Source organism: Staphylococcus sp. GDH8C109P (assembly GCF_017893405.1).
GTDB lineage: Bacteria > Bacillota > Bacilli > Staphylococcales > Staphylococcaceae > Staphylococcus > Staphylococcus cohnii.
In genome coordinates this window covers 45,481-160,823 of sequence record NZ_JAESMX010000015.1, presented here as the reverse complement: position 1 = coordinate 160,823, position 115,343 = coordinate 45,481, and the positions used below count along the sequence as shown (strand labels likewise).

Annotated in this window: 103 protein-coding genes, 8 tRNA genes, 2 riboswitches and 1 other annotated feature (1 of these 114 running past the window's edge); of the genes, 80 read left to right on the top strand and 31 right to left on the bottom strand. The window is 32.2% G+C overall.

The features are described from left to right. Both ecsA and ecsB read left to right on the top strand, forming a co-directional pair. Window positions 1-145, top strand: the final stretch of a protein-coding gene (gene ecsA, locus KA867_RS09320; RefSeq protein ID WP_210137820.1) for an ABC transporter ATP-binding protein EcsA. 593 nt of this gene lie to the left of the window's left edge; the window shows 145 of its 738 coding nt (coding positions 594-738); the start codon falls outside the window, past its left edge; it ends in the stop codon at window positions 143-145. Next, on the top strand, window positions 142-1,365 hold the full coding sequence (gene ecsB / locus KA867_RS09315; protein WP_210137819.1) for an ABC transporter permease EcsB: 1,224 nt from the start codon (window positions 142-144) through the stop codon (window positions 1,363-1,365). The genes ecsA and ecsB overlap by 4 nt, the downstream gene beginning before the upstream one ends. 53 nt (window positions 1,366-1,418) lie before the next feature. On the opposite strand, the gene KA867_RS09310 is transcribed toward ecsB, so the two are convergent. Next, complete coding sequence (locus tag KA867_RS09310; RefSeq protein ID WP_210137818.1) at window positions 1,419-1,922, bottom strand: signal transduction protein TRAP; 504 nt, start codon at window positions 1,920-1,922, stop codon at window positions 1,419-1,421. Window positions 1,923-2,181: 259 nt separating this feature from the next. On the opposite strand from KA867_RS09310, the gene hemE reads away from it, so the two are divergent. The 12 genes from hemE (at window position 2,182) to KA867_RS09250 (ending at window position 7,445) form a co-directional block, all read left to right on the top strand. Then, window positions 2,182-3,216 (top strand): uroporphyrinogen decarboxylase, encoded by a 1,035-nt coding sequence (gene hemE, locus KA867_RS09305; RefSeq protein WP_210137817.1) that lies wholly within the window; start codon window positions 2,182-2,184, stop codon window positions 3,214-3,216. An 83-nt stretch (window positions 3,217-3,299) separates the two neighbouring features. Next, complete coding sequence (gene hemH / locus KA867_RS09300; protein WP_210137816.1) at window positions 3,300-4,223, top strand: ferrochelatase; 924 nt, start codon at window positions 3,300-3,302, stop codon at window positions 4,221-4,223. A gap of 17 nt (window positions 4,224-4,240) precedes the next feature. Next, complete coding sequence (gene hemY, locus KA867_RS09295; protein ID WP_210137815.1) at window positions 4,241-5,635, top strand: protoporphyrinogen oxidase; 1,395 nt, start codon at window positions 4,241-4,243, stop codon at window positions 5,633-5,635. Between the two features lie 140 nt (window positions 5,636-5,775). After that, complete coding sequence (locus KA867_RS09290; protein ID WP_210137814.1) at window positions 5,776-6,333, top strand: alpha/beta hydrolase; 558 nt, start codon at window positions 5,776-5,778, stop codon at window positions 6,331-6,333. 393 nt (window positions 6,334-6,726) lie between these two features. Continuing rightward, a tRNA-Met gene (locus KA867_RS09285) sits at window positions 6,727-6,800 on the top strand. Between the two features lie 11 nt (window positions 6,801-6,811). Continuing rightward, window positions 6,812-6,887, top strand: a tRNA-Asp gene (locus KA867_RS09280). A gap of 18 nt (window positions 6,888-6,905) precedes the next feature. After that, a tRNA-Phe gene (locus KA867_RS09275) sits at window positions 6,906-6,978 on the top strand. 11 nt (window positions 6,979-6,989) lie between these two features. Next, window positions 6,990-7,065: transfer RNA gene (locus KA867_RS09270), tRNA-His, on the top strand. A gap of 13 nt (window positions 7,066-7,078) precedes the next feature. Next, window positions 7,079-7,152 (top strand) — tRNA-Gly (locus KA867_RS09265). Window positions 7,153-7,162: 10 nt separating this feature from the next. Further along, a tRNA-Asn gene (locus tag KA867_RS09260) sits at window positions 7,163-7,237 on the top strand. 1 nt (window position 7,238) lies between these two features. Next, window positions 7,239-7,310: transfer RNA gene (locus KA867_RS09255), tRNA-Glu, on the top strand. 46 nt (window positions 7,311-7,356) lie between these two features. Next, window positions 7,357-7,445, top strand: a tRNA-Ser gene (locus tag KA867_RS09250). 294 nt (window positions 7,446-7,739) lie between these two features. Here KA867_RS09250 and KA867_RS09245 read toward each other — a convergent pair. Next, the gene (locus KA867_RS09245; protein WP_019468057.1) at window positions 7,740-7,910 is read right to left on the bottom strand and encodes a hypothetical protein; all 171 of its coding nucleotides are present in this window, start codon (window positions 7,908-7,910) and stop codon (window positions 7,740-7,742) included. A gap of 599 nt (window positions 7,911-8,509) precedes the next feature. Between KA867_RS09245 and menE the strand changes: the two genes are divergently transcribed. Both menE and menC read left to right on the top strand, forming a co-directional pair. Further along, window positions 8,510-9,898: an o-succinylbenzoate--CoA ligase gene (menE, locus tag KA867_RS09240; RefSeq protein WP_210137813.1), complete on the top strand. Its 1,389-nt coding sequence runs from the start codon at window positions 8,510-8,512 to the stop codon at window positions 9,896-9,898. 12 nt (window positions 9,899-9,910) lie between these two features. Continuing rightward, entirely contained in the window at window positions 9,911-10,915 is a 1,005-nt protein-coding gene (menC, locus tag KA867_RS09235; RefSeq protein ID WP_210137812.1) for an o-succinylbenzoate synthase, read from the top strand. Here the strand turns inward: menC and yidD are convergent. Continuing rightward, window positions 10,912-11,148, bottom strand: coding sequence for a membrane protein insertion efficiency factor YidD (gene yidD / locus KA867_RS09230; RefSeq protein WP_210137811.1), 237 nt, complete (start codon window positions 11,146-11,148; stop codon window positions 10,912-10,914). The genes menC and yidD overlap by 4 nt on opposite strands. Window positions 11,149-11,209: 61 nt before the next feature. On the opposite strand from yidD, the gene ytkD reads away from it, so the two are divergent. Together ytkD and KA867_RS09220 are read left to right on the top strand one after the other, a co-directional pair. Then, entirely contained in the window at window positions 11,210-11,692 is a 483-nt protein-coding gene (gene ytkD / locus KA867_RS09225) for an RNA deprotection pyrophosphohydrolase (protein ID WP_210137810.1), read from the top strand. After that, window positions 11,676-12,479, top strand: a complete 804-nt coding sequence (locus KA867_RS09220) for an alpha/beta hydrolase family protein (RefSeq protein WP_210137809.1) — start codon at window positions 11,676-11,678, stop codon at window positions 12,477-12,479. The genes ytkD and KA867_RS09220 overlap by 17 nt, the downstream gene beginning before the upstream one ends. A gap of 31 nt (window positions 12,480-12,510) precedes the next feature. Here the strand turns inward: KA867_RS09220 and pckA are convergent, their stop codons facing one another. After that, complete coding sequence (gene pckA / locus KA867_RS09215; RefSeq protein WP_210137808.1) at window positions 12,511-14,097, bottom strand: phosphoenolpyruvate carboxykinase (ATP); 1,587 nt, start codon at window positions 14,095-14,097, stop codon at window positions 12,511-12,513. Between the two features lie 156 nt (window positions 14,098-14,253). Then, a riboswitch (SAM riboswitch) is annotated at window positions 14,254-14,366 on the top strand. Between the two features lie 112 nt (window positions 14,367-14,478). Between pckA and metK the strand changes: the two genes are divergently transcribed. The 3 genes from metK (at window position 14,479) to KA867_RS09200 (ending at window position 17,957) form a co-directional block, all read left to right on the top strand. After that, window positions 14,479-15,675, top strand: coding sequence for a methionine adenosyltransferase (gene metK / locus KA867_RS09210; protein ID WP_210137807.1), 1,197 nt, complete (start codon window positions 14,479-14,481; stop codon window positions 15,673-15,675). Between the two features lie 93 nt (window positions 15,676-15,768). After that, window positions 15,769-16,677 (top strand): nuclease-related domain-containing protein, encoded by a 909-nt coding sequence (locus KA867_RS09205; protein WP_019468065.1) that lies wholly within the window; start codon window positions 15,769-15,771, stop codon window positions 16,675-16,677. Between the two features lie 443 nt (window positions 16,678-17,120). Then, window positions 17,121-17,957 (top strand): aldo/keto reductase, encoded by an 837-nt coding sequence (locus tag KA867_RS09200; RefSeq protein ID WP_281060323.1) that lies wholly within the window; start codon window positions 17,121-17,123, stop codon window positions 17,955-17,957. Between the two features lie 74 nt (window positions 17,958-18,031). Here KA867_RS09200 and KA867_RS09195 read toward each other — a convergent pair whose 3' ends face one another. The 3 genes from KA867_RS09195 to KA867_RS09185 are packed head-to-tail and all read right to left on the bottom strand — an operon-like array spanning window position 18,032 to window position 19,116. Next, window positions 18,032-18,388: a fluoride efflux transporter FluC gene (locus tag KA867_RS09195; protein ID WP_210137806.1), complete on the bottom strand. Its 357-nt coding sequence runs from the start codon at window positions 18,386-18,388 to the stop codon at window positions 18,032-18,034. Next, window positions 18,385-18,750 carry a fluoride efflux transporter CrcB gene (crcB, locus tag KA867_RS09190; RefSeq protein ID WP_210137805.1) on the bottom strand — a complete coding sequence of 122 codons (366 nt, stop codon included), beginning with the start codon at window positions 18,748-18,750 and terminating at the stop codon, window positions 18,385-18,387. The genes KA867_RS09195 and crcB overlap by 4 nt, the downstream gene beginning before the upstream one ends. Before the next feature lie 60 nt (window positions 18,751-18,810). After that, window positions 18,811-19,116, bottom strand: a complete 306-nt coding sequence (locus KA867_RS09185; RefSeq protein WP_210137804.1) for a hypothetical protein — start codon at window positions 19,114-19,116, stop codon at window positions 18,811-18,813. A gap of 285 nt (window positions 19,117-19,401) precedes the next feature. On the opposite strand from KA867_RS09185, the gene KA867_RS09180 reads away from it, so the two are divergent. Together KA867_RS09180 and KA867_RS09175 are read left to right on the top strand one after the other, a co-directional pair. Further along, entirely contained in the window at window positions 19,402-20,115 is a 714-nt protein-coding gene (locus KA867_RS09180; protein ID WP_210137803.1) for a transaldolase, read from the top strand. Between the two features lie 504 nt (window positions 20,116-20,619). Then, on the top strand, window positions 20,620-21,069 hold the full coding sequence (locus tag KA867_RS09175; protein ID WP_210137802.1) for a hypothetical protein: 450 nt from the start codon (window positions 20,620-20,622) through the stop codon (window positions 21,067-21,069). 4 nt (window positions 21,070-21,073) lie between these two features. On the opposite strand, the gene KA867_RS09170 is transcribed toward KA867_RS09175, so the two are convergent. Then, window positions 21,074-21,496 (bottom strand): competence protein ComK, encoded by a 423-nt coding sequence (locus KA867_RS09170; RefSeq protein WP_210137801.1) that lies wholly within the window; start codon window positions 21,494-21,496, stop codon window positions 21,074-21,076. Between the two features lie 10 nt (window positions 21,497-21,506). Continuing rightward, window positions 21,507-21,986, bottom strand: a complete 480-nt coding sequence (locus KA867_RS09165) for a LuxR C-terminal-related transcriptional regulator (RefSeq protein WP_210137800.1) — start codon at window positions 21,984-21,986, stop codon at window positions 21,507-21,509. 221 nt (window positions 21,987-22,207) lie between these two features. On the opposite strand from KA867_RS09165, the gene KA867_RS09160 reads away from it, so the two are divergent. Together KA867_RS09160 and sagB are read left to right on the top strand one after the other, a co-directional pair. Then, entirely contained in the window at window positions 22,208-22,432 is a 225-nt protein-coding gene (locus KA867_RS09160) for a hypothetical protein (RefSeq protein ID WP_019468074.1), read from the top strand. Window positions 22,433-22,596: 164 nt separating this feature from the next. Continuing rightward, the gene (gene sagB / locus KA867_RS09155; protein ID WP_210137799.1) at window positions 22,597-23,454 is read left to right on the top strand and encodes a peptidoglycan release complex glucosaminidase SagB; all 858 of its coding nucleotides are present in this window, start codon (window positions 22,597-22,599) and stop codon (window positions 23,452-23,454) included. Between the two features lie 343 nt (window positions 23,455-23,797). Here sagB and KA867_RS09150 read toward each other — a convergent pair whose 3' ends face one another. Beyond that, window positions 23,798-24,727, bottom strand: a complete 930-nt coding sequence (locus KA867_RS09150) for an osmoprotectant ABC transporter substrate-binding protein (RefSeq protein ID WP_210137798.1) — start codon at window positions 24,725-24,727, stop codon at window positions 23,798-23,800. 161 nt (window positions 24,728-24,888) lie between these two features. Between KA867_RS09150 and KA867_RS09145 the strand changes: the two genes are divergently transcribed. From KA867_RS09145 to ribH, 5 genes are all read left to right on the top strand, one after another. Continuing rightward, window positions 24,889-26,364, top strand: coding sequence for an FAD/NAD(P)-binding protein (locus KA867_RS09145; RefSeq protein ID WP_210137797.1), 1,476 nt, complete (start codon window positions 24,889-24,891; stop codon window positions 26,362-26,364). Window positions 26,365-26,757: 393 nt separating this feature from the next. Further along, a riboswitch (FMN riboswitch) is annotated at window positions 26,758-26,893 on the top strand. Between the two features lie 158 nt (window positions 26,894-27,051). Then, window positions 27,052-28,095: a bifunctional diaminohydroxyphosphoribosylaminopyrimidine deaminase/5-amino-6-(5-phosphoribosylamino)uracil reductase RibD gene (gene ribD / locus KA867_RS09140; protein ID WP_210137796.1), complete on the top strand. Its 1,044-nt coding sequence runs from the start codon at window positions 27,052-27,054 to the stop codon at window positions 28,093-28,095. A gap of 6 nt (window positions 28,096-28,101) precedes the next feature. Continuing rightward, window positions 28,102-28,734, top strand: coding sequence for a riboflavin synthase (ribE, locus tag KA867_RS09135; RefSeq protein ID WP_210137795.1), 633 nt, complete (start codon window positions 28,102-28,104; stop codon window positions 28,732-28,734). Between the two features lie 10 nt (window positions 28,735-28,744). After that, window positions 28,745-29,923 (top strand): 3,4-dihydroxy-2-butanone-4-phosphate synthase, encoded by a 1,179-nt coding sequence (ribB, locus tag KA867_RS09130; protein ID WP_210137794.1) that lies wholly within the window; start codon window positions 28,745-28,747, stop codon window positions 29,921-29,923. Between the two features lie 11 nt (window positions 29,924-29,934). Further along, window positions 29,935-30,393, top strand: coding sequence for a 6,7-dimethyl-8-ribityllumazine synthase (gene ribH, locus KA867_RS09125; RefSeq protein WP_210137793.1), 459 nt, complete (start codon window positions 29,935-29,937; stop codon window positions 30,391-30,393). 274 nt (window positions 30,394-30,667) lie between these two features. On the opposite strand, the gene KA867_RS09120 is transcribed toward ribH, so the two are convergent. After that, window positions 30,668-31,669 (bottom strand): proline dehydrogenase family protein, encoded by a 1,002-nt coding sequence (locus KA867_RS09120; RefSeq protein ID WP_210137792.1) that lies wholly within the window; start codon window positions 31,667-31,669, stop codon window positions 30,668-30,670. Between the two features lie 266 nt (window positions 31,670-31,935). On the opposite strand from KA867_RS09120, the gene KA867_RS09115 reads away from it, so the two are divergent. The 3 genes from KA867_RS09115 to KA867_RS09105 all read left to right on the top strand — a co-directional run bounded on the left by KA867_RS09115 (window position 31,936) and on the right by KA867_RS09105 (window position 34,543). Then, window positions 31,936-32,760 (top strand): alpha/beta fold hydrolase, encoded by an 825-nt coding sequence (locus tag KA867_RS09115; RefSeq protein WP_210137791.1) that lies wholly within the window; start codon window positions 31,936-31,938, stop codon window positions 32,758-32,760. 276 nt (window positions 32,761-33,036) lie between these two features. After that, complete coding sequence (locus KA867_RS09110) at window positions 33,037-33,993, top strand: L-lactate dehydrogenase (protein ID WP_210137790.1); 957 nt, start codon at window positions 33,037-33,039, stop codon at window positions 33,991-33,993. 148 nt (window positions 33,994-34,141) lie between these two features. After that, window positions 34,142-34,543, top strand: coding sequence for a transcriptional regulator, SarA/Rot family (locus KA867_RS09105; protein ID WP_210137789.1), 402 nt, complete (start codon window positions 34,142-34,144; stop codon window positions 34,541-34,543). Between the two features lie 118 nt (window positions 34,544-34,661). On the opposite strand, the gene mnmM is transcribed toward KA867_RS09105, so the two are convergent. Together mnmM and mnmL are read right to left on the bottom strand one after the other, a co-directional pair. Further along, window positions 34,662-35,222 (bottom strand): tRNA 5-(aminomethyl)-2-thiouridylate-methyltransferase MnmM, encoded by a 561-nt coding sequence (mnmM, locus tag KA867_RS09100; protein ID WP_210137788.1) that lies wholly within the window; start codon window positions 35,220-35,222, stop codon window positions 34,662-34,664. Further along, a complete protein-coding gene (gene mnmL / locus KA867_RS09095) occupies window positions 35,219-36,172 on the bottom strand; it encodes a tRNA modification radical SAM protein MnmL/YtqA (protein ID WP_210137787.1) in 954 nt (317 codons plus the stop codon). The genes mnmM and mnmL overlap by 4 nt, the downstream gene beginning before the upstream one ends. Window positions 36,173-36,281: 109 nt before the next feature. Here mnmL and KA867_RS09090 point away from each other — a divergent pair, with 109 nt between their 5' ends. The 3 genes from KA867_RS09090 (at window position 36,282) to KA867_RS09080 (ending at window position 40,659) form a co-directional block, all read left to right on the top strand. Next, window positions 36,282-37,451, top strand: coding sequence for an MDR family MFS transporter (locus tag KA867_RS09090; protein ID WP_210137786.1), 1,170 nt, complete (start codon window positions 36,282-36,284; stop codon window positions 37,449-37,451). Between the two features lie 223 nt (window positions 37,452-37,674). Then, window positions 37,675-37,863, top strand: a binding site (T-box leader). Between the two features lie 48 nt (window positions 37,864-37,911). Next, a complete protein-coding gene (gene leuS / locus KA867_RS09085; protein ID WP_210137785.1) occupies window positions 37,912-40,326 on the top strand; it encodes a leucine--tRNA ligase in 2,415 nt (804 codons plus the stop codon). A gap of 21 nt (window positions 40,327-40,347) precedes the next feature. Then, window positions 40,348-40,659 carry a rhodanese-like domain-containing protein gene (locus KA867_RS09080; protein WP_019467829.1) on the top strand — a complete coding sequence of 104 codons (312 nt, stop codon included), beginning with the start codon at window positions 40,348-40,350 and terminating at the stop codon, window positions 40,657-40,659. A gap of 155 nt (window positions 40,660-40,814) precedes the next feature. Here the strand turns inward: KA867_RS09080 and KA867_RS09075 are convergent, their stop codons facing one another. Then, window positions 40,815-40,910 (bottom strand): type I toxin-antitoxin system Fst family toxin, encoded by a 96-nt coding sequence (locus tag KA867_RS09075; protein WP_107385129.1) that lies wholly within the window; start codon window positions 40,908-40,910, stop codon window positions 40,815-40,817. Window positions 40,911-41,086: 176 nt separating this feature from the next. Next, window positions 41,087-42,346, bottom strand: a complete 1,260-nt coding sequence (locus tag KA867_RS09070; protein WP_210137784.1) for a BaiN/RdsA family NAD(P)/FAD-dependent oxidoreductase — start codon at window positions 42,344-42,346, stop codon at window positions 41,087-41,089. 129 nt (window positions 42,347-42,475) lie between these two features. On the opposite strand from KA867_RS09070, the gene KA867_RS09065 reads away from it, so the two are divergent. From KA867_RS09065 to KA867_RS09030, 8 genes are all read left to right on the top strand, one after another. Then, window positions 42,476-44,113 carry a putative polysaccharide biosynthesis protein gene (locus KA867_RS09065; protein ID WP_210137783.1) on the top strand — a complete coding sequence of 546 codons (1,638 nt, stop codon included), beginning with the start codon at window positions 42,476-42,478 and terminating at the stop codon, window positions 44,111-44,113. Beyond that, on the top strand, window positions 44,110-44,808 hold the full coding sequence (locus tag KA867_RS09060; RefSeq protein WP_210137782.1) for a pseudouridine synthase: 699 nt from the start codon (window positions 44,110-44,112) through the stop codon (window positions 44,806-44,808). The genes KA867_RS09065 and KA867_RS09060 overlap by 4 nt, the downstream gene beginning before the upstream one ends. Window positions 44,809-44,823: 15 nt before the next feature. After that, a complete protein-coding gene (locus KA867_RS09055) occupies window positions 44,824-45,222 on the top strand; it encodes a YtxH domain-containing protein (RefSeq protein WP_107385125.1) in 399 nt (132 codons plus the stop codon). 222 nt (window positions 45,223-45,444) lie between these two features. Continuing rightward, the gene (gene pepV / locus KA867_RS09050) at window positions 45,445-46,854 is read left to right on the top strand and encodes a dipeptidase PepV (RefSeq protein WP_210137781.1); all 1,410 of its coding nucleotides are present in this window, start codon (window positions 45,445-45,447) and stop codon (window positions 46,852-46,854) included. 2 nt (window positions 46,855-46,856) lie between these two features. After that, complete coding sequence (gene dat, locus KA867_RS09045; protein ID WP_210137780.1) at window positions 46,857-47,702, top strand: D-amino-acid transaminase; 846 nt, start codon at window positions 46,857-46,859, stop codon at window positions 47,700-47,702. A gap of 453 nt (window positions 47,703-48,155) precedes the next feature. Further along, on the top strand, window positions 48,156-48,947 hold the full coding sequence (locus KA867_RS09040; protein WP_064208823.1) for a phosphotransferase family protein: 792 nt from the start codon (window positions 48,156-48,158) through the stop codon (window positions 48,945-48,947). A gap of 15 nt (window positions 48,948-48,962) precedes the next feature. Beyond that, window positions 48,963-49,604, top strand: coding sequence for a tRNA (guanosine(46)-N7)-methyltransferase TrmB (gene trmB / locus KA867_RS09035; RefSeq protein ID WP_210137779.1), 642 nt, complete (start codon window positions 48,963-48,965; stop codon window positions 49,602-49,604). Window positions 49,605-50,171: 567 nt separating this feature from the next. Continuing rightward, window positions 50,172-50,999 (top strand): YtnP family quorum-quenching lactonase, encoded by an 828-nt coding sequence (locus tag KA867_RS09030; RefSeq protein ID WP_210137778.1) that lies wholly within the window; start codon window positions 50,172-50,174, stop codon window positions 50,997-50,999. Between the two features lie 163 nt (window positions 51,000-51,162). On the opposite strand, the gene KA867_RS09025 is transcribed toward KA867_RS09030, so the two are convergent. Beyond that, window positions 51,163-51,480, bottom strand: coding sequence for a hypothetical protein (locus KA867_RS09025; protein ID WP_107385162.1), 318 nt, complete (start codon window positions 51,478-51,480; stop codon window positions 51,163-51,165). A gap of 82 nt (window positions 51,481-51,562) precedes the next feature. On the opposite strand from KA867_RS09025, the gene KA867_RS09020 reads away from it, so the two are divergent. From KA867_RS09020 to ccpA, 10 genes are all read left to right on the top strand, one after another. After that, window positions 51,563-52,639, top strand: a complete 1,077-nt coding sequence (locus KA867_RS09020) for a M42 family metallopeptidase (protein WP_210137777.1) — start codon at window positions 51,563-51,565, stop codon at window positions 52,637-52,639. Between the two features lie 17 nt (window positions 52,640-52,656). Then, window positions 52,657-52,965 (top strand): thioredoxin family protein, encoded by a 309-nt coding sequence (locus tag KA867_RS09015; protein WP_210137776.1) that lies wholly within the window; start codon window positions 52,657-52,659, stop codon window positions 52,963-52,965. Between the two features lie 126 nt (window positions 52,966-53,091). Beyond that, window positions 53,092-53,955 carry a DUF1444 domain-containing protein gene (locus KA867_RS09010; RefSeq protein WP_210137775.1) on the top strand — a complete coding sequence of 288 codons (864 nt, stop codon included), beginning with the start codon at window positions 53,092-53,094 and terminating at the stop codon, window positions 53,953-53,955. Window positions 53,956-53,967: 12 nt separating this feature from the next. Then, the gene (ytpR, locus tag KA867_RS09005) at window positions 53,968-54,567 is read left to right on the top strand and encodes a YtpR family tRNA-binding protein (protein ID WP_210137774.1); all 600 of its coding nucleotides are present in this window, start codon (window positions 53,968-53,970) and stop codon (window positions 54,565-54,567) included. Between the two features lie 17 nt (window positions 54,568-54,584). Beyond that, entirely contained in the window at window positions 54,585-58,253 is a 3,669-nt protein-coding gene (locus tag KA867_RS09000; protein ID WP_210137773.1) for a DNA translocase FtsK, read from the top strand. Window positions 58,254-58,276: 23 nt separating this feature from the next. After that, the gene (gene murC, locus KA867_RS08995) at window positions 58,277-59,590 is read left to right on the top strand and encodes a UDP-N-acetylmuramate--L-alanine ligase (RefSeq protein ID WP_210137772.1); all 1,314 of its coding nucleotides are present in this window, start codon (window positions 58,277-58,279) and stop codon (window positions 59,588-59,590) included. Window positions 59,591-59,661: 71 nt separating this feature from the next. Continuing rightward, entirely contained in the window at window positions 59,662-60,153 is a 492-nt protein-coding gene (locus tag KA867_RS08990) for a DUF948 domain-containing protein (RefSeq protein ID WP_107384403.1), read from the top strand. Between the two features lie 82 nt (window positions 60,154-60,235). Then, window positions 60,236-61,459 (top strand): hypothetical protein, encoded by a 1,224-nt coding sequence (locus KA867_RS08985; protein WP_210137771.1) that lies wholly within the window; start codon window positions 60,236-60,238, stop codon window positions 61,457-61,459. 691 nt (window positions 61,460-62,150) lie between these two features. Continuing rightward, window positions 62,151-63,242, top strand: coding sequence for a bifunctional 3-deoxy-7-phosphoheptulonate synthase/chorismate mutase (locus KA867_RS08980; RefSeq protein WP_210137770.1), 1,092 nt, complete (start codon window positions 62,151-62,153; stop codon window positions 63,240-63,242). Window positions 63,243-63,542: 300 nt separating this feature from the next. Continuing rightward, a complete protein-coding gene (ccpA, locus tag KA867_RS08975) occupies window positions 63,543-64,532 on the top strand; it encodes a catabolite control protein A (protein WP_210137769.1) in 990 nt (329 codons plus the stop codon). Between the two features lie 193 nt (window positions 64,533-64,725). Here the strand turns inward: ccpA and KA867_RS08970 are convergent, their stop codons facing one another. Both KA867_RS08970 and KA867_RS08965 read right to left on the bottom strand, forming a co-directional pair. Then, window positions 64,726-65,880 carry an acetoin utilization protein AcuC gene (locus KA867_RS08970; RefSeq protein ID WP_210137768.1) on the bottom strand — a complete coding sequence of 385 codons (1,155 nt, stop codon included), beginning with the start codon at window positions 65,878-65,880 and terminating at the stop codon, window positions 64,726-64,728. A gap of 17 nt (window positions 65,881-65,897) precedes the next feature. Beyond that, complete coding sequence (locus KA867_RS08965; protein ID WP_210137767.1) at window positions 65,898-66,530, bottom strand: N-acetyltransferase; 633 nt, start codon at window positions 66,528-66,530, stop codon at window positions 65,898-65,900. Between the two features lie 181 nt (window positions 66,531-66,711). On the opposite strand from KA867_RS08965, the gene acsA reads away from it, so the two are divergent. Both acsA and KA867_RS08955 read left to right on the top strand, forming a co-directional pair. Beyond that, the gene (gene acsA / locus KA867_RS08960; protein WP_210137766.1) at window positions 66,712-68,421 is read left to right on the top strand and encodes an acetate--CoA ligase; all 1,710 of its coding nucleotides are present in this window, start codon (window positions 66,712-66,714) and stop codon (window positions 68,419-68,421) included. Between the two features lie 309 nt (window positions 68,422-68,730). Further along, window positions 68,731-70,398, top strand: coding sequence for a formate--tetrahydrofolate ligase (locus KA867_RS08955; RefSeq protein ID WP_210137765.1), 1,668 nt, complete (start codon window positions 68,731-68,733; stop codon window positions 70,396-70,398). 209 nt (window positions 70,399-70,607) lie between these two features. Here the strand turns inward: KA867_RS08955 and KA867_RS08950 are convergent, their stop codons facing one another. Then, a complete protein-coding gene (locus KA867_RS08950; RefSeq protein ID WP_210137764.1) occupies window positions 70,608-71,519 on the bottom strand; it encodes a biosynthetic peptidoglycan transglycosylase in 912 nt (303 codons plus the stop codon). A 399-nt stretch (window positions 71,520-71,918) separates the two neighbouring features. On the opposite strand from KA867_RS08950, the gene tyrS reads away from it, so the two are divergent. Further along, complete coding sequence (gene tyrS, locus KA867_RS08945; protein ID WP_210137763.1) at window positions 71,919-73,181, top strand: tyrosine--tRNA ligase; 1,263 nt, start codon at window positions 71,919-71,921, stop codon at window positions 73,179-73,181. Window positions 73,182-73,442: 261 nt separating this feature from the next. On the opposite strand, the gene KA867_RS08940 is transcribed toward tyrS, so the two are convergent. Next, window positions 73,443-74,729 (bottom strand): S1C family serine protease, encoded by a 1,287-nt coding sequence (locus KA867_RS08940; RefSeq protein WP_210137762.1) that lies wholly within the window; start codon window positions 74,727-74,729, stop codon window positions 73,443-73,445. Window positions 74,730-74,895: 166 nt separating this feature from the next. On the opposite strand from KA867_RS08940, the gene KA867_RS08935 reads away from it, so the two are divergent. The 3 genes from KA867_RS08935 (at window position 74,896) to KA867_RS08925 (ending at window position 78,537) form a co-directional block, all read left to right on the top strand. Further along, window positions 74,896-75,516 carry a lysophospholipid acyltransferase family protein gene (locus KA867_RS08935; RefSeq protein ID WP_210137761.1) on the top strand — a complete coding sequence of 207 codons (621 nt, stop codon included), beginning with the start codon at window positions 74,896-74,898 and terminating at the stop codon, window positions 75,514-75,516. A gap of 164 nt (window positions 75,517-75,680) precedes the next feature. Then, on the top strand, window positions 75,681-77,177 hold the full coding sequence (gene nagE / locus KA867_RS08930; protein WP_210137760.1) for an N-acetylglucosamine-specific PTS transporter subunit IIBC: 1,497 nt from the start codon (window positions 75,681-75,683) through the stop codon (window positions 77,175-77,177). A gap of 238 nt (window positions 77,178-77,415) precedes the next feature. Then, window positions 77,416-78,537, top strand: coding sequence for an HAD family hydrolase (locus tag KA867_RS08925; protein ID WP_210137759.1), 1,122 nt, complete (start codon window positions 77,416-77,418; stop codon window positions 78,535-78,537). 785 nt (window positions 78,538-79,322) lie between these two features. Here the strand turns inward: KA867_RS08925 and serA are convergent. From serA to KA867_RS08910, 3 genes are all read right to left on the bottom strand, one after another. Next, on the bottom strand, window positions 79,323-80,939 hold the full coding sequence (gene serA, locus KA867_RS08920; protein ID WP_210137758.1) for a phosphoglycerate dehydrogenase: 1,617 nt from the start codon (window positions 80,937-80,939) through the stop codon (window positions 79,323-79,325). Then, the gene (locus tag KA867_RS08915) at window positions 80,932-82,092 is read right to left on the bottom strand and encodes a pyridoxal-phosphate-dependent aminotransferase family protein (RefSeq protein WP_210137757.1); all 1,161 of its coding nucleotides are present in this window, start codon (window positions 82,090-82,092) and stop codon (window positions 80,932-80,934) included. The genes serA and KA867_RS08915 overlap by 8 nt, the downstream gene beginning before the upstream one ends. 164 nt (window positions 82,093-82,256) lie before the next feature. Further along, complete coding sequence (locus KA867_RS08910) at window positions 82,257-82,697, bottom strand: SACOL1771 family peroxiredoxin (protein WP_210137756.1); 441 nt, start codon at window positions 82,695-82,697, stop codon at window positions 82,257-82,259. Window positions 82,698-82,775: 78 nt separating this feature from the next. Here KA867_RS08910 and KA867_RS08905 point away from each other — a divergent pair, with 78 nt between their 5' ends. Next, window positions 82,776-83,519: a glycerophosphodiester phosphodiesterase gene (locus KA867_RS08905; RefSeq protein WP_210137755.1), complete on the top strand. Its 744-nt coding sequence runs from the start codon at window positions 82,776-82,778 to the stop codon at window positions 83,517-83,519. 329 nt (window positions 83,520-83,848) lie between these two features. On the opposite strand, the gene KA867_RS08900 is transcribed toward KA867_RS08905, so the two are convergent. The 3 genes from KA867_RS08900 to KA867_RS08890 all read right to left on the bottom strand — a co-directional run bounded on the left by KA867_RS08900 (window position 83,849) and on the right by KA867_RS08890 (window position 85,931). Further along, window positions 83,849-84,355, bottom strand: a complete 507-nt coding sequence (locus KA867_RS08900) for a GNAT family N-acetyltransferase (RefSeq protein WP_210137754.1) — start codon at window positions 84,353-84,355, stop codon at window positions 83,849-83,851. A 253-nt stretch (window positions 84,356-84,608) separates the two neighbouring features. Continuing rightward, complete coding sequence (rpsD, locus tag KA867_RS08895) at window positions 84,609-85,211, bottom strand: 30S ribosomal protein S4 (protein WP_019468598.1); 603 nt, start codon at window positions 85,209-85,211, stop codon at window positions 84,609-84,611. Window positions 85,212-85,466: 255 nt separating this feature from the next. Continuing rightward, on the bottom strand, window positions 85,467-85,931 hold the full coding sequence (locus KA867_RS08890; RefSeq protein WP_210137753.1) for a GAF domain-containing protein: 465 nt from the start codon (window positions 85,929-85,931) through the stop codon (window positions 85,467-85,469). A gap of 223 nt (window positions 85,932-86,154) precedes the next feature. Here KA867_RS08890 and ezrA point away from each other — a divergent pair, with 223 nt between their 5' ends. The 9 genes from ezrA (at window position 86,155) to KA867_RS08845 (ending at window position 96,101) form a co-directional block, all read left to right on the top strand. Beyond that, on the top strand, window positions 86,155-87,846 hold the full coding sequence (ezrA, locus tag KA867_RS08885; RefSeq protein WP_019468600.1) for a septation ring formation regulator EzrA: 1,692 nt from the start codon (window positions 86,155-86,157) through the stop codon (window positions 87,844-87,846). 298 nt (window positions 87,847-88,144) lie between these two features. After that, on the top strand, window positions 88,145-89,281 hold the full coding sequence (locus KA867_RS08880) for a cysteine desulfurase family protein (protein WP_210137752.1): 1,137 nt from the start codon (window positions 88,145-88,147) through the stop codon (window positions 89,279-89,281). Continuing rightward, entirely contained in the window at window positions 89,278-90,501 is a 1,224-nt protein-coding gene (gene thiI, locus KA867_RS08875; protein WP_210137751.1) for a tRNA uracil 4-sulfurtransferase ThiI, read from the top strand. The genes KA867_RS08880 and thiI overlap by 4 nt, the downstream gene beginning before the upstream one ends. An 80-nt stretch (window positions 90,502-90,581) precedes the next feature. Continuing rightward, window positions 90,582-91,358, top strand: a complete 777-nt coding sequence (locus KA867_RS08870; RefSeq protein ID WP_210137750.1) for a sulfite exporter TauE/SafE family protein — start codon at window positions 90,582-90,584, stop codon at window positions 91,356-91,358. A 223-nt stretch (window positions 91,359-91,581) separates the two neighbouring features. Then, complete coding sequence (gene sppA / locus KA867_RS08865) at window positions 91,582-92,574, top strand: signal peptide peptidase SppA (RefSeq protein ID WP_210137749.1); 993 nt, start codon at window positions 91,582-91,584, stop codon at window positions 92,572-92,574. 9 nt (window positions 92,575-92,583) lie between these two features. Continuing rightward, window positions 92,584-93,123 (top strand): RDD family protein, encoded by a 540-nt coding sequence (locus KA867_RS08860; protein ID WP_210137748.1) that lies wholly within the window; start codon window positions 92,584-92,586, stop codon window positions 93,121-93,123. Window positions 93,124-93,213: 90 nt separating this feature from the next. Next, window positions 93,214-93,708 carry a thiol peroxidase gene (gene tpx, locus KA867_RS08855; RefSeq protein WP_210137747.1) on the top strand — a complete coding sequence of 165 codons (495 nt, stop codon included), beginning with the start codon at window positions 93,214-93,216 and terminating at the stop codon, window positions 93,706-93,708. Window positions 93,709-93,866: 158 nt separating this feature from the next. Further along, window positions 93,867-94,814 (top strand): class I SAM-dependent methyltransferase, encoded by a 948-nt coding sequence (locus tag KA867_RS08850; protein WP_019468607.1) that lies wholly within the window; start codon window positions 93,867-93,869, stop codon window positions 94,812-94,814. An 87-nt stretch (window positions 94,815-94,901) separates the two neighbouring features. Continuing rightward, window positions 94,902-96,101, top strand: coding sequence for an acetate kinase (locus KA867_RS08845; RefSeq protein WP_019468608.1), 1,200 nt, complete (start codon window positions 94,902-94,904; stop codon window positions 96,099-96,101). A gap of 346 nt (window positions 96,102-96,447) precedes the next feature. On the opposite strand, the gene KA867_RS08840 is transcribed toward KA867_RS08845, so the two are convergent. Next, complete coding sequence (locus KA867_RS08840; protein WP_210137746.1) at window positions 96,448-97,617, bottom strand: esterase-like activity of phytase family protein; 1,170 nt, start codon at window positions 97,615-97,617, stop codon at window positions 96,448-96,450. Window positions 97,618-97,818: 201 nt separating this feature from the next. Further along, complete coding sequence (locus tag KA867_RS08835; protein WP_019468610.1) at window positions 97,819-98,322, bottom strand: universal stress protein; 504 nt, start codon at window positions 98,320-98,322, stop codon at window positions 97,819-97,821. Between the two features lie 150 nt (window positions 98,323-98,472). On the opposite strand from KA867_RS08835, the gene ald reads away from it, so the two are divergent. Continuing rightward, window positions 98,473-99,588 (top strand): alanine dehydrogenase, encoded by a 1,116-nt coding sequence (ald, locus tag KA867_RS08830; RefSeq protein ID WP_210137745.1) that lies wholly within the window; start codon window positions 98,473-98,475, stop codon window positions 99,586-99,588. Between the two features lie 250 nt (window positions 99,589-99,838). Here ald and KA867_RS08825 read toward each other — a convergent pair whose 3' ends face one another. Together KA867_RS08825 and KA867_RS08820 are read right to left on the bottom strand one after the other, a co-directional pair. Further along, the gene (locus tag KA867_RS08825; protein WP_210137744.1) at window positions 99,839-100,468 is read right to left on the bottom strand and encodes a copper homeostasis protein CutC; all 630 of its coding nucleotides are present in this window, start codon (window positions 100,466-100,468) and stop codon (window positions 99,839-99,841) included. Continuing rightward, window positions 100,465-101,517, bottom strand: a complete 1,053-nt coding sequence (locus KA867_RS08820) for a M24 family metallopeptidase (RefSeq protein WP_210137743.1) — start codon at window positions 101,515-101,517, stop codon at window positions 100,465-100,467. The genes KA867_RS08825 and KA867_RS08820 overlap by 4 nt, the downstream gene beginning before the upstream one ends. A gap of 205 nt (window positions 101,518-101,722) precedes the next feature. Between KA867_RS08820 and KA867_RS08815 the strand changes: the two genes are divergently transcribed. Further along, on the top strand, window positions 101,723-102,412 hold the full coding sequence (locus KA867_RS08815; protein WP_107383784.1) for a metal-dependent hydrolase: 690 nt from the start codon (window positions 101,723-101,725) through the stop codon (window positions 102,410-102,412). 142 nt (window positions 102,413-102,554) lie between these two features. Here the strand turns inward: KA867_RS08815 and KA867_RS08810 are convergent, their stop codons facing one another. Beyond that, window positions 102,555-102,968, bottom strand: a complete 414-nt coding sequence (locus KA867_RS08810; RefSeq protein ID WP_019468615.1) for a universal stress protein — start codon at window positions 102,966-102,968, stop codon at window positions 102,555-102,557. A gap of 224 nt (window positions 102,969-103,192) precedes the next feature. Here KA867_RS08810 and KA867_RS08805 point away from each other — a divergent pair, with 224 nt between their 5' ends. The 8 genes from KA867_RS08805 to pyk all read left to right on the top strand — a co-directional run bounded on the left by KA867_RS08805 (window position 103,193) and on the right by pyk (window position 115,174). Beyond that, window positions 103,193-104,485: a DRTGG domain-containing protein gene (locus tag KA867_RS08805; protein ID WP_210137742.1), complete on the top strand. Its 1,293-nt coding sequence runs from the start codon at window positions 103,193-103,195 to the stop codon at window positions 104,483-104,485. A 35-nt stretch (window positions 104,486-104,520) separates the two neighbouring features. Beyond that, the gene (locus KA867_RS08800; protein WP_210137741.1) at window positions 104,521-105,456 is read left to right on the top strand and encodes a DHH family phosphoesterase; all 936 of its coding nucleotides are present in this window, start codon (window positions 104,521-104,523) and stop codon (window positions 105,454-105,456) included. A 20-nt stretch (window positions 105,457-105,476) separates the two neighbouring features. After that, window positions 105,477-108,680 (top strand): DNA polymerase III subunit alpha, encoded by a 3,204-nt coding sequence (locus KA867_RS08795; RefSeq protein WP_210137740.1) that lies wholly within the window; start codon window positions 105,477-105,479, stop codon window positions 108,678-108,680. A 238-nt stretch (window positions 108,681-108,918) separates the two neighbouring features. Continuing rightward, window positions 108,919-110,151, top strand: coding sequence for an NADP-dependent malic enzyme (ystJ, locus tag KA867_RS08790; RefSeq protein ID WP_210137739.1), 1,233 nt, complete (start codon window positions 108,919-108,921; stop codon window positions 110,149-110,151). 75 nt (window positions 110,152-110,226) lie between these two features. Next, window positions 110,227-111,093: an acetyl-CoA carboxylase, carboxyltransferase subunit beta gene (gene accD / locus KA867_RS08785; protein ID WP_210137738.1), complete on the top strand. Its 867-nt coding sequence runs from the start codon at window positions 110,227-110,229 to the stop codon at window positions 111,091-111,093. Further along, complete coding sequence (locus tag KA867_RS08780) at window positions 111,086-112,030, top strand: acetyl-CoA carboxylase carboxyltransferase subunit alpha (protein WP_210137737.1); 945 nt, start codon at window positions 111,086-111,088, stop codon at window positions 112,028-112,030. The genes accD and KA867_RS08780 overlap by 8 nt, the downstream gene beginning before the upstream one ends. A 394-nt stretch (window positions 112,031-112,424) precedes the next feature. Further along, complete coding sequence (gene pfkA / locus KA867_RS08775; protein WP_019468622.1) at window positions 112,425-113,393, top strand: 6-phosphofructokinase; 969 nt, start codon at window positions 112,425-112,427, stop codon at window positions 113,391-113,393. Window positions 113,394-113,413: 20 nt separating this feature from the next. Further along, window positions 113,414-115,174: a pyruvate kinase gene (gene pyk, locus KA867_RS08770; protein WP_210137736.1), complete on the top strand. Its 1,761-nt coding sequence runs from the start codon at window positions 113,414-113,416 to the stop codon at window positions 115,172-115,174. The last annotated feature ends 169 nt before the right edge of the window (window positions 115,175-115,343 follow it).

Here is a 115,343-nt window from a genome sequence, read left to right as displayed (position 1 = left end):
ATATTGTGACAGATTTTTAATAATGGGCAAAGGTCAAATCGTGGCATTCGGTAATATAGATGAATTAAGGGAACAAACTGGATTAAGTGGTAAAACCTTAGATGAAATATATATACATGTTACTCAAGGTGGCCAGAACTCATGAGACAGGAAGCTAAACAATTATTTGATGTAAGAAAAAAAGAAATCACAAAGGAGAAAAGTTATTATAATAAATTTATATTTAATGGTCATTTTTCTGTATTTCTTGTGATTTTATTAGGTGCATTTATTTTGGGTTATGGAGATTGGTTGAAATCAATACCTAAATATATTAATTATGCCTTAATTGCTAGTATAATCACTGCCATTACTTCTATGTTTCCAATTCGGACTTTATTGAAAGATGCAGATAAATTATTTCTATTGCCATTTGAAAATCATATGTTTGAATATATGAAAAAAAGTTTGATGTATAGTTATATTACTAGATTACCTATACAAATATTATTAATTATTATATTATTTCCATTATTTTATGTGCTTAATAACAAAACATTTGGATTTTATATTATCTTTGCTGGACTAGCAATTATATTCCCACTCTTAGGTTTGTTATTAAAATGGCAGTGGTATAAATATCGACTTGAACGTTGGTCATTATTTAGCATTTTGTTTGTAATATTTACATCTGGTTATTATGTAGCATTAGATCCTAAAAATATCTCAAGTATTTTTTCAGTTATTATACTTGTTGGACTTATTCTGTTGATAAAATATTTAAACAAAGACTATTTGTTCCCTTGGGAGCATATGATAAGTACAGAACAACAACATCATATGAATTATTATAAATTTGTAAATATGTTTACAGATGTGAAACAATTAGAAGAGAAAGCAGTAAGGAGAAGCTATTTAGATCCGTTATTGTGGAAGCCGAAACCAAAAAAATTTAATGACAACTATATGTATCTTTACTTATTTATCAGAAGTTTTGCTAGAGGTAAAGACGCATTTAATATTATATTACGCTTGATTATTATAGCTTTAGTTATGATGGTATGGTTACATCAAGTCATCGTAATTTTATTAATTGGTAGCCTGTTTATGTATATTATTTTGTTACAAATGGCTCAATTTTATACACAACAAGCATATGGTTTATGGCCTCAAGTTTGGCCGGTATCTGATAGTAAAGTGATAAAAGGGTATGAACAATTTTTAAATAGATTAATGTGTTTTATAGGCGTGATATTTATTGTTACTTTTGCTATTATTCTTCCGCAATATAGTTTCTTTGGATTGATATTCTTCCTTGTAGGATGGTTGACGATTAGAAATATAACTAAAAAACTAAAATATCAAGAAAGTTTGCTAACAGATTAAAAAACCGCTACTCAAGTTTTAGCCTAGTGCTAATTTTGAGTAGCGATTTTTATTTAATAATCATCAATTGGGAATAAATATCTTTCAAAGTAACTAGAATGTTGACCACTAGAACCAAAGAATTGACTTAGTGCTAGTTTATCAAAGTTATCTTGGAAAACAGCAGAGGCTTTGAAATCCTCATAGTCTGTACGACTATTAAAACCAAAATAAATTTTGTATGTTAAACCTTGATTTGGTTTTAAAAAACGATAACTTCTGTAACCTGCAAATTGTTTATAATCAGTTGTTACATTTTCTAATTTCTTTTCTAATTGATAAGCATGGTCTTCTGATGTTGGTATGAAAATAACAGAATAGAAGTAATTTTCATCTAAATTCCCTTCAGATTTAATGATGTCATAAGCTAACGGATGTTTTAAAACAGTTTCACCTTCTGTTTCTTCTATAATGACTGAAGAGTCAGAAGCTGAAAATTGTAATAGATTATGTGTCGGATTATTCAGTTTAATTTGATTCAAATAACCAAATGTACCGTAAGATGCGTATATTTTCATAAATTTTCCCCCTTGAATTGTTTAAGAAACATTGGATAACTATTATAATTTACTATATATACTTCTAATATTTCAAATAAATGTAAAATAGACTTTAACAGTATTATAATTGATTTCTGTTAGAAAACAATAGTCAAATAATTAAGTTGATAAAGTGACACACTTTGTCATTTTTATGACATTTCTATACATTGAATACGGTAAATTAATGGATGTGGTAATATTAATAAGAATGATTATAATGTAGGAGGATTACAAGGTGCATAATAAAAATAATACAATCCTAGATATGATTAAGGGCAAAGAAGTTAAACACACACCTGTGTGGTTTATGCGTCAAGCTGGTAGATCACAGCCTGAATATAGAAAATTGAAAGAGCAATACTCTTTATTTGAAATTACACATCAACCAGAATTATGTGCATATGTGACACATTTACCAGTAGATAACTATAATACGGACGCCGCGGTTTTATACAAAGACATCATGACACCATTGCAACCAATAGGTGTCGACGTAGAAATTAAATCTGGGATAGGTCCAGTAATTCATAATCCGATTAAAACTATTCAAGATGTTGAAAAATTAGGAGAAATTAATCCGAAACGAGACGTACCATATGTATTAGATACAATAAAGTTATTAACAGAAGAAAAATTAAACGTGCCATTGATAGGTTTTACAGGTGCTCCATTTACATTAGCAAGCTATATGATTGAAGGTGGTCCTTCTAAGAATTATAATTTTACAAAGGCGATGATGTATAGAGACGAAGCAACGTGGTTTGCACTTATGGATCATTTAGTTGATATGTCTATCACGTATACGACTGCCCAAATAGAAGCTGGTGCAGAAATCATCCAAGTATTTGATTCTTGGGTTGGTGCATTAAACGTTCATGATTATAAATATTATATAAAACCAGCAATGAAAAAATTGATTAATGGAATTAAAGCAAAACATGATGTGCCAGTTATTTTATTTGGTGTTGGTGCAAGTCATTTAGTACATGAATGGAATGATTTACCAATAGATGTATTAGGTTTAGATTGGAGACTATCTATTAAGGAAGCTAATGAATTAAATATTGCTAAAACTTTACAAGGAAATTTAGATCCTTCTTTACTGTTAGCCCCTTGGGAAGTTATAGAAGCAAGATTAAAACCTATTTTAGATCAAGGATTAGCCCATGGTAAACATATATTCAACTTAGGTCATGGTGTTTTTCCACAAGTTAAACCTGAAACTTTAAAAAGAATTACTACATTTGTTCACGAATATACGCAAAGATAGTTAGACATAAACATAGTGAGCAAGATTTACAATTAATTATGTCATCTACATCTAAAAAATTTAAATAAAAGGATGATTTTAAAATGGCAAAAACAGTAGGCTTATTAGTAATGGCTTATGGTACACCTTATAAAGAAAGTGATATAGAAGCTTATTACACAGATATTAGACATGGAAAAAAACCTACAGAAGCAGAATTGCAAGATTTAAAAGATAGATATAAATTTATTGGTGGTTTATCACCACTCGCAGGTACTACGAATCGACAAGCTGAAGCTTTATGTTCAGAGCTGAATAACCAGTATACAGATGTTAATTTCAAGTTATATATTGGGTTGAAACACATACATCCATTTATCGAAGATGCTGTAAAAGCTATGAGCAAAGAAGGCATAGAAGAAGCGGTTACTGTAGTCCTTGCACCACATTATTCTAGTTTTTCAGTGGGGTCTTATAATAAACGTGCACAAGCAGAAGCAGATAAATATGGTATTACTTTAAAACATGTTGAACATTATTACCAACAACCTAAATTTATCCAATATTGGACTGAAAAGGTAAATGAAACTTTAGAGCAAATACCAAAAGAAGAATATGATGAAACAGTTTTAGTTGTATCAGCACATAGTTTACCCAAAGGTCTTATAGAAAAAAATAACGACCCATATCCAAACGAATTGCATGATACTGCTGAATTATTAAAAGCTAAATCAAACATCACTCATGTAGCTGAAGGATGGCAATCGGAAGGTAATACAGGTACACCTTGGCTAGGACCTGATGTTCAAGATTTAACAAGAAATTTATACGAAAAATATAATTATAAAAACTTTATTTATACACCAGTAGGTTTTGTATGTGAACATTTGGAAGTACTATATGATAATGATTATGAATGTAAAATAATTTGTGATGAATTAGGAGTCAATTACTTCCGTCCAGCAATGCCTAATACAGATCCACTATTTATTGGTGCAATCGTTGATGAAATAAAAAATGTTTATTAAAGGAAGCGTGAATTACATTGACTAAGCGTATCGCAATTATTGGGGCAGGCATCACTGGTTTATCTAGTGCTTATTTTATAAAATCTAAACGACCTGATATCGATGTCACAATTTATGAATCTTCTAATAGAGTAGGCGGGAAAATTCAAACATACCGAAATGAAGGTTATACCATTGAATTAGGTCCAGAATCCTATTTAGGGCGCAAACAAATTATGACAGATATAGCCAAAGACATAGGGCTTGAAGATCAACTCATTACTAATAAAACTGGGCAATCGTATATATATGCTAAAAACAAGCTCTATCCGATTCCTGGGGGGTCCATATTAGGAATACCGACAGACATCAAACCATTTCTAAAAACCAAATTAATTTCTCCGTTGGGGAAATTAAGAGCTGGAATGGATTTGTTTAAAAAAACAGTAGACATGAATAGCGATATGTCGGTAGGTGAATTTTTTAGAACACGATTAGGTGACGAAGTGTTAGAAAATCTAATAGAACCATTAATGGGTGGTATTTATGGTACAAATATCGATGAGCTTAGTTTAATGAGTACTTTTCCTGAATTTAAAGAGAGAGAAGAACAATTTGGAAGCCTTATTAAAGGAATGCGATATGAGAAAGCCCAAAGAATCAAACAACGTGAACTTTATCCTGGTGCACCTAAGGGACAATTTAAACAGTTTAGACATGGATTGAGTTCATTTATAGAACATTTAAAAGATGATTTGGTAGCAAAAGGTGTTAATATTAAGTATCAAACTGCAGTTCGCGATATTACTGCTTCACAGAAAAAATATGTAATAAAAACAGATAATGAAAAGCATATTTATGACAGTGTTCTAGTTACAACGCCACATCAAAAATTCTTACAATGGTTTGGTAATGATCCTGCTTTCGATTATTTTAAAAACATGGATTCTACTACAGTAGCAACAGTTGTACTTGCATTTGACGAAGCAAATATCATCAATAACTATGATGGCACAGGATTCGTTATTGCTCGTACAAGTGATACCAATATTACAGCTTGTACATGGACAAGTAAGAAATGGCCATTTACAACACCTGAAGGTAAAGCGTTAATTAGAGCTTATGTTGGTAAACCAGGTGACACTGTAGTTGACGATCACACAGACGAAGAAATCGTGAAAATTGTGAAAAAAGATTTAAGTAAAATGATGACCTTTAAAGGCGCACCTGATTTTAGTATTGTAAATCGATTACCAAAAAGTATGCCGCAATATCAAGTAGGCCATATTGAACAAATTAAAACGATACAATCACATATTAGAAATAATTATCCTAAATTACGTATTACAGGTGCATCATTTGAAGCTGTAGGGTTACCTGATTGTATAAAACAAGGTAAAGATGCAGTGGAAGAGATTTTAAATGAAATTTAAATAAATAATAAAAAGTCATTTTCTACTTGATAGTTTTTAATTATTGTAGAATTGACTTTTTTTATTAAGATGAGAATTACAATACATGTGAAATTTATGAGATACTTAATAGTAATATTTGTAAAGTGGGGGATTGATTTATGACAGATATAGTAATAGTGCATTCGAAGTTAGGTGATTCAACGAATCACTGGTATGAATGGTTAGCAAATAATCTTACCTTGGAAGGTTATGTAGTTACACTTTTTAATATTCCGGAAGAACAAAATAGTGATATACGTAAATGGATCAATGTTATGAATGAACAAATTCATATCCGTAAACAAGATACTTATTTTGTAACTCATGGTTTTGGTACAATTGCATCACTTGAATTTATTCAAAGTAAAGACTTAAGCAATATTGAAGGCTTATTTAGTATTTCAGGATTTAAAGAGGATGCACAAGAGATTGATGAGTCGTTAAAATTAGATGATAAAATCATCGACTATGATAAAGTTAAAGAAAAAGTGAATGAATTTTATGGTTTATGCGCAAAGGATGATAAACATGTTTCTTACAAAGAAACAAAGCGTTTAATGGACGCGTTAGATGGTAAGTGTAAAGTCACTGATTTTGGTGGACACTTCATGGAAGATGATGGTTTCACAACATTTACAAACTTGCAAAGTAAAATGATGGGTATTATGAGTAAGTAGATTGGTTATTTATAAACATCGCGCATAAAGTAAGACAATAATTTCTATAATTTTAATTATAAAGTGAATAGTTTTTTATAGCTTGCCAACATTTTAAGTGAATAAACTTCGGCAAGCTATAAAAACAAATAAATTTGTGTCATTTATCAACTAAAATTATAATATTATAGTTATATTCCTTTTTTACACAAAATACTTTAATGAAAGCATTGACGAAAGTAATAAAAGTTTATATACTAAATAAGTATTCAGAAATGAGATGGGCTTAACCACTCATTATGACATTTAATTTTTAATTATAAATTAATTATTTGTAAATTAATTTTAAAATAATGTTGATTTTGTAATGACATTATGGTATATTTAATAGGTAGGCGTCATTAATAATATTAACGCGGGATGGAGCAGTTCGGTAGCTCGTCGGGCTCATAACCCGAAGGTCGGTGGTTCGAATCCGCCTCCCGCAATTACATAATTTGGTCTCGTAGTGTAGCGGTTAACACGCCTGCCTGTCACGCAGGAGATCGCGGGTTCGATTCCCGTCGAGACCGCCATTATTGATTTACCATTAAGGTTCAGTAGCTCAGTTGGTAGAGCAATGGATTGAAGCTCCATGTGTCGGCAGTTCGACTCTGTCCTGAACCATTTTATTTTTGGCGGTTGTGGCGAAGTGGTTAACGCATCGGATTGTGGTTCCGACATTCGTGGGTTCGATTCCCATCAACCGCCCCATAATCGTTATCAAGCGGGTGTAGTTTAATGGCAAAACCTCAGCCTTCCAAGCTGATGTTGTGGGTTCGATTCCCATCACCCGCTCCATTCAAATTAATCCACAGTAGCTCAGTGGTAGAGCTATCGGCTGTTAACCGATCGGTCGTAGGTTCGAGTCCTACCTGTGGAGCCATGGCCCCGTGGTCAAGCGGTTAAGACACCGCCCTTTCACGGCGGTAACACGGGTTCGAGTCCCGTCGGGGTCATACAAACAGAAGTGAAATATCGCTTCTGTTTTTTTAATTCTATATTGGAGAGTTGTCCGAGTTGGCCGAAGGAGCACGCCTGGAAAGTGTGTAGGCGCCACAAGCGTCTCGAGGGTTCGAATCCCTCACTCTCCGTTAATTACATAATTTGAGTTTTTCTGAAACACCGTAACCTTTGATATATTTGGGTTTCGGTGTTTTTATTTTGCATAGGCTTTTAATATTTTGTCATTTCATGGTCAAAATGGCCAAAAAATATAATCCTACACCATTGACCAAAGCGTTGACCAATTAACTCAGTATTATCTGTGGCGCAAGGCTTTCTTGTATTATTATTTTGTTATTGATAGTTTAAGAATCATCATATAACCATCTTTTTAAATAATATGGGATGCCGTCTCTTTATTTGATGATTAATTTTACTAAGTGTTATGGTTTATCAATTTTAATTGCAATGTCTTCTAATCTATCTTTTACTTCTTTTAGTGTATGGCTCTCTGAAAAAGTGAAATGAAACGGGGTATTTTTGTTTGTTTTTGCATATATTGTTATTAAGTCATAATATAAGCCTTGCTCAATTTCGTATTTAATAAATTTCATTTTATTTTAACTCCTTCATCATATATATAATTAAAAACGCTTACTTTTCCTTTTCATTTAACAAGATTTAAGTAAACGGAGAGTGAGGGATTTGAACCCACAATGGATGCTTGCAATAAAATATTGGAAGTTGTTTTCGTAGAGAAAGTGATGTTTATGCGTTTGTTATTATCTGAAAATGAATTCGTTTTCATTATCATATCATCATATTTTGTGGTATACAATATAAATTATGACTATTTTATGCATGATCTGACATCAAATCGTGTGAATATGACTTTTGTATTATCAATAGGTTACAAAACACGAATTTTTGGCTTCTCATAGTCATGCAATTATTCAATTTTTAAGATTTTGCTTTTTTGTATATAACTCAATTTTATGCTTTGTATTGTTATTTTTTATGTTTACACTATAAAATAAGTTCCGTTTTCGTTAACTTATGTTTATGCTTTAAACGCATTATTAGGTATTTATAAATTATAATAATTTTTAATTCGTTCATTGCAATTTAAGTTAAAACATATAATAGGATGCATCAACACTGTTAAATCAAAGTAAAAACGTTATAATGGTCAATGAGATGGAGGAATGACAGATTGGAATTTTGGTTGAAAACGCAAGCAAAACAAAATGGAGATAAAGTATTTATTGATGATGGTAGCAATAAAATTACCTTTGCTTCAATGTATTACGAAGCAAGTCGATTAGCTTATCAAATAAAACAATTGAATAAAAAGCGTATAGGTATATATATAGAAAATCAAATTGAATCTATTACTTTGATTAATGCGTTGTGGCTAACAGGTGTAGAAATAGTGATGCTAAACACGCGTTTAACCAAAGAAGAAATGCAAAATCAGTTATACTCTATTGAAACCGATACAGTTATTACTACTAGCAATTTAATGATACAAGATATAGCCATAATTGACTTTAATGAATTAAAAAAAGAAGTTTCTGACAACACGTATGAAGCTATATTCAATATGGATCGAATTGCTTCAATTATGTTTACATCTGGAACAACTGGACCACAAAAAGCAGTTCCTCAAACTTTTAGCAATCATTATGCAAGTGCAGTTGGCTGTAAAGAAAGTTTAGGATTTGATCAAGACACAAAATGGTTATCAGTGTTACCTATTTATCATATATCTGGTTTAAGTGTCATATTAAGAGCGCTTATGGAAGGTTTTACAGTACGTATTGCAGCGAAGTTCAATTCACAAGTAATTCTTGAAATAATCCAAAAAGAATTACCAACACATGTATCATTGGTTCCGCAAACTTTAAAATGGTTAATGGATGAAGGTTTGGATCAACCATTTAATATACAAAAGATATTGTTGGGTGGGGCAAAACTTTCTAATACATTAATTGAAAATGCTTTGGAATCAGAATTGCCGATTTATAATTCATTCGGAATGACTGAAACATGCTCTCAATTTTTAACAGCATCACCCAATATGTTATCTGAGCGATATGACACTGTCGGAAAGCCAAGTGAAAATGTTTTTGTTAAAATAAAAGACCCTAATGATCAAGGGCATGGAGAACTGCTTATCAAAGGTGATAATGTTATGAATGGGTATCTATACCCTGAAAATTTAATGAATACATTTGAAAATGGTTATTTTAAAACAGGAGATATTGCAGAAATTGATGAAGATGGTTATGTAATGATTTATGACAGACGAAAAGATTTAATCATTAGTGGTGGCGAAAATATATATCCATATCAAATAGAATCTGTGGCAAAACTTCATGCATCCATTATTGATGCAATGTGTATTGGTGAACATGACAGTACATGGGGTGAAGTACCTTATTTATATTATGTTTCAAAAATTGAATTATCAAATGAAGAATTATTAGCACATTTTAAAACGCATATAGCGAAGTACAAAATCCCAAAATATTTCAAACATGTAACAGAATTACCTTATACATCTACTGGTAAATTGCAACGAAAACATTTAAAAAAATAGGCGTGAGCAATAATGAAATTGAGCGAAATGAAACTTTATATTTGTAATAATCATTTTAAGCATGCAATCGTTACTCCTAAAGTAAAAATGAACAAGCGTAAAGCACTTTTTGTTGAGTTTATAACTGATAAACATATACATTATTTTGGAGAGTGTAACGCTTTTGAAACAGATTGGTATGCAGATGAAACGATAGAAGTAGTTTATGACCAAGCAATAAAGTGGTTTGAAACATTTAAAAACCATGAGTTTGAACGCTTTTCGGATGTACAAAATGCACTTCAATGTTTGGAGATATATCCTGCTACACGAAGTATGATTGTGATGGCCTGTTATCAGGCTTTTTACGAATTAGAAACGTTTAATGTACCCTATGGTGCAACAGTTAGTGGTCTAACATATAAGCATATTTTCAACTTAAAAGTCACACAACCACATCGCATAAAAATAAAATGGTCTGAAAACATTTTAGAAGATGTAAAACAATTGAAGAGATTGCCATTTAAACCTCAGATCGTCATTGACGCTAATGAATCGGTTAAAAATAGTGATGTTGAGAAAGTTATACTCCTTTCAAGCAGTGATATACTTTATTTAGAAGAGCCTTTTAAAGATATACAAAAAGTAAATGATTTTAAAGATTCTGAATTACCTCCCATAGCTATTGATGAGAAAGCAGTATCATTGAAAGCAATTCTATATTATGTTGAAAATTATAAAATTGATGTTGTGGTATTAAAACCATTCAGACTGGGTGGCATTGATAAAGTCTTGGAAATAATTGAAATATTAGAGCAAAAACATGTGAAATTTGTCATTGGTGGTATGTATGAATATGGTTTAAGTCGATATTTTACGGCTTTATTAGCACGATATGCCGCTTATCCAAGTGATATTACACCACACGGATTTTATTTTGAAAATGATATTGTACCGCATTCGGGCGTATTAAAAAGAGGCTCAATTTATTTTGAACCTCCTTTTGTAAACAAGTTTTATTTAACTCAGATTAATTAATGTTTATGCTTTTTATCTTTTTTTAGAGGTACTGGATCAAATCCACCTTTATGGAGTGGGTGACATTTTGAAATACGTTTAACACCTAACCAAATACCTTTGATGGGTCCGAAAACTTCTATGGCTTCTCTAGTATATTCAGAACAAGTGGGGTAAAAACGACAAGTAGCCGGGGTTATCGGAGAAATGAAATGTTGATATATATAGATAAGACCTAGAAAGATTTTTTTCATAAAATTTTGCCTCCAACAATTTACATAGCAATGATAGTTTAACATATATAAAGGGAGTTTGATGTTTGTGAAGTTTAAAGATAAAGAAAATGATGATGTCTATTTATCATTTAAGGATGAAAACGACATCCCAGATGGTGATCATGTCTTGGTTATTCCTATATACCAAGGACAATTGCTTTTCACCAAACATAAATTAAGAGGTATAGAATTTCCAGGAGGCAAAAGAGAAGAAGGAGAATCGAGTGAACAAGCGTGTGATAGGGAATTGTTTGAAGAAACAGGAGCGCTTATAAATATTAAAGACAAACATTATATTGCTCAATATAGTGTTAAGCGTCAAAATGGTATACCGTTTACAAAAGATGTTTTTATGGTTAAAGTAAATCGATTACAAACCAAAAATGATTATTTAGAAACTGAAGGCCCATTAATTTTTAATAGTATTTCAGACATTGCAGAAGAACGAAAAAGTTATTTATTGAAAGATGCTGCAATCTTACAATGTTTAGAGAGAGTGATCGAGCTTGGATTTTATGCATAAAAAAAGAATGCCTATAGAAGTACCTGACCATATTTTTGAAGAAGTCACTTATAAAGTAGATGGCATTAATGTTAGAGGTTTATTAATGCAACCCCATAAAAGTGTAAAGCGGATTGTTGTATATTTGCGAGGTGGTAAAGGGCAAGTCGGTAAAGTAAGAGCAGGGCGACTAATGCAATTTTCAGATGCGCAGACACTTGTATTTGGGCCGTATTATAGAGGTAATAATGGTAGTGAAGGTAAAGATGAATTTCATGGTAGGGATTTAAATGATGTTACGGTTGCGATTCGAATATTAAATACATTATATCCAGAAGCTTATATTCATATGATAGGCTTTTCTAGAGGTGGATTACAAGGGTTACTTACATTTCAGGATTTGCCTATAACTAGTTATATTATTTGGGGTGGTGTGTCCGATATTCGTCTCATGTACGAGGAAAGAATAGATTTAAGAGGTATGTTAAGAAGGATGGTTGGACATCCAAAGAAAAAAGAAAATGCATATAAGCAAAGAGATGCGATAACTAAAATACATGCCGATAGTCCGCCGATTCTTATAGTACACGGAGGAAAAGATAAACAAGTAGGGATTCATCAAGCTTATTATTTAGAAACACAATTAAAACATATTGGTACAACTTATCAAACATTTTATCAAATGGATGAAGGTCATGTACCAAGGCCATTTGCGATGAAAAAAGCGTTAACTACAGTTAAAAAATGGATGGCACAAGTAGAAAAAAATAAAACAATCACTAGTAAAGCACATGGACCACAACTGTAATATGGTCCATGTGCTTTATTTAGTATTTTATTTAAAATCCACCGTTTTGTGCTAAATCTGAAACTTCATCGCCAAACTTTTCGAAATTATGTTTAAATCTGTCTATTAAATCTTGTGCTTGTTCTCTATATGCCTCTGGCTTACTCCAAGCATTTATAGGATTTAGTAATGTTTGAGGTACATCATCAACTTCCACTGGTATATTTAATCCAAACATATCATCTTGAATATACTCTGTATCTCTTAACTGACCAGTAATTGCCTGATTAACCATTTGTCTCGTATAATTTAAGCTAATACGGCGTCCTGTACCATATTTACCTCCAGTCCAACCGGTGTTTACTAAGTATACATCTACATCGTGTTTATCTATTAAGTTACCTAGCAAGTCTGCATAAACTTTAGCGTGTAATGGTAAGAAAGGTGAACCGAAACATGTTGAGAAAGATGGTTCAGGTTCAGTTATACCTCTTTCTGTTCCTGCAAGCTTAGCTGTGAATCCGCTTAAAAAGTGATACATTGCTTGATCTTTGCTGAGTTTTGAGATAGGTGGTAAAACACCAAAAGCGTCAGCAGTTAAGAAAATAATCGTATTTGGATGTGCTGCTTTGGAAGGTGTAACGATATTATCTATATGATTAATTGGATAAGCGGCTCTCGTATTTTCAGTATAATAGTTATCATCAAAGTTGACATCGCCTTCTTCATCTACAACAACATTTTCTAAAATCGTACCGTATTTAATTGCTTCATAAATTTGAGGTTCTTTTTTGTAAGAAAGGTTGATTGCTTTTGCGTAACAGCCACCTTCGATATTAAAAATACCATTTTCATTCCATCCATGTTCGTCATCACCAATTAACTTTCGGGTTGAATCTGCTGAAAGCGTGGTTTTACCTGTTCCAGAAAGCCCAAAGAATAAAGCTACGTCACCTTTTTCACCAACGTTTGCGGAGCAGTGCATACTCATAATATTATCTTTAGGTAGTAAGTAGTTCATTACGGAGAAGATACCTTTTTTCATTTCACCAGCGTATTCTGTTCCACCGATTAAAATGACCTTGTGTTTAAAGGAAGTAATAATAAATGTTTCTGAATTTGTACCATCTTTACTTGGATCAGCTTTAAAATAGGGTGCCGATACAATAGTAAAATCAGATTTGATTTCTTCTGCTTCTTCTTTTGTTTCAGGACGAATAAACATATTTTGTGCGAATAGATTATGCCAAGCCAATTCATTAACCACTGTTAGTTTAAGTTGTGAATCCTGATCACTACCTGCATATCCTTTAAATACATATAATTCATCTTTTTCATTTAGATAATTTAATACTTTATCATATAACTTTAAAAATGTGTCCTCTTCAATAGGTTGATTGATATTTCCCCAATCAATGTCATCTCTGTATGATGGTTCATTAACAATAAACTTATCCTTCGGTGAACGGCCAGTGTATTTACCTGTTTTAGCGTTAATTGCACCTAGTTCGGTTAATTCTCCTTCATTGTTATTAAGAATTTTCTTATACAACTGTGTTGTGGATTGTTGAAATAATGAAGACTTCTTGTCCAAAATATTTTGAACTTTTTTTGTGTAAGTGTATGTATCTACCGCCATACTAAATCCCTCCAACGCTATTAAATTAATGTAAGCCTTTACAATTACAGAGTATAACACATATGATTGATTAGTCCACACCATATTTAAAGGAAATTAAATAAATATCAAATTGACATTACTACTTAGTTTCGGTACTATAGTGATTAACGGATTCTCTTATCCTGAGTGGCGGAGGGACATGGACCCAATGAAGCCCAGCAACCTCTTCTTACAATGAAGAAAGGTGCCAAACCGTTTGCGGACAAATAGCGTCTGAACGATAAGAGCGAATGGACGTATAAGGGCCTTCTCTCTATTCATATAGTGAAGAAGGCCTTTTTTTAATGAGCTCAATCAAAGAGAATTTTCGTAATCAAAGACAAAGGAGCAAGTTAATTTATGACTTATAATAGAAGATTATTTACTTCAGAATCGGTTACAGAAGGGCACCCAGATAAAATCGCTGACCAAGTGTCTGATGCAATTTTAGATGAAATTTTGAAAGACGATCCTAATGCGCGAGTTGCTTGCGAAACAACGGTAACTACAGGTATGGCATTAATTTCCGGAGAGATATCTACAGCTACTTATGTAGATATACCTAAAGTTGTGAGAGAAACAATTAAAAATATCGGATACACACGTGCGAAATATGGTTATGATAGCCAAACGATGGCTATATTAACCGCAATTGATGAGCAATCTCCTGATATTGCACAAGGTGTCGATAATGCTTTAGAATATCGTGACAATTTATCAGAAGAAGAAATTGAAGCAACTGGTGCAGGAGACCAAGGTTTAATGTTTGGTTATGCGACGAACGAAACGGATACTTATATGCCGTTACCAATATTTTTATCGCATCAATTAGCTAAACGATTATCAGATGTGCGAAAAGATAATATTTTAAAATATTTACGCCCAGATGGAAAAGTTCAAGTAACAGTGGAATATGATGAACAAGATAAACCGCATCGTATAGATACAATTGTCGTTTCAGCTCAGCATGCAGAAGACACTACTTTAGAACAAATTCAAGCTGATATCAAAGAACATGTTATATATCCAACAGTACCTGAAGGATTAATCGATGATAATACAAGATTTTATATTAATCCGACTGGACGATTTGTAATCGGCGGGCCTCAAGGTGATGTTGGTTTAACAGGTCGCAAGATTATCGTAGATACATACGGTGGTTATGCACGTCATGGAGGAGGTTGTTTTAGCGGTAAAGATCCTACAAAAGTAGATCGCTCAGCTACTTATGCTGCGCGTTACGTAGCCAAAAATATTGTTGCTGCTGATTTAGCCGATAAGTGTGAAGTTCAACTCGCTTATGCAATTGGTGTAGCGGAACCAGTTTCGATTGCGATAGACACTTTTGGAACAGGAAAAGTAAGTGAAACAGAACTAGTAGAGGCTGTTAGAAAGCACTTTGATTTAAGACCAGCAGGCATTATTAAAATGTTAGATTTAAAACATCCAATTTATAAACAAACGGCTGCGTATGGCCACTTTGGACGAACAGATATACTGTTACCATGGGAAAAATTAGATAAAGTTAATTTATTAAAAGATAGCGTAGAAATATAAGCGCGAAGTATTTATTTTTCAACTTTACTATCGAATGATGAGCTCATATCTATTATAATTAAGTTACTGAACACATAAAGGAGCGTTGTTGTTATGAATTCATTTGGCCCGATAGAAATTGGTTTAATCGTGGCAATAGTCGTAGCAGTTATTTGTTTAATCCTATTTTTAGTTGCTTTGAAAAGTAAGAAAAAAGCACAGCAAACCATCGAGGAACAATATAAATCAAGAGAACAAAAACTTAGCGATGAACATGATGAAGAGTTAGAAAAAGAAAGAATTGAAAATAAAAAGCAAGTTACTAAACAAAAAGAGGACTACGAAGCTACAGTAAATGCGAAAGATCAAGAAATAGATGCATTGAAACTTTTCTCTAAAAATAAAAGTGAGTACGTAACGGATATGAGATTAATTGGTATTCGTGAGCGTCTAGTTAATGAGAAGCGCATTCGACCAGAAGATATGCATATCATGGCAAATATTTTCTTACCAAAAAATAATTTCAGTGATATACGTCGTATAAGTCATTTAGTACTTACGCGAACAGGACTATATCTCATTGATTCGCAGTTGTTAAAAGGTCATGTGTTTAATGGCATTAATGCTAACCAATTCAAAGAACAACCGATGATGGAACAAGTGTTTGATACATTAAATCTTGATAAACAAACGGCACAAACATTAGTAATGGATCAAAATGATGATAAAGATTCTTTATCATTTGTGAATTATACAAATTATTTAAATGAAATAGAAAAACTAGCTGGTGAATTACAAACAGAATTAAACTTGAAGTTCACACCGACGTCAATCCTATATTTCAATCCTAAAGATGAAGGTGCTGTGACTATTTCAAATTATGCACAAAGTACCAATTCTAAAGTGTTAGTTGGACCAGAACAACTTGATGAATACTTTAATAAGTTTGTTTTTCATGGTCGTATTCAGTACAATGTTGAAGATTTACAACGTGTGATGGATGAAATTGAAACATTTAACTAATAAAATATCAGGGATATAAATATTAATATAAAAGGCTCATAAATAAATTTTTAAAAAAATTATTTATGAGCTTTTTTATACCCAAATTTTATACGTATTAGGCTGTATTTCTTTAGTGCAAGCTTCAATATATTGTTTTTAAGATTATTTGCATATCAGTCCAAAACACTATTTATTAATGTTATCCTAATTATATACAACACCATAGAAACATGAATCTTGGAATAAATGTGCTTAAGCTAAATTTTTAAGGGTGCTTTTGCTTAGAGAAAATGATTAAGAATATTTTAAGCTTTTACGTCTATTTTTTAAAATTATAGTTGAAAATGAATGACATAAATAACTATTTTAAACAAATTATTAAAATTTAGGCATTTTAATTTAATAGTTTGCTAATTTTGATTATTATTATAGTTAGTTTAATAGAAAAGGGGAGCTCAAATTTGGAATTTGTAACTTTTTATAATGGTAATGAAATGCCTATCGTAGGTTTAGGTACTTTCCGAGTTGAAAATAATGATGAATGTAAGAAGGCAGTTAAACATGCAATTGAAAATGGCTATAGACATATAGATACTGCAATGATATACGAAAATGAAGAAATGGTTGGACAAGGTATAGCAGAAGGATTAGCTTCTACAGGTTTAGATAGAAGTGATCTATTTATTACATCTAAATTATGGCTCGATGATTACGGTCGTAATAATGTAGCTGAAGCTTATGAGACTAGTTTAAATAAACTAGGATTAGATTATTTAGATTTATATTTAATGCATTGGCCAGGTCTAGATGAAGCATTAATGATAGATACATGGCAAGGTATGGAAGATTTGTATAAAAATGATAAGGTTAAAAATATTGGGGTTAGTAATTTTAATGCAGAACATTTAGAAGCATTACTAGCTCAAGTTTCGATTAAACCTGTGATTAATCAAGTTGAATTTCATCCTTATCTCACTCAGTCAGAGTTGAGAAGATATTTAGAAGTTCAGAATATACATGCAGAATCTTGGTCACCATTAATGAATGCACAGATTTTAGAAGATGATACAGTTAAATCAATAGCATCAGAAATTAATAAAACACCTGCACAAGTCATAATTAGATGGAATATTGAACATAATGTAGTGGTGATACCTAAATCTGTCACACCAACTAGAATTGAAGAAAATTTAAATGTATTTGACTTTGAGTTATCTAAAGCACACATAGAGCGATTAGACAGTTTAAACGAAGATAAAAGAATAGGCCCAAATCCTTCAGAATATAGTGGTCATTAAAAAAGAAATGAAACATTGAAAAGACCGTAAATATAGTTGTTTATAACTATATTTACGGTCTTTTGTTATTTAAGTTAACCTATTAAATATCCTAATAAACATGCGATGAAGGACACTACATATTGTAAAATTGAATAAACAATAAAGTGAAATACGTGCTTGTTTACTGTTAACATTTGAACTAACTCAGTTGACAAAGTTGAAAAAGTTGTTAGTCCACCTAGAACGCCAACAATTAAAAATGCATTAATCCAAGAAATATTTAAAGCAAGTCCCATGAGCAAACCAATCAAAAAACTACCTAAAATATTTACGACAGGTGTTGCAATAGGTAATGTACTATCAATTTTATTGTTAAAGAAGTTAGTAACAACAGCACGAATAACTGCGCCTATTCCGCCACCTAGCATAACTAAAAATATTTGACTCATGATATACGTGCCCCCATTTTAACTCCGATATAACAAACCCATATACCTATGATGTAACTGAGTAAAGCATAGGTTATGAACAGTACATATGCTTGTTGTTGTAAAATGCCAACAAGCTCGAATTGAAACGTTGAAAAAGTGGTAAGTGCACCAAGAAATCCAGAAGTCATACCTTTTTTAAGTAGTGGATTGTTTCTAAAATACTGTATCGCTAAGGAACCTAACAAGCCCATTAAAAATGCACCTATAATATTTGCAATAAACGTGCCAGATGGAAATCCATCAGTAGTATTTAAAAAAGATAATAGATAGCGAATGAATGTACCAATGGCACCGCCAATAAAAATATATAAATATTGCACGATGATTTCTTCCTTTCAAAAAAATAAACTACAAAAGTAGTATAACTTTTGTAGTAATAATTAGAAAATAATACCAAATGTTGAAAGAGAAGCTATAATATGAATTGCGATTACAATTAATATGATATAAGGTAAAATTTTACTAACTGGTCGAATCCAGTCTGAATCTTCATGTAAATGTTTAATGGATTTATCAGAAAAGATAATAGCAATTATTAAAATAATAGCATTGATAATACTACAAACAAAAATAAGTTTAATCATTGAATTAAAGTGCATATTTAATAGAGGGTTTCTAGTATTAAAATAAAAGCTAATAATAATTAAAATGCATGATAAGTAAAAATAAAGTTTTGAACGTGCCATAATAACCTCCTAATGCAATTCATTATGTAATAATACCATAAATTAACTTAAAGTTAACTAAATTTACAATAAGAAAAAATTTTAATGAATAATAATTTAGATTATAAGGCCTCTCTATCGCAAATTAAGAATGATTAGCAATTATTGTATTTTTAGTAAGCCATCATCTATAAGCAGAAAAATAGAATTTATGAAATAAAGGTGGTATAAATAAACTGTATGGTTTAAATAGTTATAAAAATAATTCTTTATAGAATTATTTATTTTAGTCAGGAGGAATTAGTAATGGCAAATTTAAATGTTGAAGTGTTTGCAGATGGTGCAGATATTGAAGAAATGAAAGCAGCTTATAAAAATAAACAAGTGGATGGTTTTACTACAAATCCAAGTTTAATGGCAAAAGCAGGTGTAACAGATTATAAAGCATTTGCTGAGGAAGCTGTGCGTGAAATTCCTGATGCCTCAATTTCATTTGAAGTATTTGCAGATGATTTAGAAACAATGGAAAAAGAAGCAGAAATTTTAAAACAATATGGAGATAATGTTTTTGTTAAAATTCCAATTGTAAACACTAAAGGTGAATCAACTATTTCTCTAATTAAAAAATTATCAGCAAACAATGTTCGTTTAAACATTACTGCTGTCTATACATTAGATCAAGTTAAAGAAATTACTGACGCTGTAACTGAAGGTGTTCCAACTTATGTTTCTGTATTTGCTGGACGTATTGCAGATACAGGTGTAGACCCAATTCCATTGATGAAAGAAGCGGTTGAGGTTACACACAGTAAAAAAGGTGTGAAATTATTATGGGCAAGTTGCCGTGAAGTTATCAACGTAATCCAAGCTGATGAAATTGGTGCTGATATTATTACATGTCCTGCAGATGTAGTTAAAAAAGTAAATAATAATTTAGGCCGTGACATTAACGAATTATCAGTAGATACAGTCAAAGGCTTTGCGAAAGATATCCAAAGTTCTGGACTTTCTATTTTATAATCGTAAACTTACTCTGTAAGTTTATTTCTAGGTTAATGCTAATCTAAGAGATAAAAAACACTTCCGTAGAATTCAACGGAAGTGTTTTTTTATCAATATTGCTGATACATACTAAAATTTAAGATTTGACTGTTGCATTAATAATTACTACATTTTCAAATACTAAACCAAACTTGGATTTATAAAAAATTATGACGTGATATTTTGTGAGACAATTTGATGGTGAGCGATTTGATGAAATCTATTATTTAATATTGAGGAAGTATTGAAAAGAAATAATGTCGATGAGCACACGGGAAAATTGTATTATAATACATTGATGAGTAGGTTTGTGTTATTTGATTTTTCTGATCATAATGGAATCAAATATTATCAGATAGTACACTTAGACTAAGAAAGTGTAATTTGATAAAAAAATTTTTATAATTTCATTGAAACCATGAGATAAATAACTTATCCTTTATAATGATAGTATAAGTGTTATACATTTAAGGAGAAACTTTAATGAAAGCAAATATTTTTAAACAGAAAGTTAAAAAGCATTTATGGTTTTTAAATAAAAAAGAGAAAAATCAATTAGACCAAGTATTAACAACAGTCTTGGATAAACACCATGAAGAAGAACTCAATCGACCGATTGCGTTTTCCAATCAATTTTTGAAAAATTATATCTTTGAAGAAAAAGTAGTTTCATCAACTTATTTCTTCATGTTATTAATTAGTATTTTATTTACATATATTATTTTATTAGGCCTATTCTTATTTGCTTTATTGACAAGTTTGTCATCAGTCCAATTTTTTATTAAACCAGAAGTTGATTTATCTAGTGTTATAGTTATATTGACACTTATCGGGGCTGTATTATTACTGATAATTAGTCTATATTTAATTAAAGTAGTAACAGGCTATTTTACGAAAAAACTATTAGAATATAAACACAATAGGGCATTATGATGCGTTAAATTAAAAGGTGAGAAAGTGTAATACTTTCTTGCCATTTTTTATATACAAAAGTATAAGGTGCATCAACGATGATAAATGTAGCATTTTCAAAATAAATCGTTGTTTGATTATTATTTGATTTAATGCCAACAATCGCATTTGCATTAATGTAGTATTGCAAGGGTGCGCGTCTCGCTTTAATTGGAAATAAAGTGATTTGTGGAGTGATAAATATGGGGACCATCTTTCTTATTTTTAAAATTTGTTTAGCTTGTTTTGTTTGATTAGAAAGGGATAAACCATAGGTTTCAAGTAGATAGGTAATTGTAGGCATTATTGAAGTAGGATAGTGAAATTGATGTGTGGTATATTGTCCTATTGTTATGATTTCATTTCCGGCAACTGATTTTAAGTATAATAATTTTGTGAATTGTGTCATCTTCCAACTCCTATTTTTGATTTAGTTCGTAATATTTAATGTATTTTACTTGAACCTTTTTTCGATGATTTTTTATTGTAGAAATAGAGCAGTTTAAAATCGAAGCAATCTCAAATTGTTTATAACCCAGCAATTTTAATCTAAGCCAATTTTTTTCGTTAGTTGTTAATAGTTGTAAAAACTGTTCATACATGAGTTGAAAATTCCTATGATCAATCACATTAGTTTGCTGTTCTATTAAATATTGAGAATGTATTGTGATTTCTGTTTGTTTTTGACTGCGAAACAAATCAATCAAATAGAAATTTAAACGAAAGTATAGAAATTGTTGTAACGTTGTAGAATGATGTGGTGAATATTTTTGTGTTAATTCCCACATTTTGATAGTGAGTAATTGAGTATATTCTTCTCGATTATACTCAATGCGGTATTTTTTTAATAACACAAAAATAATATATTTGAATTGAAAATAAGTTTGTTCAAAAGACATACTGTAGCTCCAATGTTATATATATAACTTAGATTTCCGGATGAAATCATTTTATTTTAAATTATAGTAATTTTCATTTGCTAAATAATGATAATAGGTGTTAAATAGAGTTAATAAGATAGATAAAATTTAAGTTTTATAACATCAACGCGTATTCAACTTAAAGATATAACACTTTAGAGTTTTAGTATTATCTTCGGACAACAAATCAGGAGGTTTATATGGATTACGCACATTTAAATTTAGAACATTTTTTTGCAAGACATGATGATTTAGATATGATTAAAGATAAATCAGATTTTGTTATGATAAATAATCTAACAAAAGAAATGATGTACCGTGATGGTGAAATTGAAGGAACAATTGATTTAAATCGTTATTATTATAAAAACAGATCTCAAGCAGTAAGCTTTGTAATGATGGAATATAATAAAAGTCAAGAGTAATGAAATTAAAATTTCATTACTTTTTTTATGAATATGTAACAACAAACATATTAAATTGTACGTTCAACTATTTAGTGTTAGAATTTAAATTTAGATAGTCTCTTATAGTATATTTCTATAAAGAGAGAACTTAATATTCTTATTATTACCTATGAGGTGTGGACATGACGAAGCATAAGAAAGGCTCGATACTATCAATCATTGGCTTATTGGTAGTGTTAGTGATAGCTGTTATCGTTGTATTTACAATGATTTCAGATCAAATCTTTTTTAAAAAAGTTAATCAACAAGAAAAAGTAGAACAGCTCAATATTTCTTTAAATAAAGCATCAAAAAAACAAATCGATAATTATACTAGCCAACAAATTTCAAATAAAAATAATGATTCGTGGAGAGATGCATCTTCAACAGAGATTAAAGCAGCGATGGATAGTAAAGAATTTATCGAAAGCGATACACAAAAGTACCAATTTTTAGAATTAGATAAATATCAAGGTATTGATGAAAATAGAATCAAAAGAATGTTAATCGATAATCCAATATTATTGGAACATTCAGATGATTTCATAAAAGCAGCGAAAGAAAAGCATGTAAACGAAGTATACTTAATATCACATGCATTACTTGAAACAGGCTCAGCTAAAAGTGAGTTATCTAGTGGTGTTGAAATTGATGGTAAGAAATATTATAACTTTTTTGGAGTTGGCGCACTTGATGAAGATCCAGTGAAAACCGGTGCTGAATACGCTAAAAAACACGGTTGGGATACGCCAGAAAAAGCGATTACTGGTGGCGCTAATTTCATACATGAACATTTTTTATCAAATAAAGATCAGAACACACTGTATAGCATGCGCTGGAATCCCAAAAATCCGGGTGAACATCAATATGCTACAGATATTAAATGGGCTGAAAGTAACGCAAGTCTAATGTCAAACTTTTATAAAGATATGAAAACAGAAGGTAAATATTATAAATATTTTGTATATAAAGATGACAATAAACATAAAAAGAATAATTAATGATTAATTTTGTTATTCAAACAAATGAAGGACTAATCCGTTAAAAAATGGATTAGTCCTTTTTGAATGCTTTAATGATTGATTTAGATATTGGATTAATAGCGTAGTTATATTTTATAAATATATAAGTATACTTACGCACCACGTGAATACATTATTCATTGAGGACATAGGCTATTAGAGTGTTTGACTTTAATTTGCTTTGTTTTTCTGCCCAAATAATATAAAAAGTAAGATCGTCGATAATATGACTTTTAAAATGAATTTCATTTAATCACTTCCTTAACTATGTAACTATAGTAACATTAATTGATTAATATCACATATAAAGTAATGTTTAAATTTAGTTTTCATCTTCGAAATAATTATGTTTTTCTAAAAATCTTTTGGCTACAATTGCTGGTTCTTTACCCTCACCATCTGCTGCATAGTTGAGCTTTTGCATTTGTTCAGTACTAATTTTATCATTTAATTTAACAATGGATTTTTTAATTTGTGGATTTTTTTGTAGTAATTCATTTGGTGCAACGGCGCTAGCATCATAGGGTGGGAAAAAGTTTTTATCATCTTTAAGTACAACTAAATCATATGCTGCAATTCTTCCATCTGTTGTGTAACCAAGTGCAACATCAAGTTTGCTATTTTTTAATGCGTCATAAACTAATCCAATTTGCATAGGTTTTAAATCATTGAATCCAAAACCATAATGTTCACGGAATGGTGCATAACCATCGCCACCTCGCTTAATCCATGTAGTATCCGTACCAACTCTAACTTTGTCTTTTACTTTTTTTAAATCTGAAACAGTATGTAAATCATATTTTTTAGCAGTTTCTTTAGTAACCATAAAAGCGAAAGTATTTTCAAATCCATAAGAGTCGAAAAATGTTTGGTTAAATTTTTGGTTGAATAATTTTTGAGTTACAAACATTGCTTTTTTAGTATCTGTAATGGGTTGTTGTTCTAAAGCTCCAACCAAATCTGTGCCAGTATAACGCGTGCTTGATATATCAGCATCTCCACGGAGCAATGCATTATGCTGAATTGTAGCTGAACCTAAATTGTTAATAATAGATCCAGTGGTTTTCCCTTTTGTATCATGTTCAATTAAATCTTTGAGCATATAAGCCATGATTTGAGATTCACTCGTCGCTAAAGCAGAAATTTTAACTGAGTTTTTAGATTGACCGCCACCTAAACCAGGTAAATCACAACTTGCTAATAAAAGTGAACTTGCAATCAATAGATAAATTATTCTTTTGAAAAATTTCATATTTTAACCCCTTATATGTTTTAGAAATATTTTTTGATACAACATTTTTATATTAACATATTTATTAATTTTGTATAATGGTGGCATAATCCATTAATATGTAATATTAATTCGATACTTGATATACTATGTATAAATTAATTAAAGTAAGGATGAGTGAAATGCGTTTAGCTATCATTGGTATGGGCACAGCAGGTGTTAGTTTGTTGAAAGAATTGGTAAAATATAAGGAATTCAAGCAAATGGAAGTAGACGTTTACGATAATCCTAAAAATATGGGACAAGGCGTGCCGTTTCAAAATGACAGCGACCAATTATTAATCAATTTACCCGCAAGTCAAATGTCCTTAAATTTGAATAATGAACGGGAATTTTATGAATGGTATCAAGAACAATCCATATTTAAATTTTCTAATCCTGAGTATTTACCTAGATTTATATTTGGACATTATATGAAGGACTATTTGGAAACGTATCATAATCACTATAGTAATATTCATATGATCAAAGAAGAAGTTTTGGAAGTATTTATAGAATCTAATATTGGTGATACGCATGTTAAATATGTTGTTTGTACTTCTGAAAATCTAGAGAAACGGCGACGTTATGATATCGTATTTTTAACGATTGGTACGATGTCTTATCATGACCCATATCATTTAAAAGGAACACCAGGTTACATAAAAACACCTTACCCAACATACGACACATTAAATGAGGTTGATAGTACTGATAGAATTGCTATCATTGGAACAGGACTAGCAAGTTTAGATGTAATTCGATTTGTAACGGCACATCATCCCAATTTGCCTATTACTGTGACGAGTCGTAAAGGTCATTTACCTAGTGTTAGGGGAGATATGCCAGAAATTCAATTTAAATATCTTACACCAGAAAATTTTAATGAAATCAAAAAAGAGTATTTTGGGAATGTACCTTTGGAGGAAGCATTAGCATTATTTAAAAAGGACTGTGAGTATTATGATATTCCAGTAGAGAAATTAGTCCACAGAAGACAGGGCGATCCAATTTTAGATTTAACATATGATTTACAACATGCCGATGTGCTAGGCAAATTTCAAAGTATTTTAGAATTAACAAAAGAAAATCTAAATTGGATTTGGAATAGTTTCAGTAGACAGGATCAGAAGATATTTTTAGAAAAATACCAATCTATATTAAAAGAGAATTCGAATCCAATGCCCCCACGTACAGCAAAATTAATTATCGACCACATTGAAAATGGGCAAATTGAAATCAAAAAAGGGTTGAAAGATGTAAAATATGACGGACAGCAGTTTTGTTTTAAATATGAGGATGATTTTAAAGCGATTGATAAATTTGATATTGTTATTAATGCTACTGGTTCAAAATCACATTTATCAGAATTAGACCAAGATGATCAACTAATTCTAAACTTAGAAAATAGACAAGTTGTCCAAGCACATCCACTTGGTGGTATTCAAATTATTCCAGAAACAAATCAAATTATAAGTCCGCGTTACGGTACTCTACAGAACATGTTTGCTTTAGGCCAAGTTACAAATGGAATTAACCAATCACGTAACGGCGTTATGATGATAGTAAAACAAGCCGTAAGTGTGGTGGAAAAATTAATAAATACTAAGCATGATTAATTTTGTAATGCAGCATTCAAACGAACAATGCTGACATAATTAATCAGTGAATGAAATATGTTTTTAAATGAATATAAATATGCATATATTATGAATTAAGACCATCAATTTTATATAGTTGTATAAACAGTTTTTTTCATAATTTAAACTAATTACGGAAAACATATAAATTGTTTTAACGGTTAATTATGGAATTATTGTAAAATATATATAGTTTAAATGGCTTTGTAAAAACTACTTATAGGTATTGTTGATCAAAGTATATAAGAAAGTAGTTGTTTATAAGTAAAGCCGACTTAGATAATATGAATTGTTTTTTGCTGGAATATGTAGTATTATAACGATGTAGCTTCCAAAAGTTACTTGACTCAATCATCAATTACAATTTCATAAATATTCTTTCGGGGCAGGGTGAAATTCCCAACCGGCAGTAAATTAAGCCTGCGACCTGCATTTGTTTTTAGACAAATGTGGCTGATCTAGTGAAATTCTAGAGCCGACAGTATAGTCTGGATGGGAGAAAGAATGAAGTATAACAAAAAAGCACTTTTATTAGTGTTTATTTAGCGTACATTTTTCTGAAAATTGGAGAAGTGTATTCAAATTCAAGTAAATTATGTTATATCTAAATACATCCCACACCTGAAATCAATTTCAGGTGTTTTTTTATTATTAAGAGGTGATTATATGAGTCAATATTTAAACTATGCAATCCAATTGGCACAAATGGTTGATGGCCAGACAGGTGTAAATCCACCAGTAGGTGCAGTTGTAGTAAATCAAGGTAGAATCGTTGGAATCGGTGCACATTTACGAAAAGGTGATAAACATGCTGAAGTGCAAGCTTTAGATATGGCTAAAGAAGCTGCAAATGGAGCAACAATTTATATATCTTTAGAACCTTGCTCACATTATGGTTCAACACCACCATGTGTAAACAAAATTATTGAATTTGGTATTTCAAAAGTCGTTTATGCTGTAAAAGATACGACATTATCGACTAAAGGTGACGAAATTTTGCACAATGCTGGGATAAAAGTTGAGTTTCGTCATAAACCAGAAGCTGAAGCATTGTACAAAGACTTTTTTATTACTAAACGACAAGGCGTCCCTGAAGTTACTGTGAAAGTCTCTTGTAGTTTAGATGGTAAACAAGCTACTGATTATGGTGAAAGTAAATGGATTACTAACAAAACCGTTAAACAAGATGTATTTATGCTCAGACATAAACATGATGCAGTTATCACTGGTACTGGCACTTTAAATGCAGACAATCCGCAATATACTACTAGGATTGAAGAAGGTAAGCAACCGATACGTGTGATACTTTCAAAATCTGGGCAGGTAGATTTTACCTTAGACATATTTAAACAACCGATGACACCAATATGGATTTTTACAGAAAATAAAAATTTAAAAAGTAAAGATTCAAATATAGAAATTATATATTGTTCGAATTGCACGATTGAAAATATTTTAAAACAGTTATATCAATATGGGATAGGAAGTGCGCTGGTTGAAGCAGGCCCTACGATTACTTCAGAATTTCTTCAATCTAACTATACGAATGAACTCATCTTATATTATGCCCCGAAAATAATAGGTGGTTCTGGTGATTATCAATTTTTCAAAACAGAAAATGTATTTAATTTATCAGACGTACCTCAATTTGAAATTGTAAATTCCAAAATGCTTGAGCAAAATATTAAATTAGAATTGCGAAAGAAGTGAATAATTATGTTTACTGGTATTGTCGAAGAAATAGGTACTATAAAAAAAGTTACAACACAACAATCCGTTGTTAATTTAACAATTGATTGTAAGACAATTTTATCTGACATGCATATTGGTGATTCTATAAGTGTAAACGGAGTATGTTTAACTGTAATACAATTTGATAATCAGTCATTTTCAGTTCAAGTGATCAAAGGCACTGAAAATAAAACCTATCTGAATCAATTAAATCAAGCTACTGAGGTAAATTTAGAACGAGCAATGAGTGGTTCGGGAAGATTTGGTGGCCATTTTGTACTTGGTCACACAGACGAAGTAGCTAGAGTCACTAGAATACAAAACTCAGATAATTCTAAAATTGTAACAATTAAACCATCTACTTCTATTATAAATCAAATGGTACAACAAGGTTCAATCACTGTAGATGGCGTAAGTTTGACAGTGTTTCAATTAAGAGATACAGAATTTGATATTCATCTTATACCAGAAACAAGAAGATCAACTATTTTAAATCAAAAACGTGTAGGAGACCCTGTACATATTGAGGCAGACATGTTGTTTAAATATGTGGAAAAAATAGTTGGCAATAGTGAAAAAGGTTTAAGTTTAGAAAAACTAAGCGCTTTTGGATTCTAGGAGGGGTAAAATGCAATTAGACAGTATAGAATTAGCACTTGAATCACTTAAAGAAGGTAAAAGTATCATTGTAGTAGATGATGAAAATAGAGAAAATGAAGGCGATTTAGTAGCAGTTACAGAATGGATGTATGATGATACAGTTAATTTTATGGCTAAATATGGTAGAGGATTAATTTGTGCACCTATTAGTAAAAAAATAGCTGAAGATTTAGAACTTCATTCAATGGTTAATCATAATTCAGATGTTTATGGTACTCAATTTACTGTAAGTATCGATCATGTCAAAACAACGACAGGTATCAGTGCAGATGAAAGAATGCTCACTGCGAAGGCATTAATCGATAATCGTACAACAGCTGAAGATTTTAATAAGCCAGGTCATCTATTTCCATTAATAGCTCAGGATGATGGTGTGTTGACTAGACGTGGGCATACTGAAGCCTCTGTCGATTTAGCTAAACTAACAGGTGCAAAACCTGCAGCACTCATTTGTGAAATAATGAATGACGATGGCACAATGGCGAAAGGTGACGATTTAGAAGCATTTAAAAGTAAACATAATTTGGTAATGATATCTATCGAAGATTTAGAAAAATATAGAAAGCAATCGATTTCATCTATTGAAGCCAAAGCGAAAATAAAGATGCCTACTGAATTTGGCGATTTTGACATGTATGGTTTTAGAACGAATGATAACGAGGAAATTGTAGCAATCGCGAAAGGTGAAATTAATGAAACAGAGAATGTACGCATACATTCTGCTTGTTTAACTGGAGATATATTCCATAGTCAAAGATGTGATTGCGGTGAACAGCTTGCTGCATCTATGGAATATATTAATGAACATGGAGGCGTTATCCTTTATTTGCCACAAGAAGGCAGAGGAATCGGTTTAATTAATAAATTAAGAGCCTATGAACTGATAGAACAAGGTTATGATACTGTTACAGCAAATATTGCGCTCGGTTTTGATGAAGACTTGAGAGAGTATCGATATGCTGCAGAAATTTTAAAATATTTAGGTATCAAACGTGTAAATTTATTAAGTAATAATCCTAAAAAATTTGGAAGTTTAGAAAATTACGGTATTGATATTGCTAAAAGAATTGAATTAGTAATACCTACAAATCAATATAATCACGCGTATATGCAAACAAAAAAAGAGAAAATGGGTCATTTAATATAGGAGGAAAAAACATGAATTTTGAAGGTAAATTAATAGGATCAGACTTAAAAGTAGCGATTGTAGTAAGTAGATTTAACGATTTCATTACGAATCGTTTGTTAGACGGTGCTAAAGATACCTTAGTTAGACATGAAGTACCAGCAGAAAATATTGATGTTGCATATGTTCCTGGTGCTTTTGAAATTCCATTAATAGCTAAAAAATTAGCTCAAAAAAGTGATTATGATGCAGTGATTACTTTAGGATGTGTGATAAGAGGTTCAACATCACATTATGATTATGTATGTAATGAAGTGGCAAAGGGTGTTTCAAAAGCGAATGATGTTTCGGATACACCAGTTATTTTTGGAATTTTAACTACTGAGAATATCGAGCAAGCTGTAGAACGTGCAGGTACAAAAGCAGGCAATAAAGGTTCTGAAGCGGCAGTAAGTGCTATAGAAATGGCGAATTTATTGAAAGAAATTTAATATTGAGTTGTTATAGAAATCATACAATTTAAAAATTTAAAAGTATGACATAGTGTAAAATAACATTATTAATGCTCAAAATAAGAGAGCTTACCTTTATGGGTAAGCTCTCTTTTAGCTTAATATTTTATGTTTTTGTTCTTGCATACCTGTGGATATGATTTACTTAGTACGTGTTTTTAATCTTTCATTCACAGTTTTGGTGTTACATTTCATTTCTCTAAAATAATGTTTAAAACGATTTTAATTACATACTTTTTAATTTGAAAGTTTGTTAGTTTTTAAATTTTTTGTATAACAATGCACTAATTGCTCCAATAGTTGATAATGCACCAACTACTATCCCTGCTTTTTTCAACACTTCAGGTTTCATAAGTTCTAAAAACATCAGATTTAAATTTTGAGGACGCTCTGCTAATCTTCTCATAAAATAACTAAACCAATCATCACCATATGGCACATAGATACAGAAATGGTTGCCTTCTCTCGCTAATGATTCTGCTAATTCTGAGCGGAAACCATATAGCATTTGAAATTCATAGCTATCCTTTTCAATATTGTTGTCTTTAATGAATTGTTTAATATGTGTAATGATAGCATCATCATGTGTAGCAATAGAAGTAACATTTTTCGCATTTAACAGTCGCTTTTTAATTAAGCGTATGTAATTATCGTCAATTTCTTCTTTAGTTTGATAAGCGATGTTTTCATTTTCTTTGTATGCACCTTTAACCATACGTAATCGTAATTCTGGATATTTATCAACGAGTGCATCCGCTTTATATAGATATCCTTGTATAACAGTTCCCACATTTTTAAATTCGCCTTTTAATCGGTCTAAAACTTGAGTAATATCAAATAAGCTATCATATTTTTCAGTGTCTATATTAATATGCATATTACCAAATTCATTAGCTTTAAGTAATATTTCACGTAAATTGCGATAAGCAAGATCAAGGTCAAATTCAGAACCTAATTGGCTGATTTTGATAGACATGTGACCATCTAAATTATGATTGTAGATAGCATACATCACTTCTAATATTTGATCTTTTGATTGTATTGCTTCACCTTCATTTAAAACAAATTCACCGAGACAATCTACTGTGACAGTAATTCCTTTGTTATTTAAACGTTCAATTGTGTCAACTAATTCTGGAATAGTATTCCCTGCGACTACTTTTTTAGCGCCGAACATAGGTCCTATTTCCTTAGCTGTTTTATTTAAAAAAGGATTGTTAGATAATCCTATAAAAAAATTTTTCACAATTGGCATATTAATTCCTCCCATTCTGCTAATAGCTATTCTTTCAATAATAGTGTAGCATGAATCGAATGGTAATGAAATCGTTTACAATAAAATTTATTACACTAAATATTATATACTACACGATAACATTGACTCACGCTTTAGATATAACATTAAAGATAACGTTTAAGTAACATATAACGGTAATATTTATACGTTAAAAATGGAAAAAGTACATCATATTTTGATACAATGTAGTTATTGAAATTATTGTAGAAGGGGAAGTATGGAATATGTGGAAATGGGAAACAGAAAATGAAGCTAAGGGTGTCATTGTAATTGCCCATAACATGCTCGAACATACAGGTAGGTATGCATATGTTATAACAATGCTACGTAGAAATGGTTATCATGTAATCATGGGTGATTTGCCTGGTCAAGGTCAAACGACGCGTGCGAATAAAGGACAAATAGCAAACTTTGAAGTATATCATGAGCATGTCCTTGAGTGGATTAGAATTGCTAATGAGTATAAATTGCCGACATATGTTTTAGGTGTGGGCCTTGGTGGGCTTATCATTTTAAATTTACTTGAAAAAGTGGATGTGCCTATAGAAGGACTAATGTTGATTTCTCCATTGTTAGAATTTAATAAGAGTAATAAAACAAGAAAAGATAAAATCGTATCGAATGTCGGGAAATTAACAAAAGATACAAGGTTTAAAATAGGTATTACAATTGAAGATTTAACACGAAATGAAGAAGTGATTGAAGAAGCAAAAGAGGATCAACTGATGCTGCAGAAAGTTACTTATCATTGGTATAAACAAGTCATAGAAATCATGAAAGAGACCGTTACACATTTAAAAGATATTAAACCACTTCCTTTATTATTAATGTATGGACTTGAAGATAAAGTTTCAGATATTTCTACGATGTATTTGATTAAAGAAAAAATTGCAACAGAAGAACTGTATTTTAAAGCCTGGAAAGGGTTAAATCATGAAATACATAATGAACCTGAAAGAGATGAAGTAATGCGTTATATTCTAGCATTTCTTAATAATAGTGCTAGTAACATTGGCTTTATTGTACATGATGAAAATGAACTGTCATAGTTCATTTAATAAATAATGAATATCGTTTTATGGAATCAAGTAATTTCACTAAAATACAATTTATTCAAATTATGACAAAATAATTGCTTATAAAAAGAGTGTATAAATGTAATTTAACGTTGAATTTATTTACACTCTTTTTTTTTAATAAGAATAATGTGAAAAAAATCACAATAAACATTGATTTTTAAAATAATAATTGTTATATTTATATTGTGAAAAAAATCACATTTAATTTTAGGAATATTTAGTTTGAAATAAAAGGAGCGATTGAACATGAAATTTGAAAAAGGGAATAAAGTAGTTTTAATAGGTGATGGAGCAGTTGGATCAAGTTATGCATTTGCATTAGTTGCACAAGGCTTAGCTGATGAATTAGTGATTATTGATTTAGATGAAGCAAAAGTTAAAGGCGATGTTGCAGATTTAAATCATAGCGCACCATATGGTGATTCACCTGTTAAAGTAAAAGCTGGTAATTATCATGATTGTGGTAATGCTGATTTAATTGTTATTACTGCAGGAGCTGCCCAAAAGCCTGGTGAAACTAGATTAGATTTAGTAGAAAAAAACACAAACATATTTAAAGATATTGTCACAAAAATTATGAACACAGGATTTAATGGTATTTTTCTTATAGCAACTAATCCAGTAGATGTATTATCATATGTAACACAAAAAGTTTCAGGTCTACCAAAATCACAAGTTATTGGATCTGGTACGATACTAGATACTGCACGATTTAAATACGAACTAGCACAAGAACTTGGTGTGTCACCTTGGAGTGTGGATGCACAAATTATTGGTGAACATGGCGATTCTGAATTAGCGGTTTGGTCACAAGCTAATATTGCTGGTCAACCAATATACCATGCATTGAAAGATAACCCTGATAAAGAACATAGAATAGATGAAATATTTACAAACACAAGAGATGCTGCATATGATATTATCCAATCAAAAGGTGCAACTTATTATGGTATAGCAATGGGCTTGGTTCGTATAACACAAGCAATTTTAAAAAACCAAAATGTAGTATTACCAGTTTCTAGTTACTTAGAAGGCGAATATAATCAACATGATATTTATATTGGAGTTCCAACATTAATTAATAGAAATGGTGCAATTAAAGTATATGAAACGCAATTAAATAGTGAAGAAAGTGAAAAGTTTGAAAATTCTGCCATAATTTTGAAAGATATGCAAAATAAAATCAAACAACTAATTGCATAATTCATAATTTAATTTTAAACTGTATATAAGATTAATTTTATTGAAAATATCAAAATTTATTCTGATATGAATAAATTTTGCTTTGAATGATTTTTTGGTAAATTAATTTTACATGTTTAACTTTATATTATGATTGGGGGATATTTCTATGGGGAAGACAATTGCTGATATGGTAGATAGTGTCCTTAGATTGGAACATGTACTTAAAGATATTGAAGACATCTTTGGAAAAGTACAGAAACAATATAAAATGTCAAAAGAAGAAATATTAATTCTTTTAACACTTTGGGAAGAAGGATCAATGACGCTTAAAGAAATGGATAATTATGTGAAAATTAAATCATATAAACGTACAAGAACGTATAACGATTTAGTTGAAAAAGCATGGATTATTAAAGAAAGACCCGTTAATGACGAACGTACAGTAATTATACATTTCAATGAGGATTTAAAAGATCAAAGGGAAGAACTTTTAAATTGTTTTAAAGCGGAAATAAACGAAAAATCATCTACTATACAATCTAGTCTTACATCTATCTTAAAATTATAGGGAATAATTATAGTTACAAAATGATAAGTTAGACTCAAAATAGTAATAGGTAATCACTATCTATACTAAAATAAAAATGCATCTCCGCTTATAAGGAGATGCATTTTTAATATATATATTATCTTTTTTCAATTGCACAAATAAATGGTGCATTGTTTTTTTGATTAATAAATTGATATTGTAATATGTGTGCTTTGTTTTGGTCAAAATGTTGTAAATAATTTAATAATGCATCGCGTTCGATTTTGCCTTCATCATGACCATGATATATCACTAGTACTATAATGCCTTCTGTCGTTAATATATCAAATATTTCGTCTATCGCTGCTAATGTGCTATTAGCATTTGTTACAATTGATTTGTCACCTTTAGGTAAATACCCCAAATTAAAAATGGCTGCATCAATTTTTCCAATTTCGTTACTTTGTATATATTGCTTTACTTTAGCATGACTATCTTGAATTAAGTGTACATTTTTAAATGCGTCTGTCTTGTTGCTCGTATTTTGAATTGCAATTTCTTGAATATCAAAAGCGTAGACTTTACCATTTGGTACTTGTTGTGCTAGAAATTCGGTATCATTACCATTACCACAAGTGGCATCAATAACAATACTATCCTTGTTGATGTGTTGTAGTAGTAGCGTTTTGGAAAATGGTAAAATACGTTCTAGTTTCATGATTTAACCGTCGTTTCATAGTATTTTCCTTGATAAGAATTTCTTCGTGCTAATTCCTCATCAATTTCATTAAGCACTTCCCATTTGTTGACACTCCACATTGGTCCAACCATTAAGTCAATCGGACCGTCACCAGTAATTCGATGGACAATCATTTCTTTTGGTAAAATTTCTAGCTGATCACAAACTAATTTTGTATAATCATCTTGTGACATGAATTCTAGCATACCTTTTTCGTATTGTTTTACCATTGGTGTACCTTTAAGGAGATGCAACAAGTGTATTTTAATACCTTGGACGTCCATTTGTGCTACTTCTTTAGCTGTTTCCATCATCATGTCATAATCTTCTTCAGGAAGCCCATTTATAATATGTGTACAGACATTTATATTATGTTTACGTAGCTTGGCCACTCCTTCATAATACGTTTTCATGTCATGTGCACGATTGATTAAATCTGAAGTTTTTTGGTGTACTGTCTGTAGACCTAATTCAACCCATAAATAAGTACGTTCATTTAATTCAGCTAAATATTCTACAACATCATCCGGTAAGCAATCAGGACGCGTTCCAATAGATAATCCGACAACGCCAGGTTCTTTTAATGCAGTTTCGTATTTTTCTCTTAATACTTCAACTGGTGCATGTGTATTAGTAAATGCTTGGAAATAAGCAATATACTGACCTTCATGCCATTTTTCATGCATTCTATCTTTGATTTGTTGAAATTGAACATCTATCGGATCTACACGATTTCCTGCAAAATCTCCACTTCCTGCTGCAGAACAAAATGTACAGCCGCCATGTGCAACTGTGCCATCTCTATTTGGACAATCAAATCCTCCGTCAATTGCAACTTTAAAGATTTTTTGTCCAAATTTATTTTTTAAATGATAATTCCAAGTATGATATCGTTTATTCTCGAATGCGTAAGGGAAGAATTGTCCCATATAACATTTTCCTTTCTAAATTCATTCTAGTTAAAGATTTTAACATATTTTAATGATATAGTGTTTAGAGTAAAAACAGAAATTTAAAAAAAGAAAGGAGCTTATGGTTATGAATATGCCAAAATCAGTGTGGTGGTTGGTGATTGGTATGGCATTAAATATCACAGGCTCAAGTTTTTTATGGCCATTAAATACAATATACATGAATGAAGAATTAGATAAAAGTTTAACTATGGCAGGGTTAGTTTTGATGATTAATTCATTTGGCATGGTCATTGGAAATTTACTAGGTGGTAATCTATTTGATAAATTGGGTGGCTATCGGACAATTATGATTGGTACAGTGATCTGCTTAAGTAGTACGACTTTATTGAATTTTTTTCACGGATGGCCATGGTATGCAGTTTGGTTAGTTTGTCTTGGCTTTGGTGGCGGCATGATTGTACCAGCAATTTATGCACTAGCCGGTGCAATTTGGCCACAGGGTGGCAGACAAACTTTTAATGCAATATATTTAGCTCAAAATCTAGGAGTGGCGATTGGCGCAGCTTCTGGTGGTTTTGTGGCGGAATTAAGCTTTAATTATATATTTATTGCTAATTTGCTCATGTATATTGCATTTGGCATAGTGGCAATTAGTCAATTTAATATTAAATTGGACGTTAAAGTAAAATCAAATGATGCCATGAGTTTATTAGATAAAGCTTATAGACCTCAATTCATCGCATTAACATTGTTATGCGTTATGTTTAGTATTTGCTGGATTGCTTATATTCAATGGGAAAGTACAATAGCTTCATTTACACAAGAGTTAAATATCTCTATGAGCCAATACAGTTTATTATGGACTGTCAATGGTATCATGATATTAGTAGCACAACCATTAATCATTCCGATAATCAGATTATTAAAAGGTAATCTGAAACATCAAATGTATGTTGGAATAGGTATTTTTATCATATCTTTTTTTGTCACAAGTTTTGCAGAACAATTTTCTGTCTTTATGGTAGGTATGATTATATTAACATTGGGAGAAATGTTTGTTTGGCCAGCTGTTCCAACTATCGCAAATCAACTTGCGCCTAATGGGAAAGAAGGTTCATTTCAAGGTTATGTAAATTCTGCAGCGACAGTAGGTAAAGCATTCGGGCCACTTATTGGCGGCGTAGTTGTTGATATGTTTAACATGCAAATTATGTTTTTAAGCATGATTTCATTGTTAGTTTTATCACTCATATTTTTAACATTCTATGACCACAAATTACCAAAAGATATTTAGCATAAAAATGTGTCAATATCGTAGTCAACAATAGTAGATTTAATTAAGTTTTAAATCCAGATAATTGTTGTTATATGAAAAAAGGATAAATATTGTTAATTTAGCAAGTGATACTTATTGAATTAACAATATTTTTACGTATTAGTTTAATAAATTTATATATGCATTAAGATGAAGCTTAAAATCAACTTTCTACTTGAAATAAAGGGCTTTTTCAAATATCATAAGAAGAGTATAGGAGTAGTAACTTGAAAGCTTTTCCACAGAGAGCTAAGGTTGGTGGAACTTAGCGTAAAGCATCTAGTGAACTTACCAGGACTTAAAATGAATGAATGACATCTCTTACTATTAATTAAAATGAGCGCACATTAAGTGAAACAGGGTGGTACCGCGGTGAAAAATCGTCCCTATTATATAATAGTTTGAGGTGTCTTTTTATTATTGAACAGGAGGAAATGAAGTGAATTACAATCATAATGAAGTTGAAAAAAAATGGCAAGATTATTGGGAAGACTATAAAACATTTAAAACCGAAGATAATTTAGGCCAAAAAAAGTTTTATGCACTTGATATGTTCCCTTACCCATCTGGAGCAGGATTACATGTAGGACATCCTGAGGGTTATACAGCTACTGATATTATTTCAAGATACAAACGTATGCAAGGGTATAATGTATTACATCCTATGGGGTGGGACGCATTTGGTTTACCAGCTGAACAATATGCGCTAGATACAGGGAATGATCCTCGTGAATTCACGAAACAAAATATCCAAACGTTTAAACGTCAAATTAAAGAGTTGGGATTTAGTTATGATTGGGATCGAGAAGTTAATACAACAGACCCAGAATATTATAAATGGACACAATGGATATTTATCCAATTATATAATAAGGGTCTTGCTTATATAGATGAAGTAGCAGTGAACTGGTGTCCTGCCTTAGGTACTGTATTGTCAAATGAAGAAGTTGTCGACGGTGTTTCTGAACGTGGCGGACACCCTGTTTATAGAAGACCGATGAAACAATGGGTGCTTAGAATTACTGAATATGCAGACAGATTACTTGAAGATTTAGATGACTTAGATTGGCCTGAATCTTTAAAAGATATGCAACGAAATTGGATTGGACGTTCAGAAGGTGCATCTATAACATTTAATGTAGAAGATATTAATGATCAAATAGAAGTGTTTACCACACGTCCAGATACTATTTATGGTGCTACATTCCTAGTGTTGAGCCCTGAACATGAACTCGTTAACAAAATCACTACATCAGAACATCAAGAAAGTGTTGAGAAATACCAACAAGAAGCGGCGATGAAATCAGATTTAGAACGTACTGGACTAGCTAAAGAAAAATCTGGAGTTTTTACCGGATCATATGCAATTAATCCTTTATCTGGTGAGAAAACGCCAATTTGGATAGCAGATTATGTCTTATCTTCTTATGGTACAGGAGCAGTTATGGCTGTCCCTAGTGGAGACCAAAGAGACTATGAATTTGCAAAAACTTTTGATTTACCAATTACGGAAATCATTGAAGGTGGAGACATATCTGAAGCAGCTTATGATGGCGATGGACCTCATATTAATTCAGGAGAGTTAAATGGTCTATATAATAATGAAGCGATTGAAAAAGCAATTACATTATTAGAACAAAACAATGCTGGAACTAGAAAAGTTAATTATAAATTGAGAGATTGGCTATTTAGTCGTCAACGTTATTGGGGCGAACCTATCCCTGTTATTCATTGGGAAGATGGGACTATGTCAACTGTTCCTGAAGATGAATTGCCATTACTCTTACCAGAAACTGACGAAATTAAGCCTTCAGGTACAGGTGAATCACCATTAGCTAATATAGATGCATTTGTTAATGTCGTTGATAAAGAAACTGGAATGAAAGGTCGTCGTGAAACAAATACAATGCCACAATGGGCAGGTAGTTGTTGGTATTATTTACGCTTTATTGATCCAGATAATGAACAGATGTTAGCTGACCCAGAAAAGTTAAAACATTGGTTGCCTGTAGATTTATATATTGGTGGCGTTGAACATGCAGTGTTACACTTGTTATACGCTAGATTCTGGCACAAAGTCTTATATGATTTAGGTGTAGTACCTACCAAAGAACCATTCCAAAAATTATTTAACCAAGGTATGATTTTAGGTGAAGGTAATGAAAAAATGAGTAAATCTAAAGGTAATGTTATCAATCCAGATGATATTATCAAATCGCATGGTGCTGACACGTTAAGACTATATGAAATGTTCATGGGTCCTCTAGATGCTGCAATTGCTTGGAGTGATAAAGGATTAGATGGTTCAAGACGTTTCTTAGATAGAATTTGGAGACTTTTAATTACAGAAGACGGTTTAATCACAGATAAAGTAGTCAATACTAATAATAAAGCTTTAGATAAAAGTTACCACCAAACTGTGAAAAAAGTTTCGGAAGACTTTGAAACATTAAATTTCAATACGGCAATTAGTCAATTGATGGTCTTCATTAATGATTGCTATAAAGTTGATGAGATTTATAAACCATATATTGAAGGGTTTATTAAAATGTTAGCACCGATTGCACCACATATAGGTGAAGAATTATGGGCGCGCTTAGGACATGAAGAAACAATTACTTATCAACCTTGGCCATCATATGATGAAACATTATTAGTCGATGATGAAGTAGAAATTGTCGTTCAAGTAAATGGCAAAGTTCGTGCTAAGATCAATGTTTCTAAAGATATTTCAAAAGAAGAAATGGAAACAGCAGCATTAGGTAACGAAAATATTAAAGCTGAAATAGAAGGCAAAGATATTAAAAAAGTGATTGCGGTACCTCAAAAACTTGTTAATATTGTTGCCAAATAACATAAAAGGGGCGTATATATTATGGAAACTATTACTATAGATGAATTGAAATCAAAAATTTTAAATTCTAATCCTATTCATATCGTAGATGTGAGAACCGATGAAGAAACAGCAATGGGTGTAATACCAGAAGCGGAAACGATACCTATGGATAAAATCCCTGATAATTTAAATCACTTCAATTCAGAAGATACGTATTATATCATTTGTAAAGTTGGTGGTAGAAGTGCACAAGTCGTTCAGTATTTAGAACGCAATGGCGTTCATGCAGTCAATGTTGAAGGTGGCATGGATGCATGGGGAGATGAAGGCTTAGAAATTAAAAGTATTTAATCTTTAGATAGAGTGAAAATAAGACAATGATTTTGCATTTTATGCAAATATAGTGTTATAATACATTTAACAAAGATATCAATACAGATACACCAAACCCCCTCACTATTGCGAGTAGTGAGGGGGTTTTTTGGTGTTAGCTAAGTGTCGCCTATTTACTTGTCATTACGATTGCGCAGCCAGTACGCAAATAACGTAACGATACAACCACTGATGACAGTAGTCATAATATGAACAAAGATATCAATCACAAAATACACCTCCTCTCTACGTCTATTGACGCCTGAGAGTAGGCGACTTAAGTATTATAACATTACGTGTGTCACCCGCATAGAAAAGCATCAATCATTAAAATAGGTAAATAGTAAATTTGTTTTAAATGTAAGTAATGGATCTAAAAGGTGACCAATTAGATAAATTGATATGCTTAACGTTGAAATTTACTTGCATTTGTTCCTGATATATGACCTGTAACTAAAGCACTGGTAATATTATAGCCACCTGTATAACCGTGGATATCTAGCAGTTCGCCACACATAAATAATCCTGGAGTTAATTTTGACATCATCGTTTTGGGTTCGATTTCTTTAAGAGAAACGCCTCCTCCAGTTACGAAAGCTTTTTCAATTGATAGAGTTCCATTAACTGTAAACGTAAAGCCTTTGAATAAAGTAATCAATTTATTAAATTGTTCATTAGATATATGATGTGCTGTTAATGTTTCTGAAATATTTGCCAATTCTAACATATATAATAAATAACGTTCTTCGATTAAACCATGTAAGCTATTTTTTACATATTTATCTGGTGTGTTTTTTAATAATTCACTTATTTTATCTTCTAATTGTGCAAAACTTAGTTCTGGAAAAGCGTCTAATTGCATATCAATATTTTGGCGTTTTTGACTTTTTTGTTCTTTATATACAAATTGGCTACATCTTAAAGCAGCAGGGCCACTGATTCCGAAATGAGTGAATATCATATCCATTTGATGTGTCACACGTTTTTTACCGTTTTTCTTTAATACTGATAATGCAACATTTTTTAAGCTCAATCCTTTTAACCTTTTATTATTTATGAAAGGTTCGGATGATGTAATTGGTACTTCTGTCGGGAAAAGTTCTGTAATTGTATGTCCCAAGTGTTCAGCGAATTTGTAACCATCACCAGTTGATCCAGTATTTGGCACACTCGTACCACCTGTAGCGATAATCAAACTATGACCTTCAACAGTTTGTTGATTATCTACAGATACTTTAAAAGTCTGTTGTGGTGTATGTTCAATAGCATGCACTGCGGTTTCTTGTTTTACAGTTACATTATTCTCATCAATTGTACGAATTAATGCATCTACAACATCCTGTGCTTTATTGGAAACAGGAAACATACGTCCATGGTCTTCTTCTTTAAGTGCAACACCACGTGATTCAAAAAAGTGAATAATAGATTCATTATCAAATACGGAAAAAGGACTATATAAAAATTTTCCATTTCCTGGTATATTTTTAATTATCTCTTCATATGGTAAACGATTTGTGACGTTACAACGCCCGCCACCAGAGATTTTTAATTTGCGACCGAGCCCTTTTTTCTTTTCAATAAGAAGGATTTTATCGCTATGTTGACTTGCGGCAGCAGCCGCCATTAAACCGCTAGGGCCACCGCCAATAATAATTGTTTGGTACATTTGATTGCCTCACTTTACTAAATAGTGTTATTTTATAGTTTATAGTAATATAGTTTTGAAAAAAAGTGTTTATAACGTTATGATTAAAGTTATGATTGTAAAAATTTAATTTGAGATAGGAAGATCTGAATGAGTGAAAGTAAAGAATTAGTTAGGGGTACCTTTTTAATCACCCTTAGTATATTGATTACTAAAGTCTTGGGTGTTTTATATATTATTCCTTTTTACTCCATTATTGGTGGAGAAGAAAAATTGGCACCTTTTAACTATGCATATACGCCGTATAATATTGCCATTGCAGTCGCAACTGCTGGGGTGCCATTAGCGGCGTCTAAATATGTTTCTAAATATAACGCTTTAGGCGCTTATAAAGTAAGCGAAAAGTTATATAAATCTAGCTTTATAGTTATGACTATAACAGGATTTATTGGATTTTTCATTTTATATTTATTAGCACCAAGTATCGCCACAATTACTTTAGCACATGAATCTGGTACTAAAGGTGGTTGGTCAGTAGCTGATATTACATGGATTATTAGAATAATCAGTATGGTGGTCATATTTATACCATTACTTGCTACATGGCGTGGCGTGTTTCAAGGCTATAAATCAATGGGGCCAACAGCAGTTTCAGAAGTCATTGAACAAATCGCACGTATATTATTTATTTTAGTAGGAAGTTATTTAGTACTTAATGTCTTTGGTGGAAGTGTACTACAAGCCAACGGTATAGCAACATTTGCTGCTGCAGTAGGTGCGGTAGCAGGGATATTTACATTATGGTATTACTGGAGAAAGAGAAAACCTAACATTGAAAAAATGGTAGCAACGGATACTTCAGATATCACAGTTTCCTATGGGAAAATGTATAAAGAAATTATTTCTTATAGTATCCCATTTGTAATTGTTAGTTTGAATTTCCCGCTGTTTAATTTAGTAGATCAGTTTACACATAATGGTGCTTTAGACTTGGCTGGAGTACCAAGCCGTTTACATGACTATTTCTTTACCATTTTAAACATGACGACAAATAAAATAGTGATGATTCCAACGTCTTTATCTGCTGGTTTTGCAGTAAGTTTAATCCCATTTATTACTAAGACGTATGAATCAGGTGAATTAAAAGAAATGCACAGACAAATCAGAACATCATTAGGGGTTCTAATGTATATTACAGTTCCGGCAAGTCTGGGTATTATGGCCTTAGCTTTACCACTATATACCGTCTTTTATAGTTACAATGTCGATGGTAGTCAATTGTTATTTTATTATGCACCTGTGGCAATTTTAATCGGATTATTGAGTGTGACAGCATCTATGCTACAAGGTATTGATAAACAAAAATTAACAGTGTTTGTAATTTTAGCAGCAGTAGTACTAAAAGTAATACTAAACACGCCATTGATTTTGGCTTTCCATACTGCCGGAGCAATATTAAGTACAGCAATAGCATTGCTGTTTGCAGTTATCTGTAATTTTTATATACTTAAAAAATATGCTAATTTTGATTTCTCAGAAACATTGCTACATTTTGGTAAAATTTTCTTATACGGTTTTTTAATGATGGTCGTAGTTGAATTATCATCATTTTTATTGCAAATGGTTATTTCACCACAAACTAAATTTGGCGCTTTAGCAATTTTAATTATTAGTGTCATTATAGGTATGATTGTTTATGGTGGCATTACGATGAAGACAAAACTTGCCGATCAATTTTTAGGAGATATTCCAAATAAACTTAGACGTAAATTAGGTCTTATAAAATGAGATTAGATAAATTTTTAGCTAATATGGGTGTCGGAACGCGTACTGAAGTTAAACAGTTATTGAAAAAAGGTACCATTACAGTTAATAATAAAATAGAAAAATCTCCTAAAAAGCAAATAGACCCAGAAAATGATGTAGTCCAAAAAAACAATGAAACCATTCATTATATAGATAAAGTCTATCTAATGTTAAATAAGCCTAAAGGTTATGTATCTGCAACAGAGGATGACCAACATCAAACAGTTGTAGACTTGGTCGAACCTTACCGGTTTTTAGAAGTTTTTCCAGTAGGGCGATTAGATAAAGACACTGAGGGTTTGTTGTTAATTACGAATGATGGGACTTTTAATCACGAATTAATGAGCCCTGCTAAGCATGTTTCTAAAACTTATGAGGTAATTTCTAAAAAAAATATTACAAATAATGATATAAAATTATTTAAAATGGGTATTGAATTGAATGAGGGTTTGGCGAAGCCTGCAAATTTAGTAAAAAGTGATGAGGCATATAAATCTTTTGTCACAATTTATGAAGGAAGATATCATCAAGTTAAGCGTATGTTTCATGCTATAGATAATGAAGTTCTAGAATTGAAACGTATTAGCATTGGTAATTTAAAACTGGATGAATCTTTAGAACCAGGTGAATATCGTCACTTAACTCAAATAGATTTTAAACAATTAGGATTAAAATAATAAAGAGGTGTTATTATGTCAAAATTATTAAAAGCAATTATAGGTGTTGGAGGCGCAGCTGCTGCAGTTGTTCTTTCTAAAAAAGAGAATAGAGATAAATTAAAGGATGAATATAGCAAATATAAATCAAATCCTGAATCCTATAAGCAAAACGCAAAAGATATCGCTAGTCAAATCAGTTCAAAAGCAAATGAAACTTATAATGAAGTGAAACAAGACCCTAAAGGTTATGCTTCAAAAGTAAAACAAGATCCTAAAGGTTTCATTAACGAACAAAAAGATCGTTTTAAAGGCGAATCTGAAGAAGAAGAACATGTTGAAGAAGCGAGATTTACTGATGAAGGTGCAGCTGATCCTTCAAATAATCTTCGTGTCGTTACTGAAGAAGAACTCAAAAACAATAAAAATAAATAAGTAATGATTGATTTAGTTTTTTAACCTAGTTCATAGTTTTGAACTAGGTTTTTTTATATTAATACAGATTTTGAAAGACAGGTATGTGAAAGGCTTCAATCTGTTTTTCAATTAATTATACAGTTGATTTTTTTAAAATAATAATCACATCTCACTGTAGTTTCTGTACTACTTCATGTAAAATATTAAATATATAAGTATTAAAAAGGAAGTTGATGCTAAATGTGGAAAGATAAAGTGAAAGAATACGAAACAGATATTATAAACGATTTAAAGGGCTTATTATCTATTGAAAGTGTGAGAGACGATAATAAAATTTCTTCAGAAAATCCGGTTGGACCTGGACCACGTAAGGCATTAGATTATATGTATGGCATTGCTGAACGTGATGGATTTAACACACATGATGTTGAACATATTGCAGGACGTATTGAAGCTGGTGAAGGCGAAGATGTTATGGGGATTTTATGTCATGTTGATGTAGTGCCGGCTGGCGATGGTTGGGATTCTAATCCATTCGATCCTGTTGTTACTGAAGATAAGATTATTGCAAGAGGTACGCTTGATGATAAAGGACCAACAATAGCAGCATATTATGCAGTGAAAATATTGAACGATATGAAAGTCAATTGGAAAAAACGTATACATATCATTATAGGCACTGATGAAGAGTCAGATTGGCAATGTACAGAGCGTTACTTTAAAACTGAAGAAATGCCAACTTTAGGCTTTGCACCTGATGCTGAATTCCCAGCAATACATGGTGAAAAAGGTATTAGTACATTTGATGTAGTTCAAAATGACAAAGCAGAGGATAAAGATGAACCAGAATACGAACTTATTTCTTTTACATCAGGTCAACGCTATAACATGGTGCCTGATGAAGCAATTGCCAATCTTGCAGTTAAAGAAAATATGACTGACGTCATTCAGAAATTTGAACAGTTCTTATCTGATAATAATATTGATGGTGAAAGTATCGTTGATAGTGGTGTATTAGTACTTAAAGTTTATGGTAAAGCTGTCCATGGTATGGATCCATCTATTGGTGTGAATGCAGGGTTGTACTTATTGAATTTCTTAGCCAAATTAAATTTAGATAAAACTGCTGAAAATTTCACTCAATTTAGTGAACAGTATTTATTCAACTCTCATTTCGGTGAAAAAATGGGAATGAAATTCCATACAGATGTCATGGGAGATGTAACTACAAATATTGGTATCATTTCATATGATAATCAAAGTGGTGGCCGATTTGGTATTAACTTAAGATATCCGCAAGGTTTTGAATTTGAAGAAGCCATGACTCGTTTTAAAGGTGAGATTCAGCAACTTGGATTTTCTATTGAATTAGGTAAAAATCAAACACCTCACTATGTGGATAAAAATGATCCTTTCGTGCAAACGCTAGTGACTGCATATCGTAACCAAACTGGTGACCAAACTGAACCTTACACAATAGGCGGTGGAACATACGCACGTAATTTAGATAAAGGTGTTGCCTTTGGTGCTATGTTTAATGACTCAGAAGATTTAATGCATCAAAAAAATGAGTATATTACGAAAAAGCAATTATTTAATGCAACAAGTATTTATTTAGAAGCTTTATATGCACTATGCGTGGAGGAATGATGATGACAAAAGTACTTATTAATGAACATTTAGTAGATGAACAAGATGCAAAAGTACCATACAATGATCGAGGTTACGTATTTGGTGACGGGATATACGAATATATTAGAACATATAATAATAATATTTTTACCGCCAAACCCCATTTTGAAAGACTTTTAAGAAGTGCTAAAGAAATAGGTTTAGAATTGAAATACAATGTGGATGAACTTACTGAATTAATTCAAGAATTATTAGCAGCGAATGGCGTTGTTAATGGCGGTGTTTATATTCAAGTTACGCGTGGTGCAGCACCTCGTGACCACGCTTTTCCAACACCATCAGTAGAAGCTAATGTGATGGCATTTACCAAAACTTATGAACGTCCATACAAGTTATTAGAAGAAGGTATCAATGCGATAACAACTGAGGATATTCGTTGGTTAAGATGTGATATTAAAAGCTTGAATTTACTTGGAAATGTGTTGGCTAAGGAGCGTGCGGTAAAATATAATGCACAAGAAGCTATTCAACACAGAGGTGACATTGTTACTGAAGGGTCATCAAGCAATGTATATGCTATTAAAGCAGGTGAAATCTATACACATCCAGTAAACAATTATATATTAAATGGTATTACGCGAATGGTTATAAAAGATATTGCCGAAGAAAAAGGTATACCATTTAATGAAGGTACATTTACTTTAGACTTTTTAAGAAACGCAGATGAAATCATTGTGTCTAGTACTTCTATTGAAGTGATGCCAGTCGTTAAATTAGATGGTGAACAAGTAGGAGACGGAGAAGTCGGTCCAATTACGAAATCATTACAAGAAGGATTTAATAGTTATATTGACACAGATAGTTAATATTTTCCATAAAAGGATATAAAATGTAACATCTATAAAAGCTAAATTATGTTATAATGCTTACTGAGCCGATTTAAAAAATTACAGAAAAATACTGTAGTAAAATGTGACTTTTTGTTTCTCATTATTGGTTGAAATAAATCTCTAAACATTATAAAATCTTCTATGAGACTTGAAATTGATACTTGAAATTTCATAAAAAAACTAAAGGAATTTTTCAAAAAAATACTGTTACGAGATCATGTATGATATGATGTTAAAGTTATTATTAATCTCGATACAGTATTTCATATTTAAATATAAAAACTTGATTCTATGGGACAAAATGATAGTCATAAATAAATGACTGTGATATAGAGTTTAAAGTTTATAAGTGTATTAGAAAATGATTATATTTGGCTCTCGAAATCTGTTTTCTTGAGCCATTTTCTAATTGAAAGTGAGGTGAACGTGTTGGAGCAGTTTTATCAATTAGGATGGACACTTGATTCAGCAGGTGGTGCATCTGGAGAAGCATATATGGCTGAACAAGATGGGCAGAAATTGTTTTTAAAACGAAATTCAAACCCATTTATTGCAGCCTTATCTGCTGAAGGTATTGTACCTAAGCTTGTATGGACAAAACGAATAGAGACTGGTGAAGTCGTAACAGCGCAACATTGGAAAAATGGCAGAGAGTTAACTTTCGATGAGATGTATGAACAACGAGTGGCTAATTTATTGAAAAAAATACATAGTTCAAAAACACTTTTGAATATGTTGAAACGTATGGAAATGTATCCTATTACACCTGATATTTTGTTAAATAAAATAAACGCCTCATTATCGAGAGAAGTGTTGACGCATCATGTGGTGCGAAAAGCATTAACTTATTTAGAAGATCATATGCCAAGTCTTGACCCTAGGTTTTTTACAGTTGTCCATGGAGATGTCAATCATAATAATTGGTTGTTGTCTGACCACGATGAATTATTTTTAGTGGATTGGGAAGGTGCAATGATTGCGGATCCAGCAATTGATTTAGGCATGCTGCTATACAATTACGTTCCTGAAAATAAATGGCCTCAGTGGTTAAATGATTACGGTACGAAAGATTCTATAGACTTGCAAAAGAGGATGAAGTGGTATACTGCTGTTCAGTCTATTGGAATGGTGCAGTGGTATGAAGAACAAAAACGCTATAAAGATATGAATATGTGGCTGAAGTTCTTAAATGAAGTAATGAATAACAATGCATTTATATAAGGAGTTATCAAGAAAATGAGAATGCGTTACAAGCCATGGGCTGAAGATTATTTAAAATCGCATCCTGATATTGTAGACACGGATGGTAACCATGCGGGACATATTAGTGAGTGGTTTGATAAAGATCAACCAATTTATATTGAAATTGGTTCTGGCATGGGACAATTTATAACGACACTTGCTGCACAAAGACCTGAAATTAATTTTATATCTATGGAACGTGAAAAAAATGTTATGGTCAAAGTGTTAGATAAAGTGATAGAGCAAAATCTAACGAATATTAAATTGATATGTAATGATGCGATAGAACTTAATGAATACTTTAAAGATGGAGAAATTTCACGTATTTATTTAAATTTTTCTGACCCTTGGCCGAAAAGAAGACATACTAAGCGTAGATTAACGTATCACACGTTTTTATCCTTGTATAAACAAGTGTTAAAAACAGATGGAGAAATTCATTTTAAAACAGATAATAGAGGATTATTTGCGTATAGCTTAGAAAGTATGTCTCAATTTGGTATGTATTTTACAAAAATAAATTTAAATTTACATCAAGAAGAAAAAGAGAATAATATTGAAACAGAATATGAGCGAAAATTTTCTGACAGAGGTTCTAGAATTTATAGGATGGAAGCCAAATTCCATAATAATTAAATATTTGTTATGACTCAGTTATAACGCTCTTGTTCAAAATAAAGGGCTAATCCGTAAGCAAGACGGATTAGCCCTTTTTGTATAATAATTTGTGATTTTGATCGTGCATGCTTACCTGGGGATATGGCTCGAGCCAGTAGTCTCTCGCTCATATCATTTCCCCGGGCGTCAGCACGATGCAAAATCTTTATAAGTGATGTGTTCTTGTAGAAAAAGAAAATTATATTCATACCTATATGTATCATAAAATTAAGGATATCTTATTTTATAAAAATTATTATATGATTTAAACGGCATTTCTAATTTCACTAAATAATATAAATTTAAATAAAATATTAGTCTTTTTTGTATAATAACTTGCGGTATTGAGGTCGCAAACTTTCCTAAGGTATAGGATTTGAGTTTGTAGTCTTTAACACGTTCGAATTCATGAGCTCCAATGTGTTGTAAAATCGCAATGAAATGATTATAGCAGGAGGACTAACAAATTTCGTTATTTTACGTGTAACAAGTATTATATTACTATATTAAGTGATTAGTAATTAAATTAAGAAATGGGGATTGGTTATGAAATTAGGAAATTTCAAGATACATTACCTTAACGGTGGTATTACGAACATTGATGGGGGAGCGATGTTTGGTGTAGTACCCAAAGTTCTATGGACGAAAAAATATGAACTGAGTGAGGACAATCGGATTCCATTACCTACACATCCAATATTAATACAGACAGAAGAATTTAACTTCATCATTGATACTGGTATAGGTAATCAAAAGCTTACGGAAAAAGAGCGTAAAATATTTGGTGTGTATTATGAAAGTAATATAGAAGAAGAGTTAAAATTATTTAATTTGACGACGAGTGATATTGATTATGTATTAATGTCACATCTACATTTTGACCATGCGTCAGGATTAACTGATAGTGAAGGACGTGCGGTTTTTAAAAATGCAACTCATATTATTCAACAAGATGAATGGCATGAGTTTATTAGTCCAAATATACGTAGTAAATCAACGTATTGGCAAAAAAATAATGGTGATTTCTCCAATAAATTATTGTTATTTGAAAATGAAATTGAAATAGTCAAAGGGATTAATATGTACCATACTGGAGGGCATAGTTACGGTCATTCTATTATTACAATTGAAAGTGGAGGAGAAAAAGCAGTGCACATGGGAGATATTTTTCCCACAGTCGCTCATAAAAATCCACTATGGGTAACTGCCTACGATGATTATCCAATGCAGTCTATAAGAGAAAAAGAACGCATGATACCTAGATTTATTTTAGAAAATTACTGGTTCTTATATTATCATGATGTGAATTACTTTGCTGTAAAATTTAACCAAAAAGAACCATCTGAAATCGAACATTATATTACAAGAGAATAAAGTAAAAGGTTAAAGTTTTGAACATTTGAAATAGCACTATATCTTTAACAAGAAAACTAATCTATGTCTTCTTGGCTTGAGCAGTGATATAGTTTACTTCTTTCAATGTAGTCGATAACCATTTACTACATGATACAAACATGTTCATAACTTTAACCATTTATCATTTGCATTCAACGATGTTTATCACTTCACCAGTTTTAGCATTAGCATAAAAATCATAATAAGTGCGTTTGCCATTATGAAGGGTAGTGATACCACCTTGAAAGACTTCTAATTGATCGCCAGCATTTTGATACATTATCGTTTCGTTTAATATGTAAGAACCTACAACATTCATAAAATAAGTTTTTACATCTGAAATAATAGTTTCAGGATTACGATTTTGTAGTTGCTTTTGGCGAGTATAAAAATAAATTGATCCAACAATAGTTGTTATTAAGATTAAGCCGATGAAGAACCAACTTTTTTTATTCAACATATTACAATCTACCCCCAATAAATTCATATTTATAGTTTACCATAATGAAGATGATATAATAAATATTAAGGAGTGAATGACATTGAATATAGACAAAAGTAAAACATTATCGAGAATGAAAATATTAACAGAATTACATGGCGCGCCAGGATTTGAAGATGACGTTAAAGCATATTTGAAAGATGAGATGTCACCATATGTAGATGATTTTGTTTATAATCGTATGGGTGGTTTTTATGGGGTTAAACGATCTAAATCTAAAAATTCTAAAAGAATAATGGTTGCTGCTCATATGGATGAAGTAGGTTTTTTAATAACGAACATCACAGATAACGGGCTTTTACAATTCACTAATTTAGGTGGAGTAGCAACTGATATTTGGCAAGGTCAAAGGTTAAAGGTAAAATCAAGAAACAACGAAGAAATTGTCGGAGTTGTAGCAAATATCCCGAAACACTTTAGAACAGGTAACGAAGGCGCACCAAAAATTGAGGACTTATTATTAGATATAGGTTGTGAAAACGAACAAGATGTCATAAATCGAGGCATTCAAATAGGTGATACTATAGTTCCAGACACACCATTCACACAATTATCAGAGCATAGGTTTGCTAGTAAAGCATGGGATAATCGCTATGGTTGTTTAATAGGCATAGAATTATTAGAATTATTAAAAGATGTAGAGTTAGATTTTGATTTATATGTTGGTGCAAATGTTCAAGAAGAAGTTGGTTTAAGAGGTGCAAAAGCTTCTGCTGAATTAATTGATCCAGATGTTGCTTTTATAGTAGATTGTTCACCAGCAAACGATATGAAAGGAAAGCAAAATCTTTCTGGTGAACTAGGAAAAGGGACTTTAATTCGTATAAAAGATGGAACAATGATACTAAAACCAACGTTTAGAGATTTTCTGTTAGATTTAGCAAACAAATTTAAAATTCCACACCAATATTATATGTCTCCAGGTGGTACAGATGGTGGAGAAATTCACAAAGCCAATATAGGTATACCAACTGCAGTTATTGGTGTTTGTGCACGCTATATTCACAGTACAAATGCAATATTTGATTTTCGCGATTATGATGCTGCAAGAAGTTTAATACTACAATCAGTTGAAAATTTAGATAACGAAGTAATAAATACTTTACAGTATAAATAATGTTTTGGAGTGATTAGATGGAACAATTAGAAAATGAACAACAATTTTTAGAATTAAAACAAGGACACACAGTATTTTTATTTACTGCTGATTGGTGTCCGGATTGTAAAGTGATTGAACCAGACCTACCACAACTTGAAGCGAAGTATACAAATTATAAATTTATATCAGTGGATAGAGATGAATTTATAGATATTTGTATTGAACATGGTATTATGGGCATTCCTAGTTTTTTAGTATTTAGTAATGGACAACAAATTGGAAGTTATATTGGCAAAGAACGTAAATCCATTGAACAGATAGATGAATTTTTAGCTTCTTTATAAAAATAAAGCGAATCAAATGTATTAATGTCTACGCTAAAAATATACCCTTAGAACTTACTTTTTTTCTGTTCCTAAGGGTATATTTATTGTAAACTGTATTAAGACACGTAAATAGGAGTGTTAACGATGAATGTCTTTCAAATGAGAGATAAATTAAAAGATAGATTGAAACATTTAGATGTTAAATTTAGTTTTAATCGTGATGAAGAAACGCTACGCGTATCTAGAAATGATAATGGCAAAGGTGTTACTGTCAAAATTTCTACAATTGTAGCGAAATATAAAGAACAAAAAGAAAATATTGTAGATGAAATTGTGTATTATGTTGAAGAAGCGATTGAACAAATGAAAGGGGAGGCTTTATCTGAAGCAGAGAATATTGAGATAATGCCTGTACTGAGATCGCCTAGTTTTGATAAAAAAGACAAAGAAGGTAATTCATTTGTTATAGATAAACATACTGCAGAAACAAATATTTATTATGCAGTAGATTTAGGAAAATCTTATCGATTAATAGATGAACAAATGTTAGAAAAATTAAATCTTACTAAACAACAAGTGAAAGAAATGGCATTATTTAATGTTAGAAAACTTGAAAACAAATATAAAACTGATGAAGTTAAAGGTAATATTTTCTATTTTGTAAATTCAAATGATGGCTACGATGCAAGTAGAATTTTAAATAATACCTTTTTGAATGACATACAAGCGCAATGTGAAGGTGAAATGTTGGTAGCAGTACCGCATCAAGATGTGTTAATTATTGCCGACATACGAAATAAAACAGGTTATGATGTCATGGCACATTTAACGATGGAATTCTTCACGAAAGGTTTAGTTCCAATCACGTCACTATCATTAGCTTATGATAACGGACATTTTGAACCAATATTTATATTAGGTAAAAATAATAAACAAAAAAGAAACCCAGATGTCATACAAAGATTAGAAGCAACTAGAAAACAATATGAAAATAAAGATAAGAAATAAGGAGTTAAAAAAATGAATTTATTTTATAATAAAGAAGCTGTAGGAGATGTAGCTTTTTTACAAATTGAACCCACAACAGGTGAATTTACTTATGAAACAAAGAATGATGTAGTTGAAATTCGTCAAGATAATAAGGTTGTAGGTTTTAATATATTCAATGCATCGAAGGTTTCTAAAATTACTGGAAAAGGTCATATAAAATTGGATGAAAATTTGATTCATGACTTACAAAAAGCAATTAATAATGCTGGTTTCACATTTGAATTGAACGCAGATTTATCACCAAAATTTGTTGTCGGTTATGTTGAAACTAAAGAAAAACACCCAGATGCAGATAAATTAAGTGTATTAAATGTTGATGTAGAAACAGAAAAGCTACAAATCGTTTGTGGAGCACCGAATGTTGAAGCGGGACAAAAGGTCGTTGTAGCAAAAGTGGGAGCTGTGATGCCTAGTGGCATGGTTATTAAAGATGCAGCATTACGTGGTGTAGATTCAAGTGGAATGATTTGTTCTATGAAAGAATTAAATTTACCAAATGCTCCACAGGAAAAAGGTATTATGGTATTGTCTGATGAATACAAAGTTGGACAGGCATTTTTTGAAGAATAGAAGGAGGTAATGTCCGAATGAGCTGGTTCGACAAATTATTTGGAGAAGAAAATGATCCTAATAAAGATTATCTAAATAAAAGAAACCAACGACGCCAAAAGAATATGCAGCAAGAACATCAAGACACATTACTTCCTCAAAATAACGATGTTTATGAGAGACCCAAAGGGAAATTTAGATTTCCAATGCGCGTTTTAGAAGAAAATAGTGACACTGAGGACGCTAATAAAGAATCATCAGAAAATGAATTTAAAAATTCCAACCATAAGTCATCTAATCATCATACTGAGAATCACCACTATAGAAGACGGAGACAAATGACTGATGAAACAACGACAGATAAATTTGATCAACCATCTACAGAATCTTATCCATCATCACGTAGTAAAACAAATGCGTCATTAGATAATGAAGTTCGTAAAGAAAAGAAACAACACAAAGGAAAAAGAACAAGAATTCAAACAGATGTTTTAGGCGGTACTGAACGCGGAAATGGACATAGTACAAAAAAACATGAGCCTACTACACCTCAATATCATAAAAGTGAATTTAAAGCGAGCGAAGTTCCTTCAGCTATTTTTGGAACTAAAAAACCACATCCTTTAGAAAATGGTGTGATAAAACCTAATAATCGTTTTTCAGATGATAATGAGAGTGAAAAGCAAGAAGAACAAAAACCAAATTCTAACAATGACCAAAGTGTCACTGATGAACCAACGTTTGATCAACCTTCTCAAGTTGATAGCGAACAACCATCATCTGAAAAGAGCACAGAACAAACGCAAAATAAATCTCTGCAACAAGATCATGTATCACAGTCAACAACTACTCCTAAAAAGAACAATACAATCAATATAGAAAATATCTATGCGTCTCAAATTGTTGAAGAAATTCGTAGAGAACGTGAGCGTAAGGTGCTTCAAAAACGTCAGTTTAAAAAAGCATTGCAACAGAAGCGACAAGAAAGTCAACAAAATGACGAAGATACAATACAAAAAGCAATTGATGAAATGTATGCACAACAAGCAAAACAATATATTGGAGAAAGTTCATTAGACGGAGCAGAAAATAAAAACAGTGATACAGACTACGCAAAAAAATTGTCAGATAAAGATACAAATGAAAAATATGATGCTGATGATCAAAGTGATACATCACAATACAAGTATCAAGAAATTAATTTAGATCATATAAGTGATGTACATAACATTGACAATAACCAATCAGATATTGAGTCAGATGAAAGTGAGAATCAAACTGTCAATGTAGAGAACGAATCAAGTATTACAGAAACATCAACGAGTCAAGCTAATGAAGAGACAAATCTTTATCAAGATAGTAATCGTGTAGAAATAGATAACGTTCAGCAACAGAATAATGAAAACGCAACAGAATCTATCGATAATACTGAAATTTCGGATGCAACGTATAGAGAAATTTCAGATGTTCAAAATGATATGTCACAAAATACGCTTGATTCGACTCAACAAGCGCACAATAATGAAGTGAAAACAACGAAAAATGAAAGTGATTATTCAGTGGATGATACATCTATGTATTCAAACCATCATTTTGAAAAAGAAGATGAGCAAAATGATGGTGACACTGATGGTTTAAATCAAAATGTTTCGCGATACCAAAAAAATTCATCAGTTTATAGTGAAGCGGATAAAACCGGTGAAAATACGTTTGTTGACGACGCACAGATTTCAGAGGATAAAGGTGATGAAGCGCAACAAGCTTATGATAAGCCAACTGCTAAAGCTAATAGTGATGAACAAGGTAATCAACAACATAAAACCACAACTAGATTGAAAGGGAGCAAACCTTTCAATGTAGTGATGACACCATCTGATAAAAAACGAATGCTTGATGCTAAAAAAAATCTTAACAACACGAATACTTCTGTCAACTCAAATAAGATTGAATTACAACAATCAGATGAGTATATTGATAAATCAACACAAACTAAAAAAGATGAAACAACTGCTTCTTATCAACAACAAATGCAAAACGAAAATAACGTGGATGTAAATGCTTCTGACGATAATAAGTCAAAAGTTACGGATATGCATGCGCAATCTGAAACATTGACTGATGATGTACAGTCTAATAAAGGTCTGAAAGATGAAACTATAGATAACGAGCAAGGTGAAAAAACACAAAATCTTGAATCCAAACATATAGACAATCAATCAGTTAATGATACGACATCTCAGAATTCAAATTCTGTGAGTCAGCCTAGCCAAAATACCCAAACATCTCAAGAAAGTAAAACGTCCATAAGAAAAGGTCCGAATATTAAACTTCCAAGTATTGATTTACTTGATGAACCTAAAGTGCATGAAATAGATGATCAATGGATTGAAGAAAAGAAACAAGAATTAAATGAAGCATTCTATTATTTCAATGTACCTGCAGAAGTTCAAACTGTTACAGAAGGACCAAGTGTGACTCGTTTTGAATTGTCTGTTGAAAAGGGTGTGAAAGTATCTAGAATCACTAACCTACAAGATGATATTAAAATGGCATTGGCAGCAAAAGATATACGTATTGAAGCACCTATTCCAGGCACGAGTTTAGTAGGTATTGAAGTGCCAAATCAGTCTTCAACACCTGTTAATTTACGTTCTATCATAGAAGATAATACATTTAAAAATGCTGAATCTAAATTAACAGTTGCTATGGGACTTAGAATTAATAATGAGCCATTGGTAATGGATATAGCAAAAACACCTCATGCTTTAATTGCTGGTGCTACAGGATCAGGTAAATCTGTATCTATTAACAGCATTTTAATGTCATTATTGTATAAAAATCATCCGGAAGAACTAAGGTTACTACTTATCGATCCTAAGATGGTTGAGTTGGCACCATATAATGGTTTGCCACATTTGGTATCCCCTGTTATTACTGATGTTAAAGCTGCTACACAAAGTTTAAAATGGGCAGTTGAAGAAATGGAACGTCGATATAAAGTATTTGCCAAATATCATGTTAGAAATATAACTGCTTTTAATAAAAAGGCAAATTATGAAGATAGAATGCCAAAAATTGTTATAGTAATAGATGAATTAGCTGATTTAATGATGATGGCACCACAAGAGGTTGAACAATCAATTGCACGAATCGCACAAAAAGCACGCGCATGTGGGATTCATATGTTAGTTGCAACACAAAGACCATCTGTCAACGTAATTACAGGATTAATCAAAGCGAATATACCAACACGAATTGCCTTTATGGTATCTTCAAGTGTAGATTCACGTACGATTTTAGATAGTGGTGGAGCAGAGCGCTTATTAGGTTATGGGGATATGCTATACCTAGGAAGTGGAATGAACAAACCAATACGTGTACAAGGAACATTCGTTTCTGATGAAGAAATTGATGATGTAGTTGATTTTATTAAGCAACAACGTGAACCTGATTATCTTTTTGAAGAAAAAGAATTGTTGAAAAAAGTAGAAAGTCATCCGCAAGATGATTTATTCGACGACGTATGTCGATTTATGGTACAAGAAGGACATATTTCTACCTCACTGATACAAAGACATTTCCAAATCGGTTATAATCGTGCTGCTAGAATTGTAGACCAACTAGAACAGTTAGGTTATATTTCGGAAGTAAACGGTTCTAAACCTAGAGATGTGTATGTCACTGAGTCTGATTTGAATGATAATTAATATAGAGATAAAGGAGAGTTACAATGACACATTACCATTTTGTCGGCATTAAAGGTGCCGGTATGAGTTCATTAGCACAAATCATGCATGATCTTGGAAATGAAGTACAAGGATCAGATATAAAGAATTATGTTTTCACAGAAGTAGCATTAAAAAATAAAGGTATAAAAATCCTACCCTTTGATGCAGATAATATAAAGGAAGATATGGTCATTGTTCAAGGTAATGCCTTTCCTGATACGCATGAAGAAGTAGTGCGCGCACATGAGTTAAATTTAGAAGTTATTCGCTATCATGATTTTTTAGGTCATGTTATTAACCAATACACTTCTGTTGCTGTAACAGGTGCACATGGTAAAACATCTACAACTGGCTTACTATCACATGTTATGAACGGAGATAAAAAAACGTCTTTCTTAATTGGAGACGGTACAGGTTTAGGTATTCCGGCCAGTGATTACTTTGCTTTTGAAGCATGTGAATATCGTAGACATTTTTTAAGTTATCATCCGGATTATACAATTATGACAAATATTGATTTTGATCATCCAGATTATTTTAAAGATGTACATGACGTTTTTAATGCTTTTCAAGAAATGGCACATAATGTTAAAAAAGCAATTATAGCTTGGGGAGACGATCCATATCTTCGTGATTTAAAAGCAGATGTACCTATTTATTATTATGGATTTTCTAAAAATGATGATATATATGCAGATAATATTCAAATTAGTGAAAAAGGAACACAATTTGATGTTTATATTAATAATAAATTTTATGATACTTTCTTATCTCCACAATTTGGAGATCATAATATTTTAAACGGACTTGCTGTAATAGCAATAAGTTATTTAGAAGGATTAAACGTTGATAATATTAAAGAAGCGTTAGAAACATTTGGTGGTGTAAAACGTAGATTTAATGAAACTAAGGCGGGTAAACAAATATTAGTGGATGATTATGCTCACCATCCGAGAGAAATTAGTGCTACAATTGAGACAGCACGAAAAAAATATCCTAATAAAGAAGTTATTGCTGTTTTCCAACCACATACTTTCAGTAGAACACAGGCTTTTTTAGAAGAATTTGCTGAATGTTTGAATCTTGCTGATAAAACATTTTTATGTGAAATTTTTGGATCAATAAGAGAAAATAATGGTGAACTAACCATTCAAGACCTTATTAAAAGAGTGGATGGTTCCACGCTTATTGATGAGCAAAGTGTAAATACGTTAGAACAGTATAAAGATGCAGTAATCTTATTTATGGGTGCAGGCGATATACAAAAAATCCAACGTGCATATATGGAAAATATCGGTGTAACTACCTCATTTTAATATGTTTATGTTAAAATGATGTGGGTATTTATATTAAATAACAACATATGTTTTTTTAGGAGGCGTTTTAAATGGAATGGATTTTACCTATAGCTGGAATAATTGCAGCGATTGCTTTTTTAGTATTATGTATAGGAATCGTTGTTGTATTACTTTCAGTTAAGAAAAATTTAGATCACGTTGCTAAAACTCTTGATGGAGTTGAAGGACAAATTCAAGGGATTACACGTGAATCTACTGACTTACTTCATAAAGCGAATCGCTTAACTGAAGATATTCAAGATAAATCAGAACGTTTAAACTCTGTCGTTGATGCTGTGAAAGGTATCGGTGATTCAGTTCAAACATTAAATGGTTCTGTTGATCGAGTAACAAACTCAATCACGCACAATATTTCTCAAAATGAAGATAAAATTTCTCAAGTTGTACAATGGTCAAATGTTGCAATGGAAGTTGCTGACAAATGGCAAAACAGAAGAAATCGTAGAGAAAGTGCAAATTATAAAACAAGTAGCGTAGCAGATGATGCAAATCATAGCTATACTACACGTGTTGACCATTAATCATTTATATACTTAAAAAACAAATGCACTTAAATGAGGTATAAACTTATTTAAGTGCATTTGTTATAGGAGGCATTCAAATATGAAGTACTATAATCGAGATGATTTCGAAAGAAATTTAGAAAGTTATGAAGTTCCAGAATATTTTACATCTGGCGCTAGAAATGTGTTTGTTTATGGATTTATAGTGGGTGCAGTGATAGGTTCGGCTGTAGGGTTGGTTTCTATTAGTAAATCACGTCAAAGTGATAAATCCGTTCCTAAAAATAAAAAAGCATTCAAATCAAATGTAGTTAAAGAAACTGAAAATGATAAAGCAGAAGCAGAACGTCAAGTTGCGCACATAAAAGAAAAAGCAATTACAAACAATGAATTAGATGCACAAAAAGTTGCAATTCAACAAGAGACCTCTTCACACAACTTATCTAATATGTCACCTCAAGCACAAGAAACATTAACTGAACAACAATCGAGTGAAGCATCAGATGATGGTTTAAACAATATTGATGTACAAGCACAACCAACAGAAAGTGAAAAAAATGCTCAAAAAAATGCAATTAAACAAGAGTCAGAAACACATCATTTATCTGATTCTACAGTTGCATCATCTTCTGACGAATCATCAAAAAATGGTACAGTATCAGCTACAAAATTAGCGAATGCTGCTGAAGAGAAAAATAAAGCTTTAAAAAATGACACGACAGTTAAGAAAAACACAACTGCACTTGTAGCTGAAGAAAATGTAAAATCTAATTCTAAAAAGGAAGTTCCTAATTTAGTTACTAAAAGTACCAAAACTGAATCAACAAATAATTTAAAATCAGCTACAGTTGCAGGAAGTATTACTGCTGCAGGATTAGCATTAGCCGCGAGCCAAAAACGTGATGCAATGTCTAAAAATCCTAAAGTAGCTGAAAAGACAGTTGATTTGTTAAAACCTGAAACGCTAACAGCCAAAGGTAATCAAAAAGTACCTAATTTAGTTACAAAGAAATTAGATAATGCAGTAGAAAATAATAATAAAGTAGAAAATTCTGCAGATAAACATGGCCAAGCTTCAACTAATAATGCACCTCAAGCTGCAGAGCAACGTGTTAAGCAAACACATAAAAGTGTGTCTTTTAAAGATGGTATGATTGTTCATGATAATGCTGAACAAGGTATAAGTAAACAGACTTCTAGTAATAGTAGTACTGTTTCAGCTAGTTCTGACCAAGAAGTGCCAACATATTCAAAAAACAGATTACAAAACAAGAAGTCTGAAAAAGCGAAAAGTAAAATAGATAAAAGAACATTTAATGACTAAAAGCTGTTATCTGAATTTGGAATAAATTCTATAATCAAATGGAGTTTGGGACATAAATCCCCATTCTCAAAATTAGAGGGCCAATCCTTAATATGGATTGGTCCTCTTTATATTTAAAATATTACGATTTTGATCGTGCATGCTNNTATGGCTCGAGCCTGTAGTCTCTCGTCCATATCATTTCCCCGGGCGTCAGCACGATGCAAAATCGGTACAATTTATATTTTGTTATTCAAAAAATAAGCCTCTCACTTATATTTTAATAAACACTGCTTAAATAAATTCACTAGTTGCCTTGTATATAGGTTATAACGTGACTCAATTTATAATCTATCAATGGATACACTAGTTCTTATTACCACAAATATCTGTGCATTTAAAAGTAACGATTAAAAAAATAACGTAAGGTAAAATAGGTATAGTTATTTATACCAAGTGATATATATAATCTACTTGTATACGATGTAACAAGTCGTTGAAATGAAATTATATTTTATGTAATAGTGTAAAAATACGACTAGCAAATAACAGAAAATTCAGTTATCATTAAACGTATTCACTTTAAAAGTGATTTTTTACGTTTGAGACTTGAACTTATATGTAGTTATTGTTAGAATTACGTTTAACAAATATTTTATCGCTTTAAAGCAGAATAAAATATCGCTGTAAAATTTTCATAGAGGTGAATAAAATGACAGACAAATTACAAGAATACAGAGATGAAATTGTTGGAATTAATGAACAAATATTAGATCTTTTATCTAAAAGAGGAAAAATCGCACAAAAAATAGGTGAAGAAAAACGCAAACAGGGTACAATGGTTTATGACCCTCAACGTGAAAAAGAAATGATTAACCAACTTTTAGATAAAAATGAAGGTCCGTTTAATGATAATGTGATTAAACAACTATTTAAAGAAATTTTTAAAGCCTCTACTGACTTGCAAAAATCAGAGAATGAAAAACACTTATATGTGTCTAGAAAATTGAAACCAGAAGATACGATTGTTCAATTTGATAATGGAGGCATTATTGGTGATGGTAATAAATCATTTGTTTTTGGTCCATGCTCAGTTGAGTCACAAGAACAAGTAGATACGGTTGCTGCAAATTTACAAGCTAAAGGTGAGAAATTCATCAGAGGTGGTGCATTTAAACCTCGTACATCACCTTATGATTTCCAAGGATTAGGTGAAGAAGGACTTAAAATACTTAAAAATACAAAAGATAAATATGGTTTAAATGTTGTAAGTGAAATTGTAAATCCAGCAGATTTTGAAATTGCTGATCAATATTTAGATGTCTTCCAAATTGGTGCACGTAATATGCAGAATTTCGAATTATTAAAAGAAGCAGGGCGTTCTAATAAGCCAGTATTATTAAAACGTGGATTGTCCGCTACAATTGAAGAATTTATTTTTGCAGCTGAATATATTGCATCGCAAGGTAATGAAAATATAATTTTATGTGAACGTGGTATACGTACATATGAAAAAGCTACTAGAAATACATTAGATATTTCCGCAGTGCCAATTTTAAAACAGGGTACACATTTACCAGTTTTAGTAGATGTTACACATAGTACTGGACGTAAAGATATCATGTTACCGACTGCAAAAGCAGGTTTAGCTGTTGGTGCTGATGGTATTATGGCAGAAGTTCACCCAGATCCTTCTGTTGCATTAAGTGATAGTGGTCAACAAATGGATTTAAATGAATTTGAAAAATTCTACAATGAATTAAAACCATTAGCTGATATGTATAACAATAAACAATTAAAATAATGTATATGATATTATGATTTTATAACCTCTATTTTGCACACTAATTATTTAGGTGCATATAGAGGTTTTTATATTGCTTTATAATAACTATTTATACGAAATATAAATACTGCTTTTAAAATTTATTGTTAATGAAATAAAAAATATACTCAAATAAGATTTGTTAAATTATTATGAAATTGACATAATTATGACATTCAAATCAAAATGATTTTACATTTACGAAAAATATGGTAAACTTTGAAAATGTTATGAAAACAGAGTATAATGATAAAGAAATCGCTTTCAAGGAGGAAGTTTATGACTGTAACAATTTATGATGTAGCTAGAGAAGCTAGAGTATCTATGGCTACTGTTTCGCGTGTCGTAAATGGTAACCAAAATGTAAAACCAGAAACCCGAGACAAAGTGAACGAAGTAATAAAAAAATTGAGTTATCGTCCTAACGCTGTAGCAAGAGGATTAGCGAGTAAACGTACGACGACTGTTGGGGTAATTATCCCAGATATTTCAAATGTGTATTATTCACAACTTGCACGTGGTTTAGAAGACATTGCTACGATGTATAAGTATCATTCAATCATCTCTAATTCTGATAATGATCCGAGCAAAGAGAAAGAAATTTTTAATAATTTATTAAGCAAACAAGTAGATGGCATTATCTTTTTAGGTGGTACTATCTCCGAAGAAATTAAAGAATTGATTAATAAATCATCTGTACCGGTGGTTGTGTCAGGTACGAATGGTAAAGATGAAGGTATTTCATCTGTTAATATTGATTTCCAAACTGCTGCAAAAGAAATAACTGCACACCTGATCGAAAAAGGGGCAAAGCGTTTTGCTTTTGTAGGTGGAGATTACTCTAAGAAGGCGCAAGACGATGTGTTAGAAGGATTGAAAGAAGTTTTATCAGAAAATCAATTAACATTAGACGACCAATTAATCTTCAATGGTAATGAAACATATAAAGATGGTTTACGTGCATTTGGTGCATTAAAATCTACTAAACCAGATGCTATTTTATCAATTAGTGATGAACAAGCAATTGGTTTAGTTCATGCAGCACAAGATGAGGGTGTAACTGTTCCGGATGATTTACAAATTGTTAGTTTTAATAATACACGATTAGTTGAAATGGTTAGACCACAATTATCAAGTGTGATTCAGCCATTGTATGATATTGGTGCAGTGGGAATGAGATTATTAACCAAATATATGAACGAAGAAGAAATTGATGAACCTAATGTGATTTTACCGCATAGAATTGAATACAGAGGTACAACAAAATAAATTTAATAAAACACAGATGCTATGACCAAAAACATGTTTAACATGCTTTTGGTCATAGTTCAGTAAGAATGCACTGATTTTAATTTTATCTGAGGTGAAATTCATGCATAAGCCCCACTAATCTCAATGAACTGAGTAGTGGGGCTTTATCACGCTTTGTGTTTTTTATGTAGTAAAACTATAAAAATAAGCGTTATTTAAACCAACTTAATACTTGAGTTGCGTGTTTCATATTGATTTCTGTAATTTCTTTACGTCTGGGGATCAATTGATAATCTAATTTTTGGTCTTTCCAAGTCTTTGGTAATTCACAAGTAGCATAAGGTGTCCACTTAGCAATCCATTTTTCAGGCAATTCACCTTGTTGTTGTTGTTCACCAATTAATGCTAAAAAAACATGCGTCCATGCACGAGGTACAACTTTCCAAATATTGTAACCACCGCCACCAAACATAATCACTTTTCCATCAGTATATTTATCTGCTAATGCTTTAATTTTATAGGGGATTTCATATAGTGCGTTTAGTGTACAACTTAAATGTGTGAGTGGATCTAAATAATGAATATCTACACCATGCACACTCACAATGATATCAGGTTTGAAAGAAGCAACAACAGGTTCTAATGTTTCATTTAAGACCTCGAGATAAGATTCATCTTCTGTGTACGGTTCAAGTGGTATATTGACGGTATAACCGAAGCCTTGTTCATTGCCACGTTCTGTATAGTTTCCTGACCCAGGGAATAAAAATTTACCAGTTTCATGTATAGAATAAATTAATGCATCACTGTTAGTATAAAAACTCCATTGTGTTCCATCACCATGATGTGCATCGGTATCGATACACATTACACGTAAATCATAATGTTTGATGAGGTAAGCAATGGTAATTGCCACATCATTGTATATGCAGAACCCATTAGCACGACCTGGCAAACTATGATGTAATCCACCACCTAAATGACAACCATTGGTGAATGTACCGTCCATAATTTTATCAGCTAAATTAAGGGCACCACCCACAATACGTGCGCTGTGTTTATGCATCATTCTAAATTGTAGTGTATCGCTTCCATCTAAGCCATATTTCTTGGCTTCATTATCGTTTAAAATGCCATGTGATGCACGTCTAATAGATTGTATATAATCATAACTATGAATCAAATTTAATTCATCATCTGTTGCAATTCGTGGTTTAACGATGTGTTCAGGTTTTAAATAACCTAAATCACTTAATAATTCAGTTGTCAATTTCAATCTCATTTGATTGAAAGGATGTTGATTACTAAAACGGTATTGTAAGATTTCGTTTGAATAAACAAAACCAGTTTTTTGGGTATTGCTCATATTGATTTAACTCCCCTTTAAAAGAAAAAGCGATTCTTGTATCTTAAATCATCGAATGCTTGTAACTGATCAATGGAAATGCGTGAACCTATTCTTGCCATTAAACAATTAGCTGGATGGCTAGTGATTTCAGGATCATCTGTAGCAAAAATCTCTAGGCCCCCATAACCCATTAATTTTTGCATTAGTTTTTTATACGCGTAAACATCCAAACCTGCATTTTTTAAATCCCAATGCCAATAATACTCAGTGGTTAATACGATATAATCTTCATATTCATCTGCAGTCAAACTTAAGCGAATAAGTTTACTACCTAAATGTAAATGTCGATATGGTAAACTAATTTCTATGGCACCCAGTTCTATTAAATACTCAAGGTTACCATCCGACCAACGTTCTAATGGATCAGGATAATGATAAGTGACATATCCTATAATATGTTTATGCTTTCGTATCACAAAAATTCTGCCTTCTGCTAATTCACTAATTTCTTTTATCGCTATAAATTGATCGTCGGGTTGTCGAAAAGCAGAAAGTCCATCATCAAAAGTCATAAGTTCAAGATTTTCTCTAGAAACAGGACCTTCTATAATAAATGCACCTTCGTCCAAATGAAATGTTTGAAATTGATACGTTTTTATATGTTCCATTTTTTCACTCCAAACGACTGTAGATGAATATCATATTCACCCTTTAATACTTTTAGTATAAGGGATTTTAGAGGAAATTAACACGATAATGTATCCGTTTACACCGATTATTTTGAAAATTGCGAATTTGTTAGTTATAATATGCATTAAGCATTCGATTTCATTAAGAGGGGGATTTAGAATGAAAGTAGAAGTATATAAAGGGGAAGAAGGAAATTTTAACCTTCAAAACTATGAGAAACAATACAACAACTTTGATTGGAAAGAGGTCGAAAAAGCATTTTCATGGTATGACACAGGTAAAGTGAATATGGCGCATGAATGTATCGATCGCCATGTGGATGAAGGTAAAGGAGAAAAAGTTGCGCTTCATTATAAAGATGATCAGCGACAAGAAAGTTATACTTTCAGTGAAATGAAATCAAAATCGAATAAAGCTGCAAATGTTTTAAAGGATAAAGCAAATGTTGAAAAAGGTGATCGTGTATTTATTTTCATGCCACGAACACCTGAACTTTATTTTGCATTATTTGGTATTTTGAAAATAGGTGCAATTGTCGGCCCATTATTTGAAGCATTTATGGAAAAAGCTGTTGGAGATAGACTAGAAAATAGTGAAGCAAAAGTAATTGTTACTACTAATAGCTTATTGCCAAGAATACCTGTAGATAAGTTACCAAATTTAGAAACAATCATTGTAGTTGATAATGATGTAGATCGTGCATATGTAGATTTCAATAGTGAGTTTGAACAAGCAAGTGATCAATTTGATACGGAATGGTTAGATTTAGATGATGGTTTGATTTTACATTATACATCAGGATCAACTGGTCAACCTAAAGGTGTATTACATGCACAAAAATCAATGTTGGTACATTATATTTCAGGTAAATATGTACTTGATTTTAAAGATGATGATGTGTATTGGTGTACAGCAGATCCAGGATGGGTCACTGGTACATCGTATGGTATATTTAGTCCTTGGTTAAACGGCATTACGAATTGTATTGCGGGAGGTAGATTTTCTCCTGAAGCATGGTATGGCATGATAGAAGAATTTAAAGTGACTATCTGGTATACAGCACCAACAGCGTTAAGAATGTTAATGAGTGCTGGTGACGACATCGTCGAAAAATATGATTTGTCATCCTTGAAGAGTATTTTATCTGTCGGTGAACCGTTAAACCCAGAAGTCATTAAATGGGCAAAAGATGTATTTGGATTGCGTGTACTAGATACTTGGTGGATGACTGAAACAGGTGGTCATATGATTGTAAATTATCCTTCGATGGACGTGAAATTAGGCTCAATGGGTAAACCTTTACCAGGCATTGAGGCATCAATCGTAGATGACCAAGGTAATGAATTACCCCCTAATCGCATGGGTAATTTAGCAATTAAAAAAGGTTGGCCATCCATGATGATTTCCATTTGGAATAATCCTGAAAAATATGAATCGTATTTTATCGGCGACTGGTATGTTTCTGGAGATTCCGCTTATAAAGATGAAGATGGATATTTCTGGTTCCAAGGTCGTGTTGATGATGTAATCATGACAGCAGGAGAACGCGTAGGTCCATTTGAAGTAGAATCAAAATTAGTGGAACATGAGGCAGTTGCAGAAGCAGGAGTCATTGGTAAACCTGATCCAGTACGTGGTGAAATTATCAAAGCATTTGTTGCCTTACGTCCTGAATTTGAAGAAAGTGATGAGTTGAAAGAAGAAATTCGTAAATTTGTTAAAGAAGGATTAGCTGCACATGCTGCACCACGCGAAATAGAATTTAAAGAAAAATTACCTAAAACTCGTTCAGGTAAAATTATGCGTCGCGTATTAAAAGCATGGGAACTTGACTTGCCAGAAGGCGACTTAAGTACGATGGAAGATTAATTAAATACAATGTGTTTTATGATTATTCAGTAAGCAAAAGCAAAACTAGCTAAAAACACTCCTTTATTGATAAGTTTTAACGCAGCTTAAAATTTTGAAATAAAGGAGTTTTTAGTGTAATAAAACAATATAAGTAGAAATATATATTATATCTTTACAAAAGACGCTTATTATTTTGAAAGCGCTATCTCTATTAATCGACAACACAACATTATTTAGTTATTATGAATGTGTAAGGAATTTTGACTCACTGATTGAAATTTGATTTTTAAAAGTGATTAAAATTTATATAAGAAGGGGCGAATTAATTTGGCACATTTATCAGACTTAGATATTGCTAATCAATCAACATTACAACCTATTGGAGATATTGCTGAAAAAGTAGGTATTCCTGCAGATGCTTTAGAACCATATGGACACTATAAGGCTAAGATAGATATCAACCAAGTTAAACAAAAAGAGAACAAAGGGAAAGTAGTGTTGGTAACAGCTATGAGCCCAACACCAGCTGGTGAAGGGAAATCAACAGTTACAGTGGGATTATCAGATGCATTTAACCAATTGAAGCAAAATGTCATGGTTGCTTTACGTGAACCTGCTTTAGGACCAATATTTGGTATTAAAGGCGGGGCGACAGGTGGTGGTTATGCTCAAGTACTACCAATGGAAGATATTAACTTGCATTTTAATGGTGACTTCCATGCGATTACTACAGCGAACAATGCTTTATCAGCATTTATTGATAATCATATTCATCAAGGAAATGACTTAGGTATAGATCAAAGAAGAATTGAGTGGAAACGCGTTTTAGACATGAATGATCGTGCCCTAAGAAATGTGATTGTAGGATTAGGCGGACCAACACAAGGTGTACCTCGCGAAGATGGCTTCAATATTACAGTGGCTTCAGAAATTATGGCGATTTTATGTTTAGCTAACGATATTCAAGATTTGAAAACTAAAATCAGTAAAATTACAGTAGGTTATACAAGAGATCGTAAACCAGTCACTGTTGCGGATTTAAAAGTTGAAGGTGCTTTAGCGATGATACTTAAAGACGCAATCAAACCGAATTTAGTACAAACTATAGAAGGAACGCCTGCATTAGTACATGGTGGTCCATTTGCAAATATTGCACATGGTTGTAACTCGATTCTTGCTACACAAACTGCTAGAGAATTAGCTGATATTGTCGTAACAGAAGCAGGATTTGGCTCGGATTTAGGCGCTGAGAAATTTATTGATATCAAAGCGCGAGAAGCAGGATTTGAACCATCTGCAGTTGTAGTAGTGGCTACAATTCGGGCGATTAAAATGCATGGTGGCGTTGCAAAAGACAACCTTAAAGAAGAAAACGTTGAAGCATTAAAAGCAGGAATTGAAAACTTAGAACGCCATGTAAATAATGTGAAAAAATATGGATTAGAACCAGTGATTGCATTAAATGCATTTATACATGATACAGAAGCAGAAACTAAATTTGTTCAAGAGTGGGCAAAAGAAAATGGTGTTCGACTAGCTTTAACAGAAGTTTGGGAAAAAGGTGGTAAAGGTGGTATCGATTTAGCTAACGAAGTGTTAGAAGTAATCGAACAACCACAAGATTTCAAACATTTATATGAACTAGAGCAACCATTAGAAGATAAAATTGAAACAATCGTAAAAGAAATTTACGGCGGTAGCAAAGTAACATTTAGTAGTAAAGCTCAAAAACAATTAAAACAATTTAAGGAAAATGGTTGGGACCATTTCCCTGTATGTATGGCTAAAACACAATATTCATTTTCAGATGATGCTACATTGTTAGGTGCCCCTGAAGGTTTTGAAATTACAATCCGTGAATTAGAAGCTAAAACAGGTGCTGGATTTATTGTTGCGCTGACTGGTGCAATAATGACAATGCCTGGATTGCCTAAACAACCTGCGGCATTAAATATGGATGTTACAGATGATGGACATGCAGTAGGTTTATTTTAAAAAATTGTACAAAAAAGAGCCTTTAATATAACTTCTTTTTTTAATGCAAACGTCAATTTCTATCGAATCATATAAGCACTAATGCTAATCAGTGAGACTAAAATAAAAACACTTTCGTTGAGTTCATTTAAAATGAATCATACGAAAGTGTTTTTCTATGCATAGTCTTGCTAACTTAATAGAAATTAAAAACATGTATATGATTAATTTTATTTAGTCATTAAATGAGCTTTAATATCATAATTTTCTGCATGTCTATAATCATAAAGTGTAATTTCATCTTCTACTAACATACGTTTTAGCACATAATGTTGTCTATTTAAACTGATTTGAATTTGATTGCTAGATTTAAGTGAACCATCTTCATTATAGGGTGTGTAATAGTATGGGCTTTGTAATAACCCAACTAAATAAGCAGATTCAGCAATATTCAAATCCTCGGCAGGTTTGCCAAAAATACTATAAGCAGCTGAACCAATGCCAGAAATATTTGTGCCATTATAATCACGACCAAAGGGAACAATATTTAAATATGTATATAAAATTTCGTCTTTAGTCAGTATTTTTTCTGCGCGCATTGAGAGTACTAGTTCATTTGCTTTTCGGTTATATGTTTTTTTATTGGTTAAAACTTGGTTTTTAACAAGTTGTTGCGTGATTGTACTACCACCAGTAGCATCAACTGAATTAAATATATCCTGACCAATTGCTCTTAAAACTGCTTTTGGTAATATACCATTATGACGAAAGAATAAACTGTCTTCTGAAGCTGTTAATGCTTTAATCACATTGCTATCAACATGTTTTGGACCAACAATAAGTGTGTTAATAGAATTGTTATATTCTGATAAAATATTGTCACTTTTATAATCAATATCTTCATTACCAGACACATTTAATAATTTATGTTTTAATTCATTATCTGACATATGCGTTGCTTCTTTTGTTAAATTTTGAAAATAAAGCACAGATATTGCGAGTAAAACAAGCAAAGAACAGCCAAATATGAAAAACAAACCTACGAAAAAGTGTTTGATTTTTTTATAAATAAATTCAAACTGTTCTAGTCTGGTAAGTTGTTTATCTTCACGAATGTCGGTATCAAACGTTTGTTTTTCCATTGTGGTCCTCCTTAGCTAAACAGTATTATAACATAAGTTAGACTGTTGACTTTTAAAATAGAATTAAATATAATTAATATCAATTCGATATCGTTTTTGGATAGAGGAGAAGTAATATATTGTATCATCTTCAGAGAGTTAGTGGTTGCTGTGAACTAACGTTGATCTTTATATGAATACACCTTTATAACGCAATTATCCAAACGTTTTAGTTAATGAACGTATCATTAATAAAGTTGTTTGACTTAAAGTATGGTGGTACCGTGCAATTGCGCCCTTACATAAATATGTAAGGGTGCTTTTTTGCATTTTCTAATATTATTTTTCTTGAATATATATAAGTAATGCAAATAAAGCCTATTCAAAACTTTATCAATAATTAATTAGGAGGTTGATATCATGACAAATGCATTAATTGAAGAATTAAAATGGAGAGGCTTAATTTATCAACAAACGGATGAAACAGGTATCGAGAATTTATTAAATAAAGAACAAGTTACGTTATACTGTGGTGCCGATCCAACTGCAGATAGTTTACACATTGGTCACTTATTACCATTCTTAACTTTACGTCGCTTTCAAGAGCATGGTCATCGACCACTTGTGTTAATTGGCGGCGGTACAGGGATGATAGGCGACCCATCTGGTAAATCAGAAGAAAGAAAATTACAAACTGAAGCACAAGTTGAAACCAATGTACAAGGCATTAGTAAACAAATGCATAAAATTTTTGAATTTGACACAAATAAAGGTGCAAAACTAGTTAATAATAAAGATTGGCTTGGACAAATATCACTGATTGAATTCTTACGTGATTATGGTAAACATGTCGGTGTAAATTACATGCTGGGCAAAGATTCTATACAAACCCGTTTGGAACACGGCATTTCATTTACAGAATTTACTTACACAATTTTACAAGCAATTGATTTCGGACACCTTAATCAAACATACAATTGTAAAATTCAAGTAGGTGGTTCAGACCAATGGGGTAATATCACTAGTGGTATTGAACTCATGCGTCGTATGTATGGAGAAAATGAAGCATTTGGTCTGACGATTCCGTTAGTAGTTAAATCTGATGGTAAAAAATTTGGTAAAACAGAAGGTGGCGCAGTATGGTTAGATGCTGACAAAACAAGCCCTTATGAATTCTACCAATTTTGGATTAATTCAACGGATGAAGATGTTATTAAATTTTTAAAATATTTTACATTTTTAAGTAAAGAAGAAATAAATGATTTAGAAAAATCACTGCAAGAAGCACCACATTTACGAAAAGCACAAAAAGCATTAGCCGAAAATGTTACTAGATTTATTCATGGCCAAGATGCATTAGATGATGCAATTAGAATTTCACAAGCTTTATTTTCAGGTGATTTGAAATCACTTTCAGCTAAAGAATTAAAAGAAGGATTTAAAGATGTACCACAAGTTGACTTAAATCACACGACTTCGAACATTGTTGAAGCCATCGTTGAAACTGGCATATCTTCATCTAAGAGACAAGCACGTGAAGATATAAATAATGGTGCGATTTATATAAATGGTGAAAGACAACAAGATGTAAATTATGAATTGTCAGACGAAGATAAAATCGATAATGTATTTACAATTGTACGTAGAGGTAAGAAAAAATACTTTATGATAAATTATAAATAAGATTTGAAATATAAAAGGTGTGAAACTGAAATTTAATTTTATTATAATGATTTCGTTGTCCCATTCTTAGTAGCGATGACTACAATTGAAAAAAGTAGAGCTAAAGCTCAAGTATAAGTCCCACTGCTCAATAAATTGAGCAGTGGGACTTTATCATCTATTGACAAAATAAAGGAGTCTGGAGCATCAATGATGTCCCAAACTCCTTATTTTAAGATTAAGTTTTGTGTTCTATTTTTCTTAATATATTATCACATTTTATTAATTAAAAGGGACGGCTTCTTCTTTAGATGAGTCATTCGTATTAGACTTTTGTTCTGTTAATTTGACATCTACACTTTGTGTTTTGCCTTTTCTTTCAATTGTTAAATTAACATTATCTCCCGGTTTTTTATGTTCATATAAATAAGAGCGTAGTTCTGTATCTTCTTTGACTTTTTCATCATCAATTTTTGTAATAATGTCGCCTTCTTTTAATCCACTGTCAGCATATACTTTTGCTACATATATACCTTGTTTTCTATCCGTATGCAATTGTTTTTTATACTCATCTGGTATTTCACTTAAATTTAGTAAACCAATACCAATAGAAGGGCGATCGATTTTTCCGTTTTTAACGAGTTCCTTAATTGTAACTTTTACTTCGTTACTAGGTATTGCGAAACCAATACCTTCAACTTGTTCATTCGCTATTTTCATAGAATTTATACCGACTAAATTCCCATTTAAATCTACTAACGCACCACCAGAATTACCAGGGTTAATAGCTGCATCTGTTTGTAGTACATTTACTTTGTTTGCACCTGCTGATGTTTGCGTATCAATTGTACGTTCACTTGCTGAAATAATACCTGATGTTACAGAATTTGCAAATTCTAAACCAAGTGGGTTACCCATTGCAAATACACTGTCACCTGTTTTCACTTTAGAGGAGTTTGCAAAGTCTATCGCTTTTGTACCTTTGGTATCATCAATTTTTAATACAGCAATATCAGTAAGTGCATCTTTACCTATTAATTTGGCATCTACTTGCTTTGAATTATGTAATTGAACTTTAATTTCGCTTGCGCCATCAATTACGTGATTATTCGTAACAATATATGCTGATCCATTGTTTTTTTGATAAATAACACCAGAACCCACGCCAGCTTCTTCAGATTTAGCAGATTTCCCTTTAAGTAAATCATCTAAATTTTGGGCTTTTTGCATATTGATGACACCGACAATTGCAGGTGATACATCTGTAATCATTTGATTGACAGAATCATATTTATCATTTTTACCATCTAATGAATTGCCAGCATTACTATTACTATTCGCTTCTTTGACGGTTGAACCATTATCATTTAAAACAGTATTCTCCATCAATTTGCCAATACCTAAGACGATAAGTGCACCTATAATACCAGCTATGAGTGCAACAAGAACAGTTTTAAACCAAGGGAATTTTGGTTTTGTTCGTTTACTAAATGTCGTCTGAGTGTTATTTGAAGTTTGCGCGTCAGGTTGTTTATTATTTATATTTTGATTGTTGTTAAATTCTGACATATTATACCTCCGATTCATTCTATAAAACCTATTATGAAAGGTTTGTCCAACTTTTTCTAGTATATCACTATACAACTTTAGACTGAAATATAAATTATCTTGTTCATTAATGCACTAAATGATAGAATCAATAGGGTAATATAAGGTAAAAAAAGTAGGTGGAAAAATGTATAGATTTGTTAGCGGTTTATTAAATTTTATTTTACGCAAAATATGTAAATCATTAGAAGTACAAGGAAAAGAAAACATCCCTCAATTACATAGATACGTCGTCACTTGTACGCATGAAAGTTACAATGAAGTCATTATGCTAGGCATGGCTATTTATCCAAACCAAATTCATTATATGGCCAAAAAAGAATTGTTTCATAATAAATGGTTCGGTGGATTTTTAAGTTCACTTAATGCTTTTCCAGTTGATAGAGAAAACCCTGGACCAAGCACGTTGAAAAAACCAATTAAATTATTAAAAGAAAATAAAACAGTTGGTATTTTTCCAACTGGGCATCGTATGAAATATGATGAAGGCTCACCGATGAAACGTGGTGCAGTTACAATCGCTATGATGGCTCAAGCGCCAATTTTGCCAGCGGCATATATTGGTCCAAAAAAAATTCAAGGTTTAATCACAGGTAAAGCAATTATTAAATTTGGTGAACCCATCGAAACAAAAAACTTGCCTAAAGATATGAAGCGAAACGAGAAATTAGAATATTTAACAAAAGAATTGGAAAAAAGAACAATTCAATTACAAAATGAATTAAATACGTCTGCAGCACATAAATAGTTAATTTTACTCATTTTGAATCTTATTTTATATACGAAAATTATAGAACTTGTGTTATTATGGAAATGTACAATGACAACAAGTATAACGCTTTCATTCACCACGTGGACATTTTGTACATGTGGTGATTTTTTAGGTAATTTATTGGGAAATGGGGAATGATTATGTATAGTTTCTTTCAACGTTTGGGAAGATCGCTCATGCTGCCAGTTGCAGTGTTACCAGCAGCAGCAATTATCGTTGGTATTGGTAATGCATTAACAGCGCTCGGTATCTTGCCAACCATAGCTGCGTTCTTTTCTACAGCAGGCTCAACGATTCTAGATCAACTAGGAATATTATTTGCAATTGGGGTCGCTTTAGGTATGGCGAAAAAAAATGACGGAGCTGTGGCGCTTGCTGCAGCTGTTGGTTTCTTCTTAACAACCGTCGTGCTTAGTCCTGAAAAATTAGCACCATTATTGGGTGTAAAAGAAACAGGAGTAAATGAAGCGTTCGAACAAATGAATAATCAAAACGTCTTAATCGGTTTGATTATCGGTTTAGTTGCTGCATATACGTATAACAGATTTAGTAAAACAGAATTGCCAACAGCGTTATCGTTCTTTAGTGGTAAACGTTTGGTACCTATTTTAACTGCATTCTTTAGTATATTTATAGCAGTTATTATGTTGTTTGTTTGGCCGATTGTGTACTCAGCAATTGTTGCATTTGGAACATGGATATTAGATTTAGGTCCTGGTGGCGCATTTTTATATGGCTTTTTCAACCGTTTGTTAATACCTACTGGACTGCATCATGCATTGAACACAGTGTTCTGGTTTGATTTAGCAGGTATTAATGATATTGCTAAATTCCAAACGGGTGATGGTGCCGTTCAAGGTATTACAGGACGCTATATGGCTGGTTTCTTCCCAGTAATGATGTTTGGGATTCCAGCAGCAGCATTAGCGATGTATCATACTGCTGAGACAAAACAGAAAAAAAGAGTTTATGGCTTAATGTTTGGTGGAGCTATATCAGCATTTTTCGTTGGCGTGACTGAGCCAATCGAATTTTCATTTATGTTTGTAGCACCAATACTATTTGTTATTCATGCACTATTAACTGGTTTATCTCTGTTCATTGCAGCGCTATTCCACTGGACAGCAGGGTTCTCATTTAGTGCAGGGTTAATTGACTATTTACTATCCCTGATAAATCCAGTAGCAAATCATCCACTGATGTTAATGGTTCAAGGTGTAGTGTTCTTTGTTATTTATTATGTTGTATTTAGATTTGCGATAAAATGGTTGAAACTTAATACACCTGGTCGTGGTGATAACTTACTACCTGATCCGACATCAGAAGAAGCTACAACAGGTGACACTGCAGATTCAGCTGAGTCTGAAGGGGAGTTACAGACTAATAAGTATTCAAAAACGGCTAGTCAAATTTTAGAAGGTCTTGGTGGCAAAGAAAACATTACTTCTTTAACAAACTGTGCTACACGATTACGTATGGAACTTAATGATAATAGTATCATTGATGAAACTAAGATAAAAGCTGCTGGTGCAGTAGGTGTTACAACAAGTGGTAAGCATAACACCCAAGTTATTATTGGTACACAAGTACAACAAGTAGCAGATGAAATGGAAACACAATTAGAAGATCATAATTAGATAGCAACCTTTGAAAGATTTACTATAAAAATACAGCAATTCATAAAATCACGTTTGGAAATAAGCGATAAGTGCATGTTATCGTTTCATTTTTAAGCGTGATTTTATTTTCAAATTAATTCTGTGAAATTAATAATATTTTTCTATATATATCTTTTGGAAATACATTGCTCTTTTCATATGTAAATAGTACGATATACTAGTATCAGAATTTTCTGATTAAAGGAGAGGAACTAAGATGAAGTCGGTATTATTTGATGTTGATGGTGTGTTTTTAAGTGAAGAAAGGTGCTTTGATGTATCTGCATTAACTGTTTATGAAATGTTAATGAGTAAAGATTATATTGGTATTGACCCGTCTATAGATTTTCATGAACTGGATGATGAGCAAATTTCTGAAATAAGAGATATTGTCTTCTACCATGATGAAATTTTAACAAAATTAAAATCTTTAGGTTTGAATTCAAACTGGGATATGTTATTTATCGTTATTGCATTACATTACATTGATTTATGCAAATCACTTTCTCAAGAGGAATTATCTATTGCATTGAATATTGAAAGCTTTAGTGAACAAACGTTACAATTTCTCGGTGATCATATTTCAAATATTGAGCTTAATTTTGAATTACCACTTTCATTTTTAGATGGTTTAAGTTCTGGTAAAGAAAATATATACCAAGCGTTAATTGAACATGCAAAAGTACAGTTAAATACAGAAAATGCTGAATTATTTGAGTTAAAAAGTCCATTCTGGACGCTAGCACAAGAAATTTATCAGGAATGGTATTTAGGATGCCAATTGTATCATGAAGTAGAACAAAAACAACAACGCACTGACTTTAAAAAGGGCTATATATATCAAGAGGTAGTGCTCAGACCTGTCAGTGAAATCAAGCAATTGTTAGTAGATTTGAAAGAGGCTGGTTACCAAATTGCGATTGCAACAGGTCGACCACGAACTGAGACAATTGTTCCATTTGAGACATTAGGCATTAAATCTTTGTTTGATGATTTACATATTGTAACAGCTAGTGACGTATTGAATGCAGAAGAGCATTTTCCTGAATTAAAGCCGCTAGGGAAACCAAACCCGTTCAGTTATTTAGCTACGCTTGATGGTAATATTTTGGAACATTATAAAAAATATGCGACAAATCAAGAAAATCGTGTAAATCCAGATGAAGTATTTATTGTTGGTGATTCATTAGCTGATTTATTAAGTGCGAAAAAGATAGGTGCAACTTTTATCGGTCCTTTAACAGGTTTGAAAGGTCAAAATGCACGTGAGGAATTAGAAAGTTATGATGCTGAATATATCGTTAATCATGTAGGTGAAATTCGAGATATTTTATTATAATACAAATGTTGACGATTGAGGAATATAAAAAAGATTAACGTATATAATCACATCTTGGTAAAGATGATTACGATGAATGAGTTACAAGGTGAGCTGAACTAAAACGCATATATAAACATTTTGGATGATGTGAGTAGCATCACGATGAATTTGCATTTATCGAGTACAATTTCAAGGATTGTTTCAACGCTTTCATTCACATGTCGTGACACATCATATATAGAGGTTTTGCATTGTGCTGATGCCCGGGAAAATGATGTGAGTGAGAGACTACAGGTTCGAGCCATATCCCCAGGCAAGCATGCACGATCAAAATCGTAAGTTTTTTATATAAAATGGAGACATCCATCATGTGTATTCATTTTTAGTTATATCTTTTGGTTAATTAAAAATATGACTTTCTATTAGTTGTATAAGTTAAATAATACGAAGCTGTTTTCTATTGTATGTATTAAAACACATCCTTATAGAGATTTTGCATCGTGCTGACGCCCGAGGGAATAATATGAGCGAGAGACTACAGGCTCGAGCCATATCCTCAGGCAAGCATGCACGATCAAAATCTTAATCTTTTAAATATAAAGAGGACCAATCCATATTAAGGATTGGTTCTCTTATTTTGAGAATAGGTATTTATATCCCAACTTCTATTTTCTGGTATTTATGCCTAGACTCTTAAATAGTATTAACATGAATAGGGTGGTTAATAATAGTTTGAAATAAAAGTATTTTGATTAAAAAAGCTGAAAGGACAATCGTTTTGTTGTCCTTTCAGCTTATTATTGTTAAATATTATAATTTTCACTTACTGCAACATCTAACTCTACACTTCTAATTAGATTAAATCCTTCAATTTCATACAAAGCATCGATCACATCTTGTGTTACAGGATGATCAATCGATAAAATCATCAACGCATTACCACCTTGGTTTGTGCGTCCTAAATGCATAGAAGCGATATTGATATTGTATTCACCTAATATTTGACCTGTACGTCCTACGATACCTGGTCTATCGTTATGATTGATAACCAGTTGATGTTTTTCGGGTTTGAAATCAACAGGGTATTCATTAATACGTACGATTCTTGGACCATAGCCATTTAGTACAGTGGCACCAATTTTAATTTGTGTGTCTTTATTAATTAAAGTTAATTCAATATAATTGCTAAATCCACGATGTTTGGTATCTTTTTCTATATTATATGACACACCTTGCTCATTTAGTAACACTAAGGCATTTATTAAATTGACACGTTCCGCTAAATCTTGGCGTAATACACCTGATACAAGAGTTCTCGTAAGTAAACTTGTATCATCCAGTGCGATATCCCCTTTATATTTAATTTGTAACTCACGAGGGGCTTTTTCCAATAATTGAATACCTACTTCACCAGTTAATTTACTTAATTCAATATATGGCTTTAATTCATCATTAATTTCATTGAAGGACATTTTTGGTGCGTTAATCGCATTAACGACATTACCATGTTCAAATATGTCTATGATTTCATTGGCAACAGAGACTGCAACTTTTTCTTGTGCTTCAACAGTAGATGCACCTAAGTGTGGTGTGACGATTATTTTATCATGCGCAACAAGTGGTGATTCAGTTGCAGGTTCGCTTTCAAATACATCTATTGCAGCACCTTGAATTTGATTGGTATCTAATGCTTCGACAAGCGCATCTTCATCAATGATACCTCCGCGCGCAACATTGATAATTTGAAGTGTCGGTTTTGCTTTTTCAAAAAATGCTTTATCTACAATACCTCTTGTTTTTGGTGTTAATGGGGTATGCACTGTTACAAAATCTGCTTGTTCAGCAATTTCATCAACTGTAGCACGTATCACATTAAGTTCTTTAGCTTTGTCTTCTGATAGATAAGGATCAAAAGCAAGTATGTTCATACCAAAGCTTTGTGCACGTTTTGCTACACCAATTCCAATTCTCCCAGCACCAATGACACCTAACGTTTTGTTATAAAGTTCAGTTCCTCTATATGCTTTACGATCCCATTTTCCATTTTTTAATGATTGGTGGGCTTGAGGGACGTTACGTGCCATGGATAAAATCATTGCCATCGAATGTTCAGTAGCTGAAATTGTATTACCGTCTGGTGCATTAATAACGATAACGCCATGTTTAGTAGCAGCTTCTACATCAATATTATCCACACCAACGCCTGCACGTGCGATGACTTTTAAGTTTGGTGCAGCAGCAATGATATTAGAAGTGACTTGGGTTTGGCTTCGTACAATTAGCCCCTCATAGTTAGGAATGATTTCAGCTAATTCTGTTTCATTCAAATCAGTTTGAATGTCGACATTAAAATCGCTATGATCTGTTAAATTTTTTAAACCATCTGGTGAAATTGGATCTGAAACTAAAATTTTATACATATGCTTTTACGACCTCCATATATTGTGTGATAGCTTTACCAACATAAGATTCATTTCTAAATTCTGACAATAGTATTTCTAACGCTGATACAACTTGTAAAATATCAAAAGGCGATATTTGACCCATATGGCCAATTCGTAATATTTGACCTTTTAAATGACCCTGGCCACCAGCAATCGTAATGGCAAATCTATTTTTTAATTCATTTTTAATATAGTTCAGTTCATCTTTAGATTTTGGAATAAACGCAGTGACAGTAGGAGATGCATAAGCATCTTGGACCAACAACTCTAAATCTAATGCTTTCAAAGCTTGTCTTAGTCCATCTCTTATCGCATAGTGTCTTGCTACAACTTGATCTAATCCTTCTGCATTGATTAGTTCGGCGTATGCGTTTACACCTCTAAATAAAGAAACATTAGGTGTGAAAGGTGTTGAATGTTCAGACAATGATTTTAAATATTTATTTAAATCTAAATAAAATCTAGGCGTTACTACTTCGTTAAATCGCTCTTTTGCACGATTGTTATAAGCTACAAATCCAAGACCAGGTGGCAGCATAATTGCCTTTTGACTACCTGAAACAAGGACATCGATATAATCCCGGTCTAAATCTACATCAACAGCTCCAATGCAGCTGACACCATCAACGACAAAATAAATCGATGAATCAAAGTCGCTTAATGCTTTACCTAGTTCATGTACAGGATGTAATACAGCTGTAGAAGTCTCACAATATTGGCTGAAGACTGCTGTGATATCAGTGTTTAAAGATTTTAAAAAGTCGATAAAATCAGGAACATTAACTGCTTGACCCCATTCAACTTCAAATATATGTACATTATCGTAATAAGTCTCTGCAATTTGTTTAAATCTATTGCCAAATGCACCAGAAACGATAATAACAATGTCATCATCTGGGTTTGCTATATTCAGCATACTCGCTTCAAGTACGCTTGTACCACTTGAAGTAAGTATCATAACCTCATTTTTAGAGCCAAAGATAGGTTTAAGTGATTTAAAAGCTTGTTCTGCGATTGCTTCAAAATCACTTGATCGATGTCCGACCATTGGTAATTGTGTAGCGTGTAATATATGTTCTGGTACAGGTGTAGGTCCTGGTGTAAGTAACAAAGGATGATAATATTTCATGTGTAATTCCCCCAATGCTTATGATTGTCAAGTTTAGCAAATTTTCAGAAAATATAAAAGTGTAAAAATTTAAAATTATTAAATATATTCAAATTTCAAATAATATGTAAGGGTATACATTGTTATTATAATCATATTCCGTCATACATAAAATGATTGCAAAATTATTTTAATATAGGTTCTATTTTGACGTCGACATTGCCTCTTATAGAATTTGAAATCATACAATTATTGTCTGCAATCTTTAGTAACTTTGGTAGTTTCTTTTTTAATTGTTCTTTCTGTGTTGTATCCACTTTTATTTCAGGATAATGTGTAATCGTGTCCATTTTAAATTTAGCATTTTCAAATATAGCTAATCCAATTGTTGACTGTTTGATATCTATCTGTGTAAAACCTGAACGTTCTAATACAGCTGCCAGTGAAATGATATAACAAGATGATGCTGCTGAAACTAGTAACTCATCAGGATTCGTACCAGTTCCATTTCCCCCTAGACCTGCTGGGATAGATATTTGTTCATCTAAAATATCACCAGATAATTTACCGACTGATTCACGTCCATCTGCCCATTTTGTTGTTACTTTAAATTGATGTTGGACCATTGCTTTGACCTCCAATGTTTTTATGATAACTTAAGTTTAGATGATTCTACTTTATATTGAAAGGGGAGGGCACTTTTTATGTCATTTGAATTCGAAGATCATCACATAATGTTAGTTGCACATCGTGGCTTGGCAATGGATTATCCAGAAAATACTATTATTGCAATTCAAGCTGCCCTTCAAAGCAATGCAGATATATTAGAGATAGATTTACATAGAACGCAAGATGGTCAGTTAGTTGTGTTACATGATGATTCTATTGACAGAACATCCAATGGTAGTGGGAAGGTTAAAGAACAAACACTTAATGATTTAAGAAGATTTGATTATGGCATAAATAGTAGTCCAAGATTTACAAAACAAACATTGCCGACGTTAGATGAAGTATTAACATTAATCAAAGCATCGCCCAAGTTATTATTAATAGAAATGAAGCAACCTAAAAACTATCCTGGCATTGAAAATGATTTAATAGATAAATTAAATCAATATGAGTTAAATAATAATCAAGTGATCATTCAATCATTTGATCAAAAATTTATAAAGCAACTATATCTGAAGCATTATGGTTATCGATTAGGTATTTTAATTAGCAAAAAACGATATTGGTATAAAATGCCATCTTTTAAAAAAATAGCTGAATATGCTGACTATGTTAATCCACACTACGCATTAGTGACGGAAGCGTTTATGAAGAAGGCACATGACTATGGATTGAAAGTAATGCCTTATACCGTTAATGAAAAAAGGCAAGCGATAAAACTGATACGTATTGGTGTAGATGGCCTTATTTCTGACAAACCACATCGCTTATTTTGTTAAGTCAATGATTAGTTTTAAATAAAAGTTTGAGGTATCACTTTATCTGTTCTGTTAATGCGTAGATTTAAATTGGAATATATTATCAAAATTGACATGGTATAGCCATCGAAGTAACTTTTTTAACATGCAGTCTGACAAGTGAAGATAGCTTAGGTTTCAGGATTACCTGAGCTAGCGCTCATGCATAAGTCCCACTAACTCAATAAATTGAGAAGTGGGACTAAAATTTTTACTATTCATGTTAGTTTAGCGATTATTTTCTATCATTTTGTTGTTTAAATGTAGATTGTATTTACATTGCAAAAGTAAGTTTCATTACAGTTATACGTTTATTTTTGTTGGTTAATCCAATCATTTCTTAAAAGTCCCATTACATGACAATCATTATATTTTCCTCGTGTATAGAAATGCTCTTGTAGGGTACCTTCAATTTTAAAGTTTTGTTTTTGGTAAATATGTACAGCTTTTTCGTTCGTAACGTCTACGAATAAATATATTTTATGAAGGTTTAACACTAAAAAGGCATAATCTATAGCCATTTTAAATGCTTGTGAGGCATATCCTTTACCACCATATCCTTCATCCACAATAATTTGAATTTCGCAATTGCTATGTATAAAATCAATTTCTACTAATTCAACGACTCCGATACGTTCAGAATCATTTTCAATAATAAATCTTCTTTCAGATTCATCCAATAGATGTTTTTTATAGAGTGATTGTAATTCACTCAGAGACTGATATGGTTCTTCAAACCAATAAGACATAATGGCATATTCATTATTCAAATGATGTACAAAGTCTAAATCTGTTTCTTCTAAAGCTCTGATTTTCAATGAGAACACTCCTTTTTACTAAATATAAACAAAGTGAAGTAAAAAGTAAAATTGAAAAGCATGCAGAAGGGATGTTATATTTCTCTTTAACATTGAGTGAATGCGATGGCAGACATGAAGAAGTCTTTTAATATGGCAAAGTTTATTAAGTTTTAGTTCAGAAATGATAGATAATGGTTTATTGCATACAAATTAGCATGGAGAAATAAAAAAACACCGACAAAAAATTGTCGGTGTTTGAATATGAAACTTATTATCTTGAGTAGTACTCAACGATAAGTTGTTCATTGATTTCAGCTGGTAATTCACTACGTTCAGGAATGCGAATGAATTTACCTTTTAAGTTGTCTGCATCAAATTCTAAGTAATCAGGTACAAAGTTGTTGATTTCAACAGATTCAGCAATGATATCTAATTTAGCAGATTTTTCACGTACTGAAACTTCTTGACCAGGTTTAAGTGTGTATGACGGAATGTCAACACGTTTACCATCAACTTCGATATGACCGTGGTTAACGATTTGACGTGCTTGACGACGTGTACGAGCTAAACCTAATGAATATACAACTGCATCTAAACGTGCAGCAAGTAATTGCATGAAGTTTTCACCGTGTACACCATGTTGGTTACCAGCGATTTCGAATGTGTTACGGAATTGTCTTTCAGTCATGCCATATAAATAACGTAATTTTTGTTTCTCACGTAATTGTAAACCATACTCTGACATTTTTTTACGTTGGTTAGGACCGTGTTGTCCTGGTGCGTATGGACGTTTTTCTAATTCTTTACCTGTGCCACTTAAAGAAATACCTAAGCGACGAGATTTTTTCCAGTTTGAACCTCTGAATCGAGCCATAAATTGACTCCTCCTTTTTCTCTTTTGTTGTTATGAAAAAACAAAAAAGAGTGTTGTATGCTTAATTGGATATATTGTTTTATGTGTCCTCGCCTCATAGCTACGGTTACACGGCACGCCCACTTTGGGAACAACATAGCGCCAATTAATATACAACTGCTAATTTCGTTTATTCACACAAAGAACATTGTACCATGATATATTAATCTGTCAACAGTCGACTTTCCGTTTGTTTGTGACAAATAAGCATACAATTTATGATAATTGTTGTTCAATGATTTTTACAATCGCTTCTAATCCTTGTTTATCTTCATTATTAAAACGGTTTGTGATAGGTGCATCTATATCTAAAACACCTATTACATTATTATCTTTGTGAATAGGTACTACAATTTCAGATTTACTGTTAGCATCACAGGCAATATGACCAGGAAACGCATTAACGTCTTCTACTAATTGCGTTTTATCTTGGGCAACAGCAGTACCACATACCCCTTTACCAATAGCGATATGTACACAAGCAGGGTGCCCTTGAAATGGTCCGAGAATCAATTCGTTATCTTCTATTAAATAAAAGCCAATCCAGTTAATTTGATCTATTGAGTCATTTAATAATGCAGATATGTTACTTAGTACTGCAATCATATTTGACTCATCTTCAATTAAACTTGAAACTTGTTTTTGTAATAAATCATAATTTGTTTCAGTGACCTCTAGCATAAAAAAACCTCACTTTTTTACTTTTCATTTATTATAAAGACTGTTTTAATAGTAATCAATCAATAGATTTTAGAAGTTTTTCAAATTATCGTTATACATATGATTTAGGTGAGAATGAACTTATGATTAATTTTAAATAATTGAGATGATTCACTCATTTTCTCTTTAATGGGTAGGTATCTTACGTTATAATAAATAGTGATAAAATAGGAGGAGAAAACATATGGTATTGTATGTCATTTTAGCAATTATTGTCATTATACTGATTATTGTCGGTATATTATTCTATATGCGTTCCAACAAAAGCCAAATGATTGAAAAGGCTGAAACGCGTAAATCAAAAGTAGAACAATTACCCTATGATGAAAGTCTATCTCAATTATCTGAGCTAACTTTAACTGGGGAAACAAAAACGACTTATAACAGTTTAAAACAAAATGCATTAGATAGTAAAAATCAATATTTATTGCCAGTAGAAGAAAAAATTCATCAAGCGGAAGGATTACTTGATAAATTTAAGTTTTCACAAGCTCAAACTGAGATTGATGAAGCACATGAACTAATGGATAAATATGAAGAAAACTACAACGAACTTAATTCAAATATTGAAAACATTTTAAATCTACATAAAGAAAGTGACCACCTATATGAAGAATGTAAGGTGGATTATCGTGAAATGAAGCGTGATGTGTTAGCCAATAGACATCAATTCGGTGAAGCGGCTGCTCCATTAGAACAAGAAATTGAAACTTTTGTTCCAGAGATGGAAACATACGAAACACTAAAAGAAGACGGCAACTATAACCAAGCGTATGATCACATCAAAACACTTAATGAAGATATGAATTATCTTAAAAAAGATATGGATGAAATTCCTGAATTAATTAGAGAAGCACAAAAGGAATTACCAGGTCAATTCCAAGATTTAAAATATGGTTGTCGCGATTTGAAGGTCGAGGGTTATGATTTAGACCATGTCAAAATTGATAGCTCATTACAGACGCTTAAAACAGAATTGAGTTTCGTAGAACCGATGATTAGTAGATTAGAATTAGACGAAGCAAATGATAAATTAAATAGTATCAATGATCGTCTAGATGAAATGTATGAATTAATCGAACATGAAGTGAAAGCAAAAAATGAAGTAGAAGAAACAAAAGAAGTCATCACAGATAATTTATTTAGAGCTAAAGAAATGAATTATACATTACAAACTGAAATTGAATATGTGCGTGAAAATTATTATATAAATGAAAGTGATGTTCAAAACGTCAGACAGTTTGAAAATGAAATTCAGAGTATGATTTCAGTTTATGATGAAATTCTACAAGAAATGGCAAAGTCAGCTGTAAGATATAGCGAAGTTCAAGATAACTTGAAATATATCGCAGAACATGTTGATGTTATCAATGAAAAACAGGAAAAATTACAAAATCATTTAATTCAACTTCGCGAAGATGAAGCAGAAGCAGAGGAAAATATCTTGCGTGTACAAAGTAAAAAAGAAGAAGTTTATAGAAAACTCTTGGCATCAAATCTACCAAGTGTACCTGAAAGATTCATCATTATGAAAAATGAAATAGATTACGAAGTGCGTGAAGTAAATAAAAAATTCAGTGTAAGACCGATTCATGTAAAACAACTTAAAGATAAAGTATCTAAAGTAGTCTTACAAATGAATAAATTTGAAGATGAAGCTACAGATGTCCTCGTTAATGCAGTTTATGCTGAAAAATTAATCGAATACGGTAACCGTTATCGTAAAGAAAGTTCAAATATTGATAAAAGTCTTAATGAAGCGGAACGTTTATTTAAAAACAATCGTTATAAACGCTCAATTGAAATATCTGAACAAGCGCTTGAAAGTGTAGAACCGGGCGTTACAAAACAAATTGAATCACAAGTTATCAACTAAATAATAGTAGTCTTTTTCGAGGCTGGAACATAAAAGTGTTCCAGCCTCGAATAATTTGTTGGAAAAGAAGTTCTCACTAACAGATTATTAATATTTAATGGTCATTAAAAATCTACTTCGATCGTGATAAAGAAATTATATTCTAAATATCAATTTCTGTTTCACTCTCTTTTCTTTTTAATAAAAGCGAGTATAATGCTAAAAGGGAAACTTTAAAATATGAAATGAAATCTTGACATAAAACATAAATATGAAACGTTTTTAAAATATAAAATGATATATAATTGGAGTGAAAATATTGATTTATCTTGATAATGCAGCGACAACAAAACCAAGGCAAGACGTATTAGATACTTATTTACAAGTAAATGAGTCGTTATATTTTAATCCTAATAGCCCACATAAAGCAGGTATACAAGCAGAGCAGTTATTACAACAATCAAAAGATCAAATCAAAGCACTATTTAAATTAGAAAAAGATTTTGATATTGTATTTACAAGTGGTGCAACTGAATCGAATAATATTGCAATTAAAGGAATTGCATACAAGAAAAAAGCATTTGCAAATGTCATAATTACATCTGTTTTAGAACATCCTTCTGTTTTAGAGGTGGTACGTTCATTGGAAACTGAGGGGTTCGAAATAAAATATGTAAATATTACAAAAGATGGACAAATTGATTTAGAACATTTGGAATCGTTAATGTCAGACAAAGTAGCACTCGTGACTTGTATGCATGTCAATAATATTATGGGACAAATTCAACCTGTCGAAGCAGTGTCAAAAATTGTTCATCAATACCCTAAAGCACATTTACATGTCGATGCAGTACAAGCAGTAGGTAAAATTGCTTTAAATTTTGAAGCTGCTGACACACTGAGTTTAAGCGGCCATAAATTTCATGGTCTAAAAGGACAAGGCCTTTTATTTGTTCGTAATTTACATCAAATTGAGCCGATTGTGCATGGTGGCGGTCAAGAATATGGACTTAGAAGTGGCACAGTCAATCTTCCTATTGATATAGCTATCGTAAAAGCTTTAAAAGTCGCTGCTAAAGAAAGTACGCAACTGTATGAAAAACTAAGTGAGTTCAATCAGGAAATTATACGATTTTTAAGTGAATTTACTGGTGTGAAAGTTAATTCTCCTAGCGGTGCATCACCACATATTTTGAATGTTGGCTTTCCGGGTGTGAAAGGCGAGGTTTTAGTAAATGCATTTTCAAAATATGATATTATGCTTTCTACTACAAGTGCGTGTTCATCCAAAAAAGCTTCATTGAACGAAGTACTTTTAGCAATGGATATTCCAAAAAAGCAAATAGAAGGCAGTATTAGAATATCGATGGGTGCCAATACTACCACAGAAGATATTCGTAATTTTAAAGAGAAATTTAAGCTTGTATATGAAGAAGTGAAGGAGTTGTTAATATGATTTATGATCACATTTTAGTGAGATATGGTGAGTTGACTTTAAAAGGTGCTAACCGTAAAATGTTTGTTAATAAGTTACGCTCGAATGTCAAACGTGCTTTAATGCCACTGCAAGGGTATAAAGTCAAAGCCAATAGAGATAGAATGTACATTGAATTGTATGAAGGTGCAGATATTGATGAAATGTGTCGACGACTTGAAAAAGTGTTTGGTATTTATTCTATCAGTCCTGTATTGAAAATTGATAAAACAATAGAAGCAGTACGTGATATAGCAGTAAAATTTGCACAAGGTTATACACATGGAGATACATTTAAAATTGATGTCAAACGTTCAGATAAAAACTTTCCGTTTGATACATATCAATTGCAAAAAGAACTCGGTGGGACAGTGTTAAATGCTACTGATAATCTAACAGTAGATGTACATAACCCGAACCACACGATTAAAGTAGAGGTTCGATTAGACGCTATTTATGTATATGATAAAGTAATTTCTGGATCTGGAGGATTACCAGTTGGTACAGGCGGTAAGACATTACTTATGTTATCTGGAGGTATAGATTCTCCAGTAGCTGGTATTGAAGTTATGAGAAGAGGCGTTACTGTAGAAGCCATTCATTTTCATAGTCCACCATTTACGAGCGAAAAGGCTAAGGACAAAGTAATTGAACTTACAAAAATCATGTCCTCTCATGTTGGACCTATCAACTTGCATATCGTGCCATTCACTGCTTTACAAAAACAAATAAACAAAGTAGTACATGAGCGCTATACGATGACTTCAACACGTAGAATGATGATGAGAGTGGCGGACAAGCTTGTGCATGATATTGAAGGCCATGCCATAGTAAATGGAGAGAATTTAGGACAGGTTGCAAGTCAAACCCTTAAGAGTATGTATGCTATCAATCATGTGACATCTACACCAATTTTAAGACCGCTTTTAACGTTGGATAAAGAAGACATTGTGAAGAAAGCTAAAGAAATTGGCACATTTGACGTATCTATCCAACCATATGAAGATTGTTGTACAATCTTTACACCTAAAAATCCTGTGACGGAGCCAGATATTGAAAAAGTGGAAAAATTTGAAACAGTGTATGATTTTGAACCACTTGTACAGGAAGCATTTGAACAAATAGAAACATTAACAATTACGCCAGACTATCAAAGTGAAAAAGATACTGAAACGCAAGTACTGGCAGATGATTTATTTTAACTTTAATTATGAATATTCAATTCCATACAAACAACATTAGCTAATCAGACACAAGAATAAATCAGACAGGGGATGGAATTATGCTAGATTGGGATATTTCGATTGTTCTTATAATTATACTTCTAGGGTTTTTAGCAGCGTTTATTGATGCTGTTGTAGGTGGTGGCGGTTTAATTTCTATTCCAGCATTATTAGCTGTTGGTATGCCACCAGCCGTCGCTTTGGGCACAAATAAATTAGCAAGTTCATTTGGTTCACTCACAAGCGCATTTCGTTTCTTGAGATCAGGTAATGTCGATTTGAAGATAGTAGGAAAGTTATTTCCATCTGTATTTATTTTGGCAATTTGTGGCGCAAGTGTAGCCACATTTCTACCTGCCGAGCTTTTAAAACCACTGGTTATCATTATTTTGACGTTAGTCATGATTTATACATTGGTGAAAAAAGATTGGGGCAATGTACGTACATATACAAAATTGACATTCGGTAAAGCAATTTTATTTGTAAGTATTATGTCGCTTATTGGATTTTATGATGGTTTTTTAGGTGGCGGCACTGGCTCATTTATGCTGTTTATTCTACTTATGTTCGGTTTTGATTTTTTAGGAGCTGCTGGCAATGCAAAAGTATTAAATTTTGCTTCTAACTTAGGCGCTTTAATTTTATTTATGATATTAAATCAAGTTGACTATTTTTATGGTTTGATTATGGCAGTGAGTATGATTTGCGGATCGTATGTTGGGGCGACATTCGCAATTAAAAAAGGTGTCAGTTATGTAAAAACTTTATTTATTGTAGTAACTGCTATTTTGATTATTAAAAATGCTTACGATTATATGATGCAATTAATCAATTGATTATGTTGAAAATTAAACTGTAATACTTCAATGGTATTCGGGTGTGTGCATGTGGCTGAGACAAAAAATGTCTCAGCTTTTTTCATTTTAAAACGATTAGTTTTCTATACCACTCAGATCTTCCTCTTATTTTATTTTTCTTATAAAGGTATACATTGTTTAATTGATTATGTTTAAATTGTATTTGGAACGATTGAAAAAATATTCTGGGAGTGAATACGTTATGTCGAAAAAGAGAATAATAGCAATAGTACTTGCCGTAATAATCGTGCTTGGTGGTATTGTTATGAGTTCGATATCTACTGTGATATCTTCGCTTTTTAGTGAAGATGGCATGTCAGAAATGGATCCTTTTACTGAAACGGTAGAATCAGAAGGTGACAGTTCAAAACGCATTGTACACCTAACTTTAAATGGTGAAATTAGTGAAGGTACCGGTGAAGGATTGTTTGGAAGCTCTGGTTATAATCATGAAGCATTTCTTAAACAGTTGGATAAAGTGAAAAAAGATAGCTCGATAAAAGGTGTTTTATTAACCGTTAATACACCTGGCGGAGGTACATACCCAAGTGATGAAATTTATAAAAAAATTGAAGAAATAAAACATAAGGATAAAAAGGTTTATGTACATATGGATGCGATGGCTGCATCTGGTGGATATTATATTTCTGCTCCTGCCGATAAAATATATGCTGGCCCTCAATCTACTACTGGGTCCATTGGCGTTATTATGTCAAACGTTGATTATTCTGGATTACAAGAAAAACTTGGTATTAAAGAAAATGTCATTAAATCTGGTGAACATAAAGATATTATGAGTAGCTCTCGAGAAATGACTGATGAGGAAAAAGATATTTTGCAATCTGTATTAGATGATAGTTATCAAAGATTTATTAATATTGTTTCAGAAGGTAGAGATATGCCAGAGAAAAAGGTTAAAAAGTTGGCTGATGGACGTATTTATAGTGCACAACAAGCTGAAAAGAACGGACTGATTGATGAAATTGGTTATAACGATAATGCATTAAAAGCACTTAAGAAAGACATAAAAGCAAAGGATGCAGAAGTGTTTAAATATAGTGCAGATGAAGGCTGGTTTAGTTCTATCTATTCAACTAAATCAACACTAGATCAATTCAAAAACGAACTCAGTGATTTGAAATCAATTATAAGCAATGATACAGAAGCTGAACCTATGTATCTATATAAAGGTTAGGTGTATAAAATGGAGCAGTATACAAATGAACAAACATTACAAACAACTCCAGAAAATGATAAATCTGATATAGAAGCAATGTATCAAAAACAATTAGCACAGTCTGTATATGCAGGTTTTGGTATAAGGTTTTGGAGTTTTATTATTGATTTACTCATTATATTTGGTATACGGGGACTGATATTGAAACCGATATATCATTTTACGCATATTGATGAAATTAAGTTATGGATTGAATATTTTAGCCTAGGACACCTTTTAGATGCGCTGGTATTTTATCTATACTTTGTATTATTAACCAAATTTTTCAAGCAAACGATTGGAAAAATGATTTGTAATATTCGGGTAGAACGAATAGATCGTCAATCACTTACATGGTCAGATGTATTGTTTAGAGAGTGGATTGGACGTATTATAAGTGGCGTATTATTTAATTTGCCTTACTTGGTTATTTTGTTTACAAATAAACACAGAGGGATCCATGATATCTTCGCTGACACAGTCGTAATCAGAAATAAATTTGAAAAATTGTTTTATTTAAAAAAATAAAAGTGAACTTTAGTAATCTATGAGTTTATTTTGAGACGATAGATGGGTATACTATGGTAGTAAGAACTATTTAATAGGAGGGCGTGCAACATGGCACAAATTACATTCAAACAAGAACCAGTAACACTATATGGTTCACAAGTAAAAAAAGGAGAATATGCGCCAGATTTTACTGTTTTAGATAATGATTTAAATGAAGTTACTTTAGAAACTTATGACGGTCAAAAAAAATTAATTAGTGTTGTTCCGTCTATAGATACAGGTGTTTGTGATCAACAAACACGTAAATTTAATGAAGAAGCTGCTAAAGAAGATGGTGTAGTTTTAACAATTTCTGCAGACTTACCATTTGCTCAAAAAAGATGGTGTGCGTCAAATGGTTTAGAAAATGTAATCACATTGAGCGATCATAGAAACTTATCTTTTGGTAAAACTTACGGTGTTGTTATGGAAGAATTACGTTTATTAGCACGTTCTGTTTTTGTCTTAGATAAAAACAATAAAGTAGTTTATACTGAAATTGTTTCTGAAGGCACAAATTTCCCAGACTTTGATGCTGCATTAGAAGCTTATCGTAGTCTATAAATTATATAATATTGTCACATGATTATACTAGTAAAACTCATAAAACAGTATCGTTGACATTATAAATTAAACTGTCCATAATTATTTGGTAATATAAGTTAGGGTACTGACTTAATTTCAATTAAATTATGGACAGTTTTTTTAGAAAGGACTTTTAAATGGCACAAGAAGAAACAGTAATGGAACAATTATTTAAGGCACTTGATGAAAAAACCAAATCTTTAAATGAAGAGAATGGTCAAAGTTTCATAGAAAATTTAGGTCTTGCAATGGAAAATATTTATACTAATCAAAGGTCATTGCTGGAACAAGCTACGCTACAAGATAGACGTAAAGCATTTCAATTTGCTTATTTAAATTTAATGCAAAAAGAAGATATTCAAGCAAATCATCAAATTACACCTGATTCAATTGGAATGATTCTAGGTTTCCTTGCCGAGCGTTTTTTAAAAAACAAAGAAGCATTTCATGTCGCAGATATTGCGAGCGGGGCTGGACATTTGAGCGCTTCTGTACATGAAGTATTAACTGAACATACAGTTATGCATCATCTTGTTGAAGTTGATCCAGTATTATCACGTGTGAGTGTACATTTAGCAAACTTTTTAGAAATTCCATTTGATGTTTATCCTCAAGATGCTATCATGCCACTTCCTTTTGAAGACGCAGATGTTGTTATTGGCGATTTGCCAATAGGATATTATCCAGTGGATGATAGAAGTAAAGAAATGGACTTAGGTTTTGAAGAAGGACATAGTTTTTCTCACTATTTATTAATTGAACAAGCAGTAACTGCATTAAAAGCATCAGGATATGCGTTTTTAGTAGTACCTAGTAATTTATTTGAAGGTACGAATGTGAAACAGTTACAAAATTTCATTGCAACAGAAACAGAAATGCAAGCTTTTCTAAACTTGCCATCTACACTGTTTAAAAATGAAAAAGCGCGTAAATCGATACTCATTCTACAGAAAAAAGAAACGAATGTAACAAAGCCTGTAGAGGTTCTTTTAGCTAATATACCTGATTTCAAAAGCCCTCAACAATTTCAAGGTTTTTTACAAGATTTAAATGCTTGGATGATGGAAAATCATCCTGAAAATTAAACTGTAATATTCTTGAATTCTTACTGTATTAATGATTAAATAGATATGGATATAAAAAAACTTAATTTAAATTGGAGGCATTATGCTATGTCAAAATTAATTTTGGCTATTAACGCTGGTAGTTCATCATTGAAATTTCAACTTATTGAAATGCCGGAAGAAAAAATTATTACTAAAGGACTTATTGAACGTATTGGATTAAAAGATTCTGTATTTACTATTGAGGTAGGCGGAGAAAAACACAAATCAACATTAGATATTGCAGACCACGAACAAGCGGTTAATATTATGTTGGAAAGCTTCAAAAAACATGGTGTGATTGATAGCATTTATGATATCGATGGCACAGGTCATCGTGTCGTACATGGTGGCGAATTATTCCCAAATTCAGTATATGTTACAGATGAAGTTGAGGAACAAATTGAGTCATTAAGTGAATTAGCGCCATTACACAACCCTGCAAATTTAATGGGCATCCGTGCTTTTCGCAAATTATTACCAGAAATTCCACATGTAGCTATCTTTGATACTTCATTCCATCAAACAATGCCAGAGAAATCTTATTTGTACAGCTTGCCATACCAATATTATGAGGATTATGGTATTCGTAAATATGGATTCCACGGAACAAGTCATAAATATGTATCACAACGCGCAGCTGAAATTTTAGGCAAACCGATTGAAGAATTACGCATGATTTCATGTCATATTGGTAACGGAGCATCCATTGCTGCAATTGATGGTGGAGAATCTGTTGATACTTCAATGGGATTCACTCCATTAGCTGGTGTTACTATGGGTACACGTTCAGGGAATATTGACCCTGCCTTAATACCATTTATTATGGAAAAAACAGGAAAAAATGCAGAAGAAGTTCTGAATACATTAAATAAAGAATCTGGTTTATTAGGTATTTCTGGTACTTCAAGTGATTTAAGAGATATTATTGATGAGGCAAAAGCAGGTAAAGAACGTGCGCAATTAGCATTAGATGTGTTTGCATCAAGAATTCATAAATATATTGGTTCTTATGCGACGCGTATGCACGGTGTAGATGTAATCATCTTTACTGCAGGCGTAGGTGAGAATTCTGATCCTGTTAGAGCAAAAGTTTTAGAAGGTTTAGAATTTATGGGTGTTTATTGGGATGCTAAGAAAAATGAAGCGATTCATGGCGAAGAAGGTTTTATTAACTATCCACATTCTCCTGTAAAAGTTATTGTTATCCCTACAAATGAAGAGGTAATGATTGCACGTGATGTAGTTAAATTTGGTAATCTTGAATAAATTTGATATCAAAAGTATGATAGTTTAAAATGCACGATAGTTTTTTGACATAGTTTAAGATATAAAACAATGTTCAAAAATTAAAATCTATGATATAAATGTCTAGCTTATCAATAAGAGGGCCAATCCTTAATGTGGATTGGCCCTCTTTAAATTTAAAATATTACGATTTTGATCGTGCATGCTTGCCTGGGGATATGTCTCGAGCCTGTAGTCTCTCGCTCATATCATTCCCCGGGCGTCCGCACATTTCAAAATCACTACAGTTTATATTTTAACTACCTATTTCCCTTTAATTTAGCTGGATATATATGAATTCCAAAATAATAGCTGCTTTTTGTAATTCTTAAGGTTTTATTTCAAATGCAGTAAGGTTCGTTTGTTGTTTTTGATTAAAGTTATTATCTGATATAAGGACTAAACTGTCGTGACCATTTGGCAATTTTGGACCAAAGGACATACCTTCTATATTGTCAATATGTCCGATGTCTTGCTCATTAAGATTTGCAATTAACTGTTTTTTAACCGGTGTTACATGGTTCTTTTGCAGTGATTTGATATTTTTAGTATTTGTTCCGCTTGTGCTATCAATTTTATAAATACGTATATAGTTTTTGAAATTGTTATTTTCATCTTGAACACTGGCACGCTCAAGTACAAGTAATTCCTTTTTATTCAATGTTAAAATTTCAGCAATTCCATTTTCAGCATCTTTATTTTTTCCCGGTTTTTTTGGAATTGGATCCAGATTATAAGGCTTTTCTGAAATAACATCACCTTGACGATTATATTTTGTTAGACGTGTTAAAGCGCCTGATTTTATGGTTGGTAAATGATCATCTTGAAGTAAAGGTGCTTCCATAGAAGTCCAAATATACTTACCATCTTCGGAAAAACTGCTACCTTCTAACGCGAGGTTATTTCTAAATCCATGTTTATTCTGATGTTCCATTTTAATAGGGTTATGGATTTGGAGATTACTAATAAATGTGCCATTTCTAGTAGCTGTCCTTATAAATGGATTGAAACCAAATTCGCGATCGCCTTCACTTGTATAAAGCAGACGTTTATGATTTAAAGGATCAATTCTTATCGACTCAGGGTCAGCAATAACATCATCATGTTGATGCTTATTATATGATTCCTTACTTGGATATTTTGTGCCATTGGGTTGTGTTAAAAAGTGCATTTGCGTGAATTTCACTTTGTTAAATTTATGTTTATTGTAATTGATTTGGGCTTCATAAAACCTAGCTGGATTTTCTTCTGATCGATCGTCACTAATCATTACCCACTTTTTGGACTTAGCATCATAAGAAATACCAGAAAGACCGCCTATTTTTGTATTTTTGAATGATTTATTGTATGGGATGGTTTCTGTGTCAATATATTTTAATTGAGAAGCCGTTTTTTCATTTTTTTCATCATCGGTATAAGCATATGTATGTGTTGACGCAGAAATAAAAAAAGCACTAATTGATAAACTAAGCACCATTATTCTCTTAAACTGGTTCATATCATTTACTCCTTTATGGTATGCCTTAATCTTATTTTACATATTTGATATGAAGTTCAATTAAAGATGATATAACAATTTCTTAACAACTAAATAGGGGATGTTAAGAAGATTAAGAAAAGATAGTTCACACGGATATACAGTGTAAACTATCTTTTTTCTATAGCTGAATGTCTTAACTAAATAAGTTGTACTTTAACGTTAATGTGCTTGGTACTTGGATCTGAATTCATCTGTAGCTACCTGTGGTTGGAAATCTTCAGGAAGTTCTTCTGTACGTACCACCAACACGTCACAAGGAGAGTGACGCACAATCGCTTCTGATACAGAACCTACGATAAATCTTTCAACTGCGTTTAAACCTGATGTACCACACATAATTAAATCTGCATCAACATCAGCTGCCAGTTTTTTAGGTATAATTGCTTTAGGTGAACCAAATTCTAGTCTTGTTTCAACTTCAGTAACACCAGCATTCGTTGCCACTTCTTTATAACCTTTTAATAAATCATCAGAGAAGTTTTTTGACTTTTCAGTAAATTGCGCATCATAAACTTCATAAGAAGAGTAAGTTCTTGAATCAATAACATTTACGATTGTTAGTTTTGAATCATTACGTTTTGCAACTTCTACAGCTTTATTAAATGCCCATTCAGCTTCATGTGATCCATCGACTGCGATTAAAATATTTTTATACGTTAGCATCACAATTACCTCCTTCATCTTCTTGTTTATATTATACCACTATTTACAGAATATTAACATAATTCGCCTTAATACATGTTGTAAAAATACTCTAAACTATGATTGCGCTTTCATATAATACGCGTTACTATAAATTTGGAGGTGGATAAAATGATAATAGGTATTCCGAAAGAGATTAAAAACAATGAAAATAGGGTGAGTTTATCACCAAGTGGTGTACATGCATTAGTAGAACAAGGCCACTCAGTTATTGTTGAAAAATCTGCTGGTTTAGGTTCATATTTTGAAGACGAAGATTATATTACAGCTGGAGCTAAAATTGGTGATGGACCGGCTGAAGTATGGAACGTTGATATGGTTATGAAAGTTAAAGAACCATTAGAAGAAGAGTTCCAATACTTTAAGGAAGGGTTAATACTATTTACTTATTTACATTTAGCAAATGAAAAGAAACTCACACAAGCTTTATTAGATAATAAAGTAATAGGTATTGCTTATGAAACAGTTCAATTGCCAGATAAATCATTACCATTATTAACGCCTATGAGTGAAGTGGCAGGGCGTATGTCTGCACAAATTGGTGCTGAATTTTTACAAAAATATAAAGGCGGTATGGGTATTTTACTTGGTGGTGTACCTGGCGTAGCTAAAGGTCGCGTAACGATTATCGGCGGCGGTCAAGCCGGTACAAATGCTGCTAAAATTGCATTAGGTTTAGGTGCCGATGTAACGATTTTGGATGTTAACCCTAAGCGTTTACAAGAGCTTGAAGATTTATTTGATGGCCGTGTACACACAATTATGTCTAATCCATTAAATATTGAAGAATGTGTTAAGAATAGTGACTTAGTCATCGGTGCGGTATTAATTCCTGGTGCCAAAGCACCAAACTTAGTTACTGAAGACATGGTAAAATCCATGAAAGACGGCTCGGTAATCGTTGATATTGCTATAGACCAAGGTGGTATTTTCGAAACGACTGACCGTATTTCAACACATGACGACCCAACATATAAAAAACATGGCGTTGTACATTATGCTGTGGCTAATATGCCTGGTGCAGTACCACGTACTTCTACTATTGCATTAAATAATGCAACGTTACCTTATGCATTACAAATTGCGGGAAAAGGTTATTTAAAAGTATTACAAGATAATGAACCTTTATCATTAGGTTTAAATACTATTAATGGCGTATTAACCAATAAAGGTGTTGGTGAAGCTTTGAATTTACCATATTCTAATGTGGAAAGTACTCTAAAATAATAAAAATAACAAACAAAAACTGGTAATCTCTTCCATATAGTAGAGGTTACCAGTTTTTAAATTCAGGTTTAATACGATTTCTTAAAATTTAGTGCTCGTGTAATGAGCTTTTAAAATATAATATAGAATTTGATATGTGTATTAAAACAATTATTTAAATTAATAGCATTATAAAATTGATAGTCAATAGTCTTATTGAAATTGTATTGCCATTATATATTGAAATTTTCACAAAGAATATTTGTTACTGTTATACAATTTTTGTACCATGTACCTCTTGAAAAGGAAATGCAGTAATGAGTTCTTGAACATTAGATTTTGTTAAACCGCCACCAGGCATGATTTCAATCTTTCCTCCAGAATTCACAACCAATTTACCAAGTTGATTTAAATTGTCAAAAATATTGGTGTCAGATGGACCCCCATGTGTCAATAATCTACTGAAACCAAGTTCAATTAATTTGTGTAATGCTTTTACTTGACCTTCTAGATGTATTTCATCAAACGCCATATGACAAACAACAGGTATCGGTGATGCTAGTTGTTTTAACGTTTTCATTTGCCATTCATTCAATGTGTTATCATCTGTTAAACAACCAAATACAAAATAATCAATATCAAATGATTTTATCGCTTTAATATCTCGCTGCATAATTTCAAAGTCATATAGACTATATACAAAATCGCCACCGCGTGGACGAATCATGACAGCAATTTCTACGTCGTTTGCTTTGCAAATTTCAGTAGCAATTTCAATCATTCCTATACTTGGCGTGGTTCCTCCGACATGTAAATAATCACACAATTCAACACGATCTGCTCCATTTTCAATTGCATATTCAACTTGTTGGATTGTTTCGACTACGGCTTCTTTGATCATTTTTCGTAACCTGTCAAACTTTCGTTTCCATTTTCAGTTACCAGAATATCATCTTCTATACGGACACCAGCTATACCAGGCACATAGATGCCAGGTTCAACAGTTACGACCATTCCTGGTACAAATTCATTTGTATTTGTACTAGAAACATCTTGATATTCATGCTCTTCTAATCCAAGACCATGCCCTAATCGATGAGGGAAATAGTCTCCGTAGCCAGCATCTGTAATAATACCTCGGGCAATAGCGTCTATATCTTTAATTTTTACACCAGGTTTAATTGCAGCGATTGCCTCTTGTTCGGCTTTTAATACGATATCGTATATGTTTTGAGCATCTGAGCTAGGTTGTCCAAATTTAATTGTTCTTGTCATATCACTACAATAATTTTCATAAATGACACCTAAATCAAATAATACGAATTCATTATTTTGTAATTGACGGTCACCAGGTATACCATGTGGTGACGCCGCATGATCACCAAAAAGGACCATCGTATCAAAGCTCATTTCATTTACACCATACGCTTTGATTTCATATTCAATGTGATTAACAACTTGTCGTTCTGTCACACCTTCTTTTAAGAAACTTGCACCAATTTCAATACATTTATCTGCAAGTTCACATGCTTTACGAATTTTAGCAATTTCAGAGTCACTTTTAACATTACGTAGTGACTTTATTGTTTGATCAATATCACCGAACGCTTTTACATCAAAAGCTTCGATTAATTCACGTTGACGTTGCACAGTTAAATGTGCCGCTTCAACTAATATTTTATTGAAAGTAAAGGGATACTTATCTAATGCATTTTCTGTATCAAGGTAACCAATGATTTCACCATCAAATGGTGAAGCCTTTACTTCTTCGACTTCTAATTGTGGACAAAATAGGACTTGATCGCCATTTTCTTTGATTAATAATGCTAGTAAACGTTCATGAGGATCACTTAAATAGCCTGTGAAATAAAAGATGTTCAATGGGGTAGTAATCCATGCTGCGTCAGCTTGTTGTGATTTTAATGATTCTATAACTTGTTGTAACTTCATTTTTACTGCCTCCTAAATATTTGATTATATTAATTTTATGTTAGTTGTGTAAGGAATTCAAAAATAATATGTTGAAATAAGGTATATTGCTAAAATTATTAAAAGAATTATTATATATAAGCGCGTATTTTGATAAAAGCGTGTTATAACTATTAATAATTGTGGTATATATAAAGCAAATAGTTTTATGGGAGGAATTATCGATATGAAATTATCTTTTCATGGACAATCAACGATTTATTTTGAAGCGAATGGCAAAAAAGTAATTGTTGATCCATTTATTACTGGCAACGACTTATCCGATTTAGATGCTGAAACTTTAGAAGTTGATTATATTATTTTGACACATGGTCATGGAGATCATTTTGGTGATACGATTGAATTAGCAAATAGAAATCATGCAACAGTTATTGGATCAGCAGAATTAGGTGATTATTTAACGACTACTAAAAATGTTGAAAATGTTAGACCTATGAATATTGGTGGTAAAGCAGAATTTGATTTTGGAACGGTTAAGTTTGTACAAGCGTTTCACAGTTCTAGCTTGACTGACGACAATGGTATTCCAGTATATTTAGGTATGCCGATGGGTCTAATTTTAGAAATAGAAGGCAAGACGATTTATCATACTGGTGATACAGGATTATTTGGTGACATGAAATTAATTGCTGAACGTCATCCAGTTGACATTTGTTTTATTCCAATTGGTGATAATTTCACAATGGGCATTGATGATGCTAGTTTTGCAATTAATCAGTTCATTAAACCTAAAATTACAGTACCAATTCACTACAATACATTTGACTTGATCAAACAAAATCCAGATGACTTCAAGTCAGCTGTTTCAGAAGGTGAAGTACAGATCTTAAATCCAGGTGACGCTGTTCAACTTTAAAGTGATTGCGATATAAACAGCTTACACTAAAATGTAAACGCCAATTTCACTAACATCATAGTAGAAATTGGCGTTTTCTTTGTTTATGGAATTGAACCACTTGTGACAATGAGATGATTTTCCCAGTCATTAAATCGCTATACTATTTTACAATAAGCACAGGGATGCTTGCTCTTTTAGCAACTTTGTGACTCACACTACCTAATACGAATTTTTTCTTTTCTTCGGCACGACGGTTACTGAGAACAACTATTTCATATTTACCACTATTTGCTTCTTTTACCAATTGTTCTTTGGCATTACCACGTACAATGATTTCATCATATTTGATGCCATATTCATCGAGCGTATTTCGAGTGCTTTCTAACCCTTTACTACGTTTTTCAACGAGTTTATCTAAATGAACACCAGATTTGATCGATGCTTGTGCATCTTGCTCACTGATTGCATTAAGGATTGTTACAACAGTGTCTTCACCAGCTAATTTAGAAACTTCTTTAAGTGCTTTTTCATTTTTAAGTGTTGTATCAACACCTAGTAAAATATTTTTAAACATTATTCCATCCCTCCTTAATTCTATTCTAATTAGAGTTTATCACAAATCAAATTAAAAATTATATGTTTTCATATTAACAGAGTAAAAAGTTTTATAGATATTAATATCTTAGTGAATATATGTCATAATTAAAGTTAAAATATATTTTTTAAGTGATTAAATCGCAATTTTAGTTATAAAAAGTTATAATATCATAGAAAATGTCCAAAAATGAGGTTATTACAATGACAAAGCATGAGCAAATTTTATCTTATATCGAATCTTTAGCAGTAGGGCAAAAAATTTCTGTTAGAAAAATAGCAAAAGATTTAAATGTCTCTGAAGGGACAGCTTATCGTGCGATCAAAGATGCTGGTAGAATTGGTTTAGTAGCAACAATCGATAGAGTTGGTACTGTCCGAATAGAAAAGAAAACACGTGAACAAATAGAGCAACTTACATTTGGAGAAATTGTAAAAATAATTGATGGACAAGTATTAGGAGGAAGAAATGGCCTCATCAAGACATTAACTAAATTTGCTATTGGCGCAATGGAAATTGATGATGTGGTAAAGTATTTAAGTCCGCATACATTGTTGATTGTAGGAAATCGAAAAGATGTCCAATTAGCCGCTTTGAAAAGAGGAAGTGCAGTATTGATTACAGGTGGTTTTAGAACTTCCAATGAAATAATCAAATATGCTGATGAACATGATTTGCCAATACTTTCATCTAATTATGATACATATTTAGTTGCTAATATTATTAACAGAGCGATGTATAATCAAATGATTCGAAAAGAAATATTAGTCGTCGAAGATATAGTGAAAACTGTGAATGAAGATACTGTGGTTTTTGACAATATGACATTGCACGATTATAAGGAAAAAGCAAAACGTACAGGTCACTCCAGATTTCCAGTTATTGATGAACATTGGCGTTTAGTTGGTATTATTACGAGTAAAGAAATAATTAAAATGGAAGACCGGGATACTTTAGCACATTTTATGACTAAGTCTCCGCTTAATGTACAACTTTCAACTACAGTTGCAAATTGTGCGCATATGATGATTTGGGAAGGTATCGAATTATTACCAGTGATTTCACCAAGCAAAAAATTAATTGGTGTAATTACAAGAAAAGATGTATTGACAGCAATGCAATTACTGAGTCGTCAGCCCCAGGTAGGCGAAACTATTAATGATCAAGTAGCTAAACATATTACAATTGCAAATGATGATATTCAAGTACAAACTTCGCCTTTACTTACAAATCAGTTTGGCACACTGAGCAAAGCGGTGTTTGTAGCTATTATTGAAGAAACTGTGCGTTATGAAATGCGAAAATTAAAGAAACTTGAAGTAATGATTGAAAGTTTAAATATCATTTACATTAAGACTGTGCAAATTGAATCTGAAATTAATGTACATTATGATATGTTAGATGTAGGAAGAAATTTTGCTAAATTAGAAGTTACGATGACAAGTGATGGTAAACATGTTGCAAAAGCAATGATTATTTGTCAAATGATAGATTAAAAGGCACATATATAACTTAAAAAAGGAAGATAAAAATGACGATAGAATTTAATCGAATTATGGATGAAATAAAAGCGGTTCAAACAGTAATTATACATAGACATGTAAGACCAGACCCAGATGCTTATGGGTCACAACTTGGAATGAAAAATTATTTGAAACTTAAATTTCCAGAAAAGAATATTTATGCAGTAGGAGAAGGGGAACCGTCACTTGATTTTATCGGCACTTTTGATGATATTAGTGATGACCAATATAACGAAGCATTGGTTATCGTATGTGATACTGCTAATTCACCTAGAATCAGTGATCATAGAGTCAATGCTGGCAAGCGTCTTGTTAAAATAGATCATCATCCAGCAGTTGACCAATACGGAGATATTAACTATGTGAATGACCAAGCATCATCAACGAGTGAAATTATTTTTGATTTTATAAGTCATTTTAACGATCTATCACTAATTGATGATTCCGTAGCAAGAGTATTATATTTAGGTATTGTAGGCGATACTGGACGGTTTTTATTCAATAATACAACACCACATACTATGGCAGTCGCAAGCCAATTATTAAAATACTCATTTAACCATCAACAAGAATTGAATAAATTAGGGGAAAAAGATCCAAAACTATTACCTTTTCAAGGCTATGTTTTACAGAATTTTGATTTAAATGAAAAAGGTTTCTGTAAAGTGAAAATCACCCAAGATGTACTTGAGCAATTTGATATTGTAGCGAATGAAGCTTCGCTTTTTGTCAATGCGATTGCTGATATTCAAGGATTGAAAATATGGGTGTTTGCGGTAGATGAAGGTTCCGAAATTAGATGTCGCATTCGTTCCAAAGGTATTGTCATTAATGATATTGCTAATACATTTGGTGGTGGCGGTCATCCGAATGCATCTGGTGTTTCAGTTACAGATTGGCACCAATTTGAAGAATTAGCACAAGCATTAAATAATAAATTGTAAGATTAAGGAGGTATTTGCTGATGGTTGCGCATTTAAACGTTCATACATCGTATGACTTATTGAATTCAAGTATTAAAATTAAAGATGTCATTGCGAAAGCAGCGAAAGAAGGTTATACATCGTTAGCAATTACAGATACAAACGTTTTATATGGTTATCCTCAATTTTATGACGCGTGTATTGCAGCAAATATCCATCCTATATTCGGCATGACGATTTATCTTACAGATGGTTTGTCATCAGTTGAAACTATAGTACTTGCAAAAAATAATCAAGGTCTAAAAGATTTATTTAAATTATCTTCTGCAATAAAAATGAAAGAGAAGACTGAAACGCCAATAGAGTGGCTAAATAAATATATTGATCATTTGGTTATCATATTTAAAAATGTTACGGAAGCACACCAAAGTATATTACAAAATTTCACTGATAAAGATGATATATTTGTAAATCACAATAGCCAACAACGTTTAGATTTTCCTGTTGTCTGGGCGCAAAATACAAATTATCTAAATGAAGATGATGCGGATACTTTAACGGCTTTAGCTGCTATCAAAAATAATGAGAAATTAGATTTGGTTAAAGAAGTTCATAATTATAATGCACATATGTATAGTCAGACCGATTTGGATGCGTTTAATTTAAGCGAGCAAATTTGGCAAAATACAAATTACGTCGCGTCCATTTGTAATGCTGAACTACAATATCATCAATCGTTATTACCTAAATTCAAGACACCGAATAACCAATTGTCTAAAGATTACCTTTATCAAGTTCTCCAACAAAATTTGAAACAACTAAATTTACCCAAAGCATCATTACAAAAATACGATAACAGGCTTAATCATGAATATGAGATTATCACACGCATGGGTTTTGAAGATTATTTTTTAATTGTTAGTGATTTAATCCATTATGCTAAAACGCATGATGTCTTAGTCGGTCCGGGTCGTGGTTCATCTGCTGGCTCCTTAGTCAGTTATCTATTAAATATTACGACAATTGATCCCATTAAATACAACTTGTTATTTGAGCGTTTTTTAAATCCTGAACGTGTTACTATGCCAGATATTGATATCGATTTTGAAGATACGCATAGAGAAAAAGTGATTAGCTACGTACAAGAAAAATATGGAGATAACCACGTTGCTGGCATTGTGACGTTTGGTCATTTATTAGCGAGGGCAGTTTCAAGAGATGTAGGTCGAATTATGGGTTTTGATGAAATTACATTAAATGAGATTTCATCTTTAATCCCTCATAAGTTAGGTATTACATTAGATGAAGCATATGAGAAAACTGAATTTAAACAATTTGTGCATAGAAATCATCGGCATGAACGCTGGTTTGAAATTTGTAAAAAATTAGAAGGATTGCCACGACATACGTCAACACATGCAGCAGGGATTATTATAAATGATCATCCTTTATATGAATATACACCATTAACCTTAGGAGATACGGGGTTATTGACACAGTGGACCATGACTGAAGCTGAACGTATTGGTCTTTTGAAAATTGATTTTCTAGGTTTACGAAACTTATCTATTATTCATCAAATCGTTAAACAAGTAAAAAGAGATATGAATATTGATATAGATATTGAAGCCATTCCTTTTAATGATCCAAAAGTATTTCAGTTACTCTCACAGGGTGACACAACAGGCGTATTCCAATTAGAATCTGATGGCATACGAAATGTATTGAAAAAGTTACAGCCAGAACAATTTGAAGATATTGTGGCAGTAACTTCTTTATATAGACCAGGACCTATGGAAGAAATTCCAACCTATATTACAAGAAGACACTTCCCCGAAAAAGTACAATATTTGCATAAAGATTTAGAACCCATATTAAAAACTACTTACGGCGTAATTATTTATCAGGAACAAATTATGCAAATCGCGAGTAAGTTTGCTAATTTTAGTTATGGCGAAGCAGATATATTAAGACGTGCTATGAGTAAAAAGAATCGTGCAGTATTAGAGAGTGAACGACAACATTTTGTGGAAGGTGCTTTAAGTAACGGATATGATGAACGATTAAGCAAACAGATTTTTGATTTGATTTTAAAATTTGCAGACTATGGCTTTGCACGTGCACATGCAGTGAGTTATTCCAAAATAGCTTATATTATGAGTTATTTAAAAGTACACTATGCTAATTATTTTTATGCCAATATATTAAGTAATTCAATTGGTAGCGAAAAAAAGACCGCACAAATGATCGATGAAGCGAAACATCAGCAATTAAATATATTGGCACCTAATATTAATGAAAGTCATTGGTTTTACAAAGCAAGTAATAAAGGTATTTATCTATCTTTAGGTGCGATTAAAGGCATAGGCTATCAAAGTGTTAAACTCATTGTTGATGAAAGAAAAAGTAATGGTGCATATAAAGATTTCTTTGACTTCACACGTCGTATACCTAAAAGGATAAAGAGTAGGAAATTACTTGAAGCATTAATATTAGTCGGCGCTTTTGATACATTTGGTAAAAATAGGGCGACTTTATTGCAGTCTATTGACCAAGTATTAGATGACGTTTCCGATGTTGAACAAGATGGTTTTATTTTTGATGTGTTGACACCTAAAACTACATATGAAGAAAAAGAAGAGCTGCCAGATCAAGTGTTAAGTGATTATGAAAAAGAATATTTAGGGTTTTATGTATCTACACATCCTGTAGAAAAAGCATTTGAAGAAAAACAATATCTTGGTATTTATAAACTTAATAATGCCAGAGATAATCAACCAATCTTTGTTCAAATCGACCATTTAAAACGTATTCGTACTAAAAATGGACAAAACATGGCATTTATTACGTTAAATGACGGTCTTAACAATTTAGATGGTGTAGTGTTCCCAGACGCATATAAAAAATTTGAGGTATATTTAAACAATACAGATACGCTTATCGTGAAAGGTAAATTTGAAAATAGAAATAATAAAAAGCAACTTATTATTAATCAAATAGAAAATGTTGCGTCATTTGAGAACAATAAATTAGCAAATGCGAAACAAATAATCATTAGAAATATTGAAAGTTTATCGGAAATAAAACAGTGGTTAAATTCACAAGAGACTGCAGACGATATCCCAGTGAAATATTTTCAAGAAAAACAAAATCAATTTAAAATAATAGGTTTTATATCACGTGAAAAAGAGAAAATTGAAGTGCTTATATCTAAGTTTTCACCGTGGGATATAAGGATAATTTAACTTTATCAAGTCTATAAACTATGATATAGTAAACTGATGGTTAAGTTGAAACTTGCCATCAGTTTATATTAAATGATGACATCTATACTTCATGTGAAATATATGTTTTTATTACAAAAGTTAACATATCATTTGTACTTACGATTTAATACTAACGATAACATTTGTAATTTATGTTAGATTGTAATAAAAATATATATGACTGATTAAAATTATTGAATGTAAGGGGTAGGTTTACATGACATTAAGAGACGACGCACTAGAAATGCATAGAATAAATCAAGGTAAATTAGAAGTTACACCAAAAGTTCAAGTAACCAATAAAGAAGAGTTGAGTTTAGCGTATTCACCTGGTGTAGCTGAGCCATGTAAAGAAATACACGAAGACCCTAGAAAAGTATTTGAATATACCATGAAAGCAAACACAGTCGCAGTTGTTACAGATGGTACAGCTGTACTTGGACTGGGTGACATAGGCCCAGAAGCTAGTATTCCAGTAATGGAAGGAAAAGCAGTTTTGTTTAAAAGTTTTTCAGGCATAGATGGTGTACCGATTGCACTAAATACTACGGATACAGATGAAATCGTTAATACAGTGAAATTATTAGAACCTAACTATGGTGGCATTAATCTTGAAGATATTTCTGCTCCACGTTGTTTTGAAATAGAAGAGCGTTTGAAAAAAGAAACAAAAATACCTGTTTTTCATGATGACCAACATGGGACAGCAATTGTTACAGTTGCAGGTATGATAAATGCGCTACGCATTATAGATAAAGAATTATCAGATATAAAAGTGATACTTAACGGAGCTGGCGCAGCAGGTATGGCGATTGTTAAATTACTGTATTCATATGGTGTTAGAGATATGATTATGTGTGATTCAAAAGGTGCAATTTATGAAGGTCGTTCCCACGGAATGAATGATACAAAATCATTTGTAGCTAAATGGACAAACAGAGACAGAGTCGAAGGTTCGTTAAATGATGTAATTAAAGATGCTGACGTATTTATTGGTGTTTCTGTAGCTGATTTATTAACAAAAGAAATGGTTGAGTCAATGGCTAAAGATCCAATTATATTTGCAATGGCGAATCCTAACCCTGAAATCAACCCTGATGTAGCAAAAGAAGCAGGCGCTAAAGTAATTGGAACGGGTCGTTCTGATTATCCAAATCAAATCAATAACGTGCTTGCATTTCCTGGTATATTCAGAGGTGCATTAGATGTAGAAGCTACACACATTAATGAAGAGATGAAACAAGCTGCAGTAGAAGCAATTGCAGACTTAATTAAACCGGAAGAATTAAATCCAGATTACTGTATTCCAGGTCCATTTGATAAACGTGTTGTACCTTCTGTTGCTAGAGAAGTTGCAAAGGCTGCAATGGAAACAGGAGTAGCAAGAACAGATATGGATCCAGAAGAAATTTATAATAAAACAATGAAATTAACAGACTTAGATAAATAATATTCATGAATACTGATCTCAAAATATTGAGTTGATAATATTGGAAAGACAGTAATGGTTAAGTGGAGGTTTAAAATGTTTAAAGATTTTTTCAATAGAAGTAGTAAAAAGAAAAAGTACGTGACTGTTTCCGATTCAAAACAAAGTGATGTTCCAGCGGGAATTATGACAAAATGCCCGAAATGTAAAAAGATTATGTATACCAAAGAATTAGCTGAAAATTTAAACGTATGTTTCAATTGTGATCATCACATCGCTTTAACAGCGTATAAAAGAATTGAAGCCATTTCTGATGAAGGTACATTCACAGAATTTGACAAAGGAATGACCTCTGCGAATCCATTGGATTTTCCAAGTTATGAAGAAAAAATTCAAAAAGACCAACAAAAAACAGAATTAAATGAAGCTGTTGTTACTGGTACAGCGCATTTAGAAGGCATTGAATTTGGTGTAGCTGTGATGGATGCTCGATTTAGAATGGGTAGTATGGGATCAGTTGTTGGTGAAAAGATTTGCAGAATTATTGAACATTGTACTGAGCACCGTTTACCATTCATCCTATTTTCTGCTAGTGGTGGTGCTAGAATGCAAGAAGGTATCATATCATTAATGCAGATGGGTAAAACAAGTGTTACGTTAAAAAGACATATGGATCATGGATTGCTATATATTTCATATATTACAAACCCAACAACAGGTGGCGTATCGGCAAGTTTTGCTTCAGTTGGTGATATTAATTTAAGTGAACCCAAAGCACTCATTGGTTTTGCTGGCAGACGTGTAATCGAACAAACGATTAATGAAAAGTTACCTGACGACTTCCAAACTGCTGAATTTTTATTAGAACATGGACAACTAGATAAGGTTGTACATAGAAAAGAAATGAAAGTAACACTTTCTAATATTCTAAAAATGCACCAAGAGGTGAAAACGAATGCTTGACTTTGAAAAGCCGCTTTTTGAAATAAAAAATAAAATTGAATCGTTGAAAGAATCACAAGAAAAAAATGATGTGGACTTACAGGAAGAAATTGATATGCTTGAGGCGTCTTTAGAACGTGAAACACAAAAAGTATATACTAATTTAAAGCCTTGGGATCGCGTACAATTAGCGCGCTTACAGGAAAGACCTACATCATTAGATTATATACCGCATATTTTTGACTCCTTTATTGAGTTGCACGGTGATCGTAATTTTCGAGACGATCCAGCTATGATTGGTGGTATTGGATATTTAAATGGCCAAGCAGTAACAGTAGTTGGCCAGCAGCGTGGAAAAGATACCAAAGATAATATTTATCGTAACTTTGGTATGGCACACCCTGAAGGGTATAGAAAAGCATTGCGTTTAATGAAACAAGCTGAAAAATTCAACCGACCTATTTTCACTTTTATTGATACAAAAGGTGCTTACCCAGGAAAAGCAGCAGAAGAACGTGGTCAAAGTGAGTCTATAGCTAAAAATCTCATTGAAATGGCAGCTCTTAAAGTGCCAGTTATTGCAATTGTAATAGGTGAAGGCGGAAGCGGCGGGGCTTTAGGCCTCGGTATTTCAAATCGTTTATTAATGCTTGAAAACAGCACTTATTCTGTTATTTCACCAGAAGGTGCATCTGCATTACTATGGAAAGATAGTAATTTAGCACAAATAGCTGCCGAAACAATGAAGATTACCGCAGAGGATTTATATGAGTTGAAAATTGCCGATGAGGTTTTAAAAGAGCCACTTGGTGGTGCTCATCATGATATTGAAACACAAGCACAAAGTATTAAAACAGCATTTTTAAATCATTTGAGTGAATTAAATGCACTTAATGAACAACAAATCATAGATGATCGATATGATAAATTTAGAAATATTGGATCTTTTAATGAATAACTAAAAATGCACTTAATTTACATCAACAAAACAATTTTTTAGTACGTATAGTAGCTATGAGGCATTTATAGATTAAGGTTTTCAAAGAGCATTAAGTTGGAGTCAGGTTTTCAATACTTGATTTCATATTAGTGCTCTTATTTTTATTGAATAAAGCAATGTAAAAATTGAAAATTGAGATATCTGTTTAATAAAGTGAAGTTAAAGGTATGATAAAGTATAGGTGTTTTGACAATATGAGATAAAATAAAAGGAAACGCTTTCGTATTGTAAAATGTTTTTTTACTCTAATTAAAAACGTTTACATGAGTTACTATGCCTTATTTTAATGGCACCTTCTATGATTTTATGGTATTTTTAGAATAAGAAATACATGTTAGAAAGGTATGTCGTCATGAAAAAAATTGCAGTGTTGACTAGCGGTGGAGATTCACCAGGCATGAACGCGGCTATTAGAGCTGTTGTTAGAAAAGCGATTTATAATAATATTGAAGTTTATGGTGTTTACCAAGGCTATCAAGGGTTATTAAACGATGATATCGAGAAGTTAGAGCTCGGTTCTGTTGGTGATACAATCCAACGTGGCGGAACTTTTCTGTATTCAGCAAGATGTCCTGAATTTAAAGAAGCAGAAGTTCGGAAAAAAGCAATAGATAACTTACGTAAAAGAGGAATTGAAGGACTCGTAGTTATCGGCGGAGACGGTAGCTATAGAGGTGCTCAACGTATAAGTGAAGAATGTAAAGAAATTCAAACAATAGGAGTACCAGGTACAATTGATAATGATATCAACGGTTCAGATTTTACAATAGGATTTGATACAGCTTTAAATACCATTATAGATTGTGTTGATAAAATTCGTGATACGGCCTCAAGTCACGCAAGAACTTTTATCATTGAAGTTATGGGTCGTGATTGTGGAGACTTAGCTCTATGGGCTGGACTTTCAGTTGGGGCAGAAACAATTATTGTCCCAGAAGTAGAAACGGATATTAAAGATGTAGCTGAGAAAATTGACAATGGGATAAGACGTGGGAAAAAACACTCCATTGTTATGGTTGCAGAAGGTTGTATGTCTGGAGAAGATTGCGCAAAAGAATTGACAAAGTACATTAACGTCGATGCGCGCGTATCTGTACTTGGTCATATCCAACGTGGTGGTAGTCCAAGTGGCGCAGATAGAGTACTTGCTTCACGATTAGGTGGACATGCTGTAGACTTATTGCTAGAAGGAAAAACAGCAATTGGTGTTGGCATCCGCAACAATGAATTAACAGACACATCATTTGAAGAAATATTCAGATCAAATGAACACAAGTTTGATTTTGAAACTTTTGCTTTAGCAAATGAATTATCGATATAAAATACTGGGAGGCATTAATAATGAGAAAAACTAAAATTGTTTGTACAATAGGACCTGCATCAGAGTCTGAAGAAATGCTAGAGAAATTAATTAAGGCTGGAATGAATGTTGCGAGATTGAATTTCTCACATGGTGATCATGCAGAACATAAAGCTAGAATTGATAGAATTCGTGAAGTATCTCATAGATTGGGCAAAACAGTCGCTATATTATTAGATACTAAAGGTCCTGAAATCCGTACTCATAACATGAAAGACGGTGCGATTGAACTTGAAAAAGGTACGGAAGTCATCGTAAGTATGACTGAAGTTGAAGGTACACCAGAAAAATTCTCAGTAACTTACGATAATCTAATAAATGATGTTCAAGAAGGATCATATATTTTATTAGATGATGGTCTTATTGAATTACAAGTAAAACAAATAGACAAAGCTAACGGTGAAGTTGTTTGTGATGTTTTAAATACTGGAGAGTTAAAAAATAAAAAAGGTGTTAATTTACCGGGTGTTAAAGTAAGTTTACCTGGCATTACTGATAAAGATGCTGAAGATATTAAATTTGGTATAAGTGAAAATATTGACTTTATCGCTGCAAGTTTTGTTCGTCGCCCAAGTGATGTATTAGATATTCGTAGATTACTTGAAGATGGTAAAAATACAAACATTAGCATTATTCCTAAAATTGAAAATCAAGAAGGTATAGATAACATTAAAGAAATACTTGAAGTTTCAGACGGTTTAATGGTTGCACGTGGTGATATGGGTGTTGAAATACCACCTGAATCAGTACCAATGGTGCAAAAAGACTTAATCAGACAATGTAATAAATTAGGTAAACCAGTTATCACAGCGACGCAAATGTTAGATTCAATGCAACGTAATCCTCGTGCGACACGTGCTGAAGCAAGTGACGTTGCGAATGCTATCTATGACGGTACAGACGCAGTTATGCTTTCAGGTGAAACTGCTGCTGGATTATACCCAGAAGAAGCAGTTAAAACAATGCGTAATATTGCGATTTCAGCTGAAGCTGCACAAGATTATAAACGATTATTATCAGATCGTACTAAATTAGTACAAACTTCATTAGTTAATGCAATTGGTGTTTCAGTAGCGCATACTGCTTTAAATTTAAATGTAAAAGCGATAGTCGCAGCAACTGAGAGTGGGTCAACTGCTAGAACAATTTCTAAATATCGCCCTAAATCAGATATTATTGCAGTTACACCTCATGCTGAAACTGCGCGTCAATGTGCATTAGTTTGGGGTATCCATCCTGTTGTTAAAGAGGGACGTAAAACAACAGATGCTATGCTAAACACAGCAGTTGCTACAGCGGTAGAAACTGAAAAAGTTCAAAATGGTGATTTAATTATTATTACAGCAGGCGTACCTACTGGTGAAAAAGGAACTACGAATATGATGAAATTACATTTAGTAGGTGATGAGTTAGCTAAAGGTCAAGGTATCGGTAGAAACTCAGTAGTTGGAAATACTTTAGTGGTTAATGATGCGAGTGAACTTGAAGGTAAAGATTTAAGCGAAACGGTCATTGTAACAACTTCTGTAGATGAAACGCTTGTTCCTTATATTGAACAAGCAAGTGGCTTAATTGCTGAAGAAAGTGGTATTACATCACCAAGCGCAATTATAGGTCTGGAAAAAGGTATTCCAACAATTGTAGGTGTTGAAAATGCGACTAAAGAGATACAAAATGATATCTTGATTACTGTAGATGCAAATCAAGGTAAAGTATTCGAAGGATATGCAAACGTACTTTAATCATATTGGCGTTTCCATTAGTCATAATTCATGTAAGCATCATAAATGACGATATAAATAATATAAGAGGTTAGGATATAAATTCCTTTTCTCAAAATAAGAGGGCCAATCCTTAATATGGATTGGTCCTCTTTATATTTAAAATATCACGATTTTGATCGTGCATGCT

Excerpts from the sequence above, each read along its gene's own strand:
- ecsB (WP_210137819.1), top strand. The coding sequence starts at position 142 with ATGAGACAGGAAGCTAAACAATTATTTGATGTAAGAAAAAAAGAAATC.
- KA867_RS09310 (WP_210137818.1), bottom strand. The coding sequence starts at position 1,922 with ATGAAAATATACGCATCTTACGGTACATTTGGTTATTTGAATCAAATT.
- hemH (WP_210137816.1), top strand. The coding sequence starts at position 3,300 with ATGGCAAAAACAGTAGGCTTATTAGTAATGGCTTATGGTACACCTTAT.
- KA867_RS09290 (WP_210137814.1), top strand. The coding sequence starts at position 5,776 with ATGACAGATATAGTAATAGTGCATTCGAAGTTAGGTGATTCAACGAAT.
- KA867_RS09245 (WP_019468057.1), bottom strand. The coding sequence starts at position 7,910 with ATGAAATTTATTAAATACGAAATTGAGCAAGGCTTATATTATGACTTA.
- menC (WP_210137812.1), top strand. The coding sequence starts at position 9,911 with ATGAAATTGAGCGAAATGAAACTTTATATTTGTAATAATCATTTTAAG.
- yidD (WP_210137811.1), bottom strand. The coding sequence starts at position 11,148 with ATGAAAAAAATCTTTCTAGGTCTTATCTATATATATCAACATTTCATT.
- ytkD (WP_210137810.1), top strand. The coding sequence starts at position 11,210 with ATGTTTGTGAAGTTTAAAGATAAAGAAAATGATGATGTCTATTTATCA.
- pckA (WP_210137808.1), bottom strand. The coding sequence starts at position 14,097 with ATGGCGGTAGATACATACACTTACACAAAAAAAGTTCAAAATATTTTG.
- metK (WP_210137807.1), top strand. The coding sequence starts at position 14,479 with ATGACTTATAATAGAAGATTATTTACTTCAGAATCGGTTACAGAAGGG.
- KA867_RS09205 (WP_019468065.1), top strand. The coding sequence starts at position 15,769 with ATGAATTCATTTGGCCCGATAGAAATTGGTTTAATCGTGGCAATAGTC.
- KA867_RS09195 (WP_210137806.1), bottom strand. The coding sequence starts at position 18,388 with ATGAGTCAAATATTTTTAGTTATGCTAGGTGGCGGAATAGGCGCAGTT.
- KA867_RS09185 (WP_210137804.1), bottom strand. The coding sequence starts at position 19,116 with ATGGCACGTTCAAAACTTTATTTTTACTTATCATGCATTTTAATTATT.
- KA867_RS09180 (WP_210137803.1), top strand. The coding sequence starts at position 19,402 with ATGGCAAATTTAAATGTTGAAGTGTTTGCAGATGGTGCAGATATTGAA.
- KA867_RS09175 (WP_210137802.1), top strand. The coding sequence starts at position 20,620 with ATGAAAGCAAATATTTTTAAACAGAAAGTTAAAAAGCATTTATGGTTT.
- KA867_RS09170 (WP_210137801.1), bottom strand. The coding sequence starts at position 21,496 with ATGACACAATTCACAAAATTATTATACTTAAAATCAGTTGCCGGAAAT.
- KA867_RS09165 (WP_210137800.1), bottom strand. The coding sequence starts at position 21,986 with ATGTCTTTTGAACAAACTTATTTTCAATTCAAATATATTATTTTTGTG.
- KA867_RS09160 (WP_019468074.1), top strand. The coding sequence starts at position 22,208 with ATGGATTACGCACATTTAAATTTAGAACATTTTTTTGCAAGACATGAT.
- sagB (WP_210137799.1), top strand. The coding sequence starts at position 22,597 with ATGACGAAGCATAAGAAAGGCTCGATACTATCAATCATTGGCTTATTG.
- KA867_RS09150 (WP_210137798.1), bottom strand. The coding sequence starts at position 24,727 with ATGAAATTTTTCAAAAGAATAATTTATCTATTGATTGCAAGTTCACTT.
- KA867_RS09145 (WP_210137797.1), top strand. The coding sequence starts at position 24,889 with ATGCGTTTAGCTATCATTGGTATGGGCACAGCAGGTGTTAGTTTGTTG.
- ribD (WP_210137796.1), top strand. The coding sequence starts at position 27,052 with ATGAGTCAATATTTAAACTATGCAATCCAATTGGCACAAATGGTTGAT.
- ribE (WP_210137795.1), top strand. The coding sequence starts at position 28,102 with ATGTTTACTGGTATTGTCGAAGAAATAGGTACTATAAAAAAAGTTACA.
- ribB (WP_210137794.1), top strand. The coding sequence starts at position 28,745 with ATGCAATTAGACAGTATAGAATTAGCACTTGAATCACTTAAAGAAGGT.
- ribH (WP_210137793.1), top strand. The coding sequence starts at position 29,935 with ATGAATTTTGAAGGTAAATTAATAGGATCAGACTTAAAAGTAGCGATT.
- KA867_RS09120 (WP_210137792.1), bottom strand. The coding sequence starts at position 31,669 with ATGCCAATTGTGAAAAATTTTTTTATAGGATTATCTAACAATCCTTTT.
- KA867_RS09115 (WP_210137791.1), top strand. The coding sequence starts at position 31,936 with ATGTGGAAATGGGAAACAGAAAATGAAGCTAAGGGTGTCATTGTAATT.
- KA867_RS09110 (WP_210137790.1), top strand. The coding sequence starts at position 33,037 with ATGAAATTTGAAAAAGGGAATAAAGTAGTTTTAATAGGTGATGGAGCA.
- KA867_RS09105 (WP_210137789.1), top strand. The coding sequence starts at position 34,142 with ATGGGGAAGACAATTGCTGATATGGTAGATAGTGTCCTTAGATTGGAA.
- mnmM (WP_210137788.1), bottom strand. The coding sequence starts at position 35,222 with ATGAAACTAGAACGTATTTTACCATTTTCCAAAACGCTACTACTACAA.
- mnmL (WP_210137787.1), bottom strand. The coding sequence starts at position 36,172 with ATGGGACAATTCTTCCCTTACGCATTCGAGAATAAACGATATCATACT.
- KA867_RS09090 (WP_210137786.1), top strand. The coding sequence starts at position 36,282 with ATGAATATGCCAAAATCAGTGTGGTGGTTGGTGATTGGTATGGCATTA.
- KA867_RS09080 (WP_019467829.1), top strand. The coding sequence starts at position 40,348 with ATGGAAACTATTACTATAGATGAATTGAAATCAAAAATTTTAAATTCT.
- KA867_RS09070 (WP_210137784.1), bottom strand. The coding sequence starts at position 42,346 with ATGTACCAAACAATTATTATTGGCGGTGGCCCTAGCGGTTTAATGGCG.
- KA867_RS09065 (WP_210137783.1), top strand. The coding sequence starts at position 42,476 with ATGAGTGAAAGTAAAGAATTAGTTAGGGGTACCTTTTTAATCACCCTT.
- KA867_RS09060 (WP_210137782.1), top strand. The coding sequence starts at position 44,110 with ATGAGATTAGATAAATTTTTAGCTAATATGGGTGTCGGAACGCGTACT.
- KA867_RS09055 (WP_107385125.1), top strand. The coding sequence starts at position 44,824 with ATGTCAAAATTATTAAAAGCAATTATAGGTGTTGGAGGCGCAGCTGCT.
- pepV (WP_210137781.1), top strand. The coding sequence starts at position 45,445 with ATGTGGAAAGATAAAGTGAAAGAATACGAAACAGATATTATAAACGAT.
- dat (WP_210137780.1), top strand. The coding sequence starts at position 46,857 with ATGACAAAAGTACTTATTAATGAACATTTAGTAGATGAACAAGATGCA.
- trmB (WP_210137779.1), top strand. The coding sequence starts at position 48,963 with ATGAGAATGCGTTACAAGCCATGGGCTGAAGATTATTTAAAATCGCAT.
- KA867_RS09030 (WP_210137778.1), top strand. The coding sequence starts at position 50,172 with ATGAAATTAGGAAATTTCAAGATACATTACCTTAACGGTGGTATTACG.
- KA867_RS09025 (WP_107385162.1), bottom strand. The coding sequence starts at position 51,480 with ATGTTGAATAAAAAAAGTTGGTTCTTCATCGGCTTAATCTTAATAACA.
- KA867_RS09015 (WP_210137776.1), top strand. The coding sequence starts at position 52,657 with ATGGAACAATTAGAAAATGAACAACAATTTTTAGAATTAAAACAAGGA.
- KA867_RS09010 (WP_210137775.1), top strand. The coding sequence starts at position 53,092 with ATGAATGTCTTTCAAATGAGAGATAAATTAAAAGATAGATTGAAACAT.
- ytpR (WP_210137774.1), top strand. The coding sequence starts at position 53,968 with ATGAATTTATTTTATAATAAAGAAGCTGTAGGAGATGTAGCTTTTTTA.
- KA867_RS09000 (WP_210137773.1), top strand. The coding sequence starts at position 54,585 with ATGAGCTGGTTCGACAAATTATTTGGAGAAGAAAATGATCCTAATAAA.
- murC (WP_210137772.1), top strand. The coding sequence starts at position 58,277 with ATGACACATTACCATTTTGTCGGCATTAAAGGTGCCGGTATGAGTTCA.
- KA867_RS08990 (WP_107384403.1), top strand. The coding sequence starts at position 59,662 with ATGGAATGGATTTTACCTATAGCTGGAATAATTGCAGCGATTGCTTTT.
- KA867_RS08985 (WP_210137771.1), top strand. The coding sequence starts at position 60,236 with ATGAAGTACTATAATCGAGATGATTTCGAAAGAAATTTAGAAAGTTAT.
- KA867_RS08980 (WP_210137770.1), top strand. The coding sequence starts at position 62,151 with ATGACAGACAAATTACAAGAATACAGAGATGAAATTGTTGGAATTAAT.
- ccpA (WP_210137769.1), top strand. The coding sequence starts at position 63,543 with ATGACTGTAACAATTTATGATGTAGCTAGAGAAGCTAGAGTATCTATG.
- KA867_RS08970 (WP_210137768.1), bottom strand. The coding sequence starts at position 65,880 with ATGAGCAATACCCAAAAAACTGGTTTTGTTTATTCAAACGAAATCTTA.
- KA867_RS08965 (WP_210137767.1), bottom strand. The coding sequence starts at position 66,530 with ATGGAACATATAAAAACGTATCAATTTCAAACATTTCATTTGGACGAA.
- acsA (WP_210137766.1), top strand. The coding sequence starts at position 66,712 with ATGAAAGTAGAAGTATATAAAGGGGAAGAAGGAAATTTTAACCTTCAA.
- KA867_RS08950 (WP_210137764.1), bottom strand. The coding sequence starts at position 71,519 with ATGGAAAAACAAACGTTTGATACCGACATTCGTGAAGATAAACAACTT.
- tyrS (WP_210137763.1), top strand. The coding sequence starts at position 71,919 with ATGACAAATGCATTAATTGAAGAATTAAAATGGAGAGGCTTAATTTAT.
- KA867_RS08940 (WP_210137762.1), bottom strand. The coding sequence starts at position 74,729 with ATGTCAGAATTTAACAACAATCAAAATATAAATAATAAACAACCTGAC.
- KA867_RS08935 (WP_210137761.1), top strand. The coding sequence starts at position 74,896 with ATGTATAGATTTGTTAGCGGTTTATTAAATTTTATTTTACGCAAAATA.
- nagE (WP_210137760.1), top strand. The coding sequence starts at position 75,681 with ATGTATAGTTTCTTTCAACGTTTGGGAAGATCGCTCATGCTGCCAGTT.
- KA867_RS08925 (WP_210137759.1), top strand. The coding sequence starts at position 77,416 with ATGAAGTCGGTATTATTTGATGTTGATGGTGTGTTTTTAAGTGAAGAA.
- serA (WP_210137758.1), bottom strand. The coding sequence starts at position 80,939 with ATGTATAAAATTTTAGTTTCAGATCCAATTTCACCAGATGGTTTAAAA.
- KA867_RS08915 (WP_210137757.1), bottom strand. The coding sequence starts at position 82,092 with ATGAAATATTATCATCCTTTGTTACTTACACCAGGACCTACACCTGTA.
- KA867_RS08910 (WP_210137756.1), bottom strand. The coding sequence starts at position 82,697 with ATGGTCCAACATCAATTTAAAGTAACAACAAAATGGGCAGATGGACGT.
- KA867_RS08905 (WP_210137755.1), top strand. The coding sequence starts at position 82,776 with ATGTCATTTGAATTCGAAGATCATCACATAATGTTAGTTGCACATCGT.
- rpsD (WP_019468598.1), bottom strand. The coding sequence starts at position 85,211 with ATGGCTCGATTCAGAGGTTCAAACTGGAAAAAATCTCGTCGCTTAGGT.
- KA867_RS08890 (WP_210137753.1), bottom strand. The coding sequence starts at position 85,931 with ATGCTAGAGGTCACTGAAACAAATTATGATTTATTACAAAAACAAGTT.
- ezrA (WP_019468600.1), top strand. The coding sequence starts at position 86,155 with ATGGTATTGTATGTCATTTTAGCAATTATTGTCATTATACTGATTATT.
- thiI (WP_210137751.1), top strand. The coding sequence starts at position 89,278 with ATGATTTATGATCACATTTTAGTGAGATATGGTGAGTTGACTTTAAAA.
- KA867_RS08870 (WP_210137750.1), top strand. The coding sequence starts at position 90,582 with ATGCTAGATTGGGATATTTCGATTGTTCTTATAATTATACTTCTAGGG.
- sppA (WP_210137749.1), top strand. The coding sequence starts at position 91,582 with ATGTCGAAAAAGAGAATAATAGCAATAGTACTTGCCGTAATAATCGTG.
- KA867_RS08860 (WP_210137748.1), top strand. The coding sequence starts at position 92,584 with ATGGAGCAGTATACAAATGAACAAACATTACAAACAACTCCAGAAAAT.
- tpx (WP_210137747.1), top strand. The coding sequence starts at position 93,214 with ATGGCACAAATTACATTCAAACAAGAACCAGTAACACTATATGGTTCA.
- KA867_RS08850 (WP_019468607.1), top strand. The coding sequence starts at position 93,867 with ATGGCACAAGAAGAAACAGTAATGGAACAATTATTTAAGGCACTTGAT.
- KA867_RS08845 (WP_019468608.1), top strand. The coding sequence starts at position 94,902 with ATGTCAAAATTAATTTTGGCTATTAACGCTGGTAGTTCATCATTGAAA.
- KA867_RS08840 (WP_210137746.1), bottom strand. The coding sequence starts at position 97,617 with ATGAACCAGTTTAAGAGAATAATGGTGCTTAGTTTATCAATTAGTGCT.
- KA867_RS08835 (WP_019468610.1), bottom strand. The coding sequence starts at position 98,322 with ATGCTAACGTATAAAAATATTTTAATCGCAGTCGATGGATCACATGAA.
- ald (WP_210137745.1), top strand. The coding sequence starts at position 98,473 with ATGATAATAGGTATTCCGAAAGAGATTAAAAACAATGAAAATAGGGTG.
- KA867_RS08825 (WP_210137744.1), bottom strand. The coding sequence starts at position 100,468 with ATGATCAAAGAAGCCGTAGTCGAAACAATCCAACAAGTTGAATATGCA.
- KA867_RS08820 (WP_210137743.1), bottom strand. The coding sequence starts at position 101,517 with ATGAAGTTACAACAAGTTATAGAATCATTAAAATCACAACAAGCTGAC.
- KA867_RS08815 (WP_107383784.1), top strand. The coding sequence starts at position 101,723 with ATGAAATTATCTTTTCATGGACAATCAACGATTTATTTTGAAGCGAAT.
- KA867_RS08810 (WP_019468615.1), bottom strand. The coding sequence starts at position 102,968 with ATGTTTAAAAATATTTTACTAGGTGTTGATACAACACTTAAAAATGAA.
- KA867_RS08805 (WP_210137742.1), top strand. The coding sequence starts at position 103,193 with ATGACAAAGCATGAGCAAATTTTATCTTATATCGAATCTTTAGCAGTA.
- KA867_RS08800 (WP_210137741.1), top strand. The coding sequence starts at position 104,521 with ATGACGATAGAATTTAATCGAATTATGGATGAAATAAAAGCGGTTCAA.
- KA867_RS08795 (WP_210137740.1), top strand. The coding sequence starts at position 105,477 with ATGGTTGCGCATTTAAACGTTCATACATCGTATGACTTATTGAATTCA.
- ystJ (WP_210137739.1), top strand. The coding sequence starts at position 108,919 with ATGACATTAAGAGACGACGCACTAGAAATGCATAGAATAAATCAAGGT.
- accD (WP_210137738.1), top strand. The coding sequence starts at position 110,227 with ATGTTTAAAGATTTTTTCAATAGAAGTAGTAAAAAGAAAAAGTACGTG.
- KA867_RS08780 (WP_210137737.1), top strand. The coding sequence starts at position 111,086 with ATGCTTGACTTTGAAAAGCCGCTTTTTGAAATAAAAAATAAAATTGAA.
- pfkA (WP_019468622.1), top strand. The coding sequence starts at position 112,425 with ATGAAAAAAATTGCAGTGTTGACTAGCGGTGGAGATTCACCAGGCATG.
- pyk (WP_210137736.1), top strand. The coding sequence starts at position 113,414 with ATGAGAAAAACTAAAATTGTTTGTACAATAGGACCTGCATCAGAGTCT.